Source organism: Pseudoalteromonas sp. McH1-42, assembly GCF_022347845.1.
GTDB classification, from domain to species: Bacteria; Pseudomonadota; Gammaproteobacteria; order Enterobacterales; family Alteromonadaceae; genus Pseudoalteromonas; species Pseudoalteromonas rubra_D.
This window is the reverse complement of the sequence record NZ_JAKRFU010000006.1, coordinates 57,672-173,014: the sequence shown is the minus strand read 5'-3', so window position 1 is coordinate 173,014 and position 115,343 is coordinate 57,672. Positions and strand designations below refer to the sequence as shown.

The 115,343-nt window shown below is 45.9% G+C and carries 75 protein-coding genes (1 of these 75 only partly in view); 47 read left to right on the top strand and 28 right to left on the bottom strand.

Going from position 1 to position 115,343, the window contains the following annotated elements; genetic code table 11:
- The 4 genes in view from MHN31_RS06740 to MHN31_RS06725 are tightly spaced (each overlapping or abutting the next) and all read left to right on the top strand, a layout consistent with a single transcriptional unit that may run on beyond the window.
- Positions 1 to 2,097 carry the 3' portion of a reprolysin-like metallopeptidase gene (locus tag MHN31_RS06740; RefSeq protein ID WP_239443842.1) on the top strand. 552 nt of this gene lie to the left of the window's left edge, so 2,097 of the gene's 2,649 nt are visible here — the last part of the coding sequence; its start codon lies off the left edge, out of view; its stop codon occupies positions 2,095 to 2,097.
- Positions 2,087 to 2,440 carry a hypothetical protein gene (locus MHN31_RS06735; RefSeq protein ID WP_125557822.1) on the top strand — a complete coding sequence of 118 codons (354 nt, stop codon included), beginning with the start codon at positions 2,087 to 2,089 and terminating at the stop codon, positions 2,438 to 2,440. The genes MHN31_RS06740 and MHN31_RS06735 overlap by 11 nt, the downstream gene beginning before the upstream one ends.
- A complete protein-coding gene (locus tag MHN31_RS06730; protein WP_239443841.1) occupies positions 2,441 to 3,139 on the top strand; it encodes a response regulator in 699 nt (232 codons plus the stop codon). It begins immediately after the preceding gene.
- Positions 3,129 to 4,448: an ATP-binding protein gene (locus tag MHN31_RS06725; protein WP_194866964.1), complete on the top strand. Its 1,320-nt coding sequence runs from the start codon at positions 3,129 to 3,131 to the stop codon at positions 4,446 to 4,448. Before MHN31_RS06730 ends, MHN31_RS06725 begins: the two co-directional genes overlap by 11 nt.
- Here the strand turns inward: MHN31_RS06725 and MHN31_RS06720 are convergent.
- The 6 genes from MHN31_RS06720 to MHN31_RS06695 form a co-directional block, all read right to left on the bottom strand.
- Positions 4,432 to 4,857, bottom strand: coding sequence for a hypothetical protein (locus MHN31_RS06720; RefSeq protein ID WP_125557816.1), 426 nt, complete (start codon positions 4,855 to 4,857; stop codon positions 4,432 to 4,434). The genes MHN31_RS06725 and MHN31_RS06720 overlap by 17 nt on opposite strands.
- Before the next feature lie 8 nt (positions 4,858 to 4,865).
- Positions 4,866 to 5,675: a DNA-binding domain-containing protein gene (locus tag MHN31_RS06715; RefSeq protein ID WP_239443840.1), complete on the bottom strand. Its 810-nt coding sequence runs from the start codon at positions 5,673 to 5,675 to the stop codon at positions 4,866 to 4,868.
- Entirely contained in the window at positions 5,668 to 6,504 is an 837-nt protein-coding gene (locus tag MHN31_RS06710) for a DUF692 domain-containing protein (RefSeq protein WP_125557812.1), read from the bottom strand. Before MHN31_RS06710 ends, MHN31_RS06715 begins: the two co-directional genes overlap by 8 nt.
- A 77-nt stretch (positions 6,505 to 6,581) precedes the next feature.
- A complete protein-coding gene (locus MHN31_RS06705) occupies positions 6,582 to 7,040 on the bottom strand; it encodes a hypothetical protein (protein WP_239443839.1) in 459 nt (152 codons plus the stop codon).
- A gap of 382 nt (positions 7,041 to 7,422) precedes the next feature.
- Positions 7,423 to 8,532 carry a DUF418 domain-containing protein gene (locus MHN31_RS06700; protein ID WP_239443838.1) on the bottom strand — a complete coding sequence of 370 codons (1,110 nt, stop codon included), beginning with the start codon at positions 8,530 to 8,532 and terminating at the stop codon, positions 7,423 to 7,425.
- Between the two features lie 172 nt (positions 8,533 to 8,704).
- Complete coding sequence (locus MHN31_RS06695; protein ID WP_125557794.1) at positions 8,705 to 9,136, bottom strand: helix-turn-helix domain-containing protein; 432 nt, start codon at positions 9,134 to 9,136, stop codon at positions 8,705 to 8,707.
- Between the two features lie 417 nt (positions 9,137 to 9,553).
- Between MHN31_RS06695 and MHN31_RS06690 the strand changes: the two genes are divergently transcribed.
- The 5 genes from MHN31_RS06690 (at position 9,554) to MHN31_RS06670 (ending at position 21,912) form a co-directional block, all read left to right on the top strand.
- Positions 9,554 to 11,506 (top strand): alpha-amylase family protein, encoded by a 1,953-nt coding sequence (locus MHN31_RS06690; RefSeq protein WP_239443859.1) that lies wholly within the window; start codon positions 9,554 to 9,556, stop codon positions 11,504 to 11,506.
- A 452-nt stretch (positions 11,507 to 11,958) separates the two neighbouring features.
- Positions 11,959 to 19,209: an RHS repeat-associated core domain-containing protein gene (locus MHN31_RS06685; RefSeq protein ID WP_239443837.1), complete on the top strand. Its 7,251-nt coding sequence runs from the start codon at positions 11,959 to 11,961 to the stop codon at positions 19,207 to 19,209.
- Entirely contained in the window at positions 19,203 to 19,703 is a 501-nt protein-coding gene (locus MHN31_RS06680; RefSeq protein ID WP_239443836.1) for a hypothetical protein, read from the top strand. The genes MHN31_RS06685 and MHN31_RS06680 overlap by 7 nt, the downstream gene beginning before the upstream one ends.
- A 953-nt stretch (positions 19,704 to 20,656) precedes the next feature.
- The gene (locus tag MHN31_RS06675) at positions 20,657 to 20,941 is read left to right on the top strand and encodes a hypothetical protein (protein ID WP_138539148.1); all 285 of its coding nucleotides are present in this window, start codon (positions 20,657 to 20,659) and stop codon (positions 20,939 to 20,941) included.
- Positions 20,942 to 21,567: 626 nt separating this feature from the next.
- Entirely contained in the window at positions 21,568 to 21,912 is a 345-nt protein-coding gene (locus MHN31_RS06670; protein WP_239443835.1) for a hypothetical protein, read from the top strand.
- Between the two features lie 458 nt (positions 21,913 to 22,370).
- On the opposite strand, the gene MHN31_RS06665 is transcribed toward MHN31_RS06670, so the two are convergent.
- Positions 22,371 to 22,610: a hypothetical protein gene (locus MHN31_RS06665; RefSeq protein ID WP_239443834.1), complete on the bottom strand. Its 240-nt coding sequence runs from the start codon at positions 22,608 to 22,610 to the stop codon at positions 22,371 to 22,373.
- Between the two features lie 590 nt (positions 22,611 to 23,200).
- Between MHN31_RS06665 and MHN31_RS06660 the strand changes: the two genes are divergently transcribed.
- Positions 23,201 to 30,451: an REJ domain-containing protein gene (locus MHN31_RS06660; protein ID WP_239443833.1), complete on the top strand. Its 7,251-nt coding sequence runs from the start codon at positions 23,201 to 23,203 to the stop codon at positions 30,449 to 30,451.
- 622 nt (positions 30,452 to 31,073) lie between these two features.
- Here the strand turns inward: MHN31_RS06660 and MHN31_RS06655 are convergent.
- Positions 31,074 to 31,571: a YdcF family protein gene (locus tag MHN31_RS06655; RefSeq protein ID WP_239443832.1), complete on the bottom strand. Its 498-nt coding sequence runs from the start codon at positions 31,569 to 31,571 to the stop codon at positions 31,074 to 31,076.
- A gap of 429 nt (positions 31,572 to 32,000) precedes the next feature.
- Between MHN31_RS06655 and MHN31_RS06650 the strand changes: the two genes are divergently transcribed.
- From MHN31_RS06650 to MHN31_RS06635, 4 genes are all read left to right on the top strand, one after another.
- A complete protein-coding gene (locus tag MHN31_RS06650; protein ID WP_049862959.1) occupies positions 32,001 to 32,972 on the top strand; it encodes a hypothetical protein in 972 nt (323 codons plus the stop codon).
- 49 nt (positions 32,973 to 33,021) lie between these two features.
- The gene (locus MHN31_RS06645) at positions 33,022 to 34,605 is read left to right on the top strand and encodes a hypothetical protein (RefSeq protein WP_239443831.1); all 1,584 of its coding nucleotides are present in this window, start codon (positions 33,022 to 33,024) and stop codon (positions 34,603 to 34,605) included.
- 182 nt (positions 34,606 to 34,787) lie between these two features.
- The gene (locus tag MHN31_RS06640) at positions 34,788 to 36,542 is read left to right on the top strand and encodes a hypothetical protein (RefSeq protein WP_239443830.1); all 1,755 of its coding nucleotides are present in this window, start codon (positions 34,788 to 34,790) and stop codon (positions 36,540 to 36,542) included.
- A gap of 281 nt (positions 36,543 to 36,823) precedes the next feature.
- On the top strand, positions 36,824 to 37,171 hold the full coding sequence (locus tag MHN31_RS06635; protein WP_194866981.1) for a hypothetical protein: 348 nt from the start codon (positions 36,824 to 36,826) through the stop codon (positions 37,169 to 37,171).
- Positions 37,172 to 37,261: 90 nt separating this feature from the next.
- On the opposite strand, the gene MHN31_RS06630 is transcribed toward MHN31_RS06635, so the two are convergent.
- Genes MHN31_RS06630 through MHN31_RS06620 form a run of 3 tightly spaced genes read right to left on the bottom strand, consistent with a single transcriptional unit; the run spans position 37,262 to position 41,565 of the window.
- Positions 37,262 to 38,374 (bottom strand): tryptophan 7-halogenase, encoded by a 1,113-nt coding sequence (locus MHN31_RS06630; protein ID WP_239443829.1) that lies wholly within the window; start codon positions 38,372 to 38,374, stop codon positions 37,262 to 37,264.
- A gap of 9 nt (positions 38,375 to 38,383) precedes the next feature.
- Positions 38,384 to 40,552 carry a LodA/GoxA family CTQ-dependent oxidase gene (locus tag MHN31_RS06625; RefSeq protein ID WP_239443828.1) on the bottom strand — a complete coding sequence of 723 codons (2,169 nt, stop codon included), beginning with the start codon at positions 40,550 to 40,552 and terminating at the stop codon, positions 38,384 to 38,386.
- Between the two features lie 11 nt (positions 40,553 to 40,563).
- Positions 40,564 to 41,565 carry a ferritin-like protein gene (locus tag MHN31_RS06620; protein ID WP_239443827.1) on the bottom strand — a complete coding sequence of 334 codons (1,002 nt, stop codon included), beginning with the start codon at positions 41,563 to 41,565 and terminating at the stop codon, positions 40,564 to 40,566.
- A gap of 666 nt (positions 41,566 to 42,231) precedes the next feature.
- On the opposite strand from MHN31_RS06620, the gene MHN31_RS06615 reads away from it, so the two are divergent.
- Together MHN31_RS06615 and MHN31_RS06610 are read left to right on the top strand one after the other, a co-directional pair.
- Complete coding sequence (locus MHN31_RS06615) at positions 42,232 to 43,149, top strand: triacylglycerol lipase (RefSeq protein ID WP_239443826.1); 918 nt, start codon at positions 42,232 to 42,234, stop codon at positions 43,147 to 43,149.
- A complete protein-coding gene (locus MHN31_RS06610; RefSeq protein WP_239443825.1) occupies positions 43,146 to 44,003 on the top strand; it encodes a lipase chaperone in 858 nt (285 codons plus the stop codon). The genes MHN31_RS06615 and MHN31_RS06610 overlap by 4 nt, the downstream gene beginning before the upstream one ends.
- 23 nt (positions 44,004 to 44,026) lie before the next feature.
- Here MHN31_RS06610 and MHN31_RS06605 read toward each other — a convergent pair whose 3' ends face one another.
- Complete coding sequence (locus MHN31_RS06605) at positions 44,027 to 44,413, bottom strand: DUF393 domain-containing protein (RefSeq protein ID WP_010380254.1); 387 nt, start codon at positions 44,411 to 44,413, stop codon at positions 44,027 to 44,029.
- A gap of 591 nt (positions 44,414 to 45,004) precedes the next feature.
- On the opposite strand from MHN31_RS06605, the gene MHN31_RS06600 reads away from it, so the two are divergent.
- Both MHN31_RS06600 and MHN31_RS06595 read left to right on the top strand, forming a co-directional pair.
- Complete coding sequence (locus MHN31_RS06600; RefSeq protein ID WP_239443824.1) at positions 45,005 to 46,633, top strand: methyl-accepting chemotaxis protein; 1,629 nt, start codon at positions 45,005 to 45,007, stop codon at positions 46,631 to 46,633.
- A gap of 316 nt (positions 46,634 to 46,949) precedes the next feature.
- The gene (locus tag MHN31_RS06595; RefSeq protein ID WP_239443823.1) at positions 46,950 to 48,134 is read left to right on the top strand and encodes a GTP-binding protein; all 1,185 of its coding nucleotides are present in this window, start codon (positions 46,950 to 46,952) and stop codon (positions 48,132 to 48,134) included.
- Positions 48,135 to 48,219: 85 nt separating this feature from the next.
- On the opposite strand, the gene katG is transcribed toward MHN31_RS06595, so the two are convergent.
- Positions 48,220 to 50,538 carry a catalase/peroxidase HPI gene (gene katG, locus MHN31_RS06590; protein ID WP_239443822.1) on the bottom strand — a complete coding sequence of 773 codons (2,319 nt, stop codon included), beginning with the start codon at positions 50,536 to 50,538 and terminating at the stop codon, positions 48,220 to 48,222.
- A gap of 477 nt (positions 50,539 to 51,015) precedes the next feature.
- On the opposite strand from katG, the gene MHN31_RS06585 reads away from it, so the two are divergent.
- The 5 genes from MHN31_RS06585 to MHN31_RS06565 all read left to right on the top strand — a co-directional run bounded on the left by MHN31_RS06585 (position 51,016) and on the right by MHN31_RS06565 (position 58,681).
- A complete protein-coding gene (locus MHN31_RS06585; RefSeq protein ID WP_239443821.1) occupies positions 51,016 to 51,468 on the top strand; it encodes a nuclear transport factor 2 family protein in 453 nt (150 codons plus the stop codon).
- A gap of 18 nt (positions 51,469 to 51,486) precedes the next feature.
- Positions 51,487 to 51,720, top strand: a complete 234-nt coding sequence (locus tag MHN31_RS06580; RefSeq protein ID WP_125557755.1) for a hypothetical protein — start codon at positions 51,487 to 51,489, stop codon at positions 51,718 to 51,720.
- Positions 51,721 to 52,928: 1,208 nt separating this feature from the next.
- Positions 52,929 to 53,387 (top strand): hypothetical protein, encoded by a 459-nt coding sequence (locus MHN31_RS06575; RefSeq protein ID WP_239443820.1) that lies wholly within the window; start codon positions 52,929 to 52,931, stop codon positions 53,385 to 53,387.
- Positions 53,388 to 53,447: 60 nt separating this feature from the next.
- Entirely contained in the window at positions 53,448 to 58,361 is a 4,914-nt protein-coding gene (locus MHN31_RS06570) for an RHS repeat-associated core domain-containing protein (protein WP_239443819.1), read from the top strand.
- Complete coding sequence (locus MHN31_RS06565) at positions 58,358 to 58,681, top strand: hypothetical protein (RefSeq protein WP_239443818.1); 324 nt, start codon at positions 58,358 to 58,360, stop codon at positions 58,679 to 58,681. Before MHN31_RS06570 ends, MHN31_RS06565 begins: the two co-directional genes overlap by 4 nt.
- Positions 58,682 to 58,905: 224 nt before the next feature.
- Here the strand turns inward: MHN31_RS06565 and MHN31_RS06560 are convergent, their stop codons facing one another.
- The gene (locus MHN31_RS06560) at positions 58,906 to 60,963 is read right to left on the bottom strand and encodes a S9 family peptidase (RefSeq protein WP_239443817.1); all 2,058 of its coding nucleotides are present in this window, start codon (positions 60,961 to 60,963) and stop codon (positions 58,906 to 58,908) included.
- A gap of 309 nt (positions 60,964 to 61,272) precedes the next feature.
- Between MHN31_RS06560 and yddG the strand changes: the two genes are divergently transcribed.
- The 4 genes from yddG (at position 61,273) to MHN31_RS06540 (ending at position 67,956) form a co-directional block, all read left to right on the top strand.
- A complete protein-coding gene (gene yddG, locus MHN31_RS06555) occupies positions 61,273 to 62,166 on the top strand; it encodes an aromatic amino acid DMT transporter YddG (protein ID WP_239443816.1) in 894 nt (297 codons plus the stop codon).
- Between the two features lie 67 nt (positions 62,167 to 62,233).
- Positions 62,234 to 63,103 (top strand): PhzF family phenazine biosynthesis protein, encoded by an 870-nt coding sequence (locus tag MHN31_RS06550; RefSeq protein ID WP_239443815.1) that lies wholly within the window; start codon positions 62,234 to 62,236, stop codon positions 63,101 to 63,103.
- 108 nt (positions 63,104 to 63,211) lie between these two features.
- The gene (locus tag MHN31_RS06545; RefSeq protein ID WP_239443814.1) at positions 63,212 to 65,113 is read left to right on the top strand and encodes a S9 family peptidase; all 1,902 of its coding nucleotides are present in this window, start codon (positions 63,212 to 63,214) and stop codon (positions 65,111 to 65,113) included.
- Positions 65,114 to 65,403: 290 nt separating this feature from the next.
- Positions 65,404 to 67,956 (top strand): serine protease, encoded by a 2,553-nt coding sequence (locus tag MHN31_RS06540; protein WP_239443813.1) that lies wholly within the window; start codon positions 65,404 to 65,406, stop codon positions 67,954 to 67,956.
- Between the two features lie 155 nt (positions 67,957 to 68,111).
- Here MHN31_RS06540 and aroQ read toward each other — a convergent pair whose 3' ends face one another.
- Together aroQ and MHN31_RS06530 are read right to left on the bottom strand one after the other, a co-directional pair.
- Entirely contained in the window at positions 68,112 to 69,308 is a 1,197-nt protein-coding gene (gene aroQ, locus MHN31_RS06535; RefSeq protein ID WP_239443812.1) for a gamma subclass chorismate mutase AroQ, read from the bottom strand.
- Positions 69,309 to 69,605: 297 nt separating this feature from the next.
- Positions 69,606 to 71,234: a Na/Pi symporter gene (locus MHN31_RS06530; RefSeq protein WP_239443811.1), complete on the bottom strand. Its 1,629-nt coding sequence runs from the start codon at positions 71,232 to 71,234 to the stop codon at positions 69,606 to 69,608.
- A 296-nt stretch (positions 71,235 to 71,530) separates the two neighbouring features.
- Between MHN31_RS06530 and MHN31_RS06525 the strand changes: the two genes are divergently transcribed.
- From MHN31_RS06525 to MHN31_RS06515, 3 genes are read left to right on the top strand one after another with little or no spacing between them, the layout of a single operon-like run.
- On the top strand, positions 71,531 to 71,908 hold the full coding sequence (locus MHN31_RS06525) for a crosslink repair DNA glycosylase YcaQ family protein (protein WP_125557739.1): 378 nt from the start codon (positions 71,531 to 71,533) through the stop codon (positions 71,906 to 71,908).
- A 4-nt stretch (positions 71,909 to 71,912) separates the two neighbouring features.
- Positions 71,913 to 73,295: a M23/M56 family metallopeptidase gene (locus MHN31_RS06520; RefSeq protein WP_239443810.1), complete on the top strand. Its 1,383-nt coding sequence runs from the start codon at positions 71,913 to 71,915 to the stop codon at positions 73,293 to 73,295.
- A 3-nt stretch (positions 73,296 to 73,298) separates the two neighbouring features.
- On the top strand, positions 73,299 to 74,633 hold the full coding sequence (locus MHN31_RS06515; RefSeq protein WP_239443809.1) for a M23 family metallopeptidase: 1,335 nt from the start codon (positions 73,299 to 73,301) through the stop codon (positions 74,631 to 74,633).
- Between the two features lie 66 nt (positions 74,634 to 74,699).
- Here MHN31_RS06515 and MHN31_RS06510 read toward each other — a convergent pair whose 3' ends face one another.
- Together MHN31_RS06510 and MHN31_RS06505 are read right to left on the bottom strand one after the other, a co-directional pair.
- Positions 74,700 to 75,869: a right-handed parallel beta-helix repeat-containing protein gene (locus tag MHN31_RS06510; RefSeq protein WP_164517468.1), complete on the bottom strand. Its 1,170-nt coding sequence runs from the start codon at positions 75,867 to 75,869 to the stop codon at positions 74,700 to 74,702.
- A gap of 448 nt (positions 75,870 to 76,317) precedes the next feature.
- A complete protein-coding gene (locus MHN31_RS06505) occupies positions 76,318 to 77,280 on the bottom strand; it encodes an endonuclease/exonuclease/phosphatase family protein (RefSeq protein ID WP_239443808.1) in 963 nt (320 codons plus the stop codon).
- 147 nt (positions 77,281 to 77,427) lie between these two features.
- On the opposite strand from MHN31_RS06505, the gene MHN31_RS06500 reads away from it, so the two are divergent.
- The 4 genes from MHN31_RS06500 (at position 77,428) to MHN31_RS06485 (ending at position 81,759) form a co-directional block, all read left to right on the top strand.
- Positions 77,428 to 77,895, top strand: a complete 468-nt coding sequence (locus MHN31_RS06500) for a CreA family protein (protein ID WP_125557730.1) — start codon at positions 77,428 to 77,430, stop codon at positions 77,893 to 77,895.
- 165 nt (positions 77,896 to 78,060) lie between these two features.
- Positions 78,061 to 80,082, top strand: coding sequence for a DUF3857 domain-containing protein (locus tag MHN31_RS06495; protein ID WP_239443807.1), 2,022 nt, complete (start codon positions 78,061 to 78,063; stop codon positions 80,080 to 80,082).
- Positions 80,079 to 81,158: a lipoprotein gene (locus MHN31_RS06490; protein WP_239443806.1), complete on the top strand. Its 1,080-nt coding sequence runs from the start codon at positions 80,079 to 80,081 to the stop codon at positions 81,156 to 81,158. Before MHN31_RS06495 ends, MHN31_RS06490 begins: the two co-directional genes overlap by 4 nt.
- A 16-nt stretch (positions 81,159 to 81,174) precedes the next feature.
- On the top strand, positions 81,175 to 81,759 hold the full coding sequence (locus MHN31_RS06485) for a GNAT family protein (RefSeq protein ID WP_125557724.1): 585 nt from the start codon (positions 81,175 to 81,177) through the stop codon (positions 81,757 to 81,759).
- Here MHN31_RS06485 and MHN31_RS06480 read toward each other — a convergent pair.
- Positions 81,756 to 83,459 carry a DUF4153 domain-containing protein gene (locus MHN31_RS06480; protein ID WP_239443805.1) on the bottom strand — a complete coding sequence of 568 codons (1,704 nt, stop codon included), beginning with the start codon at positions 83,457 to 83,459 and terminating at the stop codon, positions 81,756 to 81,758. The two genes, MHN31_RS06485 and MHN31_RS06480, sit on opposite strands and share 4 nt — an antisense overlap.
- Before the next feature lie 422 nt (positions 83,460 to 83,881).
- On the opposite strand from MHN31_RS06480, the gene MHN31_RS06475 reads away from it, so the two are divergent.
- The 3 genes from MHN31_RS06475 to MHN31_RS06465 all read left to right on the top strand — a co-directional run bounded on the left by MHN31_RS06475 (position 83,882) and on the right by MHN31_RS06465 (position 92,533).
- Positions 83,882 to 84,496, top strand: coding sequence for an OB-fold-containig protein (locus MHN31_RS06475; protein WP_239443804.1), 615 nt, complete (start codon positions 83,882 to 83,884; stop codon positions 84,494 to 84,496).
- A gap of 69 nt (positions 84,497 to 84,565) precedes the next feature.
- Positions 84,566 to 86,659 (top strand): SPFH domain-containing protein, encoded by a 2,094-nt coding sequence (locus MHN31_RS06470; protein WP_125557718.1) that lies wholly within the window; start codon positions 84,566 to 84,568, stop codon positions 86,657 to 86,659.
- Between the two features lie 90 nt (positions 86,660 to 86,749).
- On the top strand, positions 86,750 to 92,533 hold the full coding sequence (locus tag MHN31_RS06465) for a DNA repair ATPase (protein WP_239443803.1): 5,784 nt from the start codon (positions 86,750 to 86,752) through the stop codon (positions 92,531 to 92,533).
- 30 nt (positions 92,534 to 92,563) lie between these two features.
- Here the strand turns inward: MHN31_RS06465 and yiaA are convergent, their stop codons facing one another.
- From yiaA to MHN31_RS06450, 3 genes are read right to left on the bottom strand one after another with little or no spacing between them, the layout of a single operon-like run.
- Positions 92,564 to 93,010: an inner membrane protein YiaA gene (gene yiaA / locus MHN31_RS06460; protein WP_239443802.1), complete on the bottom strand. Its 447-nt coding sequence runs from the start codon at positions 93,008 to 93,010 to the stop codon at positions 92,564 to 92,566.
- An 11-nt stretch (positions 93,011 to 93,021) separates the two neighbouring features.
- Positions 93,022 to 93,831: a DUF2145 domain-containing protein gene (locus MHN31_RS06455; RefSeq protein ID WP_239443801.1), complete on the bottom strand. Its 810-nt coding sequence runs from the start codon at positions 93,829 to 93,831 to the stop codon at positions 93,022 to 93,024.
- A 2-nt stretch (positions 93,832 to 93,833) separates the two neighbouring features.
- Positions 93,834 to 94,184, bottom strand: coding sequence for a hypothetical protein (locus tag MHN31_RS06450; protein ID WP_239443800.1), 351 nt, complete (start codon positions 94,182 to 94,184; stop codon positions 93,834 to 93,836).
- 133 nt (positions 94,185 to 94,317) lie between these two features.
- Here MHN31_RS06450 and MHN31_RS06445 point away from each other — a divergent pair, with 133 nt between their 5' ends.
- The 8 genes from MHN31_RS06445 to MHN31_RS06410 all read left to right on the top strand — a co-directional run bounded on the left by MHN31_RS06445 (position 94,318) and on the right by MHN31_RS06410 (position 103,976).
- On the top strand, positions 94,318 to 95,061 hold the full coding sequence (locus MHN31_RS06445) for a helix-turn-helix transcriptional regulator (RefSeq protein WP_239443799.1): 744 nt from the start codon (positions 94,318 to 94,320) through the stop codon (positions 95,059 to 95,061).
- A 111-nt stretch (positions 95,062 to 95,172) separates the two neighbouring features.
- Positions 95,173 to 95,829, top strand: coding sequence for a LysE family translocator (locus MHN31_RS06440; protein ID WP_239443798.1), 657 nt, complete (start codon positions 95,173 to 95,175; stop codon positions 95,827 to 95,829).
- Positions 95,830 to 96,110: 281 nt separating this feature from the next.
- Complete coding sequence (locus MHN31_RS06435) at positions 96,111 to 97,154, top strand: GGDEF domain-containing protein (protein ID WP_125557704.1); 1,044 nt, start codon at positions 96,111 to 96,113, stop codon at positions 97,152 to 97,154.
- 308 nt (positions 97,155 to 97,462) lie between these two features.
- Complete coding sequence (locus tag MHN31_RS06430; protein ID WP_239443797.1) at positions 97,463 to 98,524, top strand: hypothetical protein; 1,062 nt, start codon at positions 97,463 to 97,465, stop codon at positions 98,522 to 98,524.
- 11 nt (positions 98,525 to 98,535) lie between these two features.
- Positions 98,536 to 99,585, top strand: a complete 1,050-nt coding sequence (locus MHN31_RS06425; RefSeq protein WP_239443796.1) for a YxcD family protein — start codon at positions 98,536 to 98,538, stop codon at positions 99,583 to 99,585.
- Positions 99,586 to 99,892: 307 nt separating this feature from the next.
- Positions 99,893 to 100,369 (top strand): GNAT family N-acetyltransferase, encoded by a 477-nt coding sequence (locus tag MHN31_RS06420; protein WP_239443795.1) that lies wholly within the window; start codon positions 99,893 to 99,895, stop codon positions 100,367 to 100,369.
- A gap of 245 nt (positions 100,370 to 100,614) precedes the next feature.
- A complete protein-coding gene (locus MHN31_RS06415) occupies positions 100,615 to 101,643 on the top strand; it encodes a cytochrome c peroxidase (protein WP_239443794.1) in 1,029 nt (342 codons plus the stop codon).
- Entirely contained in the window at positions 101,640 to 103,976 is a 2,337-nt protein-coding gene (locus MHN31_RS06410) for a response regulator (protein WP_239443793.1), read from the top strand. Before MHN31_RS06415 ends, MHN31_RS06410 begins: the two co-directional genes overlap by 4 nt.
- A gap of 518 nt (positions 103,977 to 104,494) precedes the next feature.
- On the opposite strand, the gene MHN31_RS06405 is transcribed toward MHN31_RS06410, so the two are convergent.
- From MHN31_RS06405 to MHN31_RS06390, 4 genes are all read right to left on the bottom strand, one after another.
- A complete protein-coding gene (locus MHN31_RS06405; RefSeq protein ID WP_239443792.1) occupies positions 104,495 to 107,425 on the bottom strand; it encodes a M14 family zinc carboxypeptidase in 2,931 nt (976 codons plus the stop codon).
- 244 nt (positions 107,426 to 107,669) lie between these two features.
- Positions 107,670 to 107,987, bottom strand: coding sequence for a DUF2237 domain-containing protein (locus tag MHN31_RS06400; RefSeq protein ID WP_239443791.1), 318 nt, complete (start codon positions 107,985 to 107,987; stop codon positions 107,670 to 107,672).
- A gap of 201 nt (positions 107,988 to 108,188) precedes the next feature.
- Positions 108,189 to 109,082 carry a DMT family transporter gene (locus MHN31_RS06395; protein WP_239443790.1) on the bottom strand — a complete coding sequence of 298 codons (894 nt, stop codon included), beginning with the start codon at positions 109,080 to 109,082 and terminating at the stop codon, positions 108,189 to 108,191.
- A gap of 224 nt (positions 109,083 to 109,306) precedes the next feature.
- On the bottom strand, positions 109,307 to 109,921 hold the full coding sequence (locus tag MHN31_RS06390; protein ID WP_125557686.1) for a flavin reductase family protein: 615 nt from the start codon (positions 109,919 to 109,921) through the stop codon (positions 109,307 to 109,309).
- Positions 109,922 to 110,025: 104 nt separating this feature from the next.
- Between MHN31_RS06390 and MHN31_RS06385 the strand changes: the two genes are divergently transcribed.
- Entirely contained in the window at positions 110,026 to 110,949 is a 924-nt protein-coding gene (locus tag MHN31_RS06385) for a histone deacetylase (protein WP_138539231.1), read from the top strand.
- Positions 110,950 to 111,029: 80 nt separating this feature from the next.
- Positions 111,030 to 111,476, top strand: a complete 447-nt coding sequence (locus MHN31_RS06380; RefSeq protein ID WP_239443789.1) for a hypothetical protein — start codon at positions 111,030 to 111,032, stop codon at positions 111,474 to 111,476.
- A 161-nt stretch (positions 111,477 to 111,637) separates the two neighbouring features.
- On the opposite strand, the gene MHN31_RS06375 is transcribed toward MHN31_RS06380, so the two are convergent.
- Complete coding sequence (locus MHN31_RS06375; RefSeq protein WP_239443788.1) at positions 111,638 to 112,621, bottom strand: LuxR family transcriptional regulator; 984 nt, start codon at positions 112,619 to 112,621, stop codon at positions 111,638 to 111,640.
- A gap of 302 nt (positions 112,622 to 112,923) precedes the next feature.
- The gene (locus MHN31_RS06370; protein WP_239443787.1) at positions 112,924 to 115,038 is read right to left on the bottom strand and encodes a neutral/alkaline non-lysosomal ceramidase N-terminal domain-containing protein; all 2,115 of its coding nucleotides are present in this window, start codon (positions 115,036 to 115,038) and stop codon (positions 112,924 to 112,926) included.
- Positions 115,039 to 115,343 lie beyond the last annotated feature (305 nt).

The following is a 115,343-nucleotide window of genomic DNA, read 5'->3' as shown; positions in this document are numbered from 1 at the left end:
ACCAGCCAGATCAGTGAACAAATAGTCTACCGTCTTGCCGTCGCAGCTACGGGAGAATATACCGCTTATCATGGCGGTACACGTCAGCTAGGTCTGGCTGCCGTTGTGACTATGGTAAATCGAGTGAACCAGGTCTATGCGCGGGATCTTGGGGTCACATTTCAGCTGGTTGCTAACAATGACCAGATCATTTTTGTGGATGCTGACACGGATCCATTTACAAATACGGATGAGGACATCAACGGAGATACCATTTCACAAGCGATTGAAAACGTCATGAGTGACACGGATTATGATATTGGACATTTGGTGGTAACCTCAGGGGGAGGCGTTGCCGGGCTGGGGGTGGTTTGCTCAACCCAGAAAGCGGCTGGTTTGACTGGCAGCCCTATACCTGAAACAGACGCGTTTTATATCGATTATGTAGCTCACGAAATTGGTCATCAGCTAGGTGCTGAACATACTTTTAATGGTTTGGTGGGCGCCTGTCAGGGTAATCGCTCCGGCTTATCAGCCTATGAGCCGGGCAGTGGTTCGACAATCATGGGGTACACAGGTATCTGCGGTGAGCAAGATTTACAGCAGAATTCAGATCCCTTCTTTCATTTGCATTCCATTGAGCAAATGGTTGCAGTGACGCGTCAGGGGGTTGGGAGTACTTGTGGCGCCCGTACTAACCTGACTAACCAAAGTCCAGTGGTTGATGCCGGTAGCGATTTTACAATACCGGCACGCACGCCATTCATTTTAACAGGCAGCGCAACCGATACTGATTCAGATACACTCAGCTACAGTTGGCAGCAGTTCGACCTAGGGTCGGCTACAAATAGTGCGAGCCAGGATGCCATTGACTCAGGGTCGGGGCCTTTGTTTCGGGTCTTTAATCCAACAATGGATCCGGTCAGAACCTTTCCTAAATTAATTGATATTTTGTCAAATAGTGTGGCTTATGGAGAGGTGTACCCCACAACAAGTCGCACCCTTAACTTTCGTCTGGCAGTGAGAGATGGTCAGGGGCATGTTGCCAGCGATACGATGCAGGTGACTGTGGTTGATTCGCAAAATGGATTCACCGTAACGCAGCCTGATAGCAGTAGCCAGTGGCTAACTGACACACACACTGTGACCTGGGATACTGCGAATACCCAGAATGCTCCGGTTTCTTGTTCCAGAGTGACCATTAGCCTTTCTACCGATGCTGGTGTGACTTTTGGCACATCATTGGCGAATGGGGTCGATAATGACGGGCAACAGGAAGTATTGATCACATCTGCAATTAGCACTAACTCCGCCCGAGTGCGGGTTGCTTGCACCGATAATATCTTTTTTGCGATTAACTCCGGCAACTTTACAATCAATTCTGATGGCCCACCAGATCCGATAGTGCCTGTGTTTGAATCTCAAAGCCCGATTTCTGTTGCGGAAGATGACCGTGTACAGATTAAAAAAGAAGATCTTAACTTTGAGCTCGGGCTGGCTGTTGATTTAATCACTCTGTTGCCCGGTGATAACTATACCTATACAGATCTGACAGTGATCCCGAATGAAAACTATAATGGCACGCTGAATGTCGCGGCATTCGCAACAAAGGACAATCAAAACAGTGAACGATTTAACGTAGAGGTAACGGTTACTGCGGTTAATGATGCACCCGTCGTGGAAAACGACAGTGCTAATGTGGAGTTTCAGGCAGAGCAAGTATTATTAACTGTATTGAGCAATGACACGGATGTTGATGGTGATGCGCTGAGTATCTCTGCTGTGGATTATCAGGGAACCGGTACGGTCACGATTGCGTCTAACGGTTTGCTCTATACGGCTGGCTCCGATTTTTCTGGCTCTGATACAATCGGTTATACCGTCAGTGATGGTAATGGAGGCACTGCATCTGGTAGTGTTGAGGTCATTGTTGAGGCTGCACCAGTTGAGCCTGAGCCAGATCCCGAACCAGATCCTCAGCCCGATCCGCAACCGGATCCACAGACTCCTAATCAATCTCTGGATGATGGTGGTTCAGGGGGAACGTTGTTTGTACTGCTTTGGTTATTGATGGTTGGCGCTTGCTGTAGGTTAGGAGTGAAAAAAAATGAAAGGTAAATTAACCGTTCTGAGTGCTTTACTCAGTGCGGGATTGGCAGCGGGATGTCAGGGGATGAATCAGCAAGAGACTGCTTCAGATAGTAAGCTTCAACAAGAACTTGCGGGGGCAATGGATAAGCAAGATTTCCGTTTATATTACACCACAGGCCGGCGACCTGTGGTGCCGGGCTTCGAGCAATTTGAATTTAAAGCGCTGGAGGCCCGATGTGGTGTAAAAGCGATGCCAGGCAGCGGAGATACCTTGCGTAGTGAAGCAGATAAAGCAGCACGAGCAGAAGCTTATCAGTACGCGAAAGCGTATAACCTTAAAATATATGATGCGTGTTTAAACAGGCTGTAAATGACGACACAACAAAAAATACTTTTAATAGATGATGATCGAGAACTCACGCAGCTGATGTCTCAATTTCTGCAAAAAAATGGATATGATGTCGCTTGTTATGAACAGGGAAATGGGGCTGTTGTGCGCGTTGAAGAGTTCGCACCGGATCTACTTGTACTCGATTTAATGTTACCGGGTCAAGATGGCCTGAGTATTTGCCGTCAGATCCGGGGGCGTTTTACCGGGCCCATTATTATGCTGACGGCATTGGTAGACGATATTGATGAAGTAACCGGGTTGGAAGTTGGTGCTGACGACTATTTGTGTAAGCCCGTTAAACCTCGAGTCTTATTGGCGCACGTTCGGGCACAATTAAGACGCCATAACATGCTTGTGACACAAACCAGTCAGACTGTGCGAACAATTAATGATGGCGAAATCTGTGTTGATTTAGCAAAACGCAAAGCAACATGCGGTGACAAAGAGGTTTTGCTGTCCAGTGCTGAATTCGAACTGTTATGGTTGCTGGCTAACTCTGCGGGCCGGATACTGTCGCGAGATGAACTGTATCGCACTATCTTTAAACTTGAATTTGATGGTATGGACCGCTCAATTGATTTGCGCATCTCCAGGCTGCGCAAGAAACTGGGGGATGACCCAAAAGAGCCTAAAATTATTAAAACAATAAGAAATAAAGGATATCTGATTGCAAGTTAATGTTTTACGGCTGAGCGTATTTATCGCCCTGGCCGTTGTGCTCAATAGTGTGGTAGCTCTGACAGTGCGCGATACCTTACTTGTTGAGATTGAAACCCGATATATCGAAACGCAAAATCAGTTTTTAGATGAAGTTGGGGCCAAAGTTCAAACTGAACTTGCGCAACCTGCACCACTCTCGTTATCTGAACAGCAGATGCGTCTTGAAGCACGGTACGATACTCAGGCGCTGGTGGTGAGGCGCAATGCTGACTTTTATTCACAGTCGCAGCTGAGCGAATTTGCTGAACTTGAGAAACAGCAAGCGCTGGTTGATTACTTAAATGCCACATTGTATTTTGTGCTGAACGATAATGAGGTGCTCGAAATCGGCCCTTTGGTTGATCAGGATGTTTATTATTACTTGGTTGATTGGTTTGACTGGCTTATATCGGCCTTTCTTAACCTGCTTTTACTCCTTGTTTTCTGGTATCTGAATATTAAAGAGCGCAATGTGTTGGCTGAACGACTTGCTCAAATGCCCGTAGCGCTGAGCCAGCCTCAGGATCTGAAGAGCAGTCTGCAACAGCTTTCGCAATTAGTTGACGCACAACTAAATGAAGGTGAGGCGAGAATAACGTTGCAGCGAGATCTGTTACATGGTGTGGCGCACGAGTTTCGCAGTCCTATGGCCAGGATGCAGTTTGCATTGGATATGCTGGAAGATGCAGAAGAGGAGGAGAGAGAGGCGCTCCATACCAGTCTGAATCAATCACTACAGGATCTGGAAGGCCTCGTCAGTGAGTTGTTGTATTACGCCAGAGTGAAAGACAACTCAGTCAAACCAAAACAGGTTGTGTTGCAAATGAGCTCTGTATTGCAGGAAACTCTGGACAAGGTTGCCCCTTTTTATCCTCAGGTTGACTTTGAACTGGATGCACAAGAGATACATTGGCAAGGCGATGAAGCTTTGGTAAAGCGACTGTTCACCAACTTATTGCGAAATGCAGGTCGTTTTGCCAGGCAGAGGGTTCGCGTTGAACTAAGGGAGCAGTCTGGCGAGTTGGTGGTTCGTGTTATAGACGATGGAATAGGTATACCGCCGGGAAAACAGGCGCGTATTTTTGAGCCATTTACCCGGCTTGATCCCAGCCGCTCTCGGGATTCCGGAGGTTGTGGACTGGGGTTGGCGATAGTCCAGTCAATTGTCAGCAAGCATGATGGTACTGTGCGTGTGAGTGAGGAAAGCACAGATCTGGGCGGAGCATGTTTTGAGATCAGGCTGCCAAAGCGTGTAACTACGAAAAGCGCGGTTAATCCAGTTCATTAAGCAATTGTTTGATGTCACCGCGGACAGTGTCAATATCTTTAACCACCAAATCAACAGCCTGGGTACTGGCATAAATATTTTGCCAGTTATCAGACCAGGTAGCTTTGAGTGTGGAGGCACTTTGTTGCAGTTCACCGTTGGTCAGGTAGCTGAAATCATTGATTAAGCCTACGCTTACCCAGCCTTTTCTCGGGCTGCCTTGTGTTTTGTCCTGATCATAATGAGCGATGTAGATAAGCTGTTCAAGTTGTGCCAGTTCTCTAAGCATTTCGAAACAAGCCGTTCGTATATTATTGTTTTGCTCGGAGACCTCAAGTCGCCAGGCGTTGTAAGTAAAGCCCACAAACGCAAATAACATACTGGCGATCAGGCTCATCTGATATAGACGGACTTTTTCACTAAGTTTCATAAGACGCCTTATTCCGAGGGAGCCTGGATAGGATCTGGAAGCTGATACTCGCTAAGCCAATTTGCGTTGAGTGCTTTTTGCAGCAGTTGCATAACGGCTTGTGTGCCGGTTTCAGTATCCTGATGCAAGTTGGCTGCGGCTTCGCAGACGAAGCTAAAAGGCAGGCCCTCTTTCAGGGTAGTCAGACATATATAATCACTGTGAGAGAGCGGATGAAATGCGGTGCGTAAATCGGGCTCGCGAATAATCAGCCAATAGTGTCTGGTTGCAAGTTCAGCCTGTGGTGGGGTGTCTGTTTGTTTCAGTGCCTGCCAACTCTCAACTGCGGAAAATTGACACGCGAGTAATCGCGCACTTGGATGCAGCGTAAAAACGACATTGGGCCACAAATTAGCTGGGATCTGTTGCAGTGCCTGCATTGTCAGGCGAGGTGCATCCGGTGCATCAAAAGCCTGCAACAAGAGGCGCTCAAACTGGGCTATTTCGCTCAGTATCCCATGGTCAGAAAAAGGAGAGTGATCCGCGAGAAACTCGGGAAGTCTGTCACCAAAGTGTCGCAAAGATGGATCAGTGGATGGATATTGAGCGAGAAATCCATTCACCATGTCATCAAATAAGTCGTCGCCTAAGTAAAGGCCCAGCATTTCATGGTCCTGTTCCAGTACTTTGGTCAGGCGAATACGATAGGCATTTTGATAGATTGAAGCTCTGTCCTGAATACTTAGGCCTGGCTGGGGAGCAATCTGATTGAGTAAATCTGATTTCGTGCCTGTGAGCATTGCAACAAATGCTTGCTGAAGTTGGGCTAACTCATCCATTGGACCTCCAACTGAGCGGGGCAAGTTCTCTGGCCTGGTGCAACTCTGCCATTAGAGTTTCGAAAGGGGGGAAATTATCGTCTCTTTCGATCATGGTATTGACCGCCGGCCTTGATTGCGTGTAACGCTGAAACAATTGCCATACGGCGTCGCATACAGGTTGATCATGTGTATCGACAATATGACTGCCGAAGTCGCTGTGTCCGGCCAAATGTATCTGCGCAACCGCTTGCTGAGGGATCGCGTTGAGATAATCCATGGCGTCGAAACCATGATTTCTGGCACTGACATAGACGTTATTGATATCAAGCAAAAACTGACAGCCAGACTGCTGATGCAATGCCGATAAAAAGTCCCACTCAGTCATTTGGGACTGATGATAGGTGAGGTAGCTGGAGACATTTTCGAGGATAACGGGGCGTTCTAAATAATCCTGAATAACGTGTAAACGCTCACATAAATGTGTCAGGGCTTCTTCTGTATACGGCAGTGGCAGTAAGTCATGGCTGTTAAATTCACCAAGAGATGAAAAACACAAGTGGTCAGAAATCCACACAGGGTTGACGCGTTGAATGGTGCGCTTAAGCTGCTCAAGATATTCGAAATTTATTGCTGACGTGCTGCCAATCGACATAGACACACCATGCATTGCAATCGGGTAGCGCTCTTTTATCTGATCGAGGTAATGCCATGGCTTGCCGCCATCAACGAAATAGTTTTCAGAGATGATCTCGAACCAATCGACGTCCGGCTGAGTTTGGATAATGTCTTCGAAATAGCAGGTTCTGAGTCCCAGGCCAAATCCCAGATAAGGCGGTATAGCTTTCAATGTGTCTTCCGTTTAAAGCAAGAGGTTAGGATCAGCAGGCATATCAGGTGTCTGCCTGCTGACACAAGGCTAGTTTGTTAGCTGTCGACTTTGCCACCTATGTCCTGGCATGCTTTGGCTGGCATTTTTACAAACCCAGTACCTTTGCAGGAGGCATGTCCACCACAGGCATTGTTAGCGGTTTTACAGTCATTGTGACCACCGCAAATGTTGACGTCATTGCACTTTACAAGGTCAGATTTGGCTACTGAACCGACCCACTCATCTTTTACTTTACCACCCACATCAGCACATGCTTTAGCTGGCATCGCAACAAAGCCGGTCCCTTTACAGCTGGCTTGTCCTGAACAGGCATTGCTTGCGGTTTTGCAGTCATTATGGCCACCACAAACGTTAACATCATAGCAATGAACCAGATCGGTACTCGTACCACTGGTATTTGCATTTGCTGTATTGGATGACGTGTTGTCTGTTGAGTTACAGCCTACCAGGCCTGCAACCATGACCGCCATCGCGGCCCCCGTTAGTGCTTTCATATTATCTTCCTCATTGAGTGTGTGCCAAACTGAGCGTGGCGGTTACCTGACCCAAAATAACAACTCTCTTTTATTCAACAGGTAGTTCAGCAGCATGTTCATGCCCGTACTTATCGGTAGTGTTTAACTACCTGAACATGCTGCTGTAACGACAAGACCTGAGTCAGATGAAATTCATTTCAGTGTAGTCGAAAATTTTTTGTCCGAACAAAGAAAATACACGTACCTGAACGTCGGTATTTGAACTTGTTCAGGGCAGGAAAGTAATACATTTAGTTATTGTAAATGCTATATTTATCAATTGGTTATTGTTTTTGTGAAAGAACTCCTAATCAAACTTCACGATGCTTATTATAATCGCTCCAAAAATTTACCTCGCATGTTATTTTCGAGCATAGAAAAAGTGACCAGAATAAGTCTCAGCCCGATTAATGAGGTATCTGAACAGCCATTCAATCGGCCCCTGAGTGAACTTTCGACTCCATAGCATGGCAAAACACGACGCTGACAGGCAAAAAATCAGGCTGCTAAATAGCGCCATTTCAATTGACTGATTATCAAGCATGTTGAGTGATTCTAAGATTCCCATACCAATAATTACGTGTGTTATATAAAAAGTAAGTGATAACTTTCCGGTTTGTTCCAGCACTTTAAGTATGGTTGTATGCACAAAGTACTGGGCCAGTTTGATACAGCTTATTAAGATAAGCACAGCACTGGCAGTGGCACATACCAGATATTGTGGCAGAGGTGGGATTGGTCCGGTGCTCAGCAAAAATGTGATATCTTGATCTTGCATTCCTGCCTCCACAGCAAGCGTGCGTAACAGGTAAAATGTCCCCTCGACCGCGATTAATATAACAAGCGCGCTAACAAAGAGTTTTCTCTGTGTAGCGATGTTATGCAAAGGTTGACGGCCCAGCCAAATACCAAATAATAGAAAGGCAATCCAGGGAAACACAGGATGAAAGCCATTGTAAAAAATGCGTCTGATCAGGCCATCCAGAGTCCATAAGTCAAGGTAAGTGAGTGTTTCCCACTGCCAGCCTTTGGAGTAATCAATGATAAGCAATAGCGCAGGGAAAGTGGAGACAACCACCGCACACAGTGTGAGTAGCGTGCGATGAGAGGCGAACAATAGCCATGAGGCCAGAATAAAATAGCAGCCGTAAAAGTGCAGAATATCTGCTGGCCAGACGGGCAAATAAAGTAGCCCGAGGCAAAGTAGCAGAATACCACGCATGATTACTTTATTTTGCAGTTGTTTTCGCTGAAGTAGGTTGTGGTTTTGCACTTTGCGAGCGCTCAATGTCAGCCCGACACCTGCCAGTATCACAAACAGCGCTGCGGCGCGACCTTCCAGTAAACTGCTCAATGACAGCAGCTGTGGGTTGCCAGTTGTAGCGCCCATAACAAGTTTAAAGTTAACGACCACCATACCAAAAATTGCCAATGCTCTGGCAAGGTCAATACCATGGATCCGCACGCTCATTTTTGTTCCTTTTAGGATATCTGGTGAGTTTAAGTTAAGTGGAGTGGGCGGAATATTCCGTAAATAAATGTATAAAGTTGTAACAGACACAGGTACGAATTATTGATACGTGTCCCAGAGGGGTTTGAAGCCGTGGCTGATTGTGTGATTAGCAATGCGGAAGATCGCATTATCACCAGATAGCGAACTTGTCACCCATATATTTGCAATAACTAATAAAGTATCCATTGATGAGCAAAAGCAAACCGCCAGCAAGGGCTGCCTCGTTTATGAGTCCCAGCAAGCAAAAAAACAAGCCAAAACCATGTAAAATACGCTCAAGCCTGATGAGCAATGATCTACCAGGCTGGCGTTGAAATGTTCCTAGGAAAAACCAAATCCGTAGCCACAGTGGCCGTGGTGATGCATGTTTATTGGTCATAAATGATTCCTGTTGTAATGTGCTGATGTCAGTGTCTAGTGCAGCGGCAAGGCATTTTAGAGACTCCAGGCTTGGAGTGTGACCCTGTTCTATCCGCTGAATTGTGCGGATATTTAATCCAGACATCATAGCCAGTTGAGCCTGAGTCAGGTGCTTGCTTAATCTGAGTTGTTTGAGGATCATAGTGTTACTCGCTGCAAAGTGATGTCGAAAAGTGTTATCCAGAAGCCTCAGCATAAGCAAGGGATTTGCACCGACTTTTTTGTGACAAAGTATAATTTTCATATAGTTAGCTATCACCAGATATGTCATCATGGACAGAAAACGGTGCCTTGTTAACTGGAATAAAGACAGATTTAGCGGGTGCTTTTAGGGCTACAATCGTGGGCTTCACAGGCTTGTAAGGGTTTTTTTAACCTGTTTTTGCAGTGTAAGTGCAGGTACGTTTTATTGCATACGTATTCAATAGACGTTTAATCGGATCTCTCTATATTGTTACCGTGATGTAAACATTACCGTTATGACAACAACAGAGAACATACAATGATTAAACAGTCACTCAAAGTGCTGAACACAGCACTCATCGCCGCGGGGTTGGGCATGTCTGCTCAGGCACTGGCCACCCCCACAACCTTTGTTCATTTATTCGAATGGTCCTGGCAGGATATTGCGACCGAATGTGAAACCTTTCTGGGCCCAAAAGGTTATGCCGCCGTACAGGTTTCGCCACCCAGTGAACACATCACCGGCGCTCCCTGGTGGACACGCTATCAGCCTGTCAGTTACCAGCTAGAAAGTCGTAGCGGTAACCGTGCTCAATTTATTGATATGGTGACGCGTTGTGAGGCCGCAGGTGTTGATATTTATGTTGATGCTGTGATTAACCATATGGCACACGGCAGCGGCACAGGCGTTGCGGGCAGTACATTTGGCGACAAGCATTACCCAATCTATAGTCCACAGGACTTTCACGAAACATGTGCAATAAATGATGCCGATTATGGCAATAACGCTTGGCGGGTACAAAACTGTGAGCTGGTAGGTCTGGCTGATCTCAACACCTCCGCGTCTTATGTCCAAAATACACTGGCAGGTTATTTGAATGACTTGGTTGGTATTGGGGTCGCTGGATTTAGACTGGATGCCAGTAAACACATGGCGTCATCGGATATTGCCGCCATCATGAGCAAGGTGAGTGGCGACCCTTTGGTGTTTCAGGAGGTCATTGATCAGGGAGGGCAGGCAGTACGCGCTGATGAGTATTTTGCAAATGGGTTGGTTACTGAGTTTAAGTACAGCACCAAGCTGGGTGACACCTTCAAGTCCGGTAAACTGGCCTGGCTGAGCAGTTTTGGTGAAGCCTGGGACATGATGCCTAGTTATCTTGCGGTGGTATTTGTTGATAATCATGACAACCAGCGAGGCCATGGTGGTGCCGGTAATGTGGTGACGTATGAAGATGGTGCACTGTATGATCTGGCCAATGTCTTTATGCTGGCCTACCCATATGGCTATCCAAAGGTGATGTCGAGTTATGACTTTGACCATGACGGTGATGCTGGACCGCCGGGTAGTGTTGTGCACCAGGGCAGCACCTTAAACTGCTTTGCCAATGAGTGGCAGTGTGAACATCGCCGCAGCATGATTGCAGGTGCCATGGACTTCAGAAACAATACCACAGGCCACTGGACAGTAAATAATTGGTGGGACAATGGTAATAACCAGATAGCTTTCTCCCGTGGTGATGAAGGGTTTGTGGCCATAAACCGTGAAGGTTTTAGCCTGAACCAGACGCTGCAAACCGGTCTTACTGCTGGCGTTTACTGTGATGTCCTCAGCGGTGGTAAGAATACTGCGGGCGATACGTGCCTTGGTAATCAAATCTCGGTTGATCAAAATGGGCTGGCGAGTATCAACATTGGCGCAATGAATGCTGTGGCAATTCATCATAACAGCAAGCTGGGGGACACGCCGACTGAGCCGGTAGGGGACTGGCAAAGAACGGTTGTATTTATCAAAGCCGAAACAGCCGCTGGCCAGGATCTGTTTGTTCGTGGTGGCTTGGATCATAGCTTTGCAGCCACCCTGGGCCGCAATTGTGCTCAGTATCCAATGCAGTGTGCTATGCCTGTCCGCCATAACAACCTGAAAAACCCGACCACACAAGGCTGGAAGCAGGGCGATAGCTACCTTGACTGGCATGGAGCTGAATCAGGCCAAAGTGCGGAAGCTCAGGGCAGCGCACTAGACTGGACAACTAATTTGTGGCCTGCCGAGTGGGGGACCAAAGCAACGGTAGAAAGCCATGGTTACGGTGAAACCCCGTTGAATCAGTGGGGTGCGCACTACTGGATGCTGGATGTGGACATGGATTGCAGTCAATCCCACAATGGTTGGTTTGAAATCAAAGCCTTTGTTAAAAATGGCGAGGGTTGGGAAGGTGATATTAATCAGGCTAACACGCCCTACAGCAGCAATAACCATTTTGCGCGCTGTGGCCAGATCTCGGTGTTTGAATTCAACCAATCCACTGCGAGTTACATCGCATTTTAATCTCTAAACCACTAAGTTACGTCTGGCGGCGGTCATACTCCCTGGTGACCGCCGCATTTTTACCGGTGCCATTGAGGTTTACGAGAATGAATAAGCGCCCTCGAGTTACTCCAAAAGCTATTGATATAAACAGGTACTGACGTAGGGCGATCGGCATCGTTCAGGCCACTAATTACCGTCCATATTTGATTGTAATTGCACTTGTCACGCAGATTGAGTTGCTGAGACAGTATCAGCTCATCGTTAACGTAAACGAATGTAAAACGAGATAGATATACAATTTTCAATTCAAACATAGGTTTGAATAATAAATTCTTCAGATCAGTTTTTTTGAAGTGAAAATGCAGCTTGCATAACCATGACTTCATAAGTAAATTGCCCGCTTTTTGTTCAACCAACCATCCATTGAGGCAACTCACTGGTGCTCTATTGTCCGGACCATGAAAGCGAGTATGAAATTTAAATACCTTCTAGTATTGATGCTTTTAACATTCAGTTGTTTTGTCAAAGCAACTGTTGATAAGAGCTATTTTACGTATAAAGATAAGAGCGGCGCAATTTACGTCGAAAGCCCAAAGCAATTTGTGTTGATTGCTGTCGATCAAGTGTCGATCCCTCTTTTGATTTACCCCAGTAATGGTCTGATAAAAATACAGTATATCAATGGTCAGTGGGTCCAATCGTTTCTCAATGGGCATGAATGGGAAGCTCTAAAACCGAGTCTTATCAAAGACAGTTCACTTTTATCACGTTTAAAAAGTGTCAATCTTGGTGCAAATGGTGAAGAAGGATTCATCCTCTATACTGATGCAACATCCTATTATCCGGCTACTTTACTATCTCTAAATAAGCAAAGCGGCTATGTGAATGGAGTAGAAATCCCCACAAATATTAATCTGGGGGCTTACACATTAAAGGATGTTAACGGCGATGGAATCATTGATGTCAGTTTTAATGACGAGGTTTTTCTTGGCAGTGCTGATGGTGGTTATGTTTACACCAATAAGCAAGTTGCGACACCAGCGACAAAGGTGGCATTGACTACTGGCCACTTCAGAGTCGATGAGTCAGGTCAGTCTACTTATACAATCCCCGTTTCTCTGCCAACTGGTCCGGGAGGCATAAAACCTTCTGTTGCAATTTCCTATAGCTCTGGCAGTGGTCCGGGAAATGCAGGCTATGGGTGGTATGTTTCCGCAGGGTCCAGCATTACCCGGTGCTCCAAAAACATTGCAACAGATGGTGAACAGTCAGCAGTTCGTTTGTCTAGAAATGATGGCTATTGTTTGGATGGGCAGAGGCTTTTACTGGTTAGTGGTACTTATGGTGCTGCAAATAGCACTTACCGAACAGAGCTCGCGAGCTTTTCTAAAATCACTGCTGTGGGCAAAGACAGCATAAACACCGGTCCAAGCAGTTTTATAGTTGAAACAAAAGACGGGGATGTTAAATATTATGGCTTAAGTTCAGATTCTAATGTAAAGCCTGCAACGCCCTCAGATAACCGAAAAACAACACATACCTGGGCTCTGTCTAAGGTCGAAGATGTTTATAACAACACAATCCAATTTCAGTATGACAAGAGTGAGCACTTAGGTACGCACAGGCTCACTTCGATCCTTTATGGTCAGGTAAGAGTTGCGTTCAATTACGCTATGCGAAATACAAGGCATTCTGGCTACCTGTTAGGAGGAAAAACCCATTCGACCAGGCGTATAACAAGTATTACAGTGACTAAGAGTGGCGAAGCTTATCGTCACTACGCCATCAATAGTGACGGTAGTAAGCATGACTATATTGATAGTATTCAGGAGTGTATCTCCAGTGGTGGATCATGTAAGCCAGCAACTCAGTTTGAATACAATAAATCGTTAGACGAGACAAAGTTTACGTTTAGTGGCTTTCAGGAGTCGGGCCTCAGAACGACGACGTTATTTGGCGACTTTAATGGTGACGGTAAGGCGGATAAAGTCTTTACAGATAAAACAGGTAAACAGCTAACGGTTGCGATTACAGAAGGGATTACTGACACGGTCACTAGAAACCTTAAATCAGCGTCTGCCTTCCAACTGGCAGACGTCAATGGTGACGGTTATACGGATATTATCTATGCTGAAAATAGTATCTGGTATGCAAGGGCTTTTCAGCCAGGTACCGTCAACCGTTCGAAATACATATGTGAAGATGAGTTTCTTAACAACGAAGATGACTCATTCTGCCGTGTGGTAGATTATGTCGAGGAAAGGTCTTTTAGTAACGCCCAGAACCTTGGTATTAGCTATGGCGCTCAGCCTGCCATGTTGGCAGACGTCAATGGAGATGGTTTAGTTGACTGGTTGCATGCAACGGGTAAATCACTTGGCTACCGAGCAAATATTGCTTCAAAGGACACATTAGGACGCAAGTACGATAGCAATATAAAGTATTTTTATACGTTTACTGATAGGGACTTTGGGCCGGCCAGAACCGGTTGTTCAATTAGTCGACAAATTGAGACCAAGTTCACAAAAACCGGAGATCTTAACGGCGACGGTATTTCTGACTTCGTTGTTAAGCTAAAAAGTGCGTACCGCCCCAGCAGCAGATATGCACGTTGCTCTAACACAGCAGATGTTTTTACATATAAGGTACTGATAAGTAGCCAGACTGCAAACTATGACGCGCACCCAATAGATTTAGAAAGTGATACAGATTTGCGTTTTGCTGCGCTTAACCAGGATGGTTATGCTGATCTTGTATATACAAAGAAAGGCATTTGGTACTCCAGAGTATCAACGGGCTCTACCACCTCGCCATTTCTCCCTGAAAGGCGCTTGCCGAACATTGATGAAAAACTGGGATCTGATGCATACAAAGGTAATGTGCACTTTGCAGATATTAACAATGATCAGCTTTCTGATATTGTAGCTTTGCAGCCTATTCGTACCATTGTCAGGTATGGCGAGTGTCGTAATGAGAATGGAGATCCACGTGAAAGGCCTGCTCCTGGAGAGCCTCAGCTGGAGACGCGACAACAGTGTCCGCCAGGAGAGTACTGGGTGCCAGCGAAATATGGGGATGGACTGCAAACCGTATATTGGCTTGGTAAAAGCATCGGTGCAGCATCTGCTGTCTATGAGTACCATAAAGTTGGTTCTGCGCTGCCCACAACTAACTATACCCTGAAGCTCGCCGATGTAAACGGCGATGGGCTGCCAGATATGTTGCGGAGTAACTCGACTCCAGTGGCAGATGCAACCTGGAATCAGATATTAAATGATACAAAATCGGCGCAAGGGGCTGAACACCGTCTTGTATCTATTACTAATGGCTTTGGTGTAAAGACCAGTATTGATTATAAAAATATCAAAGACCGCTCGGTATACACCTATATCCCGGCACTTAATACACTGGGCAAAGTCAATGCTTCCTTCTTCTCACCTAAACATGGAGTTTGGGTTGTCAATGAAGTTAATAGCGATTCGAACACGCTGGCTGGCTTTAATGAGCGTGTTGGCGTGCGCTATGAATATGCCGGTCTGGTTATTAATAAGAGAGGAAGGGGCACGCAAGGGTTTCATCAAATCTCAACGACTGATAAGCATAGCGGTGTAAAAACCTCTACCTACTATCACCAGAACTGGCCGTATACCGGAAGGCCTGCGAGGACGGTCACTTATACATCTGATGATCTGTTGATTGCCGAGGCTAAATCAACCTGGTCTACTTCTAGAAGCCACCTGGGCGAGACGTTTGTTTATTTGAGACAGGCATCTGAAAGGGGCTGGCAGATAGGCACTGATAATGAGCGCCGAGAGATAAAACGAGTTCTAACGGTGAATAGTTATGATGAGGGAATGTCCGAAAAGTGGGGGAATCTGACAAAAACAGTTGTGAAGACATTTGCGGCAGATAACACAGCTTTGATTTTTGCTGATCATACGACAACCAACATCAATACTTATCATACGGAGAATGATGGGCTGAGGTTTGGTCGACTTAAAAAAGCCACTGTTACGCAAGAAATGAAAAATGGGTACAGAAAGGCCACACGTCAGACTGAGTTTGAATACTATCCAAACTTGATGCTAAAAAGCGAGACTGTCGCAGGGGAATGTGCCTCTGAGTCGGTGACGCGTCCGGCAACTGGGTATTGTGACAGATATAACACTCATACTAAAAGTTATGAATATGATGCGTTTGGCAATGTTAATAAAACCACTGTTTCCGGATACCATGGAAGCCGAACCAGTACAAAACAGTACGATAGCACTGGTGAATTGGTTATTCAAAAAACCAATGTACAAGGTCACAAGACATCATACCTTTACAATGGAACGAGATCAGCCAAGGGGATCATTCATTCTAGTTCAGTCACAGATCCAAATGGGTTAACGAGTACCAGTTTCTTTGATGCATGGGGGGATCCGGTCAAAACGATCCATGCCGATGGCAATGAATCGAGACAATCGACCCAATTGTGTGGAAGCAATAAATTGTGTGCTGGTGTCAATGGGTATTACTTTACTCAGTCTGTTGAGCCAGGCAGCTCACCGGTTTACACGGTCTATGACAAGTTTGGCAGACAAACCAGAAGTATTAAGTATCTGTTAGATGGGACTCAGTCATATGAAGACATTACATATGACAAACATAACAATCCGCAGAGTAAAACTTTGCCGTATCGCCCTGGAGAGCGACCAGAAAGTTTCCAGTACCGCTATGACAAATACAATCGTCTGACCACGTCCACAAAGCCCGGTGGCAAATCAACTAGTATCAATTACTACGGTAATGACACGGTAACATCTGATAATTCGAGCGCCAATGATGGTGTGGCTGTCAGAGGTTACTACCGAAGAGAGCGTGTGGATATTTTGGGCCGCACTGTATTTAAAACTGAGCCTTATGTCTTCGGTGCCGATTACAAAAAGGTTAGTAAAGTTGTCTTCGAATATGATGCATTTGGTAATCAGGTGACTGCCCGAAATGAGATTTATGACGTCAACACCAGTACCTTTAAATCCTCAGAGATACATACAGAATACGACAACTATGGGCGTAAGCTTAAAGTCAAAGATCCGTCCAGAGGTGAATGGAAAACTTTTTACAGCACTTTTGGTGAAATAAAGTCCGTCATTACAAGCCGCAGTAGTGCAGGTGACGTTTATGAAAAGCTTGAACACCACTATGATAGGTGGGGGCGGATTCAAAGAACGGTGCAAGTTGAAAAGCAGACTTCAAAGCAGTTAATTCAGTGTTACGTATATGGTGAAAGCAGTAGTGCAAGAAACTTAGGGAAACTCATTGCTACGCATCAGTATCGAGTGGGTAAGCCGAAGCCAAGCAGGCCGAATGCACGTCCTCCAATTTGGAGCTGTGATCTGTTAGCCAGCAGAGCGACACCGTCACTTAGTAAATTCTACTACTTCGATGAGTTTGGCAGGCCAAGCAAACAGGTTACAAACAATGAAGGTGGTGAGTTTGTAATCGTAAATGGTTACAACAGTGTTGGTCAGCTAACTGATCGGGCATTGCCTAATGGGTTGTTTGTAAAAACACTTTATCGTCATGGGTATGCCTATAAGACAATTAATGCACAAACCAATACGTTACTGAGTGAAATCAAAGAAGTTGATGCGCAAGGTCGTGTTACAGAGCAGTTGTTGGCTGGTGGCGTTACAAGAGCACAGGCTTTTGAAAGTGACAGTGGCTTCATCGATTCTATTACTATCAGTAATGGCAGACAAACGCTATACAATGTGACCTACAAGCACGATGCTCGGGGAACAACGCGCTCGCGTGAAAGCACGTATTATGAACCAGGTTATGGCAGTGACTGGTTTAAATATGCGGAGACATTCGAGTATGAAGATAATGGGTTACAACGACTTGAGAGTCGTACGGTTACGCATTCAAGCAGTAATTATGCTACGCCTCTGAGGCTTGCGAACGAAAGCTATAGCTACGATGGTTTTGGTAACCTGAAATCGCATTCAAATGTGGGGACATACCACTACAACAATAAGAGTAATCCTTATCAGTTAAGCAGTATTAGCGGAAAAGCTGGTAAGCGCAGTTACTCAATGCAATATGATGAGCATGGAAACATCGTAAATGATGGTCAGCGTAAGTTCTTTTATACGCATTTTGATAAGCCGTATAAAATACTGAAAAACAGCTCTACTTATACTGAGTTTAAATACGATGAGAAGCAAACGCGATACTATCGTAAAGATGTACGAAGCATAAATGGCAACATTCAGACTAAAGAAACTTACTACATCGGTAAAATTTATGAGCTGACAAAACGCGCTGGCGGTAAGGACGGTTACGGAAAAGCACTCCCTGACCAGATTGAACACCGTTGGTATGTTGCCGGTGTAGTGATTAGCGAAATCGAAGGGCAAGGCCTGAAAACCGAAGTTGCACACACGGATATGCTTGGCTCAACGGTAATGGTGACCAATGGCTCTGGTAATGCGATTGCACAGTATTTGTATGACCCATGGGGTAAGCAGCAGCAGGTGTATGCGTCATCGGGATTATCTCTTAGCTTGATGCCGTTATCTCAGATGCGTGGATTTACCGGTCATGAGCAAATAGATGATCTTGAAATTGTGCATATGAATGGGCGGATCTATGACGCGAATATTGGTCGTTTTTTACAAGCAGACCCATTCGTTCAATTTCCGGGCGTAACACAAAGCCATAACCGATATAGTTACGTGCTCAATAACCCATTGACGTATAACGATCCAAGTGGCTACTTCCTGAAAAAATTGATGGAAGTTACTGGTATTTCGTCAATATTGAAGGCTATCGCTAAAGTGCCTATTCTCGATGCTGCCGTCAGTATCGGACTTACTTTCGTAGCCCCCTGGTCTGTAGGTATCTATCAGGCATTGAAAACCTACGCAGTTACAGGGAGCTTTGGTGCTGCATTACGAGGGTTTGTGATTTCAAATCTGACAATCGCTGCATCGTCAGTGATTGGCAGTCATCTACCCTTTGATGGATGGTATGCCGTTGCGAATGTGGCATCGCACGCAGCAGTTGGTGGCATTGCCTCTGTACTGCAAGGCGGGGAATTTGGCCATGGTTTTGTCAGCTCCATGGTAACGGCTTCCATGAAAGGATTTATGAACCCCCAAACGGGTACTACAGCTGATGCCGTGCGCAGAACCGTAATTGCAGGCCTTGTTGGAGGAACGGTGTCTGAAATGACCGGCGGGAAGTTTGCAAATGGTGCGGTGACCTCAGCAATGCAGTGGTGGTTTAATGCTGAAAATGGTGGGAAACCAAAAAATAGAAAAAATAACTCAGATGAAAGGAAGCATACTCTAAAATATAAAAAGACAAAAAAATCGTGGACTAGGAAAGTTAGTGGAAAGAAGGAGTATCATGAGATAAAAAATCTGTTAATGAGTTCCGGGAAAGGTGCAATAGGAAACGTTCTTAAGAAGTATGGGTTTGCGGCACAAGCAGAAGTTGTAGGGCATATACCTTCACCTACGGTTTATGATGAATTAGTTAGATTTGAAACTATTTACGAGTATGAAGAATATAGAGTCCCATATTTTGAAAGCTCTTCAGGGGGGAGTGTATTTGATACTGAATATGAGTTTATCTGGCATCAAGCAGAACCTACTGGGAATTTCAAGTATGAAATTGAAGGTAGGTATAAACTTCATGAAAACAAGTGGTGTTTTGTAGGATGCTAAATTTTAAGGTGATTTTATTATTGTTACTGATGGTTGGCTCTTTTACTGTAATTCAGACGTTAGATAGACCTCAGAATGATATCTTTGTTACAGAAGAAGAGTTGGGGATGTCTTTCGAAGATCAGGCTTTTTTTAATGAAAAGCAAGCTCAGCAGTATCTCAATGACATACATGATAAACGTGAGGCTCTATTGAATGCTAAGCTTATAGAAAGAAAAGAAAGGTTAAGTTACTTGAAGTACCATTCTTTGATTCTGGTTCTGGTCTCTTTGCTTACTGTTTTTATTGTAAGTTCAGAAAGTTCACGAGTGCTGTATGCTATATTTCTGCTTGTGTTTTCGTTGATTGAATGGTGGCGATTCTCTTTGAGCGGGTTGGTTCTCGCGCTGGGCTTAATATCTATTATACAGTTGGCTTTTTATGTATATAAAGATAAGGAATTACCACCCGATTGGGATAAAAATATTAAAAGAAAGAAGGACGATGAGAACTAAAAGTTAGAAGGCTTAAGTGCTAGTTGCGAAACACCCATTCAAAGTTGGCGCTCAGTGAGCGCCCTTTTTATGTGCAATGATACCAGGGCAGGTTCAACTTGGAAGTGTACCAGCTTAGGATGGATGTTTTGCTATTCAATTGTTATGCCGGTTTGGCTTTGAGCGTGTGGGAGTTTGCATTATCTTGTGTGGGTTGTAACTTATTCTACTGTTTTTGAATTCTGGTCCGAATTGTGGTTGTAAGAGGGTTTTTAGTGCTTGAAACTGTTTTTTTAATTAACGTGTTGTGCGTGGTGTATTTTACATCAAAGTACATTGGCTCACTCGATGACGTTCTGGCTTTGGGTTGTAAGGATGAACTAAAAAAGCTAGTTGTTTTTCCCAATTCAGTTGAAAGTAAGTTCATGTTGATGAAAGATATGAAATTTTACTTTTTATTAATGACGGGGAAATATAGAAGATCTATAGAGTCGAAAGATCTAATAAAAGTACTAGATAAAAGTAGGTGGTATCTCCTGATGCAATACCCATTTTTAGTTGTTGTCTTTCTTGTTCCAATATTTGCAAATTTTTATGCCTAAAAAGGACAAAAACTTCAGCGTGCAAAGTTAAGGCGATATCCATTAAAATTTGGCGATTAGTGAGCGCCTTATTTTTGTGTAGTAACATCAACACAGTGAGAAAGTTAACTGTTACCTGAAATTGGCGTAAAGAAGGTGTGCCTTCTATATTTAGAAAGCACCCAATGGATTTAGGGTGTTGAATTAAAAATAACATGGCAATTAGTTTGGTGGAGCTTTATTAAGTCGGTAATTTAAAGTTTTAACAGGCTTTAATTGCAAGGTTTGGCTTTATGTTTATTTTTAGGTTTAAATAAAGAGAGGGTAATTGTGAAGTGTTTTGTGTTTGTATTATGTATAATTGCATCTTGCTCTGCAAATGCGGTAGTACATGTGAAAGATGCTGTAATAGAGAGTGTTTATTGTGGGTATGTAGATACCTATGATATGTGTTCGGTGTTATTTACCTCAGATACGGTTATGCATGGTCTCGAAGGCAGTTGCCATACTTTACCTGCTAAACGCATGCAATTTAAAGGTGATACTCCGATGGGAAAGACATTGTTATCACTGGCGTTGACCGCATATACGACGAAAGTTAAGGTTGACGTGTATGCCAGAGAAAAATGCACTATATATCCTGGATTGTCAGATGTGAATTTTATCACGCTAAAATAAAGCTTGTCTTAGCTTGGTGTTCGGTAATTATAAAGGAGATGGTTTACATTGGCTGCCAACTAAAATTGGCATATGGAAGTGCGCCATTTATCTATTGGTAATACTCAATGTATTGAGGGTGATAGATTATGCCAGTGGTACAGGAAAGACCGATCAGCTTACGTATGCTAAATTCTACTAGGGTATTTCTCGATGTGAGCGTACACCTATTAACGGGGAAATCGGGTTAACCCGTGTGGGTTAAGTGGGTCACTGAAAACTACTTATCTGTTTGCCAAAGTGCAATGTAATTTGGTTGAAGTGTACCTATATAAAACTCGACGACGACCCGCTCGCTAAAGAACAGCTGGTTATACCGGTATGTTTTGAGAGGATAGCTACTGATATTTATGGAGGTTAAGTCACTATGAGCAAGCAAGCTATTGGGGTACTTATGGTTTGGAGTCATTCTTCTCTCTTTTCTTAATGGCTACCTTGGGAAATGAAGCAACTGGCTCTATTCCTCTATTTATTAAACTATTAAATTCTGTAGTCTTTTTCATCGGTATTATCTTGCTTTAAAGGTATATAAAAACCTATCTAATGAATTTTGAAAATGCCGATATTAGACAAGGCTTTAAATAATCATGAATATTAGTAAGTACTGGTCTCCTTTTTTCTGGGGGACGTTTTTTTATGCATTTTTCGGGCAGTTTATTGTTGTTATGGTGTTTCAGGGTTATGGACAAGAAGGTGTCGATAGTTACAAAGCAATAGAGACAGCTTGCCTTATGATTACTATGCTTGTGATGTGGAGTTATGCTTTTATTAGGGCGTTTAAAGCAAGCACTCTTACCAGGAGGGTCGTATTGTTCATTCTATCGGTAGTACTTCTTTTTGCATCAGGTTACCTGTTTTATATTTATGATATGGCTAACAGAAAATTCAGAAGAAAAGGTAATGAATCTGGGTTGAGTAATCAGGCAAAGTAATTTTGTTAAGCTATTTTTTTCCATCTATAAATTGGGTTAAATTTACCCTCTTGCCTGTTTTCTTGGTATTCTACTCAGAATTTAAAAGCGAGTAATGTTTTTTGAAGAGTAAATTTTAGGCGCGCAGGAAGCTATGATGCGATATGGTAAAAGTTTATGAAGTTTGGTTATAACTTGCTCTCTGGAGTGTTCTTATTTATAGCGTATTTCTCAATTTAATTAGGGAATCGCTTCCTGTTAAGTCTGTCGATTAGCCTGAGTTGATATGTTTTTCCTTGTATATCCGGGAAGTAAGGGTTAGGTTTTAATTTTTATGTTGTTTTGTTATATCTGTCCTGATTTTTGTTGTGTGGAATAGTTATTTTATTAAAAGCTGAGGTTTGATGTTCATATCTTAAATGTGTTAATGAGGGAGTAAAAACCTAGTTGTAGGCTATTTTATACACGGGCACCAATCATTACATGGATATATCTGTGATCCGCATGTAGCCGAGGTTACCGCTGATATCCCCACAGAGGCCAGTGAACCCCACCGAAATCTTAGCCATTTTCGCCGCCAGAGCGACGGACATACTGGAATTTTCACCCGCTTCACGTTCCCTAATATAGGCAAACTTTGTGCCCGGGCAACCCGGTGCGGACCAGTCTTTTTCTTTAGGTGAAAAATACAGGTAGGCGTCCCCTTTGTATAGTTGCACTCTTATATTCTCTATCGGCAGAGCAGTATAGTATTATGGACATCCACCCTAAATAAGTGACAGGAAAGCACACATTCTACCTTTAGGTAATACTCAATGGATGAGGACGATTGATTATGCCGACGGCAAGCAAGAGGTAGTTCAGTTTATCAGATATCAACTACTATCACTGAATATCCCGGTGTGTTCGCCGGGCATTTCTATGCGGTAAAATCGCGTAACGAGCAAGTCTCATGAATATTGTTGAGGTTATGTTGAAGAAAAATTGCTGACTCTTGCTAAGATATTTTGTATTGATGTCTTTGGATGATAAGAAAGTGCAAAGGTTCGCAGATAAAGCGATTGTTCTTCGTTAGCACAAGCTGATTAAGGGCAACTTGTCGTGCTTAAGTTAAATAGATCAAACAGCAATAATTAAATGATCGCGTCATCAGTAGTAAAAGAAAAACTTTACTTACTTTCCGGGGTTAGTTGACCACAACATAATGTAACTTTTATATTTACATGCGTTTACACTCCAGCTTGAATTTGGCCTTATTCTAGGTAAAATCCTGTAGATTTGTTTAACTTTCAACCAGTCTGGGAACGTAATGATGAAAAGGATATCTGCTATATTGCGACTATGTTTGCTGTCAATGGCATGTTTTGTGTTAGCGTCATGTGGCGGTGGCGGTGGCGGTGGCGGTGGTGAAAGCGGGAATAGCGGGAACAGCGCTAATACACAAACCCAAACGAAGACTGAAGAGCCACAAGCAGACAACCAGGCTCCTACAGTTAACATAATTGGCGAAACTCAGGTCTCAGAGCAGACTGTATTTACCCTTACTGCTGAGGCATCAGATGACAAGGCCGTGACTAGTTATCTATGGGAGTATGAAGCAAGCGGCGCTGAGCTAGAGTTGCAAAGCCCTGACCAGTCAATAGTTACTGTGTCGGTTGGTGATATTGAGCAAGACTTAGATGTGGTCTTTTTTGTGACCGTTGCTGACAGTGAAGGACTCATACAAACGGCGCAACATACACTCACAGTCAAAGCTACTCCGACAACGTCCTTAGAGATAGCTGGTCCAGAGTCTGTTGTCACGCCAGGCGAATTTACTCTCACTGCACTCCATTCTTCCGAAGTTAATAGTGAAGCACTCTCTTACCAGTGGCAACATGATTCAGTTGTACCGCTTGAGCTGAATGGACAAGATAACGAAACACTTAATGTTAAAGCACCGATGCTGACGCAATCTACCGATGTAACGTTTCAACTTACCGTAACAACCGAAGCAGGGGTCAATCAGCACGCCACATACACTGTTACCCTCTTGCCAAAAGTTAATCTTGCTCCACAAGTCTCTGTAACTGGTGTGAGTGAGGTTCAGGCTGGCGGTTCTTTTTCACTGAGCGCTAATGCGATCGACAGTGATGGCCAAATAACAAGTTACCAATGGCGTTATGAGTCTGACAGCACGTTATCGCTCTCAGGTAGCGATACAGCAAACCTTTTAGTTGTAACACCCTCCGTTAGTCAAGTCACCCAAGCTTTGCTGACAGTAACCGTAACGGATGATTCCGGGTTGACGTCTAGCGCTACGCATAGCGTCACAATCCAGCCAACAGTCAATATTAAGCCTGTAGTTACTATCACGGGCCCCGCGATTGTTGAAGAGTCCAGTCAGATAACCTTAACGGCGGATGCGTCTGATCCCGACGGCGAAATAGTGCGTTATGAATGGCAGATCCCCGAAGACGCACCTATTACTGTTACTGGTGCTGAGTCAGCGCAGTTGGTTATAAGTGCAGACACGGTTAGCCAGGACACCCAAGCTTTACTGAAAGTAACCGTTACGGATGATTCCGGGCTGACATCTAGCGCTACGCACAGCGTCACAATCCAGCCAACGGTCAATGTTGAGCCCGAAGTTACTATTACGGGCCCCGCGATTGTTGAAGAGTCCAGTCAGATAACCTTAACGGCAGATGCATCAGATCCTGATGGCGAAGTAGTGCGTTATGAGTGGCAGATCCCTGAGGACGCACCTATTACCGCCACTGGTGCTCAGTCAGCGCAGCTAGTTATAAGTGCACAGGCGATTTCTCAAGATACGCAGGTGTCTCTGGCTGTGGTTGTAACAGATGAACGAGGTGCAACGGCGCAGGATGACTTTACACTAACACTGCAAGCTTTACCTAACGCTAAACCCACTGTTTCTATTCAATCAGGCCAGACCGAATTTCAGGAAAAACAGGCTTTTGTATTAACAGCTGCTGCTGATGATAGTGATGGCTCGATTTCAGCCTATCAATGGTCTTATAACGGATTGGCTGAACTACAAATTAGCGGTGAACAGAGTGTTGAACTCAATGTCATCAGTGCAGATTTAACAGAAGATACTGAAGTCACCTTTACTGTCACAGTGACTGATAATCAAGGTGAGACTAGTGAAGATACTTTCACTGCAACCATTGTTGCCCTAAAGCATCGCCTCACTTTGCGAGGGAAAGTGACAGATGAGCCAATCCAGTATGCGAATGTCTCTTTACAGGCAGGTGAAAAACACTTTCAAGCTCAAGCGAGTGAAACGGGCGAGTATGAGTTGAGCGTAGAGCTTGATGAAGCGGATATCAACGCCATGATGACGCTTGAAGCCTCTGGTATTAATACACAAAGTCATGTGACTTTGGTATCCATGTTAGGTGAGTTAGACAATCTGGTGCAGGCTGCCGGCGCAGACTCTGTACTCGACGCTGAGGAGCAGTTCAGCGTGAATGTCACCAACCTCACAACGGTTGAATATGCGCTTATCCAGCAAAATGAAGACAGTGTGGCTAATCACTCTGAGCTGCAACGGGCTAAACGCAATGTAGACCCCGAAGAAAAGCTTGATCTGGCCAGCACCTTAAAAGCGGTGATTGACCATGGGTATGCGTTACCGGACGGTCTCGCCTCGACGCTTGAGTTAGCCAGTGATTTACCTAAGGCCCGAGCGCTGCTCAGAGCTATCAAGGCGACAGATCCGGTACTCTTTAGGCAGATCCGCGAAGACATAAAGCAAGATAGTGACTTGATGCAACAAGTGAAGTTTGTGCCAGACGGGACATACTACCTTTCGGAATCGAGCTACTTCAATGGCTTTGCAGCATCTTTGACATTCAATAGTGATAATACGGGTATATTGCAGTCCACAGAGTCCACGTCGTTTACCTGGCTGCAGAGTGGAGCTCAGTTACAGCTCAATCTGGACAGCCCAATATCTGTTTATGAGTCTGGCAACTACTTTAATCCGGATTATCAGGTCAATCAGTTATCTCTAAAGTTATATCAGCATGGTGAGCAGGCACAGTCCGCTGAAGTGACGATGCAGAAAGTTGCAACGGGTGATCAACCTAGCGAATTTACAGAGCCATTCCTGGGGCTTTTCATTGCGGCAAATAACCTGCCAGAACTTGAGAAAGCAAACCTGCTGGGGCACTGGTCCATCAATATTCCGCAAACAAGGTCGATAGCCCAAGCATACTCAATTGAATTTTTAGAAAATTCCAGAGCCAATATCACTTCGACCAGAAACCCGGAGACTGTCTATTGGACACTTAACGGGAATCAGTTGCGCTATCGTTTTGGCAGCTTTTCTTACAAGATCACTGTGGTTCGCAAATTTGAGTTGGGGCTGCAAGTGTTGGTTGAATTGAACCCCTGGTATGGTGAGAAGCAACTTTTCCCAGCTATCTTGGTCAGACATCAGAACACGAGTTTTGACGACATCAATTATGTTAAAACCTGGACACCTGAAAAGCTCAAGGGGGAAAGAGAAAGCTTCCAGGTTGATGAGCATAATAATTTTCAGTTCACCTGGGACCGTGACATACAGGCCACCATGTTAAATGGCAGCCTGGTTCGCCATAATTACACCTTTGCAGGCGAAGATGTTGAATATTGTGATATCACTTCAGGATATTGTCAGACTGACCATAATTTTGAGTATGAGCTGCTGGCAAAACAAGGTGATTTGATCGCTGTAAAATATTCTTCTATAGACCTGCGAGAAGCTACTCCCACGCATATTGGCAGTAAAGTATTTGTTTTTAGGCTGAGTGAGGAACCGCTTCTAACAAATGCGTTTACCGATGCATTTGTTAGTCAGAACAACAACTATTATATCTTCGGAGGCCGGCCAAATCTGTTTGCTGTCTCTGACAATAAAACTGTTCACTTAAAAGGCATGCGGTACTGCCACAGTGGTGAAGATAACGTGAGTCGTTGTGATGATGCTATTGATATAGATGGAGAAAAGTACTGGGTAACACTGAAAGACGAGCTGGTGCACCTGACCCATATTGAAACGAACGAGCAATCCTTTTTACAACTGCTACAGTCTGATGAAAATGGGGTAACGCTGTGCCATTTCAATGAGACGCAAACTTGCACTGACGCAAACACCAATGATTATGCTTTCTCCAGACCACAGCTGGATATACGGCTGAATCTGGAGGGTAACGGACAGGCCATTTCATCGATCAGCGAATACCGTTACAAACAGAGCTTCTCAGTGCTGCTAGTACCTGATGAGGGCGCCACTTTGTCCGAGGTTTCCGGGTGTGATGGCACCGTGAACTCAGATAATGAGCATGGCTTTTTGTATTCTGTGGTTGAGCCACTGGCTGATTGTACTATCCAGGCTGTGTTTTCAAAACAGGCCCCTTATGATGATGCAATGGTGTTGTTTAATGATGCCCTCGATATTCCGCATAGCTGGTACTTTGAGTTTGAATGGAACAATACCGGCCGGTTATATAGCCGCTATACCAAGATTGATTTTACGATAGAGCGAGTCTCCGAAGAACTCTATTCAGCACAGTTTGACTTGGGATATTATGATTATATAACCCTTCGTCTGGGTAATAACGAACAAGTACATGCGACCGGGTTTAAGCTGGATTATCGCGATTCAGATTTATATCTGATTTGGCAAGCCTGGAATGCCAATACTCAATCTAGTTATGATTTAACACCTATCTTGGTTAAAAATAGCAAAGAAATCGCTGCAACAGAGCTAACGCCTCAAAGTATGGTTGGTGATTGGGTGTTGACCTATGGTGCCGAATGGGAGGATAACCGGACACACACAGATCAGTATCTGAGCATATCTTTACAAGACGATAATCAGGGGGTTGTTACTTCAACTGATTATCAGGGCATGCCGTGGAACCACGACATTACTTGGTCGATTACGCAGGATGATAGGCTTCGTCTGGAAGATAACTACGGTAACGTAGCAAAAATTAAAATGTTTGAGCAGACCGAGCACGGTTACAAGTTTGCAATCGACAGTATCAATGATGACTCACATGATGCCAACTACGACTTTTTCTGGTTCCAGCGTGGCACAGGCGTACTACTAAAACGTCAAAGTGAACCCAAGCTTGAGGATTTGACTGGCAAATGGCGCTTCTCTGATGCGAATGGGGAGCGGGGCTTTGAGCTATATCCGGGTGGTCAGTATCGCGACGGGAAGTATGATGGTGCATTCGAAAGTAGCTGGTCTGATGGTGTTCTGACCGTAATGACGAAATACAATGAGCAGCTTGGTTACGATCCGGTCTGCGACCAACAGGAGCCAAGCTGTGAGTTAAGAGAGTTGCACAAATTCGAAGTGATCCGAAAACACGGGAATCACCTTTATGTGCTTGATCATCGTGGCAACTACGGACGCCCAACTAAATTGCTGAGAACCGTTACGCTGGATAGTGACCCGGTATTAACGCAATTCGAATCATATCTGTTTTGGGATACAGAGTGGGGCCGCAGGGATCATTTCAAGCTATATGAAGTGACTGAGTCGACAACCCGATACTGGCGTATATACAAATCAACCCATTATAGCAGTCCGGGGTTAAAGTTAGACATTGAAGGGCAAGAAGTTTCCAGTCTTACTTTGGTTGATGGTAAGTTGAGAGAAGAAGCGGATGGACTTGTCTATTGGGTCGAAATCGTCAGCAGCAATGCAGACGGCTTATTAGTATGTCGCTATATGCAAGGCAGCCAGTGTGACGAAAGTAACCAGCATTTCTTGAACTATGAGATACCGTCTTATCAGATAAATATAGGCGCCAGTGAAGGGGGAAGTATTAAGACCAATCTTCCAGGCAACTACCAGTTATACAACCAGCCACTGGAGTTAAAAATTACCTATGACCCTGGGATGGCTGTCGAGCGTTTTAAAGAGTGTGGTCTTGGGTATAGTCGTCGCCTTAGTAGCTCGTATAGTAGAGTATTGACGTTTGTAAATGAAAACGTGAAGCAAGCGTGCGCATTTGATATCCAGTTTTCTCCTCGTCAGGTAAATCAATCGGATCGCCTGGGGATCACCGATCCTCTTCTCGCTGCCTGTGTTAACAAATTCAATGAGTTTTATGACCCGCACATTGAGTATCTTGACGCACTAAAATGTGATGGGGCTGGGGCGCTCGCGCTGGATAGTTTGGCTGGCTTGACTTTGTTTGATCAGTTAGAAGAATTTACCCTGGTTGGGGTGCCCGCGATCAGTTCACAGGCGAAACAGCAATTGCAGCAGCTGACAGAGCTAAAGAAACTCATATTACGTGATGTAGAATTCAGCGACCTGGACTTGAGTATGCTGACTCAACTGGAAGCATTGACGTTAGAGGTGGACTCCCTGGCGCAGCTTTCCTTACCAAAACATGGCGAGCTCGAGTCACTAACACTTACTGGCGATGGACCCCAGAGGCTCGATATTACAGACCTTAGTCAATTGGAGACACTGTCAATCAGCGGCAGTGGTATACAGTCGCTGGATGTAGACGGCGCTCTGAAATTACGCAGAATTTACGCCATTAACAGCCAGCTTACTAGTATATCCGGTATGTCTGAGTCACACTTGCTAGAATCTCTGACCATCAATAATACGCCGATGCCTCAGCTTGATCTGGCACATTACGTGAATCTTAAATCTCTTTATATGGAAGATACTCAGTTAGCGGAGTTGGACATCAGTAATGCAACGCAGCTACAAAGAATTATCGCTTCTCGCTCCGAGCTTCAACGACTGACGACGTTCAAGCCCAGCCCTGTTAGAGAACTAAACTTAAGAGAGACGCAGCTGACTGCTATTGAGTTGGGCATGATGCCCGAACTAGAAAAGTTGGACGTGCACAGCGCCAGGTTGCAAAAACTAGACCTCACAGGCGCAGATGCGCTGAAGCGAGTTGTGGCGCAGGATAATCAAATTAGTGAAGTGGTCATGCCAGCTAGTTTACAAGTTGGTGAGTTATATCTCGATAATAACCTGCTTACTGAGTTTACTTTAACTGGCTTGCAGCAAAACGAGCACTTACATGTATTGCACCTTACGGGCAATCAACTGACGCAGTTCGATGGGACGCAGTTCGATAACTTGTATAGCTTGAATCTGTCTGACAACCCAGTATCACGATTGGCCTTAAAACATGAGCAAGGGATACGAACCTTAGTCCTTGATAATACGGCTTTAACTGAATTGGAGCTGTCGGGCTTTAATCGCTTAAATTATCTGTCCATCAACAATACGCAGATTGCAAATATCACTATCCCGGCAACAGTCGATAAACTATATGCAAGTGACACGAATATTACGGAATTAAATCTGCCTGATGGCTTATCCCATGCCGACATATATTTCAGAGGAAATCAGCTAAATTCGTTAAGCAGTGCAGATAATATTGGGTATATAAGGTTGTTCCTTCGGGACACTGAGATCAGTGAACAAGTGAATGAGTTGCTGCAAAACTCATTTCGCGACAAGATAACTGCATATAGATGCAGTGAAGGTGGTTATATCTGCACCGTAATTAATTGATACTTGTCTTAAAAGCAAAAACAGCACCTTATCTCAATTTAACCAGCTTAAATGTGATGAGGTGCGTTAGCGCACAAAAGAAGTATCACTGCTAAATATGAGTATCTCATCAGTACCATAGTGAGTGAGTTGATCAAGCAAAGTTATTTTATGAACGGCTTGTCGGGGGGCACTTTGAGCAGGTGGTTAAAGTGACTCGTCGCCTGCAACCTGTGCTTTCTAGACATGGTTTATATCTTGCGAGTATCTAGACTCGTCAGGTTAAGCATTTTTATGATTGGATCATCGTCAGCACATATAACGCAAGAAGACATCTGCCTGTCTACGATATTTTGGGTTTGTAGTAGGTATAACTTTGGACCAGTTACACTTTGCATTTCAGAACGGCAGTGTTTGCGAATTGCCGTTTTTCGTTGCCACGCTTGGCAGGTACAACAAACCCATCAAAGCCATTGATAGTTGTAGGAACTGACACCCAGAATTAACTATACTGGAATTTGCGTGGTGGCAATCCAACTGCTCGTCAATGTGGGAATCAAACAGCAAGCACTTAAGCATAGCAACCAGGCATAGCAGGTGAATTTATTGTTGCTTTATGCTCGCTTAATTCTGTGGATATGCATCAAAGGTTATTGAGCTTGGCGGCATAGGAGATGGCCTTGATTTCGTGTTGCATCAGTGCAATTAACTCTCTGGCATTCTTTTTAGTGATAGATGTGATGAGCCTGACGCGTTTTTTACAGAATAATTCGAACAGCATGCCGACCCGGGCTGCGTGAAAATCTGAAGTAATCACATACGCATTGATGTAGTCCAGGTCGTTAAGAAGTTCACTGGTTTTTTGCGCATCCTCGAATGTATTGGCTGACGATATCCCCTGAATAAAGTGCATCGGCTGGGTAAGCTGGCCTTCGATGTAGTGTCGCATATATTCGTAGTGTGGCGTTGTTGTGGCATTAAAGTGTGAACCAAAGCCACCAGTAAGCACACACCGGATCTGATGCTTGCTAAGCACTTCAATTGCTTTGTCTGCCCGCTCTTTCGCCAGGCTGGAAAGCACGCCGCTATCATCATTGGTGCAACCTAATACAATCAACACATCTTTGTTTGTAAACGCCATTTCTATCCTCTTTGAACCTGGGCTATGTCTTTGAGCAATTTAATCTGGTCAGGTAATAGTACTTAAATGCACAGTACAGATCATCCGTCTTTATTACATGAGATGTGTGACAGCCATTTGTAACAGTGTTGGTGTTTATTGTTTATATTTTCGCACTATTCCTGTTGGGGGACGTCTGTGCACTTTGAAAGAGGCACCTGGAATACATTCTGATATCTGACTTTTAGGACAAAAACTCTAGTAAATTCAATTGAAAGCATGAATAAAACTAAAGTGCTAATTTTTTACCCAAAACATAAACGAAAACCTCATTTACCACAAAAAGGTAATCTTGAAAGCAAAATGTAAAAATAAATGTGTATCTTTTTGGTGTTGCGCAACATATGTAGAAATGAAATTTTAAAATTCTAATAAAATAATGAGGAAATTATGAAGTTTAAATACGCTGCAATGTTGAGCGTTATCTCTGCGATTACATTGTCACCGGTTGCAAATGCTTACCTGTATAAAGATCCTGGCTATGTTGAGCGTAATGCGCGTTCGATACAAAAGAACAAAGTGATTGGCCAGTCTCATCAGTATCGTGATCAGCAGGGCTGGATGTACGTTGATCAGGTACAAAATGGTGCTACACAAGGTTTTTATCAGGCTGGAAACTGGCTAAAGCTGAATAACCGTAACTTTAAAATGTCCATCGGGGAGCTGGAGTTTTCGTTTAACCCCAGCAAACTGGATTGTACTCAGGGCATGAGCTTTAATTTTACTGTAGGTGAAGACACTGTCGCAGCCTTCAAGCCAAACTGTGACGATCTGTTAGATGCTTCGATCACCTATCCTGTTGAGTATTACTTTGATCTGATCCCTGAACCCATTAAGCCTAAAGTTGAGCTGCCGCTTGACCCTCTGGGCCTGCTCAAATTAGGCGTTAAATTTGGTGCGGGTATTGAAGCCGGTGCTGAATTTACCGTGGGTGGTGTGATTGGTGGGCATGGCAACGAAGAGCCATTTGAGGTAGACGGAGTAAGACGCCCAGATTATGTCTATGCTGCTGTAGAGCCGTTTGTCGGCGGTGTAGTATCCAGTTCGGCGTATGGATCGTTTGGCCATGGCATCTCTGAAGCCGGTGTTAAAGGTAAAGTTAACTTACTAAAAGTGAAGGGCAAGGGCTATGTAGAAGCCGGAATCCGTCGCATCGTTCAGGATGAACAAGTGATTGAACAAGGCTTCCTGGAGCTGAAGGTAAGCACTAAGCTGACTGGTGGAGATGGCAAGATCCAGGCTTACTGCAAAAAGCTTTGGGGGTTGTTGCAGTTTAATGTGGATGTCCTGAAATGGGACCCGCTGTATACGCGTGAAACCGTATTGTACGAATATGCAAGCCCTGTTTGGGAAGATCTATAACCCCTGGATGTTGGTGGCCTGAATAAGGCCACCATTTCGAGATAGCTTTATGAAAAAAATAACGATTACGCTGGCTTCTTTTAGTTTATTAGGTATTTTGGTTTTCGTGGCTAATTTGTCATTTAAACAGGCCTATCAGAGCCCAGACGCTAAAGCCGTGCGCACTGCTAACCCCAATCACGTCAAGAGCCAGGAGCATGTCTCTGGATATCGGGTCCATATACAGTCTGCTGTATTGAGTGATAAAGGCACTGCGTTTGCTCACTCTGATTTAACCTGGAACATGTACTTTCATCAGGCTTTAGGGAATGCTTCAAGGTCTGCCGCGCTGTTAACCGATATAGAATTTGTCTCTGATAACAAAACTCAGCACATGCCGCAGCAGTTACCGTTTTACTTTTCTTATGACGGCCAGCAATTTGTGCACTCAGACCTATTGGGTTTAGCTCAGTCTCATCCGTTATCCGTGTTACCAAAAATACTGGATCTGATGAGCTATTCACTAACAGAAATACTGACTTTTAATGATGCGTTGGGATCAACGACTTATCGCTTTGAGCAAGATGGTAATACCATTGGCAGGAAAATTGTGAGACAACAGAGACAAACCAATAATAAAGCGCAAGAAAGCTGGTTACTCACATTAAAAAACGCTGAACATACTATGACCAATCAGCCAGGCCCGCTCACGCTTGAGTATAGTCATACGCAAACTTTGCAGCAAAACACGCAACAATATCAAATTGTACAAACAGTAAAAATACAGCCTGTTGAATACCAGCCATTTGCTCTGGCCAATTGGAGCGCATCTCATAATGCGAGTGTCCCCTCGTTAAATAATAGCCAGTCTGCACCGATTGTGATCACAGCGGAAAACTTTATGGCACAGTTGGATCAGTTAACTGGTTCTTTGGATCCCATGCTGGCAAAAGAAATCGGCAAGTTCATGTTAGAGAACTACGATCATAGCACCATTAAGGCCTACCTGACGGAGCATGCTGGTCTGAACTCTGCATTGATCTATTCGTTGCAAAAAGCACAGACACCGGAGGCCGAACAAACCCTTGCTGACTTGCTGATTGAACGTGACCTTGACCACCCCTCCTTGCAAAAGGTCGCAATGGCACTGGGCAGAATCGAAAATGCGTCAAATATTGCATTTACCAGCCTGCAAGCTGTGGCAGACGATCATTCTGACCAAACATTGTCAGGCGTTGCATTGCTGAGTATTGGCACGATGAATAAGTTTTCGCCAGCTCAGTCACAGCAGGTGGAGCGATTATTAGAACGCAAATTGACCGAGCCACAACAGCTGCCAACAGCCATTTTGGCGATCGCCAATAGCAAAAATCCAGCTTTGGTGAACAGGCTGCCCGAATATCTGAACCATACAGACGGACAGGTCAGGCGCAATACAATCAAGTCGTTGGCGAACAATGAAGTCTATCAGGATCAGGTTGTCACCAGCCTGACCGATGCGCCAGATGTGAATACAGTGGATGCGTTTGTCAGGACATATCAGCGTGCTGACTACACGTTATCAGAGGAGAATATCGGCAAACTGACGGCGTTTTATCAGGCAACAACACACCCAATAATTAAAAAGCGTCTTGCGTCGATCATTCAGCAGTAGTCATAGGGTGGTCGTGTGTTTATGCCACTCTTTTGCATTAACAAATGCTAAAGAGTGGCCAGTTGACTAACGCCCGTTCCTACAGTCATTAAGACTGCACGTAATATTATGTAATACCAAGCTTATCCCGGACCTTCTAACCTTTCATCACTTATTAAACGGTCAATATGAGGAATAAACCGATGAAAGATGTATTTTTTGGACTAGCAGAACAATACGACACAGGCAGTATTCCCAACGTAGCGATTAATGCTTCTGGCCAGATACTGGAGGTACATAAGAACGAAGAAGGTTATAAGCTTTACTATCGATTTGGCAACTTAAACAAAGCAACTGTAAGCTGGGGATCCAGTCACCACTATGATGACGGTAACACGCCTGCTGTGGCAATGAACAACCGGGGGGTTGCGGTTGAAGTTCATAAAAACCAGGCTGGCTCTACACTGTACTATCATGTCGGGGATGTGTCTTCAAACGGCGTAAGCTGGCATAGCTCTCATAAGTACGACAGTGGTATTGAACCGCATGTTGCAGTCAACGACGATGGTATTGTGGTAGAAGTTCATAAGACTCAAAGCCCATTTAGCAACGGTCTTTACTATCACGTGGGGCAGGTAAACGGGAGCGAAGTTCATTGGTATTCCAGTCATGAATACGACTCTGGTTCCGTTCCTCAGGTTGCCTTGAATAATAATGGCTACGTTGTTGAAGTACATCAGTCTCAAAGCAAATCAAAAGTCTGGTATCACGTGGGTCGAGTGAATGGCAGCAAAATTGATTTTGGAAGTAGCCATGAGTTTGGATCGGGTACGGCGCCAAGTGTCGCGTTAACCGACGATGAAATGGTGATAGCAGTATGGAGTCAGGGCGGAAAGCTTTATCAACGCCAGGGCCAAATTAGTGGCACTCAAATTGACTGGCAAAGTGACGCTGTTGAATTTGATGATGGTCAGCGTCCTTCTGTTGGTATTGCTAATAACACAGCAGTGCAGGTACACCCTTCAGAAACAATTCTATACGGATTGTGGTATTCCACCTCCATGCTTACAAATCGGGCTTCATGGATGCAAGACAGGTTAAGTGAACTGGGTAACAGAACTATATCAGAATTGGCTCTGCCAGCTTCTCATGATTCGGGGATGTATAAAGGTGGACTCGCCGTCTTTGGCAAAACGCAAGACTTGTCAATTAAAGGTCAATTGGAAGCTGGAGTCAGGTACTTCGATTTGCGTCCCAAATGGACAGGCAGTAAGTTTGTTATTCATCACGGCCCAATTACCGGGCCTGACTTATCAGAGGTACTGTCCGACATTCGTGCCTACTGTGAGCAAGGTCATAAGGAACTTGCCATCCTTAAGTTTTCTCACTTTGATGGCATCAATAGCGCTAATTACCCGGCATTTCGTCAACAAGTCGAAGACGCAATAGGCTTATGGATGGTTAAAACGAAACCTGAAGGCAAGCGTTTAGCTGAGGGCGCGCTCAGTGAATACGTAAACGAGGGTACGGCAATGATGGTCGCCATTGGCAATGACTTAGCGATTGACCAACCACAGCAAGGTTTTTGGGTTTACAAAGACTGGGATTCGGAAGCCGTTGCTCAAGCTGATCTCACTGTCTTTGATGAGTATTCAAAAACCATTAGCTTTAGTTCGATGAAGAAAGATCAGTTTGAGAAATTCGAGAGATTTACCGGCAAATGCGAAAAAGATCCAAGCGTGCCGTGTGACCTCTTCTTACTCTCATGGACACTTACCCCGCCAACGGCAGTATGGCCGGTCTCCAAAGAAGCAAACCGGGCATTAGGTAGTGCAATGGTCGAGCTGCCTGAGAAAAATCAGTACGGCAAAATAGTCAATTTGCTGTATGTCGACTACGTCGAATACGCGCGGGCGACCGATGTGGCAATAGCGCAAAACAACACAAGCCAGCTCTAAGAGTTCGCCAGGTTCAGCGGGAAAGGAAATTAGACTTTTCCTTTCCCGTTTACGAGCAGCGTAACAATCAGGTGTTGCGCTTTAAACCGAAGGCGCCTGGTCTTTTCGTTCTTACCTACTGCATTCATCATTGCAGAACACGCTGATCATGCCTTTCTTAGCGTATGGAGTAATTGTACTGTATGTTTCTGCAAGTTCCTCACAAGGGGCGGCCTCGTTGTTGTGATTTAAGTGCTATTGTGAAGAGACAGCACAGGCCTAAACAGATTAAAGAATGAGCGATGAATACAGAACAAGCATACAATATTCTGGGAAACGTGCTTTTTGCCCACTTTGACCCTGAAGAGCAGTTCGATAAGCTGGAAATGATATTAGAAATTGGCGATGGTGCGACAGCTAAAACGATGTGGAAGCACTTTAACGGACAGAAAACATGCCCTGCCCTTAGTGTGGATGTCCCACTTCAGGCTACTATTGATTTACATAGTGCCGCCTTTTTCCTTCGTGATAACCTGCTCGAAACAAGCAATGAGCAGATCTGGGGATTGATTTTTACGCTCTATCCGGATAGCAGCTTTAATATAGAGTACACCTATGAAAAGTCTGACTGGCTAAAAGGCGGGGAGTGAGCGTACTGCCGGATTAGCTAAATTTTAAAACTAGAATGCCCGACTTGGCGGGCATGTTTGTTGATTTTTGAGTGGTAACTTGTATTACCGTCAGCTTGCCCGGCGCTGAAGCCAGAATGCGGCCTCATACCAGCGCTGCTCTTGTTGGTAGAAGTATTCTCTTTGGCTGAGGTAATTAATAAACTCATTGCCTATGTATTGTCGGTACTTAGCCAGTGTAGTTGGCTTATTATCCAGCCAGTCTGCGATGGCGTGTGCGGCTTTAAGCCCGGTTGCCAGCGCTTTATAAACCCCCTGAGAGCTGATGGGATCATAGCAGGATGCGGCGTCGCCAACGGCCAGCCAGCCATTGCCTGCCGGCGGATTAAGCAAACTGGAGGGGGTTTTCCAGTAGTGTAAATGCGCAGGCGGGGCGAGGCTGTGTACGCGTTCTGCCACATGTGTGCTCTGATGTAACAGGGCGAACCAATTTTTGGGATCTTTCAGCCCATGTTCTTTGGCGATATGGGCATCGGTTGTCAAACTGACCACCAGCTGGTTGTTTGGAATAGAGGCGCAATACCACCAGCCAAGGTCGATGGCCTCAAGCAAAGTCAGCTTGAGTGTATTTAAGTCGGTATCTTTGCAATCAAAATAAGCGGCAATGCTTAGCATCGTATCCTGCATTTTGGGTTGGGCACCAAATCTGCGGGCAACAATGGCAGACTGACCTGTGGCATCCACTACAAAGCGACATCGTACAGGCGGCTGGTCGTCAAAAGATAACTGCAATGGATAGGGCGTGTTGTGCTCAACAGAGACAGACGCAAAGCGCGTTTCACAGGCAAGGTGACCACCCCTTTGTTTAAACTGATCTGCCATAAACTGGTCAAAGCGACGTCTGTCGAGATGCCAGCCAGCGCCATAGGGATTGAACAGGTTGTCATTAAACCCCAGTTGTGCGCTGCCCCAGCTGGAGAAACTGCCCAGACAAGGTTCATGGTCTTGTTGTTCAAAGGCATCAGCAATGTTCAGACGCTGAAACAATTTACGGGTGTCAGGCGGAATACTCTCGCCAATTTTGGGTTTGCTGTAACTACCAGCCTCGGCAAGGAAAACCCTGCCGACGCCGATATTTTGTAGCGCGATCCCTGTCGCTGTCCCTGCCGGACCACCACCAACAATGGCCACGTCAAATTCCCTGTTGTCATCAATCGCGCTCATTATATTTCCTTATTTCTTTTTCGTTGCTGTGCCATTACCACCTATCATTGGCCAGGGAGTCGGATCGGCTAACTCTGGTGGATTTCCTACCAATCGGCTTTCGACCTCAAGGTACACGTTGTCAGCGTACTGCTTGCCATCATCAATCACCGTGCCCTGAACTATTACGCCAATGTCGTCCCACTTGGTCAGCATTTCCCGGTATTCCCAGAAGCGCCCGGCATTGGCTAAGTCATGTTTATCTTCTGGAGAGTTTTCCTGCGGATAAGTGCCGGATCCTCGTACCGAGTAACGCTGTGCCGGTAGTTCTTTGCTATTGATATCATAGTCTTGTGCTACATAAACTGTAACCGGGCGCTGCGCCGGCCACGACCAGTAGAGAGTTTCAGAATTGAGGTCATTCGGTGAAGTCTGGTGAATAGCACAGGAGTTATAATCCGCATGCCAGGGCAGGGCCATAAACTTAGTGGCATCACCTGGCTCTAAACCTAAATGCTCAACGTCTTCATGTTGTGGGATCCAGCCCAAGCCTAAAAATGGCTTGTCGGTTTGCACGCTCGCGTAGTTAAGTGGTTTATGCTTGATACGAAATGGCCCTGCACCGGTCAGCCAGTCCTGATACATGGCGGGCTCGCGAATGATCCAGGTCATATCAATGCCCGGGCTAAAACGTCCACCTAAGCAGTTTTGCAGAGTCGCCCGATCCAGGTATTCGCCCTCATTGAGCTTTTGCGTGCTGGTGTGCACATAGTTATGATTCGACCAGCTGTGCAGGAACTGGTACTGAGTGACGGTGGGGGTCAAAAAGGGCTTGCCACCCGCTGCGCTGGAATCACCCAATGCCAGCGGCATTAGTGGTGCACCTTCGTCAATCGACTGCGAGCGCCAGGTTGCCTCAGTGCCCGGGTTAGGCTGACGAATATAGGCTAAGCCAGCTAAAATGGTGCGGTCCGGATCATCCTCTGCAACGATCGCGTCTACCGATTTGTGGGCCTGGACGGCAATTTCAGGTAAGTAGGCGTTCCACAATTGCTGACCGGTCGCTTTAAAGATCGGTTTAATGTGGTCATCAAATGCCGGTTTATAATCCGGGTTAAATTTACCATCTCGATATAACTCAGGTTGTAAATTCAGCTTTCTGACAAAGGTATCGTAGGCTTCATCAAACAGAGAAACCACATTCAATGTTTGTGGTGCGTAACTGGGGTCGGTCACAACCGCCCAGCCGCCGAATACTTCCTCGATGCTACCGTCGTCAAACTCAACCACAGCCGTCACCGGGCCGTCTGACGTATCGTCAAACCACTGGTCGTTGTTGACTGGCCCTTCAATTGGCACTGGCTTGTCTTTGCTATCGAGCCTCCAGCCAACAGCCTTGCCATAACCACCGGCAACAATTAGACGTCCCTGTGCATCGGTGTGTAGCTCACCCAGGCTGGTGATCCCGTAAGGTGTGCGTGCTCTATGGATGTCGCTGCGGTCCACCACGTCCTTAATCTTAAACTGAGCACTGCTCACCTGTTCATTTTTCTCTGGAATATCCAGGTAGTCAAAATGCATATACGGGAAGGATTTAGGGTAATCCGCTACTTCAACTTTGTTACCGTCTTTCAGGTAAGCCGCTACTTCGTTGTTATCAAACTCAGCCTCAGGCGTCTCCCGGTCAACCACGCGCGGGCCTGCGTCTATGACCAGTCGGGATAATCGGCTTTCGTTATACGGGTCCAGGCCTTCAGACAGGTTACGTAACACCGGGAACTTACCATTTTCGTAGGCAACCACACCGTGGTCGTCGTCGTTTACAAACCAGGCCGATTTCTTATTGGCCAGATGTACACACCATTTGATGTTAGTCACGGTTTTGCCCTGAAAGCTGGCGCCCACAGTCAGCTCCTGGCTATGGCCTTGTTCAGGGTAGCTCGGTTGATCAACGTCTGTGTAAGCAAACACACGAAAGCGCGCTGCCTGGCGTTTAAAAGCACCTTGCTCATCGCGCAATTGAGAGCTGGTGATCACTTCACCTGTAGCAGGGTCGAGCGGCAATCCCCCCGTGGTTTTCTGTGGTTTGCCTGGCTGAGGTAGTGCAGCGATGCTCTCAGGCGCCAGGTAATATTCTTCACTGTTACCAACGCGTGCAATGCCAATAGCAGGATGAATTTTGAATAGTGTTTTAGACATGATGGCATTCCTTATTGATCATTTGGCATTGAAAACAAAGGCAACACGCCATTTTGCCAGCAGGCTGAGATTGCTGCGCCATTTTTGTACATCACTACCGCAAAGTCATCCGGGGTGTTCCCTGTCGTGAAGGTCGCATTCATGATTTCCAGAAATTCGCTAAAGTGTTGCAACTGAATTTGTTGCAGGCTCTTTTGTCGTTCACCGTAAGGCACAATCGCGTGGGTTTCTGGCAAAGGCTGTTTTAACAGGTAAGTGAATTTTTCGTAGTGATCCCAGGTAGGCTGAATATCATCCGCACGATTTTGATATTCGGGTGGAATATACTGTGCTGTTTTTTCATACCCTTCTCCCTGATCGGTGATCAAATCAATGAGGTTGTAAGCCTGAGTCAAACCATCAGAACCAGCTTCGGTGATTGTCAGCTGCGTATCAGGGTAAAAGTTTCCAAAGTGGTTTACCTGTTTTGCGTTGGCCTGAAGTAAATCAACACGTGCTTCACAGCCAGCTTTGATTGCAGCGTATAACTCGCCAATGGAGCCATATTCATCTGTGGCACCGGTGCCGCCTTTCTCTTTCCAGGTGGGGAATTCGATAATACACATGGTATTCAGTCTTTCCACGTCAAACGCGCCGATGGCCGTTGAGTGTGGGAAGTAGATATCTTTCGGGTTAGGGTCATCCAGGTCAAAATCCAGATGTGGGATGGTTGTGCCGTACTGAGGGGCGCGGATCTCAAGAGCAGTACCATAGGCGTTGGCAAGGTTTGCTGCGCTTTGCAGGTGTAACATCTCCTGGTTCACGACCGACTTGATCAAGCGACCAGCTTCAGTGGATTGATCTTTAATGGAATACATAGCAGCCATATAAAATGGAATGGTGTACATCTCAACGTCAACCGCCCACTGTAAGTGGTCATGCAATTGTTTATCGCTCCAGCCACCTACCACTTTTTTTGGCTTTTGTAATGGTTTTGCCATCAAAAAATTCGATGGGTTCTCGAGTTTAATCATTTTAGTTCCTTTATGGGTTAAGTCGCTCACTTACGGATGTTTATTGCGAAAGGAACTAACGTGCGACCCCACACGGACTACCTGGCTCCGAGAGCATTAAACCTGTATAGCAAGCAGACTTCGACGGTACATATAGAAGAGACAAGGTCAGAACTAAGCGAGCTGACGATAACAGACGGCGTTATCACACTGGGAAGTTCAGGCGCTGCGTTTGTCTCACCAAAAACTAGTTCAAGTAAACGACAAATCAACTAAACCTGACATTACATCGGCATTACAGGCCATGGTATTGCAATAGGCTGAGCAACTGAAGAAGAGGTTTTATATAACAATCATGGTGTTACTTGGACCATAAGCAAATCTCAAAGTGATTGGTGTGGATTTTCATACGTTTTAAATTTTAACGTAATTGCCCTAATTCTTGCATCTGTAACACAATGCGCGTTTGGCTATTTCAGTGAAAACGTCGCGTAACTTCAAAACTTATAAAAAAGTTATTAATTATCAATTGTTAATTTTCTAATTCAGCTGTTATCAGGAACTTGATGAGCGAGCGTAGCCTAAGTTTTGGGGACTTTTTAGTGTGTTTTTTAAACGATGAGGCTTGACCTCTTACCACTATGAACTACTCTTTTGTTGCTAAATTGTAACTTTTGGAGCAAGTAAATGAAAAAAATAACACTCTCACTCTTACTTTGCGTGATGTCACTCTTTGCGCAACTGGCGCACAGTAATGATGAGCTCGAATACCCAGTGGTGCTGGTTCATGGCCTGTTTGGTTTTGATAATTTGCTAGGGGTCGATTATTTCTATCGGGTGCCTTCGGTGATCCGCCAGGAAGGCGGGAATGTTTATGTGGCAGAAGTCTCATCGGCACACAACTCAGAGCTGCGTGGTGAGCAACTGTTGGAGCAGGTTGCGCTGATCAGAGCACTGACAGGCAAAGACAAAGTCAACCTGATTGGTCATAGCCAGGGCGCACAAACTATTCGTTATGTGGCATCGGTTAAGCCCCAATGGGTTGCGTCGGTAACCAGTATTGGTGGGGTTAACTGGGGTAGCCGCTTTGCTGATGTGGTGCGTGGTGGTGTGGATCAGGGATCTTTTTCGGAGCAGTTCTTAGCGTCTCTGGCCAATGGTCTGGCTGGATTGATTGATTTGTTATCAGGCAAGCCAACGGCGCCCAAAGATGCCCTTGAAGCGCTGAGTGCACTGACAACTGAAGGCACCATCGCTTTTAATCAAAAGTATCCTGAAGGCGTGCCAGCTCAGTATTGCGGTCAGGGTGAAACGCTGGCCAGTAACGGCGTGTACTATTTTTCCTGGAGCGGCAGCCGGGCATGGACCAATTTGCTGGACCCGGCTGATAATGCTTTGTTACTGTTCTCTGGTGTGTTTGACGAAGCCAATGACGGCCTGGTTTCCGCTTGCTCAAGTAATCTGGGCAATGTGATTGGCAATGACTTTAAGATGAACCACCTGGATCAGGTCAATCAGACAATTGGTATTCATCATCTGTTCGAAACGGACCCTCTGACTGTGTATCGTCAGCATATTCGCCGCCTGAAGGGGTTAAATCTATGAGGTACTGGCGTCTACTTTCACTCAGTTGTGTTGGACTAAGTGTCTGCTTTTGGACTCTGTTACCTGAACGGGACCCCGAAGTAACCACTGAGATAGTGACTGGCTCCGCACGCGTAGTGACGGAGACGCCACACCAGATTAAAGCGCAGTTTGAAGCTGTGATGCCAGTAGAGCCTGAGCATTGCAGCGTCATTACCCGGGCACATAAGCATCAGCTCGACGACTGGGTTTTGTTATTGCAAAACGAGCAACTGGAACAGCACTGGGCGCAACAGACACATCGCCTACCACCCTGTTTGAGGGATATCGCCCATGATTATATGGCCTATAAACAGGCACTGACTCAGGTAGATACTAATCTGACTATGCACGAGCGTTTTGAAGCACTGCAAACGCTTCAGGGACTGTACTTTTCCGCTGAAGTGATAGCCGCTTGGTTTGAAGGCGAGAACCGTTGGCATGCTCAGACCTTAGCACGCTGGCAGATTTTATCTGACAAAACCCTGAGCGAGCAGACCCGGACTGAGCTGATTGGCGCGCATATCAGTCAGTTACCACAAACAGAGCGACAAACGATAGAAGCCACCCAAACCCTGATCACGTTAAAACACAGTTGGCACAACATGGATTACAACCAACTCAGTGCCCGGTATGGAGATGCAGCAGCACAGCGTTTAATGCAAGCTCGCCACAATCAATCCAGTTGGACGCAGCGAGTAAGCGAGTATAAACAACGACGGTCTGAGCTTTTAGAGAAAGGCGCGTCTGATGACGCACTGGCATCGCTGACACAAACGTTGTTTACACAAAACGAGAGAAAAAGATTGTCCGTTATTTTGTCACAGGCGCACTAATTTTTGAGGAGACAACATATGCCTTATTTTCGACATACGCCGCTGTCGCACCGAGAGCGGCCGGTGAGCCAATAAGAAATACGGTAGCGGTTTTTTGCAAACACTAGATAGAGTTTGTCTGCGAGTGGCTTTATGATTGGCCATCTTAGTGGCGCGTATAACCATCCCATCCCCACTAGTCGCCAGGCCTGATGTGTGACATCAAGACCAAGTATTAGATTCCCGTCTGCATCGAGCGCATGTAAAATCGTATTTGCTTCATTGGCATCAATGGTTGGATACTGTGCAAAGTCCTCACTGTAGATATCTACTGTTGCGATCCGCTTTGCCGTGTCGCGTTTTGTCAGTGCCGTCATTTCCTTTACGCACAGCGGACAGGTGCCGTCATAAAATATGGTTAGTTCACGCATAATCTTTTCCCATTGCTTTTAACACGATACGCTTTACGCCCAAGGCCAGATCAGTATCGGCCAAAAGCAACCTGATTTGCATATTATCTCATTGAATAGAAAAGTCGTCAGTGCCGAAGGTCTAAAATATAGTTCAAGTTCGGGCTGTAATGGCAGTACAACATCATTCAGCACGGAGTCATTGGTTAATTCGGTTTTGTAATAATCCAATACGTATTTAATCAGTGTGTTCTATGCTTGTTAATGAGGGTTTATTTTTTGATCTCTATTTGTTTTTTATTCATAAAAACAACAATTTAATACTGAATTCTTAATAAATATTCCATTCCCCCGCATTTGCCAATCCATTATAATGGTTGATTAAATATTGAGTTGTGGCGTGTGGAATTTATACGCCTTTCGCAGCTGGTACTGCACGCGTTTTATAATTCATACTGCTGCATAGGTATGCTGATTTCAAACATAAATGCCTCTATGCTAACTCAATATACCGTATTTTATGATAACCGCCAGAGTGCTACCTGAGGGTCGAGCTCTGGCGGTTTTTTGTTCACTTTAGTCATTATCTAATTAGGGACCTATATAAAGAGCATGGCAATAAAAGACTTATCAATTACCAAACAAATTGGCCTGAGTTTTTCATCTGTATTTTTAGTTTTTTTCGCAGTGAGTTTACTGACCTATAACGGACTGAGTGGCGTCCGTGATGATCTGGGCTTTATTGTGCAAACAAGTATTCCCTCTGTTGAGATCGTGAAGGATATTAAAATAGACCTGACCACCATACGTAAAGACGAATTTGGTGCGACCATGAACCCGGATCATCCACAAATGGCCGAGTGGTTGTCTATTTTGAATGACTTACGTAGCGGCGTTGATCGTAAAATACATCTATACAGCCAGTTGGATGTTTCAGATAAAGAACAGCGCCAGTTTGAGGCTTTTGCCCGAGCATGGCGACAGTATGCAGCAGCGACCTCTGATTTCAATTCTCTGGTGCGTAATGCCAAAGTGGCTCAGGCGAATGACATTGTGCTCAACAGCTATCCCACTTTTTCCAGAGCAATGGATGAGCTTAGTGCACTGGAAAAAATAAACAGTGACAATGTAGGGAGTGCTGAAACTTCAGCGGTCAAGGCCGTTAACATAGTAATTAAGGCCATTATTATTAGCACTTTAGTGTCAGCGTTAATGATTGCATTGATCTGTATTGTGATCAGTGGCGCAGTCAGGCGGCCGCTGGAAAAAGCCATGAACCTGGCCGGAAATATCGCCAACGGCGATCTAAGTACCCGTATTGAAATCGATTCGGTGGGTCAAAATGAGCTTGGCTCCTTACTCGTCTCACTGGAGAAAATGCGTCAGCAGCTAAACGGCCTTGTTGTGAAAATAAATGACAGCGCTATCTTGCTCTCTTCTGCTGTTGAAGAGGTTAATATGATCTCGGCACAAAATGCCAAAGGCATGGAGAATCAACAAAATGAGCTGCAGTCCGTTGCTTCGGCAATGACCGAAATGCAGGCAGCAGTGACTGAGGTCGCACAGAGCACAGAAATGGGGGCAGAATCCGCTAATCAGGCACACATGAAATCCCGCGAGGGGAGTGTGGCACTGAAAAGCAGCATTTCACATATTTCTGCGGTGGCGGATACCGTCACCCATGCGGGTGAACTGGCCGTCAATCTTGAAAAGAACTCTAAAAATATCAATGTGGTTGTGGATGTGATCCGCGAGATTGCGGAGCAAACTAACTTACTGGCGTTGAACGCAGCCATTGAAGCGGCACGTGCCGGCACACAAGGGCGAGGCTTTGCTGTGGTGGCTGATGAAGTGCGTTCACTGGCACGCCGGACACAAGATTCAACCACACAAATTGTTGAAATTGTCAGTGATTTGCAACACAAGTCCAAAGAGACTGGCGAAGCCACCCGGACCTGTCAGACGGGGATTGACGTGTGTGTTGAGCAAACCGATACGGTCAGTAAAACCATCAGTCAGATTGAGCAGGAAATTGACAGCATTGCCGCCATGAGTACTCAAATTGCGGCAGCGTGTAACGAGCAGTCTGTGGTGTCTGAAGAGCTTAACCGAAATATTGAGAATATTAATGTCGCGGGTGTTGAAATGACCGAAGGCGCAAATCAAATTTCTCATGCCTGTCATGAAATCAGTGAACTGGCGCATGATCTCAAATCTTGTGTTGAGCAGTTTAAGTTATAATTATTATTCCTATCAGCCGGGTAATTCATTGCAGGAGTTTCCCGGCAATAAATCAGGCAAGGTAATGATCCGTAAAATAGCCAGTATTGATTGTAAAAGGTCTAAATACTTGCTCTTGAAGAGGGGTCAGCCAAATTGATAATACCTCCTTCACCTTTCTGGCTGAAATTCCAGCATAGTCGAAAAACACAATAGCAAACCAGCCTAAAACTGCGGCTTCAGTATCACAGGTGTAATACCGTGTCATTGATATTTAAGCAGACCCTTTATCATAATGAAGGTCAATTAAATATCACTTGAGTCAGGAAGTTATAGTATGGCAAGCAACGATGAATTTATGAAACAAGCTATTTTTATCGATACGATCGGTGCCAGAGGGCATGGTAAAACGACCTTAACCGCAGCTATCACGCAGGTTCTGGCAAAAGATCATATGGCGGTAGCACAAGACTTTGCCGCATTAAATAATGCGCCACAACACAAAGCGCGATCTGGCGTGACCTTTTACCGCTCAGAAGCGGTGTATGAATCCTCGGCCCGAGTGTGCATTCAATATGATTGTCCCAGCTATATGGACCACGCTAAAGGGATCAACAGTGGCGAAACCAGAGTCGATGCCGCGATTCTGGTGGTCAGTCAGGAGCCTGATTTTAGCAGAGCATGCGACGAATACCTGATGTTATTGCGAGATTTCGGCGTCAGTCACATCATAATATTTATGAATAAGTGCGATTTGGAGCAGTACGACGAGCTAACGGGGCTTGTTGAGTCACTCGTAAGAGAGCAGCTTAATGGCTACGGGTTTGATGGTGACAATGCACCCGTGATTTATGGCTCGGCATTGCAAGCGCTTGAAGGTGTGCCCGTTTGGGAAAATAAAATACGAGACTTAATCAGGACGATGGATGACTATTTTATAGACCCGGTATTATTTAAAGACCAGCCTTTTATGATGCCTGTTGAGGACATATTTACTTTACCGCGTCGTGATACGCAAGCTTATAGCAGAATTGAAACAGGTACTATACGAGTACACGACCCCATTGAGCTGGTTGGTATCAGAGATACGCGGGAGACAACCTGCTCAAGCATCGATATTGGGGCCCATCCACAAGAAAGGGTGAGCGCGGGGGATAGCGCGGCGATAGGCCTCAAAGGGATCCCACGCTCTGATATTGAAAGAGGGATGGTGCTTTGTAAAGCGGGTACGCTGAAATCATGTCAACGTTTTGAAGCACGGGTTTATTGCTTGACCAGCGAAGAGGGCGGACGTAGAACCCCTTTGCTCAATGATTTTAAAGCTGACTTTAGCCTAAACTACCTTGACGTGGCAGGCACGGCGGACTGGCCTCGGAACATTGAAATGATGATGCCAGGCGATGAGCTACATGTAACTGTCAGACTAAGTAAGTCTATGGCGATAAAATTGGGTACAAAGTTCGAAATTCGTCAACAAGGTCAGATTGTTGGCGTAGGGCACGTGACAGATACTTTTGACTGAGTGTGAGCAGGAAAAGGATGGCCAGTGCGGTGAGTTGCTAACGTGTCAGTGCCTGTAATGACAGGCACTGACAATTGGGGTGTGATTACAACTGATGGCGCAAATCAAAGCGGTCCAGCTGCATCACTTTGTGCCAGGCTTTGACAAAGTCCTCTGCAAACTTTTGCTGGGCGTTGTCGTAGGCATAGACTTCGGCCACGGCGCGCAGCTCTGAGTTTGAGCCAAAGATCAAATCCACACTGGTGGCCGTAAAGCGCTGTTCGCCTGTGCTTCGGTCAATGCTCTCGTACAGACCCGCCTGACTGGTTTTCTGCCATTGATGAGACATGCTCAACAGGTTGACGAAAAAGTCGTTGCTCAGGGTGCCTACTCTATCGGTAAATACACCATGTTGAGATCCTGAAGCATTGGCACCAAGTACGCGCAGCCCCCCCAGCAGCACCGTCATTTCTGGTACAGTCAGGTTTAACTGATCGGCTTTATCGACCAGCATCTCGGTCGGCGAACGGTAGCTTGCGTTGACTTCAAAATGGTTTCTGAAGGCATCCGCTTTTGGTTCAAGCAGTGTGAATGAGCCAACATCAGTTTGCGCCTGAGTCGCGTCGGTACGGCCAGGGGTAAAAGGCACAGAAACGGTGATACCCGCATTCTTGGCTGCCTGCTCAACGGCTGCTGCACCTGCCAGGACAATCACATCAGCCAAGGATACTTGCTTACTGCCATCCGCAGCACGGTTGAAGCGAGCCTGAACTGCTTGTAGTTGATTCAAAACTGAGGATAGCTCGTCCGGGTTGTTAACTGGCCAATCTTTTTGTGGGGCCAGCATAATGCGGGCGCCGTTGGCACCACCGCGCATATCCGAGGCACGGAAGCTGGCAGCAGACGCCCAGGCAGTGCGAATAAGCGCCGGTACGCTGATACCAGTTTGCAGAATATCCAGCTTGATTGCTTTGGCATCGGCTTCATTAATTAAAGCATGGTCGACTTTAGGGACTGGATCTTGCCAGATCAGTGCTTCGTCGGGTGCTGTATTACCCAGATATCGAGTGCGTGGCCCCATATCGCGGTGTGTCAGCTTGTACCAGGCTTTGGCAAAGGCCAGGCGATATTCTTCCGGGTTCGCTAAAAAGCGTTCGGCAATTTTACGATACTCAGGGTCGTACTTGAGTGCCAGATCTGCGGTCGTCATAACAGGCGAATTGAATTTTCCTTTAACATGCGCATCCGGAACTGATGTGTGTAGTGCTTCGTCTGTTGGGATCCATTGAATCGCGCCGCCCGGACTGCGGGTCTGCTGCCATTCAAAGTTCAACAGGTTTTGCAGATATAACGTAGTCCAGCGGGTTGGAGCCTGAGTCCAGGCGCCTTCCAGGCCACTGGTTACGGTATCTTCTGAGTGGCCTTTGCCACATTTGTTTTTCCAGCCCAGCCCTTGCTCTTCAATAGCGGCACCACCGGGTTCTTTGCCAACGCATTTGCTGGCTTTGTGGGCACCATGCATTTTACCGAAGGTGTGTCCACCTGCGATCAGCGCCACAGTTTCTTCGTCATTCATGGCCATGCGACCAAACGCGATGCGGATGTTTTTCGCCGAGCCAGCCGGATCTGGCTTACCTTTTGGTCCTTCCGGATTGACGTAGATTAAGCCCATATGAGTGGCACCCAGCGGGCGCTGGAGTTTACCGTCTTTTTCTTCGCGATCACTGGCCAGCATTTCAACCTCCGGACCCCAGTAGACTAAATCAGGCTCCCAGTCATCCGTTCGGCCACCGGCAAACCCATAAGTTTTGAAACCCATATTCTCAAGACCAACGGTACCGGCCAGAATCATCAGGTCGCCCCAGGAGATTTGCTCACCGTATTTTTGCTTGAGTGGCCAAAGCAGGCGTTTTGCTTTATCGAGGTTGCCATTGTCAGGCCAACTGTTGAGTGGATCAAAGCGCATTTGTCCGCCATCACCGCCGCCGCGACCATCCAGTGTACGGTAGGTACCAGAGCTGTGCCACGCCAGGCGAATAAACAAAGGCCCATAATTGCCCCAGTCTGCTGGCCACCAGTCTTGTGACGTTGTCAGTAATTCGTTCATGTCACGCTTGAGCGCAGCCATATCTAACTGGTTAAATGCCTGTGCATAATCAAAGTTTTCGCCGAGCGGGTTGGAGCGGCCGTCATGGTCACGCAGAGGCGACAGGTCAAGTTGGTCTGGCCACCAGAACTGGTTCGATTTGGCCACGCCTGTGGGTACATGACCACTACCGACGGCGCCTTTTGGTTTACTGATTTCGCTATTAGAGTGGCTGGCTTGCTGAGCATCATTGTTACTTGCGCAGGCGCTCAGACCCGTGATCGCAACACCCACCAGTGCGGCCAGCGCTGACTTTTTAAACATCATTGTTGTCGTCATAAAGGTTACCTTTTTTCTTCAACATACCTGTCGACCAGCCAGATCTACCCGGTCGTCAGTTTATCTACTTAATTCTCTGAGAGTATAATTTTTTGTTTGCAAAATTGTTAATGGAATTTTTCGATGCCTGTATTCGTAAAAATCAATCATGGCTGAGTTCGATGCAGCTAAGAGGGGGTGGGCGATTTTAGAGCAAGTTGTGAAAAACGAACGAGCGCAAAGTTCACACTCTTCATCGCAAGCCTGCTTGAGTGCATGTAATTTACTTGATAGGTTTTCTTTAAATCTGCATTGATATGGTTCTTATCTCAATGAGAGATATATGAGCCCATTGAGGCGGTGAGTGTATTAATGCTTAATAATATGCCTTTTAAGGTGTAAGCCAGCTTACATGATAATATAAATTTATACCCTGATAAGCCTTTGCTTTTAGCTGAATCAGTGAATCATAAACACAATTTAAAGGAAGTTATAATAATGAAAGTACTCTTTACAGCTATGGCTGCGGCAACACTACTGGTCTCTACATTCAGTCGAGCTGAAGCGGTTACTGGGACTGAGTATCAGGCTGTCGTCGACACCGCATACACTTACTTCAATGGCGCGGCAAAGGGCGATCAGACACTGCTGGCCAAAGCGTTTGATTTGGAGTTTGGCCATATCAAAATGATCCGGGTAGACAAAGAAACGCAGCAAGAAACGGTCAGGGTGATTTCACTCAAGGAGTTCGCTGGTTATTTTAAGGAGGCCACAAAGGATAAATGGGAAGCCAATATTTTATCTGTTGATATCGTAGATGATAAAATGGCGATGGTTAAACTGGATTTTCACACCCCAAAAACACACTACATCGATTATTTGGTAATGTATAAACGTCAAAATGCGTGGCGTATTGTGACTAAAACCTTTGTCGCTAAAAGCAAATTGTAGGTCAGGAAGCGTTTTTGAATGACGAATCAGCAAAGAAAACACATTATCCTCAGTGCGATTAAGTGTGCGGAATGTGCAGACATTCATGATGTGCTGCGCATTGCTGGAGCAGAAATCGAGTGCCTGGAAGCTGTCCCTTTTGGTTCAAGAAATGAAATCATGCGGATCTGTGAAGATATTGCCGACGGTGTGATAGATGGCAGTGAGTCGATCAAAAGGTTAATGATGTTTTTAAACTCTATACCTGATTAATGCGCTTTTATCGCTTCCAGGGCGGCCGCAGTGCTTCGATAAGACGAGCGTCATATGAGCTCATCGGAGGCTGCGCAGAGTTACACAACATTGGGGCTGACATGGATTATCTGGCCATATTATTGATACGATTTTATCAACGCTTTATTTCTCTCTATAAAGGGTTTAGGTGCGCGCATGCTGTTGTGCATCAGGGCACAAGCTGTTCACAGGTTGTATTAGACATTGTAAAAAAGGACGGTGTTTGGCTGGGATACCAGCAGATAAAGTCCCGGATGCATGCTTGTGAACAGGCGTATATCACCCTTCAACAATCAGATAACCAAGACAAACGGAAAAACAAAGAGAGTCGTTGCGATTGTGGCGACCCATGCGCAGGCTGTGATATCGCCAGTTGCGGAGGAATGGAAAAAGCTGCGATGTGTCAGACTTGTCTTGTAATTGCTGGCCTTTTTAGACGACTGTATGCGCGACTCAGTTCCAGTCAATCACTTCAAAAAAGAGTATATGTGGTTTAATCAGGCTATTACCTTTTGCCTCAGCACACTCCGGCATTCCTCTGTGTTATATACAAAAGTCTATCGCGTCAAATTTTATTACCTGAGGTTGGAGCAAAAGTCTTTAACTGGGGCTTGAAGGTACCTTCCAATGAATCCTGATGCAAAAAAGCGCTTACAGTTAGCTTGAGTGGCATAACGACCTATATTTTCATTAAGTTCTTCAATAATTCAATAGGATATAGAAAATCTTATCGAAATGTTGGTATGTTATATTGTATCATGTTGTGGTTGGTACCTGACAATGATTTAACAGAGCAGTGATCCTAAATGCAAGTATCGAAATCGCAACACACCATTATGTTTATTTATTGAACGCTGCTTAAAGGTTGGGTGCTGAATTAATATACATGGTTTTCTGTACCAACAATCGCTTCGGAGTCTGCTGGCTGTTTAACTGCAATTTAGGACACAGATTTGTGCTGCTTCTAAGTGCTTTTTATGGGATTAATAAGTTATTTGGCAGGTTTCTCGATTAAATTCGGAGTTAATAAAAACTATATGAGCTTACAGTTTGCATGAATTATAGTCCTTATGGTATTGAGATATATAAAGAGGGAGGGGGGATTAGGTAAGGGTAAAGGCTGATTTATAAAGGGGTAAAATTTATTTGTTTTACTTGTTTTGGTTTTGAATTTGATAAGCAGGCTTATGAGATTTTTATTTTTAATTTTTTTACTTTTTTCAAGTGGCCAGTTGTTTGCTAAGACTACGTGGATTCCAATTTACATGGACAAAATAACTACTTTCATTCCATATATACCAAGTTACAAATATCCAGAGCCAAGTTCAGTTGCTATAGAAACGATTGGTGATGTTAAATATATGAAATGGGAACATGTGATACATGCTAGTAAATACCTTGTTCAAGGTAAAGATGCAAACGGTAACTGGATTGATGTATTAATAACGGAAGATAACAGTGTAACTATTGATGCTCGCTTCGATAAGTATTACCAGTTGAGAGTAGTTGCTTGCAACTTTAATACATGTAGCGATACTGGTTTATTTTCACAAGGATACTCGCATCGGGAAAGCGTGATTTTTATTCATACCGACATGCTAGGAACACCTGTTTTAGAAACGGATGTTAACGGAAAGTTGTTTTAATATAATTATAAAGGAATTTTGTGGTTGATTTATTTTTAATTGGTCACTATGTAAATTAATATGAAGAATTTTTTTTCAAAATTAGAACGTCCCTTATATTTTTTCAGTTTTATATTCTCATCTTTGAGTTTTTCAGAGCCGCCAATACTTCCTGATTTGGATGAGGACAGCTATAAATATGAGAAACTAGATTACGATTATAAAATAGATGCACACACACCAGATTTGATGGGGGATAAGCTTGACTATTCTTCCGGTACTGTCAGGTTTGAAAATGTTGATATTGATATTCCAGGTAACTCATCTCTGAAGGTTGAACTACGCCGATATCTCAATACAGCCCAGAGTAGCACGTCTGAGCGCTCTGCATTCCACATTTGGGAAACAGTGTCTCCCCTTAGCAATTTTGCACCCGCTGGTAATAATTATCGAGAGCATTATCAAACTTGGCATTTTGACACGCCAAGAATCTCTATGCGGATTATTGAAAGCCAGATTTCGGGTCTTGGGGGCAAGTACTGTACTAACACAAAAGATTTAGGGGAGCTGTCGTCTCACTATCAGCTTTTTATTCCGGGTCGGAGTAGTGAACATCTCATCAGGAATATAGGAGCATTGCCTGGAGGTGAACATGCTGAATACGTTACTAAAAGTAAATGGCTGATCAATTGCAAAAGTCTTTCTGGTAAAGAGTACTTTGAGGCTGTTTCTCCTCAGGGAGTGACATATACATTTGATAAACAGGTGAGCAGTGCGCCAATCGACTATCTTATGCAAGCTTTTTACTACGACAGGCCTGTCGTCAGGCTCATGTTTTTGGTGTCAAAAGTGCAAGACCGGTTTGGCAACTGGGTGAAATATGATTACAAGAATGGTGAGTTATCCTCTATCTACAGTAATGATGGTCGACGAATAGATGTGAGAAGGACCGCAGATGGCGCCGTTGCAACTGCCAATGGTAGATCCTGGACTTATAAACAAGTAAACAATACCTACAAAGTAATCTTACCTGATGGTCGTTTCTGGAGTTACAACGCATTCCTGGACCAGTCTAAGCAAAAAGCGGTTAAGTTTGGCAGAAACACAGAGTTGGGCAACTTAGCTTATGAACAAGGGTGTGAATTTGATGGCTTTGAAGGTAATTATTCATCAGTGACGACCAGTACTATAGGCGTCTCACATCTAAATCAATACCCTTATCGCTACAATAAGCCAACAGATTGGTGGCGTTATTCGTATATGCGTGAATCCTATATTGAGGTTCGACATCCGGATGGGGCACTTGGTAAGTTTTGGCTGGGCACCACTCGTCAAGGGCAGGTTGATACCGAAGAGTTTCCTCCCCCGGCAGGAAGTACTGCTACAACACACAATAGAAACCCGAAGTGCACATTTGAGCCAAGCCTGATTAAGAAATCAATTGAATATAATGCAAATAAAGCGTATTCGTGGCACTACCAGTATTCAAACAAAGTTGGAACTTCAAATAAGCAAAATGCATCAGACCCAGCATATCAGGCTAGTTATCTTAGTAATGTTCATGTTCCAGACTTTTACTTTTTCTCCAGCCGAACCAATAAGGCTCTCAAAGTCATTCAGCCTGATGGAAGTTACCTAATCCATTATATTAATAGGGATTACGAAAGCGTTAAGCAAAACAAAAAGGTGGCGACTGCCTATTTTGATCTGAACGACAACTTATTGAAGGAAGAGTTAGAACAGTGGTGGGCAGGGACTCGTTGGGGAGATGTTCCACAAGCGGCTAACTGGTATTTCTCTCCAAAAACGCAGTTATACGCTCCGGTACTTAGCGAACATCGAACTATTCTTTATGATTCTGGAAAGCCGACTAATTATTATCGCAGGTATAGCAACCATGATAATTTTGATATGCCTCAGTCAATTGAGTTGTTTGGCGCAGTTGGTAATCCTATTGATTATAGCGCTATATACGAAGGTGATTTGTGGCATCGCAAACGCTTTTACAGACTTTCATATTACAACGATAAGGATAATTGGGTTTTATCTCAACCTTTAAAAACATACACTAATTCAGGCTACATATCTGCTTCAGATTTAGCAAACTTAACACCTATTCAGGAGTTTATATATCACAGTTCTGGCTCTTATGCAGGGAAAAGTTTAGTTTATGAAGAAAGACGATTTGGAACCTGGGTCAAACGGCACACAAGTTATCATGTTGATGGTAATGTAAAGCGCATAGAGTATAACCAGAAGCTTAGAAATGAGAATAGGCTTAGCTCAAATTATAGATTTAAAGAGCAACTAAATTATAAGCGAGGCCAGGCTCAAACCATTAAATATCCAGCAAGGTATGCAGACAATGGGACCGTTACTCAGTACAGGGTAATAGACAACAATGGCTGGGTTACAAGTATTACAGATGCTAAAGGGGCAACGACCAGATTCACGCACAATGCAATGGGCCGGATCACATCAAAAGATCTACCCAGCGATGTCAGTAATAATTGGTTAGATTCGTTTTTTTCGTGGAACTATGACAGTGGTTATTTAACCTTCACAGAAAGCCGGTGTCGGTTAAATACCTCAAAAACGGGGTGTTCCAGTGGGGAGCTCTTTAGAGAAACCATTAGTTACGATGGTATGTTGAGGCCTGTTACGACTACTCACTCCGATATATCGAAGTCAAAGGATTTACATAAGTACTCTCTGTTCACCTGGAACAATCAAAAGCAATTCGAGTCATACTGGTCTCACTCTACTAGGGAATCCAAAGGGGTTACTTATACCTACGATGGCTTGCAACGCCTAGAGACTAAAACAACTACTGGGCTAGGTCAGGTCAGACATGATTATTTGTCAGGCAATCGCATTCAAATCACTGATGGAAAGGGAAATCAAACGACCACAACCTATGAAGCCTATGATACACCTGACTACTCGACAGCTTTGAAGATTATTTCACCTGAAAATGTAAAAACAGATATTAAGATCGATAAATACGGCTTGGTTACAAGCATCACACAATCCGGGCCAGACAATCAAAATGGAACATTATCGCAAACCGAACATCGTTATTATGATGAAAGAAAACGGCTATGTCTGGTAACTAGAAAAGATATCGGTGCTAAAGCATATGCTAAAAATGCGCTTGGCGAAACCATGTGGTCTGCAGAAGGATTGAATGCAAATCTCACTAGTTGCCTGAACAGTAAGCCAACAACATCAACCGATTATACATTTGACAACCATGGACAGATATGGAAAGTCAATTATTCTGACCAGTCTCCAGACAGAGAATATTATCGAGACAATAATGGTAATATAACCTCGTTAACGGCTGGTAAAGTAAGCCATCTCTATATGTATAACAACCTGGATCTGTTGGTTCATGAGAATTTTAGTATTGAAAATGATCTTTCCTTATTTTTAGATTACGACTATACAAATTTAGGTCATCGCTCCGCAATTACCTATCCGGATGATGCAACTGTTGAATTTTCACCAAACGCTTTTGGCCAGGCGACCGGGGTAAAACGCAGGGCGGCAGGAAAATTTGACGCTTTTACATATGCAGAAAATGTTTTATATCATGCTTCTGGCTTAATCAGCAGTTTTAACTATGGTAATGGTATAACTCATCGTTTGACACTGAAACATAACTTGATGCCAGATATATTGGAGGATGCAAATGGTCAGAATACAATTATTAAGTATGGTTATAGCTATGATAACAACCTGAACTTAACTAAGTTAATAGATCATACGAACAGTGCATTCAGTTTGACAGATTTGAAGTATGATGGATTAGACAGATTGGTTAGCACTACGGGTGGTAGTGGTATTGGTAACAGTGCGATCAGATATGATGGATTGGGAAATATCAGGCACTATACAAGCAAAAATAGTGAGCTTGTTTACCACTATTCTAATGGTAGCAATATGTTAGACTCTGTCTCAGGTACCGGCAGTGATTCAAAAAGCTACCCTTATTTTAATTATGATAGTCGTGGTAATGTAACTAATAATAGCCACCGTTCTTTTATATATAACCGTGCCAATCAACTCGTTTCTTCAGGTAATAATACTTATCTTTATGATGGGTTTAGTCGAAGGGTAAGGTCTCAGGAAAATCAAGGTGGCAGCTATAGCTTTTATAACCAGGAAGGTCGTTTACTATATCGCCAGTCTGCTAGTGGAGGTGTGAAATACATTTATCTGGGCAATAAGTTGATTGCAAAAGATGGAAATAATGTATCACCAAACAAAGGTAAGAGACATTACCGTCCATTCGGCGCGAGTATCACGGACGAAGTGGATGATATTGGCTATACAGGGCATAAGTTTGATACTGAATTGGGATTAAGCTATATGCAGGCACGATACTATGATCCAGTCATAGGTCGATTCTACTCGAATGATCCGGTTGATGCACTGGGACATATTGTTCTTGGCAACCCTGTTCATGGCTTTAACCGCTATACATATGTGAATAACAACCCATACAAATACGTAGACCCTGATGGAGAATTTGGGATTGTAGGTGCATTAATTGGTGCAGCGATAGATGCTGGAACTCAGATAGCAATGAGTGTTAAATCAGGGCAAAGCATTTCAGAAGCTGCTGGAGGCTTGGATTATGGAAGTATAGCTATTTCAGCTGCACTAGGTGCTGTTGGCGGCCACGCTACCCAGTTGTTGAAAGGTGCTACGACAGGTTCCATGAAAGTTGGAAAAACTACAGTTGAAATGACATCCAAAGCAGAAAGAGCGGTGGCGGGTGTTGATGGAGCAGCGAAAGCTGGAACTGTTGGCGCTATTCAATCTGGAAGAAAAGATGAAGACCCAATTAAAGGTGCAGGCCTAAAAATTGTCGACAGTGTTACAAGCCCTATTCCTGTTGGTACAATAGTGGACAAAGGGCTTGATTATATGAATAGCGGTAACCAAGATATGCAACAGCAGCCTCTACTAGGGGAAGAAAATCGATGAGTGAGCAAAGTTATTTCACGGCCGTTTTGATAAATTTAAGGGTGTTACGCTATGCCTTTATTACAGCTTTTAAAAATTTAATGTGGCCTATGTTAGTCATTGGAACGCCAGCTATATTCTTTGGTTTTAAATCTGAGTGGTATAACCAAGTTGGTTTATTTCTTATTTTAACTTTTATTATTATAATTCCCTACTTTATAGTTTGTTTAATCATGAATAATTTTTCACTGACTTCACCAGAAGAACGTGAAAAGTTTTATAAGCTTTCAGATAAAGACAAAGGTAAGGTAATAGGAGATGAGTTATCAGGCTGGTGGTAAGTCTCTAGTTGAACGCTTTTGAATCCAAAGCCTCGCACTAGCGAGGCTTGTTTCTTACTAACCTTTAATAAACAAAAAGTCCGACTGAAATTAACGACGGCATAGTATAATCGACAATGAATAACAGACAGCTTCTAAAAAACAAGCTTTATGAGATTCATAATTTTTAAAAGGCAGTTTGTTCAGTAGCGGCCACCACCTGCATGGCAGGTGGCCGCTAAGATTTAGTCTTCTTTATTGTCGGTTCGGTATTTCTCAAACCAGGCCAGGATGTTTCCTACTTTACGTGCCAGGTTGGAAGGCTTGGCTGCGATACCGTGATAAGCCCCCTGAATACGTACAAAGGCGCTGTCTACGCCTTGTAGTCTCAGTGCACCATAATACTGCTCACTTTCTGCCATTGGCGTACGGACGTCGAGCTCACCGGTCAGTACCATAGTGGGTGTCTTAACATTACCAACCAAAGAAAGCGGCGAGCGGTTCCAGTATTGCTCGTAGTCATTCCACGGCAGATCGCTAAACCAGTAACGTGTCATGAAGGTATAAATGTCAGAAGCACCGATCATGCTGGTCCAGTTGATAACAGGCTTTGCTACGACCGAAGCTTTAAAGCGGTCCGTTTTGCCGATGATCCAGGCCGTTAACGTCCCGCCGCCTGAGCCGCCGGTGACAAACAGGTTTTCCTCATCAACATACCCTTTGGCAATGACGCCATCGACCATATCCATCAGGTCATTGTAATCTTCTGACGGGTAGTTTTTATCAATTTGGTTGGCAAAATCAGCGCCCATAGACGTTGAGCCTCTAGGGTTACCGTAGACAACGACGTAGCCAGCAGCGGCGAATAACTGGACTTCGGTTGAAAACTCAGGGCCGTATGCCGTGTGTGGACCACCATGAATTTCCAGGATAAGCGGGTATTTTTTCTTGGGGTCGAAGTTTGGTGGGGTGACTATCCAGGCTTGCAGGCGTCTTCCATCGACACTGCTTTTCACTTCCATCAGCTCAGGTTTATTAAGCGTTTTATGGTCAAATACATCGCTATTCAGGTCGGTCAGCTGAGTGACTTTCCCACGTTTGGAGATCACCGCTAAGTCGGCAGGGCGCACGCCAGTGGATTGAGTGAACACAACTTGCCCATTGTCAGCCACATCATAATGGCCTGACGTATAAGGACGACCCAGACTCATGCCCCCCAGTGCATCTGTTTGCGTTTTCATCTTGCCAGATAAAGAGACATACGCGACGTGTTTTTTACCTTCGTTGTCGTAACTGAAATACAAGCCTTTGCTGTTGTCGGCCCACTTTACATTGCCAACACTACGATCAAGATTAGGTGTCAGACGTTTAATGTCTGAGCCATCCGGGTTCATCACATACAGCTCAGTGATCTGGTTTGATTTACCATTGTCTTCAAAGCCAGTAAATGCCAACTTTTTGCCATTAGGGCTCATCTTTGGACTGCCCTCTGGGCCAGACATCGCAGTTAGTTCAGTGACTTTTGAAGTTAAGACATCAATCGCCATCAAATCGCTGTTGAAAACGTCAAACTGCGCATCATCGTGGGTATTGGCAGAGACAATGATTTGCTTGCTATCTTTTGTCCAGGCCAGAGCGCCCGCGAAGTCATGTGCACCTGAGGTGATCTGTCTTGGTGACCCGCCAATTGCTGGGACCACATAGACGTGCATATTACCAGGGCGTTTCATTCCGGCACCGTCACGCTGGAATAAAGTTTGGTCGATATACTGAGCATTATCGGCCCACTTAGCATCTTTGGGCTTAAAGTCGAGGCTAAACAGGGGCTTAGATTTGCCCGGCGTAAACATGGAGAAAGCCAGCTGCTTGCCATCTGGCGAGAAGCTCAACCCACTGGGTGTCATACTGACATCGGTCACCCGTGCAGTAAGGCCTGTGGCCAGATCGCGCATATAAACCTGTACTTTGCCTTCCTTGCTCGAAAGATAGGCCATTTTGGTGCCGTCGGGAGAAAAGACCGGGCTGAAATGGTTTTTAGAATCGGATAGCAATGGCAGGTGTGTCTTACCATCTAATGATACTGTCCAGAGGTTCCTTTTCAGGCTGTCCGTCATGATATCCATGCTGCGGCGTTCATAAACAACTTGCTTACCGTCAGGCATGACCACCGGGTTGGCGGCATACTCGATATTGAACAGATCTTTATAAGTGAGGGTGTTGTTAGTGTGCTCAGACTCAGCAGAAAGTGCGGAACCGGACAATGCCAGCGCAATACAAGATGTTAAAATAGAAAGCTTTTTCATTGTTTTGGTACTCTACTCGTTGTTGTCGTTGACCGTCCATACGCCTGTATAAGAAATATAAACCGTCGCTCGATACATCCCCTATTTATGATATGTTATAACACTTTTTGGAATAGATACGCGGTAAGTGGCAGAATTATCCGACAATTAACTGATACGTCGGATAATTTATGGATAAAAATTTGCTATCTCGCATAGTCACGAGGTATCGTGCCGACAGTTTGATTTTCTAATTTACTCAGAGCTTTCTTTTCGCAGTGCCTCTGCCATGCCGAATATCGTGGGTTCATCAACACATAGTTTAAAATCATGAACAAGTCATACCAATATACCCTGGCTGGGGTGGCCGCTATTTTGCTGTGGAGCGCCGTGATGGGATTAGTCCGTGCTGTAACTGAAATGCTGGGACCTATAGGTGGCGCAGCCTCGATTTATACAGTGGCATCTGTATTTCTGGTAGCAGTGATGGGCGTGCCAAAATTCAGGCTGTATTCGCCACGTTATATCCTGATCGGTGGCAGTTTGTTTGTCGCTTACGAGATCTGTCTGGCGCTGGCACTGGCAATGGCGAACTCGCGGCAGCAGGCTGTAGAGATGCTGGTAATCAATTACTTATGGCCGGCACTGACCGTCCTGATGGCAGTGCTCAGCAGTGGCAAACCATGTAGTAAGTGGGTTTACCCAGGTATTTTTCTGGCCTTTTTTGGTGTCGCCTGGAGTATCACAGGAGAGCAGGGACTGACCTTACAACAAATAGCCACGAATGTGGCCACCAACCCTGTAACCTATGCAATGGCTTTGGTTGGTGCATTTTTATGGGCACTTTACTGCATTTTAACCAAACGTATCGGGAACGGACAAAATGCCATTACCTTATTCTTTATAATGACCGCCGTAAGCTTATGGCTTAAATTCGGACTGAGTAATGAAAGCACTATGGTGTTTGATGCTGAATCTACCGGGTTACTATTGTTGACTGGCGTTGCATTAGGAAGTGGATATGCACTTTGGAATTACGCCATTATTGGTGGCAATATGGTATTGCTGGCTACTTTGTCTTATTTCACACCTGTACTTTCAACGGCACTTTCGTCCCTGATCTTGGGGTTAGTGTTATCACAGAGCTTTATACAGGGCGTATTTATGGTCACTGCGGGATCTTTATTGTGCTGGTGGGTCACTCGTACTCAGTTCAATCAATGAAATGACATGCGTAGCCTAAAATGGGCTGACTGGTATCAGCTGAGTCCAATGGCAGACAGGAACAAATATGAATCATCTCACAGTTTATTTGGTTAATGCTTTTACAGAGCAAGGCAAGGGCGGAAACCCTGCAGGTGTTGTACTAAAGGCTGACGGTCTGACAGACTCTCAAAAGTTGGCCATTGCGCGGTCAGTGGGGTTTTCTGAAACCGCGTTTGTCTCATCAGACAGCGAGGCCGATTTTGCGTTGTCTTTTTTTACGCCAACGGATGAAGTCGACTTTTGTGGACATGCCACTTTAGCAGCGTTTTCTGTGATGTTTGAACAAGGGCTTATCAGCGACGGGGATTACACGCAAAATACCAAAGCGGGTCAGCTTGGCGTAACAGTCGAGGCAAATGGACGCATAGTGATGGCACAAAACCTCCCTCAATATATTAAGCGCTTTAACTACGAAACGATTGCCGACCTCATTGGTCTGAACGTGTCTATATTAAGCGCAACTCAATTGCCAGTCGAAATAATATCAACAGGATTACCGGATATCATTGTACCCGTAGCAACAGGGCATCTGGATAAGATTAAAGTGGACCAGCAGGCCCTGAGCGACTTTTCCCGCCAACACGATGTCATCGGTTTGCATGCGTTTGAGCTGAGTGATGCCGGTGAAGTGTTCACGGCGCGTTGTCGTAACTTTGCGCCATTGTTTGGTATCCCGGAAGAATCAGCCACAGGAAGCGCCAGTGGGGCACTGGCGTGCTATTTAAATCAATATGTGTATCCTGCCCGGTCCAACCATTTTGTGTTTGAACAAGGACGTGCGATGGGATGTGCCTCGCGTATCACCGCTGAACTTGAATCGGATGAGCTGGGGGTCAAGCGCGTGCTTGTCGGCGGGATGGCTCAGATCACAGGACAGAGGGGGCTGTCTATTTAAGTTGATAGGTCATAACTGTATAGAGCAAAGCCACTCATCGCTATCTCTTTTAACTTTCTGTTAATTTAGGTAGGCTAGCTGGGATTCAATTTTCGGAGGTATTTCGCGATGTTGCGAATTCTAGTAAGTGCTGGCCTGGGACTGGCAATGACGACCGGTGTGGCCGCCAAAGAGGTGATGACGCCGGAAAAACTTTGGCAGGTAAAACGTGTCAGTGCATTGGGGCTAAATAAAGATAAAACCCACGTCATTTACAAAGTGACTATGCCCAGTGTTGAGATGAACAACTTTGACAGCAAAGTCTATCAGGTGCCGCTCAAAGGTGGAACGCCTCAGCTTCTTGACGCCTACCAGGGACTGCTGGCAAACAGCAAAATCTCGCCTGATGGCAGCAAAAAACTGTTCCACGAAAAGGTTGAAGTGGAAGCCGTGCTGGCTTCTGACAGACACAAGGCGCTGACTCAAGCAAATGCCTATGTGTATGATGACCTGAACTACCGTCACTGGGACACCTGGAAAGATGGCAACTATAAGCATGTGTTTTATCAGGATCTGAAAACAGAAGAAAAAGTCGACATTATGCTGGGGCAACCCTTTGATAGCCCGACTTCTCCATTTGGCGGCGGCAGTGATTATATCTGGGGACCTAAAGGCGAGAATATCTACTATGTGAGTAAAAAGCTCACCGGCGCAGAATATGTCGCCAGTACCAATACCGATATCTATCGTTATAACCTGGCCAGTAAGCAGACTACTAACCTGACACAAAGCAACCCTGGTTATGACAAGTATCCTGCATTTTCGTCAAAAGGGCATCTTGCCTGGTTGCAAATGACCACACCAGGTTACGAAGCTGATAAAAACGACATCATCATCAGAGTTAAGGGTCAAAATATTAATTTGACCGCACACTGGGATGGCACCGTAAACAGCTTTAAGTGGAGCGAAGACGGTAAACACATTTACTTTGTGGCGCCAACCGACGGCACAATCCAGTTGTTCCAGGTATCTGTAACTACCAATCCAAAAGCCAGACCGGCTATTAAGCAGCTCACCCGGGGTCAGTTCGATGTGAATGGCATTGTGGCGGCACTGGATAAACAGCTGGTGGTAACGCGTAATAGTATGAACAAAGCGAAAGAAATTTACCGCTTTGATTTAAAAAGCCAAAAGCTGAGCGCACTGACTAAGGTCAATGATGCATTTTATGCCAATATGGACCTGCCAACCGTTAAAAAGCAGATGGTAAAAACCAAAGATGGCCAGGATATGCTGACCTGGGTTATCTATCCGCCAAACTTCGATGAATCGAAGAAGTACCCGACTTTATTGTATCTGCAAGGTGGCCCTCAGTCTGCACTCTCACAGTTTTACTCTTTCCGTTGGAACTTCCAGGTAATGGCGTCGCAAGGTTATATTGTGGTTGCACCTAATCGTCGTGGTATGCCAGGACATGGGGTTAAGTGGAATGAAGACATCACTCAGGACTGGGGTGGTAAAGTGATGCAAGATTACCTTGATGCCATTGATGAGGTGTCTAAAGCGTCTTATGTCGATAAAACTCGTATCGCAGCGGTCGGTGCTAGTTTTGGTGGTTATTCCGCTTTTTACCTGGCAGGCAATCACGATGGTCGATTCAAGTCCTTTATCGCACATTGCGGTATCTTCGACCTGCGGAGCATGTACGGTAGCACAGAAGAAATCTTCTTCGTTGACCACGAGTTTGGCGGTGCGTACTGGGAGAAAAACGCTGCAACCGATAAAACTTACGGGGCCTTTAATCCAATCAGCTATGTGGATAAATGGGATGCACCTATGTTTGTTATCCACGGTGGTAAAGATTACCGGGTACCGCTGGAGCAGGGGATCCAGGCATTCCAGGCAGCGAAATTGCGTGGTCTGAAAAGCCGCTTCCTGTACTTCCCTGAAGAAAACCACTGGGTACTCACACCACAAAATGGCATTGTCTGGCAACGTGAATTCTTTAAGTGGCTGGATGACACACTTTAATTAAACGATCACGGGCCCGACTATGAGGCCCATGAGCTGTTTATTAAGATTTACTGGCCGAATGACTTCGGTCAGTAATTTTATAGATATTAGATAGTTACGCCTCAGAAATTGCCTTTCTTTTTGTTACTAACGCTCTAGAACCCAGGGCACTTCTTTTTTTGTTAGTACTTTTTTTGTTCAAGTGACAATATCTTGCGTATTTTGTTTTATATTCAGGAACAATCTGTGGTAATTTGTTGATTGTTTAGCACTAAGTAAACAAGTAGTTTAAAATCAGGATAATCTACATGGAATCGACAATAAAAAAAGTACTCTTATTCACTTTAGCATCCACTTCCCTGACTGGGGTAGCGCTTGCGAAGGAGAAGCTGCAACCGCAACCACGTGCCGCTATGGGCGATGTTAGAATTGTGGGTGGGGGGGAAACAATACCATTTGCCTATCCATTTATGGGTAGCCTACAACTTTTTGATGGTGATAACTATGGCCACTATTGTGGCTCTTCTCTGATTGCGCCGAATAAAGTGTTGACTGCAGCTCATTGTGTTGAAGGCTGGAGTGCCAGTGACTTTGCGGTGAGGTTTGGTGGTCATGACCTGACAGATGAAAGTCAGGGACAGCTCTATAAAGTAACTGATATCGTCATGCATGAACGCTATCGTGATCAATATAACTATAACAATGACATTGCGGTTCTTACTCTGGAATCACCTGTTGAAGGAATAACACCGATTGAACTGGCAGACCCTGAACTGAAACGCAGTTATGTTGTGGGTGAGAACTTTAAAGTGATGGGGTGGGGGGCGCTATATGCAGGTGGCCCTTCGCCAGATAAACTCCATGAAGTGGACGTGCCTTATATCTCAAACGAGGTTTGTAATGATGCCCAGCATTACAATGGTAGCATTTCAGATAGTATGATTTGTGCCGGATTCGATGAGGGGGGTAAAGACTCTTGTCAGGGGGACAGTGGCGGCCCTCTGATCGTCAATCGTGATAGCCGTTGGATCCAGGTTGGTGTCGTTAGCTGGGGAGAGGGGTGTGCTTATGAATTCAAACCCGGTGTATATGCTGATGTTGCTGCTTTAAATGAGTGGGTGATTCGAAATCAGCAGTACGTAGGGTTCCAAGCTGCTGATACAGTACTCGCAGACAAGCCAGATACTACAGTGTCAATTGCCTTAAAAAACAAGTCAGACCTTACAGTTGATATCGCAGCTATTCTGCTATCTGACGCGTCTGCCGGTGTGAGTATCGCATCTGAAAACTGTACTACTGCTGCGATTGAGCCAGGTCAGCAATGCGATGTATTGGTTTCTACATCGGACAGCATTAAAGAGGGGCAGTTTACCTTGAGCGCTGAGCTGGTAAACCAGGACGTATCGTCGCGCAGCCATACCTATAGCTACGAGAAGATCCCAGCCAGCCAGGTCGATATCAACGCACACATGTCTTCAGAGTCTTTCGTGCAATGGTACACAGGTGGTGACGCACCGTGGTTCATCAGTGAAGAGACTGCTGCGGACAATACGCAAACACCACTTCTGGTGAGTGGTGACATAACAGACGGGTCGGAAACCCCAGGGTTGAATGAGTCGTCACAGAAAACTATTTTGATGGCTGAAATCAATCATGATCTGGCTATGGGCATTGATTTCGAGTACCTGCTTTCATCGGAACTTGGCTATGACTTTTTCACTTTTTATATCAACGGTGAACAAGTGCTAAGACAGAGTGGTGAATCCAATTCGTATGAGTCAGCTTCATTTGAGTTGGGTAAAGGCTTAAATACTGTGATGTTTGAGTACTTCAAAGATGGCTCCGTCAGTGATGGTAATGATAATGTTGTGCTCAAAGCACTGAACATAAAAATGCGTGAAAATCTAAGCCCTGCTATCAAGCTTGCAGAGGCAGAACTCAGTGTAAGAAGTGGTATGGAGATTACCCTTGATGCAACTGGGACTAGCGATCCGGAAGGAAACAGTTATACGCTGGCCTGGACTGATATCAATGCACCTGAAACTGTATTGAGCACTGAAGAAGCGTTTAGTTTTGTAGCGCCGTTAGTCAATGAGACCGTAACTCAGGTATTTGAAGTCACTGCAACTGATGAGTACGGTGCAGTATCTAAACAACATGTTACTGTGACCATCGATGAAAACAAGCAACCAGTGATCAATGTCGCTGAGGCGAGCATTGAGGTTCGAGGTGGCTCTGAGTTTACACTAGATGCAAGTGCGACGATCGATCCTGAAGGCGATGCGTTGTCTTACACTTGGGTAAATCTTTCAAGCGATGACTCGGCATCCATTGCTGAGACAGCCATCATGAATTTGAAGGCGGGTGAAGAGCAGATTGGTCAAACTCTGGTGTATGAGTTCACAGCAGAAGATGAGTATGGTGCCAAATCGTCACAGTTGTTTACGGTAGCGATTGTTGAAAACAAAGCACCCCAGGTTACGTTGACAGCCAACTCAACTTTGGTTGCCGCGGGTCAAAATATTGAACTAAACGCATCGGCTTCTGTTGACCCGGAAGGTGATACGCTGACATACAGCTGGGAACAGGTATCCGGGACCAGTGTGAATGTTTCTGGTAGTGATGCACAATTAAGTGTAACAGCACCTGATATCACTCAGAGTGAGGTGCTTGAATTTGCCGTTACAGTAACTGACTCCTTTGGCTTATCGTCAACTGAGACCATTAAAGTTGCTGTAGAAAAGTCTGCCAGTAGCAATAATGTAACAGCAGAACAGCCTAAAAAGGACAGCGGTTCTTTTGGTTCCTTTGCCTTGTTGCTGATGTCTTTGGCGTTGTTTACTCGTCGTATTAAGAAGTAACCAACCCTGAGATTTTTTAGAGGCATTACAATTGTCTAAACATGCAAAAATACCGTCACTATCAATGTAGTGGCGGTATTTTTTTGATCATATCAGCCCGTTCTGCTTTATCGGCGCCAAGGGCGGGTGGATAAAGGTAAATCAGTGCGATCCGATTAGTCGGTTGCCTGGCAGTTCTTAACCCTGCGCACGCTTTGTAATGCTCGGTAAAGTCTTTGTTTGTCCTTGCCTGTTAAGTTATCGGTGACTAGCACAGCATTAAAAACAGGCTCCAGTTCCGGGGTTAAGTTGCCATGTTTTGCCAGGTGACTGGTCAGTGTTTCGAGTATGGCTGAGCCGAGATGATTCAGGCTATGTCTTAATTTGGTGAGATCTGCCGTTTTGTTGGGCACGCCTTCAGCCAGCCATTGTGCGCGATATCGATATTGAATCGCCTTGGCCGCATCCATCTGTGCCTGAAAAAATGCCTTCACACTATTTGTATCCAGGCATTGCTGTCTGGCTTGTTCCAGCGCTTGTGAGAGCACTACAACTTCACGGGATAAGTCTTCAATGGGTTTGTGCTTGTTGGCTTTAAATAGCGCCACAGACTGCATTTGAGCAAGGCGCTTATCAATTAACGAAAACACAGATTTACCGGAGTCCGCTCGTGCTTTTATTTGTGTTTGAGCATGAACCACGACCTGTTTTAGTGCTGCGCGTGCTTCGTCCACGTTGACTTTGTGAGGCCGTTTTTCCAACTTCATTAAGCCAAATAAGGTTTGGTTATCTGCGTTATCCTGAATGCCCACTTCACGCAATGTCAGCTTAGGATACACTGCTTTAAGTGCGCAACTGCCGATTGCAACTGTGTTTTGGTCAAACTGGCCATCAGCGAGTAGGCGAGCCGCTTCGTTGGTGCCTTTTGGCACAGGTTTGGTTTTTATCTGATGCACACTGAGCCACCGGTTGATCTGTTTCAGAGCTGCCGGGTGAGAGGCTGCATGCGTGATTTTACTGGTGTTGTTTAATCCGAATACACACATTTCGATGGGCATATGCACAGACGCTTTGAGTTCAATGACCCGATAGCTGCGCATTGCATTCACAATGGCCGGGACCAGTTGCCCTTCGATGGTGGAGTTGGCCAGTGCGCTGAAAGCCCACGCATTATTTTCAGCAGCTGTTGCGTAAGTATTATCAGGCGTGCCCGAGTAAAGGCGTTGAAAGGTCTCTGCGTTACGGTCTTCCAGCAAGTCGAGAGCTGCGTGATTAAAACTTCCAGGCCCAGCTTGTACGTATACTGGGGCTGCCTCGGCTATGACTGCCGACAGTAAAACAGATGAAGCAAGTAAGTGAGATAAAAGGCGCAATTGTAAAGGTTTCCAAAGATATATCAGACAACAGGCATGCTAGCAAAATTGCAACTGCCTGTCTCAATAAGAGAGGGTTTTAGACTGTGCTTAGCATTTTATAAATCAGCAGGTGTGAGACATGGTGGTCGGCGTTAATCTGTACTGAGACCCGTCGGGTGTGCTTTAATTTAAAGGTGACTTTTAACATCCTGACTTTTGCAGATCAGTTATCTGCCTGAATGGTACAAGGGCCGGGATTACGCCGGCGCTTTTGTCTTATTCTTACTCGCACTCAAGCTTTGTGCCTCCACAGTACTATGGAGAGGCGTTTGGATTAAGCTGCTCGTCAATGAGGTATAACAACAGCATAGCTTTATGCCATTGCTGGGTTAGCTGCCACATATCGGACAAACCATTAATATTGCGGACCATATTGTCAATTGGCAAAGTAGCGTTGGTGCCGGCAAGGATCAAATCGTCTTTGACGTCGTCGTGTAGCTGTTGCAGTGCTCTGAGAGCGGCCTTAAACGATTCTGTGTCCATTGATGGTGTTTCTAAGCTGGTCCTCATAAAGTGGCCTAGCTGAGACTGGTATTCTTCGAGCTGGGCATGCAGTTCAGGATGTTCGGCTAATGCTTTTTGTGGTTGTAGCTGAGCGAGCTTTTCAACACAATGGCAGCAGGTAAACAGGTAGTGTTCAATGCGCATTAATTTTGCCAGCAAACCCGTGGTTTCTTCAGACAGAGCTGATTGCTCAACAGTAACAATGAAATTAGTAATGTGCTGGCATAACATCTGGATGGTATGTATTTCCTGCTCTATGGCCAGGCTATCGAGAGGTTGCTGGGATTTTTCGTATTGTGCCAGCAGTTTATCGGCAACTAACTTAGTTTCGAGCAGCACTGCATTGGTTGCCAGTGCCGGGGTCTGGGCAATGTTTCTATCCAAAAAGCGTGGCCGGGAGGCAGTTTCCTCGGCGCTACAAAAGCGTTTCATCAAAAAACCAGCCAAGCGATTGTTGAGTGGAAAAATGAGTATCACGCCTAACATGTTAAACAGGGTATGAAATAGTGCCAGAGACAGTGCAGGGTTGGCTGTCAGGTTAAAAAAGCTGGTGAGCTGGGTTATCAGGTAAAATAGTACGGGCAATATTGCAAAGGCGACAAGTGCCGTGAGTGCATTAAAAACGACTTGAGCCGCAGCCACGCGCTTGGCATTAGAAGTGGCGCCAATAGCTGCCAGTACAGAGGTTGAGGTAGTACCGATGTTCGCACCTATGACCATGGCTCCAGCCGCATAGAGACCTATCATGCCGCTGGCTGCTGCCGTGATAGTGAGCGCAATGGAGGCGCTGGACGACTGTGTAAGTGTGGTCATGACAATACCGACCAGTAGAAATGTCAGCATACCGGTCAGACCCTGAGCAGTGAACTGGCTTAGGTCAAACCTTGTGACGACATGTTCAAATGCGCCTTTAAGTATATCTATGCCAATGAAAAACAAGCCAAAGCCGACCAGTGCGAGCCCTGCGGATGCGAGCCGGGTTTGTGGTCGAAGCAGTTTCATCAACGCGCCTAAACCAATTAGAGGTAACGCAATGGCTTGAATATTGAACTTAAAGCCCACTGCGGCAACCAGCCAACCAGTGACGGAGGTGCCAACATTGGCACCATAAACTATGCCCAGTGCCTGATGCATGGTTATGAGGCCGGCATTAACGAAACCCAGCGACGCCACGGTGACTGCACTGGAAGATTGGACCAGCGCGGTCATACAAAAACCTGAAGCGATGCCCCGCTGCGGGGTTTTAGTCCAGGTCGCCAGTACTTTACGTAGCGAACTTCCCGCAGCGAGTTTCAGGCCGTCGGTCATCATACCGATGGCAACCAGGAAAATCCCCAGGCCGCCAAGCAAACTACCTAATAACTGAAATGTCTCTGCCATTGCTTGCCCCATTTTATTGGGCAAACATCACAGAAATAAGCAGCTTGCCCGTATCACTTAACTGTCATAAAAGTATCAAGTTTCGCAAAACGGCGGTTGTTTGAGGTCAACTTTTGCCACAGTCACAGGTTTACAAAGATATAAATAGTATTGCCTGCAAGTCAGAGGTTAGCAAGAAAAGGCTAATTTTCAGTTGTTTGGAAACCATGCTATAGCAGTTTCTGTAAAGTGTGACTTGTGTCGCACTTTTTTAACTGTTAAAGTGCGACAAGTGTCACATCAAAAGAATAATAGAGATGAAACCCAACACCACCGAACTAGAAATCCTCAAGCTACTGTGGCAACAGGAGCCACGTACTGCAAAAGAGATTCACGACGCCATCGCTGATCGTTTCAACTGGTCATATTCTTCAACACGTAAAACACTTGAGCGCATGGGCGATAAGGGCTTGTTGAGCATTGGTGAGCAAGGCAATAAAAAGTCGTACACCGCAAAGGTTGAGAAAGTACCCACTTTGGCCGCTTACGCTCAGGAATTTGCTAAAAATGTACTGGAACTGGATGGCCCATTACCAGTTGCTATGTTTGCTGACAGTCGTTTGATTGAATCACAGGAGCTGGAAGAGCTCGAGCACTTGCTGGAATCATTATCTGAGCAGGATAAGCGGGGCTAATAAAATGAGTTTGGCAACGTTACTTTCTCTTCTTCTCTCGGTACTGGTGTGGTGCCTCGTATGTGGTGCCTTGGTGCAGGTGGGTCGCTTTCTGAGTCGTCACCACCCGTTCGCCCCCGGCCTATGGTGGGCATTGTTAGTGCTCAGTTTTGTGCCTTTTGCACCGCTCCCTGAGATGACGCTGGATGAAGTGATCCCGGCGGTGTTGTATGATTTTAGTGAGCAGGCGGGAAAGCTGCAGTTAAGCACTGAGATAATGCTGACGACTGAGAACCAATGGAACGGTTTGTGGATATTTATCGCGCTGATATTCGTGATGGTACTGCAAAGCATTCGTAAGGGGATGTGTTTACTCAACAAACTTGCCAGCCTGCGCGCTTTAATGAGCAGTGCCGAGCCGCTCCAGGCAGACCTTAGTGCGTCTTTTTCATCGCTTACTCAGATCAAAGGCCGTCAAGTGCCCGTATACGTGCTACCTCTGAATTGTACGGCGTTTGCTATGGGGGTTAAAAAGCCGACTATCGTGATGCCGCAATACTTTGCGACTTTACCTGAATATAAACAGAGGACTCTGCTGCTGCATGAAGTAACGCATCTGGCTCACAGAGATCATATTGCCCTTATGGTATGGCAAGTACTCAAATGCCTGTTCTGGTTTAATCCAGCTATTGCGAGGATGGAAGCTGCGTTCATTAATGCCATGGAGGCACGCTGTGATGCGCAAACCATAGGACGTTACGGCATTGAACGGCAACAGTACGCAGCCACTTTACTGGATGCCCTGAAGCACAGCACACTAAACAAGACACCCAATGCAGTCGCCGGGTTTGCATCGCAGGCATTATCCCTGGCTGATTATAAAAGTCGCCTGGTGCAAATCATGAAGCCAGTGAAAACGCGGCATCGTTTTGTCACACTTAATATACTGGCGATCGCCATGTTTAGCGCTTTCGTCTCTTTCCAGGTGAGACCCTTATTAAGTCCTCAGACACCTAACTGGCAACTACCAATGAATGATTACAAGATCAGTTCTCACTTTGGTCACGTATGGGCCTTTCGTAATCACAAACCTCACGGTGGGCTTGACATGGTTGCAGCAAAAGGTACGCCTCTTGGCGCGATGGCAACGGGAAAAGTGCTGGTGGCCGATGAGATAACCCTGGCAAAAAATTATGGTAAAACGGTACTGATCCAGCACAGCAATGGTTACCAGAGTTTATATGCCCATCTGGATAGTATTGCTGTGTCACAAGGTGACTGGGTATCTGCTGGAGAGGTCATCGGCACTTTAGGTGACAGTGGCCGGGTGACCGGGGCTCATCTACATCTGGAGATCCTGGTTGACGGAAAACGCCTTGATCCGCTGAGTATTTTTCCAAAGGACTAAATTATGAAATACCATTTGATGATCGCCATACCTCTGGGCATGGTGTTAAGCACCCTTGTGTCTGATTTACCTGAACAGGCCTCTGAGCAATGTGATAATGTGGTTACGTCAGTTGTCGCTGAACAGAAGCCTAATTTGAACCAGAACAATGGCAAACCGGTGTTGGCTCAGCAACCTGCCGCCGCTCAGTCACCCGCTGCACCTGAGCATTCACCAAACACTGAGCACAAGATCCTGACGCTGTCAGCGGGCCAGTCTTTCACTGCTTTGCTGAAACCTTATGGTGTGAGCGAACGGCAGGTGTTTAATTTACAGAAGTTAATGGCACCTGAGGTGAACCTGAGTCAGCTACCGGTTGGGCAAAAGATAAAAATTGATATCACAAAAGGCAAACTGAGCTCTATTACCCTAGCAACCGGATTCGCGCAGCGCCTGAATGTGTCGATGACGGGCCAGTGGCACAAGCGTCTCTATCAACTGGACACTCGTCAGGCCCAGTCTGTCCATGATGTCGCAATCACACAAAGCTTATATGAGTCACTGGTTGAGGATTCTGTGCCATTGGATGTGATCAATCAGACCATCACGGTGTTTTCACACTTTGTGGATTTTCAGCGCGAAATACATCAGGGCGATGCATTAACTATGATGTACGACAAAGCTATTTTATCGGTGAAGGATGGCCTGCAACAGCAGCTTGAAAAAGCGGGCCAGCTAAAGTTCGCCAGATTGCAAAATCAGGGAGAGGATCTGGCTGTATACCACCATCACACTGAGGGCGGGCAAAGCGGCTTTTACTTTGCAGATGGTCGCCCGGCACAAAGCTTTTTACTTAAAACTCCGTTAAATGGCGCGCGATTATCGTCAACTTTTGGTAGTCGTAAACATCCTATTTTGGGATACACCCGTTTGCATGCCGGGCTTGATTTTGGCGCACCTGTTGGTACACCTATCTTTGCCGCCGGTAACGGGACTATTAAAAAAGCAGGGTGGGGAGGTGGCTTCGGCAATCGGGTTGTGATCCGCCATGCGAATGGCTATGACACGCTGTATGCACACCTTAATGGGTTTGCAAAGGGAGTGAAACCAGGCACCCGTGTCAGACAGGGGGAGGTAATTGGCTATTTGGGTAACACAGGATTGTCTCAGGCGCGTCATTTACACTATGAAGTGCACAGGCATGGCAAACCCATTAATCCATTATCCCTAAGGCAGGTAAAACAGCAACGTCTTGACGGCAGTCAGCTGGCTGATCTCCAGCAGAGTATCGCGCGTGTACATCAAAATCCACTGCTTAATCAGTACGTTTCGGCCATGCCGGTAGCTGATAAGTTGTAACTTTGGATGGGAGATATGAACAGTAGAGCCTGTTTATGCTCTACTGTTTAAAAATCAGCGAGCTGGCTACTCAACCACGTAATGACGGTTGTTTAGCTCTAGTCTGAGTACATTATTGTTCAGATAAGAGTAGGTCATCGGGCGATTAGCTGCATCAACCTGACCCTGGTTCTCGATGGTATTTTCTTTGATCAAGTTAGGGGTAGCCGTATTCGTTGCATAAAGCTTAATCCCGTAACTAAGTGGGTGCACAATGAGGTTTTCACTATATTCATGGGCATCGCCACCAGATACCGTGTTGTCTTGCTGCGCTGGATTACGGGCAAAAATACCGTTTTCCCCTGCGTATAGAATATGGTTATTATGAATCTTCAAACCGTCGCCATCTAGCATCATGCCATTGCCGCCACTACGATAGATTAGGTTGTCTGATACTGTCACATGATCACCGCCAACCTGAATACCTGTGTTCTGATATTTAGGATCGAAGGGACTTACGCCAGTGCGGTAGATTTTGTTGTTGCGGATCGTTGCATCCCCAGCCACTGAGTTAAGCTGGATGCCATCGGCACCAATGTTCTCCAGGGTGTTGTTGTAAATATCCACGTCAGTTAGCTTATGCGGATATACCGTTGTTGCGACACCATCACACTCCAGCTTGCGGCTCTTCCCTGTGTAGCCGATGTACATGCCTTCGCCTGTTTCTGTGTCGTGAATGTAGTTGTGGTGAACGCTGAGTCCACGCATTGTGAAGTTTTCCTGCCAGGTGGCCGGATCGCAGGTTGGATCTGTTTTAATCAGCAAGCCTGCAAACCGCGCGCGGTAGATCTCTAGATTATCAATCTCAATGTACTCGCTTAGCCCACCAATGCCTACTGTGCCGCCAAGACGCATACCATAGCCAGCTTCATCACGGCTGCCGGTAATGCGCAATTGAGAGGATTTCTCCACGGCAATACTGTACTCGTAAGGTGTAGTTGTAACCGTGCCATTTTCGTTGCGGATCACGACCGGGTTACCTGCTTCACCGTGCACATTGCGAATACGCAGCGGACCACGTTCCCCGGCTGCCAGGCAGATGGTGTCACCAGCAACCACTGCCAGCGCGTCGCCATCGATCAAATGATGGCTTGAAGGGATCACAATGTCGCATTGAGAGGCCAGGGCCTGAGGAATAGCACATAACGCCATCGCGCCAGAGATTAGAGTTAACGTGAGGGTTTTCGTGTCTTTCATTGCTTCTTCCTTATTGAAGTCGTCGTTACACTTATACCAATTTGCTTAATTAAGTGTTCTAATTTGAGGCGAGAAAATATCGTCGATAACAAGGCAAAAATTTTGCTATTTAGTTGTTCTAAATGAGAAATTTTTAACGCCGTTAGCGTCATATTTGCTCCTTCAAATTGAACAGGTATTAAGTGAAATTGGTATTTTATTGTTCAACAAAGATACCACAGCAGAATGCGTTAATATCCTGCCTGTTTGGGGGGGAGCGCTGCTGCTTACATGGCTAAAGATGGGGTCATACAGCACCTGAGTCACAGGCAGGTGCTGACACATTTGTTGCCATCGACAGCATTCCATACCTCAATGCAGGCAAGGTTATCAAGCTGACGGGTATCATTCGTCAAAACGCATTGTGCTATTAAATGAAATACTTGTCTATTATTTAGGTAATATTTTGTTACTCGTTTTGAATGATGTTGTTAAGTATGGCCAGCTCGTTATTGGTATTGATCTGCACCCAGAGCGGGAAGTGATCGCTCAGCTCATAGGTCCATTTACTCTCAGGGATGCCGGTATCATCGAATAACGCTGCCATCAGACCATTGGCGGCAAAGTCAATTACACCGCCCTGGTCGGCGTAACTAAACGCATGTCTGGCACGATGCAGAATTTGGTCATAGCGTTTATTACCGGCACTTGCTGCAGTGTCATTGATGTCTGCCAGCGCCACTGGCATCTGTAATCCGCTTGACTGGGTGAGCGCCTGGTAATAGCGATCACCAATTCGGGGAATGTTGAAATCTCCCACTACAATGAGATCTTCATCAAATACCGTGTCAGCGTTGTCTATCCAGCGGCTTTTTATCCAGTCGCCAAAACTGGCCAGCTCCTGTTCGCGACCCGGGCGGGTGCCCCAACGGGCATGCATGGCCAGCATCATGAAATCAAAACTGCCAGCTTTGAATGAGGCCATATAGGGGGCACGCCACCAGGATTGCTCGCTGACGTACTGGTCACCTACTTTTTGCCTGTCGGGCTGCGCTTCTGCGGCGAGGCCGGTAAACTGGACCATGCGCTTGTCATATACAAAGGCGGTGCGTTCCCAGTTGCCGCCAAAGTCACTCTGCCAGTCACTGATCACAAATTGCCAGTTCGGGCCCAGCATATGCATCACGCGTTTGAAGTCGGTTAAATCATCTCTGAGCTCGGTAATGGCAATGAGATCAAACTGGTAAAGAATACGCGTGATCAGAGCAATGGCCAGCTCACTGCGGCTGCGTTTGCCAAAGTCGCGGATATTCCAGGTGGCAATATTCAGGGTTTCATCCAGCATTGAGGGGGGAATATGGCTATCTTCAATGCGCTCTACAAGTAATTTTAGTTTTTTGGCTGTGGCTTTTGAAAGGTGTGTCAGTTCCATGGGTTACCTTGAACGGTGATGAATAGATTCATAAAGCTAGACCAATTTGTAATAAATACCAGTGGCTTACTGTGTCAGCCATATTTTTAATAGCAGGTTTGTGCAACAATGGTAAACTGAATAAAATCACATATCTCAGGAAAGAGAATGAAAAAAAGACTACTACTGCTTCCAGCAATGATGTTACTTGGTGCCTGCTCAGACAGTGAAGTGGGCGATGTATCTCTTGGTCTGTTTACATTGAAGGACATCAAGTTGCATTCAATGACGGATCCGATTGTCACAGGCGTAACGTGTCATGTTGCCAGCATTGAGGCCGATCTTAGTTTGTCAGATCCCAGCGACAGCTCTATTGCCTGTCGTCAGACCGGAGAAATCACGCCTCAAATGATAGCCCAGATAGACAAAAGCAAGTCTGGTGAAGTGGTGTTCAAACAGTCAAAAAGTGTGTTTTTCAAAGCCATGAAGGTCAGGCGTATTTATGATTCCGAACATCAGACCTTGATGTACCTCTCTTATACCACTAAAGAAACCTCGGGTAGCTTTAAACATAGTTTGTCGACGGTGCCTTTATGGGGCACGCAGGCTTATTCTGAGAAAGCCATTAACCCCTAGAGTCACTACGCCATGACTGGGCAGGTGGTCGCGTTGGTGATTAACAAAGTGTTACCTGAGTACCTTGCTTGCCTATGTCGGTCTGTATAAACTGACGCGTTTTCGTGCCAAAAGAAGCCTGATAGCTCTGCAAGCTGTTCAGGGAAGAGCAAAAAGTTGAGTATTATGAAGCAGCTATACATCATATTCGCCATCGTTCTGATGGTTTGGTTTAATCCTGTCCAGGCACTCGGTGAGCGTCCTGATGTGACTATTTCGTCTGCCCCTGGTTGGGTTACTAAGCAGCCATTAACGGCATTACCTGAAAGCCTGCGCAAGCCGCTTCATTATCGACTGGTCGACAGTCAGGTGAGTGACGACGCAGAGCAGACGTCCTTTTCTCATAACCGCTATGTGTTTACCGATGCTGCCGGCGTTCAGGAAGGCAGTACTGTCAGAGTGCGGTTCAATCCAGCGTATGAAAAACTGGTATTTCACAATGTCACTGTCTTTCGCGATGGCACAGCGGTTTATCAGTTAACCCCGCAGGATATTAAAGTGATCAACGCGGAAGATGACCAGCAAAATAATATGTATCTGGGTTTGTTTGATGCCTTGATCTTGCTTCAGGATATCCGCGTCGGCGACGAACTTGACTACAGCTACAGTTTGTCCGGCAAAAACCCGGTATTGGGTGATCGTTTCAGCTACTTTGATAACCTTGGCTGGGGCGTTGCGGTCGATCTGTTGACCTTTAAGCTCACCTTACCAGATGATAAACAAGTAGCGTACAAAGTATTCGGTAACCCTAATGCCGAGGTGCAACACCAGAAAAGCGATGGTACGCAAACCTTTACGGTTCGTGTCGAAAACAGCGTAGCTCATACCGTTGAAAACGAACTACCTGGCTGGTTCAGCCCTTTTCCTTATATTCAATTCACCGAGTTTAATTCCTGGCTGGAAGTGCAGGACTGGGCGGCGCAATTGTTTCAGGTAAACACTGAACATAGCCCAGAACTTAAGGCCTATATCGCTGAACTTAAAGCATTGCCAAAGCATCAGGCAATTGAGCAAGCGATCACCTTTGTACAGGATGAAATCCGTTATCTGGGCCTTGAGCTGGGTGTCAATTCGCATCAACCTAACATGCCTCACCAGGTATTTGAGAAACGTTTTGGTGACTGTAAAGATAAAACGCTGCTACTGAATACCTTGCTGCGTGAGCTAGATATAGACGCCCAACCTGCCTTGGTGTCGACGGATAAACGTGCCCATATTAGTGAGTATTTGCCAACGCACAGCGCCTTTAACCATGTCATTACTCACTTTACATTGGATGGCGAGACATTCTGGGTTGATCCGACGATTAACTATCAGGGCAGCAGCTTGTCTAGTTTGTATCAACCTGATTATGGCAGCGCTTTGCTGGTGGATAGCCAGTCAGGCGCTCTGACCACAGTAACCGTAAAATCGGCACGCCATGGTATTGATATTAATGAGATGATTATCGCCCCTGATTATGTGTCGCCCGTACAATGGCGGATTGAGTCACAGTATTATGGCTGGCAGGCTGAACGATTGCGATATCAACTGGCCTCTTCAGAAAAAAAGGTGTTTCAGGATCATTCGCTAAACTATTATGCGCAATTTTATCCCGGCGTACAGGTTAAAGCACCGATTAGCTTTGCGGATAATCGCCAGGACAACGTGATCACTGTGGTGGAATCTTACTGGGTGCCTGATTTCTGGCAACCACTTGAAGATGGGGCTGCTGAATTCTACCTTGCCGCAGGTAATGTCAGCCAATACGTTAAATTACCTCAAACCGTGCGCCGTAAGCAGCCACTGGCCAAAGTATATCCACTGTCTTTGTCTCAGCGTGTCACCTTGCTCATGCCGTCAGATATTGACTTCAGTGCGCTGGCCTATCAAAAATCCTTTGCCGATCCTTATGTGCGAATCGATAGTGCCATGGAGTATGACCGCCGCCGAGTGACTTTTCACGCTCAGTATGAGGCCCTTCAGGAGTCCGTGCCGGTTGAGGCGGTGCCTGCGCATCTAAGTAAGCTTAAACAGGCCAACAAGTATAGTGGTTTTGGCGGCACAGTCAGCGAAGTGACGACTAACCCTCACTACACCTTATTTAAGGATTTTGTTAAGCAACTTGAGAACAAAACTAAGATGAAATTTGTCGGAGAATCACTATGAAGCGCATATTAAGTCTGCTGGTTTTAATCTTGGTTGTGTCTGGGTGTGCGTCCACCAAAAAAACCGCTTTTATTGAATCGTCAGCATCGGTTTATGAAGCGAACAAAAAGGTGGAGTATGTGCTGAATAACCCCAACGAAAATGCATTTTTAGAACTCATCGACCGAGATGCAAGTGAAACTTATGTAAAAAATGAACTGGGAATAGACGATCCCAAGTTTGCGTTGAAAAGTGCGTTCGTCTCAGCCGGGGCGATGATGGGCTTGTCTTCATTTGACCACATTTTCTATACCCACAGTCGTGAGCAAGGTGACTACTGGCTTAGCCAGTATATCTTCTCGCATGACAACGGTACCTTTGCGCTGGTGGATATTACCCTCACAAAACAAGGCTATAAATTGGTTGATGTGAACAACCGAAGCTATCGCTCCAGCGTAGTGCGCTTTTTCGCGCAATATGATCAGCAGATTGAAGCGGCCGGACACGAAGAAGTGGTAACAGCGATCACGGATCTTATGGAGAAAAAAGAATCGCAGTTGGCGCTGGAAAAGTACCAACAATTGCCCTCAGAGCTAAAATCATTGCCCATTGTTCATGAAACCTTATTTCGCTCTATAGAAACCTGTGATGGTAAGCAGCATCAGGAATTATGCAAAACCTTGCTTCAGGAGGGGAATCAGGCTTATCAGGGCTTATTTGAAGCAAATCTGTATCGCACTATGGGGCAATATGAGCAGGCACTAACTAAATTTGAACAGCTGCCTGAGGATATACGTTTTAGCCCGCCAATTTTGATGGAAAAAGCTATGGTGCTGGCTCAACTTGGACAGAAACGCGAAGCGTTTGGTATCGCTTTAGATGCCTTGTATCGTAATGCTTCAGGCGCGTATGGTTATCTGATCATGTTACAGGTTGCGTTCATCACTGGTGAACACGATGCTGCAGTTGAGCTACTGACTTTTATGAAAGACATCTTTGAGATTCAGTTTTCTGAACAAGAGCTGGCAGATATCAGTAACAGTGAGAGTTTCCTGAATTCAACGCAGTATGCGCAGTTTAAACACTCTTATCTATAACACCAGGATGTAAACTATGTGGATAAAAAATACCGTGCTGGAAGGGCAGTATATTCGGTTAGAACCGCTGTCTATTGAGCATGTTGAGGAGTTGCAGGAAGCTGTGCAGGATGGCGAAAGCTGGAAACTCTGGTATGCCAGCGTGCCCGCTCCGGAGCAAATGCAAGGGTATGTCGAAAAGGCACTGAGTAAGGTGGGTGAAGATCAGATAACCTTTGTTGTCAGGTCGATTGCCAGTGGCCATATTGTGGGAACCACACGCTACTACGACATTAAACCTGAGCACAAACGCGCTTCGATTGGGTATACCTGGTATAGCGCTGCAGTGCGTCGTACGCCGGTTAATACCGAGGCAAAATTACTGTTAATGGAAAATTTGTTTGAGCAGTGTGGGGCACTCTCTTTGGAGTTCAAAACGCACTTTTTCAATCATGCTTCAAGGCAGGCCATTGAGCGTCTTGGCGCTAAACTGGATGGGGTGCTCAGAAGCCATCAGATTCTGGCTGATGGCTCTATCCGTGACACGGCAGTGTATTCCATTTTGGCCAGCGAATGGCCTGCAGTGCGCAACCACCTTAAAGCAAAACTCACAGCCCGTTAAAACGGGCTGTGCAGCTCTAACCTGTGTTCACCAATCTTAATGTCTTTGAACCTGGGTTCAACAATCTCAAAGTTGTCAGTTTTAAGCGCTTCCAGCAGGTCTTTTGATTGTGCTCCATAAACTTTTTGGTCCATGTAGCCAGATTGCCAGCCCAGCACGCCATCAATAACACCCAGATAAAACACCCTTAATTCCACCCGATGCTGAGTATTAGCAATAAACAGATATTCTGCCTCTGGTGTATTGTCCAGCTGAATGGGTCGTAACATAAGTTCAGTCGCGTCATTGAACAAATGTGTGTTGTGTCTGGCGAATTCTTCCAGTGCAGTCACTAGCTCCTGGGGCAATGCCTGTTTCTGTGCATCTGGCATGTTAATCAGGTCTAATAAGGTTTGTGTCGTCAGGGGCTTAGTTTCCAGGGTCAACGCGGTGTGGATCCGACGCTTTAGTTGCTCGTCATCGATGTTATGTTGCAGTGATTCGAGTGCTGTTAGTCCTTTTCGGCCCAGCTCGTTTACCAGGTAACGAGGGTCAAAATCAGCTGGCTGAGTGATCCCTGCGGTGAGGCGGTCTATCTGAGAATTGACACTCATGCCACGAAAGTCAAGCAAGGGAGTTTGGGTGGCAATCAGCAGTCCAAGCAAACTTAAAGTGACCGGTCGGTTTACTGTGCTCAATCTGGTATACCAGGTGGCTTTGTGCGTGATCAACTGCCACACATAGCCCACGCAAACTGTCATGCTGACTGAGGCAATGAGCACGGCCCACAAGCGGGCCAGGCTGAGGCCGTATTGCTCTATTCTGAGGTATAGTCCCCAGCCGCTGAGTGCAAGATAGCAGGGGAGCAGGAGCAGCCCGAGTGCAATGAAATGGCGATACCAGGGACGCTGAGTCAATGCTTCACCCGACAGGTTAAGGCACAAGACGATGGCACCAACTAACACAAAGATAAGGCTGCTGCCGCCATTTTGCCAAAGTGTATCCAGCTCGCTGAACAAAACCGCCACGAAAAACAGCATGGCCACGGCGATCAGTACGGGTAACAACAGGGTGGCAAAGTTACGGCATATGGCAAACAACTGATTCGCCAGATTACTTCGGCTGCGTGCCTGGATAACGCCAATAGCCTGGCTTAATGTGATGGCCGGGTAATAAAACCAGGGCTCAGAAAACAGATCGGTGAAAAAACTGATTTCGATGACTTCGAACAAACTGGCCCATAGCATCAACAGCATAAGCACAGATAAAGTAAATAGCTGTGCGGCTGCAAACACCAACAGAAAACGCCCCATGGCCTGGCTCAGCAGAACATAGCTGGGCAACCAGCGCTTCCGGCTGTTCTGGGTAAGCCATGGAATAAGCAATACTGAAGCCAGGAAGATTATCAGCGGATACGGCCACGCTTGTGATGGTATGGGTGCGCGCCCGGGAAGTAACTGGTTGCCCACATAAAAGCCACACAGCGTGAATAGCAGCGCATATATTCCCAGTTGAATATAAAAAGGTCTGTTGAGTTGGGTGAAGCTCGAAAAAATAAGTGTAGAAGGCAGAAAGATCACCAACGAATAGGCGGCAAACAGCCAGTGTGGTGATTGGCCCGGCCAAAATGCGAAGTCAACAGATTGATGCAGGATGATCAGGAAAAAGCTCTGCAGCAGAGCGACCAGCAGCAGTTTACGGCTTGTCAGTAATGGCTCCATATATGTCTCACTATATCAATTCCTTGTTCCTGTCATTTAAACTTAACAGTGCTGAAAAGCAAGTAAATAATGATGAGAGTGGTGCTAAAATCTAGTAAAGTGCAACAAAGAATTTGACATAATATGTCGTAATGTGGCAGATTGATTGTGTGGTAAAGAGAGCTTCAGAGCTTTTTTATAGCGTGGTTTATCACCGCGTCATGTTAACTTAAAGGGGGTGAAGAAATCTTCCCATCGCACATTATAACCAACTCGTAATAACTCGGGCTGGGGTAAATCCAATCACACTTGTCAGGTTTGCTGTGGGTTGTATTTACGTTTATTTACCATGCAGGCGCTCAACTTGGTGTTTTGTTCATGAATACCACGCTATGCTTCTTTTGTTATTAAAAATGCAATAATCAACCGTGTAAGGAGGAAATATGGACTTTTTAAACACGGCTTTCACTTTTCCTACGGTGATCTACTCTACATTATTACTGATTGTATTGCTGTTCTGGCTGATCTCATTGGCTGGATTTGCTGACCCCGATATGCTTGATGGTGATGCGGATATCGAAGCTGAAGGAGGCGCGGAAGGTGGTTCCTTATGGCAAATGGGCTTTGGCGGCGTGCCTTTGACTGTTTCCATCAGCTTAATCGTTGTAATGAGCTGGGTAGTCAGTTACTACGCACAGAAATTATTTGCCTACTTGCTCGGCGATGGCGTCATGTTTTACCTGATTGGCAGCGCATTTATGCTGGGTAGTCTGGTTGTGGCATTGCCTCTGGCAGCAGCGTTAGTCAGGCCATTACGTGGCGTATTCGACAGCCAGCAGACCAGCAGTAAAGATGCGCTGGTCGGACTGGAATGTGTGATTGCCACCGGAAAAGTCACCACTACATTTGGCCAGGCACGCGTTTCCCATGAGGGCACCGAGCAATTGATCGAAGTCAGATGTGATGAAGAAAATACGTTTACTCAGGGTGATAAAGCACTGCTGATTGAACACAACGCAACAACTCATAGTTACACAATCGTCACCAACCCCTGGTGATGGCTCAACTTTAAAAACGGCGCCGGATAAGCGCTCGGGAATAACTTATAAAACTTATCAGGAAGAGATATGGAATTTTTAAATAACCTTGGACCTGTTTTGACTATCGTCGGTACAGCGGTTGTCGTCATTTTTGCCGTCATTTTATTGATTGGCAAATTCTATCGAAAAGTGGAGCAAGGCCACGCGCTGATCATCAATAAAATGAAAAATGAACCCGATGTCACCACCACAGGCGGCATTGTTTACCCGGTGATCCATAAGATGGAAGTCATGGACATTTCTACCAAGCGCATGGTGCTGGAACGCCGCGACAGCAGTGGCTTGATCTGTAAAGATAACATCCGTGCCGACATTGCCATTACCTTTTATATCCGCGTTAATGAAAATAAAGAAGACATACTGCGGGTAGCGAAGCAAGTCGGGTGTGCGCGTGCGTCTGAGCCAGAAACGCTGCAAGAGCTGTTTGAAGCCAAGTTCTCTGAAGCACTGAAAACCGTGGGTAAACAGATGCACTTCGAGGAGTTGTTCACGCACCGCAATGAGTTCCGCGACAAGATCAAAGAAGTGATTGGTCAGGACCTGTCGGGCTACACCTTAGAAGATGTCGCCATCGACTATCTGGAACAAACATCAATCCATAAGCTGGATGCGAGCAATATTCTCGATGCGGAAGGTATTCGCCGTATCACTGAAAAAACCGCAGCACAAAACGTTGAAACCAACCAATTAAAGTGTGACGAACAGGCTCAAATCGAGATCCAGAATCAGGCGGCGCTGGAAAAAACGCTGGAAATTGAGCGTCAGAAAGAAGACGCCATGGCGAAGCAAAAGCGTGAGATTGAAACCGTTCAGGCACGCGAAGAAGCCGAAGCTGAGCGCGTTAAGCAAGAAGAGCGTCTGAAGTCTGAAGAAGCGCGCCTCAAAGCCGATGAAGCAATTCAGATTGCAGAGCAAAACAGACAGCGTGAAGTGGATATCGCTGAGCAAAACCGTCTGCGCGTGCTGGCTATTGAAGAAGAAAAAGTGGCTCGTTCACGTGAAATAGAAGTGATTGAGCGTGAAAAAGAAACCGAAATCCTGCGTATTAATAAAGAAAAAGCGCTGGAAGTAGAACGTAAAGAGATAGCCGATGTGCAACGCGACCGTGTGGCTGTTGAGAAAACTGTGGCGGAAGAGCAGGAGCGCATCAAAGATGTGCAAACGCTGGCTGCTGCTGAACGTGACAAACAGGCCATAGTGATCCGCGCTCAGGCTGAAGCTGAAGAGGCCTTAGTCAAAGACATTGAAGCGGCTAAAGCACAAGAGCAGGCCGCTGACTTTAAAGCCCGTGAAATGGAAAAAATGGCTGAAGCTGAGCTGCGCATTGCCAATCAACAGGCTGAATCGAAGAAGATCCTGGCAGAAGCAACGCAGGTTGAGGCAGCTGCATCAGGTTTGGCAGAAGCTGATGTGATAAAGGCCAAAGCACAAGCCAATGCATTGCAGGGTGAAACAGACGCTAAAGTACTACAGCAGAAGATGGAGGCAGAAGCGCATGGTAAGCGCGATATTGGCCTGGCAGATGCCGAAGTACAGACTGCCATGGCAGATGCCATGGAGAAACAGGGTGAAGCAGAAGCGATTAACCTTGAGCGCAGAATGTCAGCCGAAGCCAAAGGTCTGGAAGAGAAACTGCAGGCGCTTAACGCCATGGATAAAGACGCCCGCGACTATGAAGGCTTCACACTGCAACTGAACCAGCAAAAAGAACTGACACTGGCACAGCTGGAAGCAAACAAAGACATTGCTGCTCATCAGGCACAAGTGCTGGCTAAAGCACTGAGCGATGCAGACATCAACTTCATGGGGGGTGACGGTCAGTTCTTTAACCAGTTTATGAACGCCATCACACTGGGCAAATCCATCGATGGCCTGGTCAACGAAAGTCAGACTATGCAGACTGTGTTTAAAGATCACCTCAACGGTGAGCGTAACCTGATGGACGACCTGAAGGGCGTACTGGCGGGTGCAAATGCTTCATCAGAGACACTTAAGAACATCAATATGAGCAAGTTTTTCCAGCAGCTGAGCAACACGTCGGATGCTGAAAAACAACAATTGCTTAGCCTGTTGGGCAATTCACTGAACGGTAATTCAGCTAAAAACACAACAGAGGAATAAATCCCTGAAAAGGGGCATAGCCCCAATGTTTTTTGAGGTGCGTGGCGGCAATTCGGTTTCACGCACCCGATATGATTACAGGAAAGTGATATGACTGAACCAACAAGTCAGGATACTGAGTCACACAGTGCACTGGAGCAGGGCTCTTATCAGCTAATAAAGCGCCGCTTGAGTAATTTCGGCAGCGAGCTGCGCACTCAGGTTGATATACTCAATGACCAACGCGTTGACGCCTTTGGCAGCACTGAGCTGAAGGTACAGGGTCGAGCCCGGGTTCGAACTGAGCACAATTGCATTCCCAGAGACATAGTGCTGATTGGTGATAAGCTGATCTTTGCGTACAACGTCTTTATGGGCCTGAAGCAAAGTACGCATGTCAGTGATGTATTCAGCGTACAAAAGCTGGTGTTGCAGGACGACCACTATGAAGTGGAGCCGTATCCGTCAGAGACCAAGTTTCTGACCGATGCCCGCTTTTTAAGGGACTTTGACGAGCTTTATACTTATTACAAAGAAACCCGCTTGCAGCATCTGTTTGTGCAAGGCGGCAAGCTGTTTGCGCTCTTTCAGATTGGCGACCGACTGAGTGATGTCAGGGTATTTCGCTGGCAAATTGCCGCGGATAATACGCTGGACTATATAGATAACCGCGGTGAACGAGATATTCAGGAGCACAGCGGCTTTGATTTTGAATGGACCAGGACAGATCGTGCCCAGCATGAGGAAGGCCGGCACCCGCACATTAATGTGCTCGACAAAGTGTTTGTCGAAACTGTCGGTGGTGACCTGACCATTAAGATTGAAAACAACACTGAAACTGGCGAAGGCATTTATAGCGAGCCGGTAGAAGACAGCAATCAGTCATTGGCAGACTGTGAGTTGTATTACGCACAGGTCGGTGAGCTGATCCTGCTGAAGGTCCAGCCTTATCGCGAAAAGCAGTGGCGTTACTTTGTTTATAATTGTCGTACTCAGCAGGTGCTCAGACAGGATGCCATCGGTCAGGCTTGTGTGCAGTTGCCTGAAGACCACGGCATTATTTTCCCGGGCGGCTATTATCTGCAATCCGGTCAGACGCGTTATTTTGAAGAAAAAATAGATGATTTGGAATTTCATCGTCAGCTAAAATCGCCAAACGGTGAAGACGTGCTGTATGTGTTTTACGAGCCTTCCGAAGGCCGTTATGCGCTGTTTGCTTATAATATCATCGAAAAGAATCTGCAAAACCCCATTTATTGTCATGGTTATGGCATTTATGAAGATGGCTTAACGCTGACCTTTAAAGCTGAGCAGGAAGAAGCCGAGCGGGTTCATCCTATTCAGATATGGCAAAGCCCCTTTTGTTCGGCACAGTTTGCCGCTAATGCACCTACACCGACCAGTGTATTCGGTCGCATAGGCAATCCGGACCTGGTCAGAGCCATCTCTGATCTATACAGCGTCTGTAAGGCTATTAGCGAGCAAAATCCCAGTGTTTTTCATTACGAAGATCTGATCTCTCATACCCGTGGGATACTTGATCGCTATCACTGGCTCGCGGAAGCTGATTTCAGCACCATTAATACGCAACTGCACGATATCTTTGAAACCTCCGAGCAGGTGCTGGATGAGTTTGAAAAGGTCAGCCAAATTCAGCAAAGTGCCCGACAGGCGGAAGCTGATATTGAGCAGGAAAGCCATCAGGTATTGCGTGACGTGCGCCCCGACAGTTTTAAACAGGCCAGTGAGTTTGTCGCCAGCCTGGATGCGCTGAAACTGCTCAAAGGGAAAGTGATCAGCCTGGAGGAAGTGAAATACATCAACCTTGATGTACTCAGCGCTATCCAAAGCAACATTGATGAACAGACCCAAGTACTCAGTCATGCAACGGCGGCTTTTCTGCAACAGGATAAAGCGCTTGCTCCCTATCATGAGCAGTTGCGGGATATTAATGAGAAAAGTGAGCAAAGCGACAGTGTCACGGAACTTAAAGGCTACCTCGGTTCACTTGAAACACTGGGCGATGAGCTGGACCTGCTAAACCACACTATGCTGGACCTGGAAATTGAAGACAGCCGAGTCAGGACACAAATTCTTGAGGATGTGAGTGCGGTATATGCATTGGTTAACCGTGCCAAGGCAGCCGTTGAGATACGTCGCAAAAGCCTCGGTAGTGTTGAGGCTAAGGCTGAGTTTGCCGCGCGCTTTAAACTGTTCAGTCAGAGTATCACCAGTGCGCTGAGCGCTGCTAAAACCCCTGAGCAATGTGATGAGCAGTTATCGCGATTGTTGATCCAGCTTGAGGAGCTGGAGTCTCAGTTCAGTGAATACGATGAGTTTCTGGCTGAGATTCTGGCCAAACGAGATGACGTTTACGAAAGTTTTGAAGCGCATAAACAGCAGCTGATTGACGAGCGTCAGCGCCGGGCACTGAATCTGGCCACCGCTGCAGAGCGGATTTTACAGGGCGTGAGCCGACGTACTCAGAATTTTACTGAGCTGGATCAGATCAACGGTTATTTTGCTTCTGACCCTATGATCAGCAAGCTACGTAGCCTGACCCAGGAGCTGAAGGAACTTGGCGATGAAGTCAAAGCCGATGACATTGCAGCGAAACTCAAGGCCAGCAAAGATCAGGGGATCCGCTCGCTCAGAGACAAGCAAGATATCTATAGCGACGGCGGTAAAACGGTCAAAATTGGTAAACATGGCTTTAGCGTGAACAAGCAGGTACTGGATCTGACGCTCTTGCCTCGCGATGATGAGCTAATGCTACACCTGACCGGGACAGAGTACTTTGATGTGATCCCTGACCCGCAAGCCCGCTCACAGTTAGCAGAGGCGGCTGACTACTGGACACAAACCTTACCCTCCGAACGACCAGAGATTTATCGCGGCGAGTTTTTAGCCGCCCAGATCCTGCGTGCGGCGCAACGGGGTGAGTCTGACTTGTCGATGGAGCAGCTACTGCGTGCTCTGCAGGAGGAGTCATTGCTGAGTGTAGTCCAGACGTTTGCTGAACCCAGGTATCAGGAAGGTTATGAAAAAGGGATCCATGACTTTGACGCGGCTCAGATCCTGACCTTGCTACTGAAACAAAAAAATGAGCTTGGGTTACTGATTTATCCGGCCAGTTGTCGGGTCATGGCCCAGCTGTTTGTCTCGACACTGGATGTGGCGCAGTTACAGCCGTTACAACAACAAGCAACGCAGGCGCAATTGATGGCCACTACGCTCAATGATCCGCGCTTTAACCAGCTGTTAATTGGTGAGCTGAGCGAGCTGATAAGCAGTTTTGGGGTGCAACTGGGCGATTATACAGCGAGTCTAGCGCAGTATTCTGCCCCGCTGAGCGCTGAATACCTCATTCAGGTGCTGGCCTGCAGCAAAGGTCTGCCACAGTTTGAACTGCAATCAGGAGCACGTAAGTTGGCTGAGCAGTTTCAGAGCATGGCCAAGGCCAAAGGTTTCTGGCAAACGCTGCAAGCCACCTTTGCTGAACTAAGCACTTTGTCTGATAAGTGCCGCCTGGCATCGGGCTGGCTGAGCGCGTATGGCGAACAACATGGCGCTAGTCGTGAAGATCAGATTGAAGCGGCGAATTACTTGTTGCTTGCGGATCACAAAGGACTCAGCTATCAGGTGAATGATGTCCAGGCGCAGACACAAGTATCCGGTCTGATGGGGCAGCATTCGCGTATTGAAGAGCAGACTTTGGCATTAGATTATGCTGAGTTTTTGGCCCGCACCAGTGCGTATATTGAGCAGGCTTTGCCCGCTTATCAGGGTTATCAGCAGTTAAAGGCCGATGTTTTGCAAGCGCAAAAAGCACGCCTGCAACTGGAGGAGTTTAAACCCAGACCGCTGAGTTCATTTGTGCGCAACCAGCTCATTGATAAAGTGTATTTTCCGATCATCGGGGATAACCTGGCCAAGCAAATCGGTGCTTCAGGTAGTGCCAAGCGCACTGATTTAATGGGCATGTTATTACTGATCTCGCCGCCGGGATACGGTAAAACTACTTTGATTGAGTACGTGGCAAACCGCCTTGGACTGACTTTTGTTAAGGTCAACTGCCCGTCTATTGGTCACGATCAGGTTTCTTTGGATCCGTCTCAGGCGATTAATGCGACGGCCGCTAAAGAGATAGATAAGATCAACCAGAGCTTTGAAATGGGCAACAACGTAATGCTCTATCTGGATGACATTCAGCATACCAATCCGGAGTTTTTGCAGAAGTTTATTTCGCTGTGTGACGGCTCACGCCGGATTGACGGTGTCTGGAATGGTAAGAGTAAAACCTATGACCTGCGCGGTAAAAAGTTTGCGGTGGTCATGGCCGGTAACCCGTATACCGAATCGGGTGAAAGTTTTAAAATCCCGGACATGCTGGCGAACCGGGCAGACATATACAACCTGGGGGATACACTGGCCGGGTGTGAGCAAGAGTTTGCCATGAGTTTTGTTGAAAATGCGCTGACATCGAATGCGGTGCTTGCACCACTGGCAAACCGTAATATGGCCGACTTGTACAAGCTGGTGCGTATTGCTCAGGGAGAAGACATTTCGCTTAACGAGCTCGAATATGGCTATTCTCAGGCACAGGTCAATGAGATCAGTTCAGTACTTCAGAAGCTGTTGGTTATTCGTGAAACCGTACTCAAAGTGAATGCTCAGTATATTGCCTCGGCTGCGCAGGATGATAACTATCGCACCGAGCCGCCATTTAAGTTGCAGGGCAGTTACCGCAACATGAACAAGATGGCAGAAAAGGTCGTTGCCGCTATGAATCAGGAAGAGCTCGAAAACCTGATCCAGGATCACTACAGGGGTGAAGCGCAAACACTGAGTAAAGGCAGTGAAGAAAACCTGCTTAAACTGGGTGAGTTGCGAGACACGCTCACTGCTGAGGAAAGTGAACGTTGGGCTCAGATTAAGGCGGACTATGCACGACTTAATCGGGCTAATGATGCGGGGAGTCCGGCTTTGCTGGCGGTTGAGCAACTGGCTGAGGTCAGTGGTGCGTTATCACAGATAGCCTCACGTATGGATAAACAGCAACTGAGTCACAACTACAGCGAGCAGTTTGAAGGGTTGCGTGCTGTACTTGGGGAGCAGGGCGTGACAGCGCAACTGCAACAATTGACTCGACAAGCCGAGCAGCCTGCCATCCTCAAAGTGCTAGAGCAACTTGCTGAACAAAACCTGGCGCATAACCAGCAATTCCCGCACTGGCTGGACACCATAACGACGGCAATAAACTCGGCTGCGCAGAGTAGTGACACGGCGACACGTGAGGGTCAGGCAGAACTCAAAGAGGTTCTTGAAGTGCTGGTGGCTTATCAGCAGTCAGGACAAAGCGAGTTGGTGCAGGCACTGAGCGAATCAGTCAGTCAGGCGATGGCCAGCAGTGACCAGCTTGCTTCCAGTAATCTGGCAACGCTTAAGTCAGCATTGGACTCTGTGCTCAGACAGCAGCAAACCAATCAGACAGCTCAGGTTCAGGCAGTATCTAAAGCACTGGCGCAGTCCGTTGCAGGGTTAGAGCATCATCAGAGCTCGCTGGATAAGGTGTTGGCGTCACTGCTCAGCCAACAGGAGTCTCAACAGGCGAAGCAAAATGATACTCAGCAAGCATTGATTAGCGAATTGACGACACAACTGGCACGTATTCAGTCGGCGAGTGTGCAGGTAGATAACTACAGTGATGATGCCAGTGCCCAGGCATTAGCTGCAATTACTGAGTTACTTGGCCAAATGCATCAGGCGTCACAACAGGGAAGTGACACCCAGTTGCGTGAGCAACTGACTACGATTATCGACAAGCTTGAAAATTTGCAGTTGGCACCGTCGGAAGGTAACGAACCAAGAGGAGAGAATCCTTATATGTTATAAGGCCGCGTTGTGCGGCCTCTTAACTTCAGATCACTCCTCGCCTTCATGCACTTGTGTATTGGGTGAGGAGACCGTTTCAGTCACGCTCTGGCTATCGCGGACGTTCTTTTGAACGGCAATTGCAGCATATAGACTCATCAAAAACGCGATACCATAAAACCCTTTTTCACTGAGCAGCAACTCGGCGCGCCACAAAGCAAATACCAGCAGTACTGCGGCCAATAAAGTGGAAGCTAAACTTAATAAATAGTAAATGTTTGAAGTCGGAATTTGTTCCTGACGGTCTCGGATGCACTTTTGCAAAGAGACCGCAGAAAACAGGCCATAGAGCAGGGCTATCAGATAATATCCTTTTTCATTCAGGGCCATTTGCGCATTGAACAGGCCAATCAGGTAGCAGGCGATACCAATCAGCAGAGCGGCAACAGATGCCAGTCTGAATGCTTTACTCGGTGCATAAGGGGCTGTTGTAGTCATACTGTGTTCTCCTAAAGTGGATATTTCAAATCAACCGGGCCATCTGGCGTCAGTACAGTGCTGTGCGCCAGCAACTGGTTGTTATTAAGGTATCGGACGATAGAGGTAAAGGTGGTGGTTTTGACCTTACCTTGATGGTCACTGCTGTCGACACCATCATTAAAGAGTGAGCCAAGCGCGAGTTTAAAGCGGCTCACATTGAGTGTTTGCGGCTTAAAATAGGCCCGCGTATTCACTTTGAGCTGTGCCATGTCCGTGGTGTTATATAATGCAGCATTGATCACATTCAGCGTATGCTCGGTGCAATTTTGCTTCTGGTTATTAAATGGGTTGGCTACCACCGAGTAGCGCGGATTATGGACCTTGGCAGGTACTCCCTGCGCAAACGCATCCAGCAACTTTTGCTGCAATGCCCGCGTGGGTATTGCAATGGCTGCTTTGAGGTCATGCACTGACCAGAAAAAGTCCGTAGGATAATCGATTATCAGCTGGCTGGTGCCGGGGTCGTCGTTCAACTGATATAAATTGTGAATGGCATAACCCTGCTTTTTCTCACCATCTGTGGTCGTGAGTTCGGAGTAGACCGCCAGTGCAACATGGGTAAATTCGATGCCCTTGGGGAGGTCATCCTGCGGGCGACCAACTCGGCCGATAACAAATACGTGTGCGCCCTGATTTGCAGCATAACGCTCAACTTGTTTGGCAAATTGCGCAATCTGATTTGCTTCAAAGCGGGCCTCGCCACTATTTTGGCTGCCTGCAAAAGTGTGTGTGCTGGCACTTAGTGCAGCGGCCATGCACAGTCCTTGTATCCACTTCATAATTATAGCTCCTCGCTAAGGGCTTGTGCTGGTGCAGGTCCTGCAATCAATACATCGTCACAAATAGGCAAAGGTTTTGGGCTGGCGGCGTCAGATAGGTCTGCTGCGGCCTTGGCACTGGCCATACCTACTGAAATTGTACCGAACCCGATTACTGCAACGGGGATAGCAACGGCAATCATAGACACTTTTGCGCCTTCAACGGCGCTTTCACCAACGCTAAGTGCACTGTACTTACTGGCCTGACTGCCATGATGGCTGGCCTGTGATGCGTGGCTGTCATTTGCCATAACCTGTGTACAAAATAATCCTAATACCGCAGAACATAAAACTGAACGAAGTAAATGAGTCATATCTTTCCCTCTTGGTAAGCAAGCCATGTGGCTCGCGTTGACTTGCTTTCCAATTTACCGAAGGGATTATATTTGTATACTCAAAATTAATATGTATAGTAATTAGAGACTGTGAGTATAGGAATGTAATACCTTGAGCCAAATCCCAATGATAACCTCAACGCTCAAACAGCTGTTGAAACAACATAAACTGACCTATAAGGAGGTCGCCAACGCACTGGATATGAGCGAAGCCAATGTTAAACGGGTCTTTGCCAGTGAGCAGTTCAGCTTACAGCGGCTAGAGCAGATCTGTGACCTGATGCAGTTGTCTTTGGCAGACCTTTTTGCGTTGGGAGAACAAAAGCAGTCTCTGATCAGTCAGCTTACCCAGGTTCAGGAGCAGGAGTTGATGGAGAATCCTAAACTGTTTTTAGTGGCTGTGTGCGTACGTGATGGCTGGCAATTTGAAGACATTATCTCTCATTATCAAGTTGATGAACTGGAGTGCATCCGTTTACTGGCACGATTAGATAGCCTGAACATGATCCAGTTGCTTCCCAATAATCGCTATAAATCTCTGGTAGCACAAGACTTTCGTTGGATCCCCGGAGGTCCGCTAGAGCGTTTTATCGAACAGCAGGTGCTGACCAAGTTTTTACAGGGTAATTTCAACAGGCAAGACAGCTTTCGGTTTTATTTACGTGGTAGCTACAGTGATGCGACTATTAGTCTGGTGCGGCGTAGACTGGAGCAGTTGACTAAAGAGGTTGCTCAGCTGAATCAGCAAGATGCTCGTCTGCCTTTGGATAAGAGACAGAGTGTGGGGCTGTTTTTAGCAATGCGTCCATGGCAGTTGGGTTTGTTTAATGACCTCAGGCGCGAAGACGCGCAATAGTGTCGTAGCGTAATGCTCAAAAAACTTCCAACTGTGATTTATTTTATGTCTCTAAATGGGTACACTGAGGCGATGATTTGTGCGTTGAAATGACGTTAGTCGGAAGCTCTGATGATCGATATTACTCTGCTACCTCTGTTTTTTACTACTATTTTCTTTTTGGTTATCAGCCCCGGTCCGGACCTGTTGCTGTTATCCAGCTATTCAGCTACAAAGGGGTTCCGTGCCGGAGCTTTTATCGCACTGGGCATTTTATTGGCGGGTCTGGTACAGACGGCGTTGGTGGCCTTTGGACTTGGTCAGGTGATGCAGACCATGCCATTGGTTGCACTGATTGTAAAACTCATTGGTGCGGCCTATCTGGCCTACCTGGGCGTAAAGATGCTCCTACACTGGTACAAACACCGCCGCATTACCCCTTCTGGGACTAAAACTGCGCCTGCAGATAGTGGCTTAAACGGTGTCGAATTGATCAAGCGAGGATGTTTCAACAACTTGCTCAACCCCAAAGCGATGTTGTTTTCTAGCTTGTTCTTACCTCAATTCACAACAGCCGAGCATGGTTTGACCACGCAGTTAATTGTACTTGGACTGATGCTGAGTCTGTTTGCGTTTGTCATTAATCTCATGTTCGCTGCTGCCTTCAGTAATCTGGCGAAAACTATCGCAACAAGAACCAAAGGGATAAAGCGCTGGGCCGTGCATCTCGATGGCGTACTGGGTACCCTGTTTATTGCGTTATCAGCGCGTCTTGCTCTGAGCAAGTGAAGTTTCATTATATGGTAATAAGCAATAATTAACATTGCATTGAGCACTGATGGTTTTAACTTTTTTATTTATTTCAAAGGTTTGAATAATTTATTTTTGAATTTAGCAAGCGGGAATATTTTATGTTTTGGTCTTGGCTAAGTGAATTTAATTGTAAATGATACGATATGATTGATTAATTTTTTCTAATTATTTAGTATTGCACGCGTTTGGCTCCAAAGGTAGAACAATAAATAAACAATAAAGCATTGCCACTGAACAATGCGACTTGATGGACCTGTATGGAATTTGATACAACACTGACACGCTCCGCGCACTATTTGAAGCAGGCGCTTCCTATTATGATCCGCTATCGGATCCCGCTGACACCACTGAATTATTCAATTTGCTACTGCTATGTTGTGGGTTCACAACCAGAGCTTAATGTGGAGTTGGATCAGATTATTGCCCGTTATCAGGGTTGTCCGCCTCACTTGGCCAGAGAGTTATTTGATAAGTACCTGTCTCAGCATGATTTGGCCTTGTTCCATGAAATTTCTCATTCATTTCAGGGCGCGATAGATCAGGTTCAGAGTGGTATCTGTGAGACTCTGGAATCTTCCCAGGACTTCTCTGCGTTTCTGTCTGAGTGTCATTATGGCCTACACAATCTTAAAAAACGCGGTGCAGAACAAGATCCGAGTGCCTATGATGAAGTGCTGGAATATGTCTCCAGGTTGACCCGTGAAGCAGTTGCAATGCAACAGAATGCATTGGGGTTTCAGAATAAACTGGAAGTGGCTTATGATGAAATTAAGCTACTCAAAGAGGCGCTGTTTGCTTCTCAGCGAGAAGCCAACACAGATAAGCTGACAGGGTTGCTGAACCGTGGCAAATTCGATGAAGATATTGTTAGTTTCTGCACGCACTCGATGAGTAAGCAAAAAGTGTTGATATTCGTTGATATTGACCACTTCAAACGTTTTAACGACGATTTTGGCCACCAAAAAGGCGATGATATTCTCCGAAAGGTGGCAGAAAAGTTGTCTCACCATGCACAAGGTCGTGGCGACGCATACCGCTACGGTGGTGAAGAGTTTTGCCTGACTTTGTCAATCAGTAGTGTCAGCGAAGCGGTTAGTTTTGCCAACATGGTTCGTCATGACATTCGAAAGCTTTCTGTGAAAGATAAAAAAACAGGAGAACCTATTCGACAGATCACGGCGAGTTTTGGTATTGCACTTCACAAAGAAGGTGCGCCTTGGCAGAGCCTGATTGAACTGGCAGACAGGGCGCTCTATCTGGCCAAATCACACGGGCGAGATCGGGTCGAAGTCGCCGGCTAATAGTCGGCGATCGCTTAAATTGTCACTCTTTTCGTTACACACCACGTCTTGAAATTTCTTCCAATACATTATTCTCCAAATTACATACGTTAATAAAAGTTTAATTTATATTCGTTTTGTGGTTGATTTTTGATCATATACTCATTAGCTTATTATTCGCTTTAACTAAAAGGTCAGACGTCAGATGAGTGATGCTTGTATGCAGTTGCGCTCAATGTAATTTCCGCGGTATGGCGTAATACCGGATAACCGAAATCTGAAGACTGGTCACTGAGCACAATGATTTTAATAGGATTTAAGAGGAAATTATGCAGCACAAAATCAAATACTTTCTGCGTTTGTCTTGGCTTTTCTTGCTAGGTTCAGTCGCTTTTAATTCATTTGCAAATGGTTATAAAGTCGTACTTATTCACGGTCTTCAGACTAGCCAGATCACTTCAGGCTATCCAATCGATGTTACCGGTGACGGGGAATCTTACTGGTCAGAGTTTTGGGGCCAACATGCAGATGTGCGTATTGACTGGCCAGCACTGGAGCGTATCGAAGGCAAGATAGCCAGCGATTATGTTTGGCCAAAGCTGAAGCAAATGTCGCAACAGGGAACTTGCCAGCCCGGTTGTATTCTAGTAACTCACTCTACGGGCGATCTGGTTGCGCGCTACCTGTTGGATAATCAGGCAAACTGGCTTGAGAACGCAGGCTTAGCACCGCTTAATATTGTTGCGACCTTTGATATCGCAGGTGCCGGTGGTGGCAGCGAATTGGCCGATTTGGCGGTGAGTGTTGCTCAGGGCACATCAGGTTTGAACCCACTCCTTGAAGCGGCTATCAGAGCTTGGCTAGGGGGCTCAGTTGAAGGTCGTCTGGGTGTACTGAATGACCTGAAGGTCAACAATGCTAGACAAATCGCCGCTCTGCCTGAAGCCAGAACGCCAAGGCTGCGTTTTGTCGCTGATGGAACCTTGTTCCTGGGAGTGACTAAACTCTTCCTGAAAGGGACTGATGATAGTGTCGTCGCGACCCACTCTGCATGTGGTGCCAGTCGTGCGGATGACTTTGGTAGTTGTAGTGCAAGCGTTGCAACTAGCGGAAAGCTGGCGTCGCAAAGTGATGCTGTTAGCGGGTTTATGCCATATCATTACCCTATGCTAATGAGTGATAACTATGACCACTTCTCAGTGATTAATGACCGGGCTGAAGGCAAAGTGACTGCTGCACAAGCGAGCCGTCAGTTGGCTGATGGTCGCACCATCAACTTCAATACCTACGAAGAAGAGACGGGTGCCTGGTTCTGGAAAAGTACTTATCGCTATGTCGAAAACTCAGGAAATAACAGCCTGTCTCGTCTAATGCTTAATGCTATGCAATAAGAGAGGTCAGGATGAAGCCCCGAATGTTCATTATTCTGACGTTTGTGGCAATCGGGCTTGGTTATTGGTGGCTCAGCGGTGACGCTGAGCCCATTCACCATGGCGCAGTTGCTCAAACAATAGACACTGAGGTGCCTAACCATCAGCCAGAACAAGCCACAAAAAGTGCACTTAAAGCAAAGTCAGTGCAACAGTCAGAGCGTCATATTCCGATAGAAATGACTGATGCTGCAAGCAAAGTTGCTCAGCTCTATGAGCAGCAATTACGCCATGCCCCATATTCTCAGCCATTAACGCTGGCAGACAGTGACAGGCTGACACCCAATCATTTTTACCCGGTGACCATTCCGACCCAGGATATTGAAGAGGTACTAACACTCAAAGTCAGTCAATATCGTTTTGTATATCCAGAGCCCATAGAGTTAATGCTGACTGGCAGTGATATATATGGCGCCACAGTGATGGTGAGCGAGGTGGACAGCAATAAGGTGCTGCTAACCCAAAGTCTGCTTGAACAAGAAGGCAGCTATATTGCCAGTATAGCGGGTAAAAAGGACTTTCCCAGAGCATTGCAACTGACCGTGCGGGCACATGTCAGAGGTGATGAGATCCCCGTAGTTGCACAGGTGCAATACATGAAACCCAGTGCTGAGCTACTCAATCTTGAACAGGCTCGGGTGCATGGAAGTGATCTGCTGATCGATGCCAGACTGAATGTGCAGGAAGCCGGGATTTATCGAGTCAGAGCAAATCTTTTTTTAGGGGATCAACCTTTGTCTCATGTGGTTGCCAGAAAGCGCCTGAGTGAAGGTGTGCAGACACTGCCCATGAAGATCCATCAAAGTGTGTTGCCGAACCATGCATCAGGTCTGAAGCTCAAGACTTTTGTGGTAGAGCGGATGTCTGGCTCGCCGCAGGAAAAAGCACGTTTTGGCCGAAGTAAAGTCAGTGAGTTTGCACTGGATGAGGTCGATCTCTCGGATCTTCAAAGACAAGCTTACACGCCTAGTGCACAAGAGCAGCAGAAACTGGCTTTTTTAAAGCAGCTGGGCAAGCAATAGCCGTTACGCTCAATTTGATTAGGGCAAGCGGGGAGACCTATACACCATCTTGCACTTTGCTTGAATTGGCTCCCCGGTATCGAAACCGACATACGCTTCGGCTAAAGGCGCGTGTTATTTTGCTCAATAGATGACGTTTGTTCGTTTTACACTGTGCAGACCAAAGCACCTCACCCCGCTTTTCTTGATTCTCGCGTTGTTGTTCGTTACGGTGTTTGTTCCTATTAGAGATCAAACACTCATCTGGGTTCTTTACAATACACATACTGAACAGTTTTGATTATGTTATAAAAAAATAAGGGCGGATATGATCACCATTAAGAAGCTGAGACCTGCTGACTTTGAAGCGGTTAAATCCATTCAGCTGGCCTCCGAGCAGGTTCGTTTTGCCGGCACGGCGCAAGAATTTCTCGAAGAGATCTGTGAGACCACACACCTCCATGTTATTTATCATCAGGACACTTTGGTTGGCTACTTTAAGCTGGACCTGGCGTATGCCGAAAAGTTTGCTTATTGTCCGCCCGGCGCGCTTGGTATTCGTGCGTTTGTGATTGGTCAGCAGTATCAGGGGAAAGGGTTAGGCAGCGCGGCAATGGTGGCTGTGTTAGGTTACCTAGCGGAACATTATGCACAATTCCGGTGGTTATATCTGGGTGTTAATTGTCAAAATCCGGGGGCATATGCTTGCTATAAGAAAGCCGGGCTAACCGAGTGCGAAGACAAATATTTGGGTGGTCCTGCTGGCCCTCAGTACATAATGTACAGTGAAATTAAGCAAAACTAACCGATCAGGAGAAAGTCGGGAGAGGGAAAACGCTAATTCTAATCTTAGCTTTTTAATCACAGCGTCAGTGTTAATGGCTCATGATGAACGAGCTAATCCGACTGAGAATATTCAAGACAGTGACCAGGCAATTGGTCCCGGTTGCATTCGTCTAATCCTGGTAGCCATGGGGGGTTTTTTGATTTATGTGTCTATACTTACCCTCATAATTGAGAGCAAACAAGCTCACCAGGGATGTTATTTGTATGGGTATCAAGTATGTGGTGGCGGTATTTAGCGCGCTGGCAATGGTATTTTTAACGCTTGCGTTGCAGTTTTATTTTTTTAAAGATAATCGCCGTCACCAGCCAGTTATTAATAACAGCGCAGACTTAGTCACTTATTCCAGCCAATGGGTAGATGCCGCCATTCAACCCTTGCCACGCCTGGAATACTATGATGTTGGCTGGGTTCAGCTTGGCAAAGCCTTGTTTAAAAGCCCATTGCTTTCGGCGGACAACACAACATCCTGTGCTTCTTGTCATGACCTCTATAATGGCGGCGATGACGGTTTTCCCGTCTCTGTTGGTATAAATCAGCAGCTGGGGAGTCGCAATGCCCCGAGTGTAATTAATGCGGTCTTTAACTTCAGGCAATTCTGGGATGGGCGTAGTCCCGACCTGACCAGTCAGTTGCCGTTACCCATCCATAACCCGTTAGAGATGGCCAGCAATTGGTCACAAGTGATAGGCAAACTCAATCAACAGCCGCACTTTGTTAACAGCTTCGAAGCTTTGTCCGAAGACGGGATCACCCCTGAGAATATCACCAAGGCCATAGTCGCCTTCCAGAAGTCACTGGTATCCGAAAATACGCCCATTGACGCTTACCTGTTAGGTAATGAAAAGGCGTTAACGGTGCAACAGCAGCGCGGATATCGAAAGTTTGTTGAACTAGGCTGTGTGACCTGCCATCAGGGGCGTAATATCGGAGGCAATATCTATCAGAAAATGGGTCGCCTGGATCGTATGCCCAAAGCATTACTCAATGACGCTGGGCGGTATAAGTTAACCCGTAACGAGCAAGATAAGTTTGTCTTTAAAGTCCCAAGTTTACGGAATGTAGCAAATACAGGACCGTATTTTCACAATGGTTCTGTGGGGCAATTGTCGGATGCGATCCGGATAATGGCGAGCGGACAGCTAGGGTTAGAACTCAGTGATGAGGATGTCTCTGATCTGGAAGCGCTGCTACATGCCTTTTCAGGCGAACTGCCGAGGTCATTAAAAGAATGAAATACCTTATTGAAGGAGCAATACTTGGATTGATTTGGTGGATTGGCGCGCAAGCCATCACGCAATATTATCAGCTCCAAGATACTCAGGTTACTATGGCACTGAAAGCGCGTCTCAACAGGGCGACAACCGAGCTGTCGCTCGAAACCTTGTCCGCAATGGATAGCAATATTTATCATTTCGACAGGCATGCACAAAAGCAGCTGGAGTTTGAAAGTGTATATAATGAACTGCTTGCCCGAGATTTGTTGAGCGACGAAATGAGTCTGGCTGTAGCGCACTTTCATGACGCCGTTGACACATACATGCAGTTGGCTTCTATGCTCAAAACTTCTTACCGTTACATTGCAAAGCAGGAGCTGGAAAAAGATGCTTACTCAGCGCAAGCTCAGTTAGCAGTCAGTAAAAGTGCGGCATTGGTGTCTAATTTGCAGGTGACCAATTCACATACTGTTTTTGAAATGGTACGTCAGCAGTTAATGCGCTCCATGACATCACTCGAACAGTTTGAACAGGAAAGCCGCAGCTTCAGGGTAATGCGATTACACATAGATTTTATACTCGAGAATGCATTGCCTGCTTCAAACCTACTGGTACCGATACAAAACAGTACGCTATCAACGGCCATTTTGAGAGAGACGCAGCAACTTAGCGAACAGATCGACGTCGATTACTGGCAGATGACAAGGTCTATCCTCTTCCTGCTTCTATTGGTCTTTCTTCTTATTATTGTCGTGTTGTTGCGACTAATGAGCGATCTGAAGCGAGCCAATGCGCAAGCAAACCTGGCTGCCGAAACTAAGTCTTTGTTTTTATCTAATATGTCACATGAGATAAGAACGCCCATGAATGGTATCATGGGTCTGACTGATATCCTGCTTGCTACAGAGCTCACCTCAGTACAAAGAAATTACCTTGAGAAAGTGCGCTTTTCGGCAAATGCATTGACGACCATCATTAACGATATTCTCGACTTTTCAAAAATTGAATCTAAGAAGCTTAATATCGAGCAAACACCTTTTCAGTTTGAGGAATTGCTCGATAACTTGAGATCTTTGATCACGCCCATCGCCAATACCAAAGGGGTCAAGCTGATTTTCGATATTGACCCTTTGCTCAGTGACTGGTACATCGGCGATCCCGTCCGAATAAATCAGATTATGCTTAACTTCACGTCGAATGCTGCGAAGTTCACGGAATCTGGTTCGATTACGCTCGCTGTGCATCGGGAGGCTAAAACTGCATCGAGTGACTGGGTAGAGATTTCAGTGACCGATACCGGGATAGGGATAGAGCAGGATAAAGTTGAACAGCTGTTTGAGCGTTTTACACAAGCTGAAGCGTCCACGACTCGTCGCTATGGGGGCACCGGACTGGGGCTGACAATTTGTAAATTACTGACAGAGCTAATGGAGGGTCATATCGCGGTAGTCAGTGAAGTCGGCCAGGGATCTACGTTTAGCGTTCGTTTGCCTCTGAACACAGTCAGTAAGGCATCTTTATCCGAGCAGGAAATCTCGACAGCCAGTATCACTGGCACAATATTAATTGTGGAGGATGACCCAATTTACATGGAGGTCAGTGATAACATTGCCTCGTCAGTGGGACTGACGGTGTCGCGTGCGCAAAACGGACGACAAGCCGAGGCAATGTTATCCGCGAATACTTTTGACATGTTACTGCTTGATTGGGTATTGCCTGACTGTGAGGCCAATGGGTTGTTAGAGAGACTAGAAACCTTAGCGGTGTTACCTGCAAAAGTTGTCATTTACACGGCGCATACAGAGCAAAGTATTGCGCCAAAAGTGAACTACCCGATACTTTATAAACCATTACTAAAAAAAGACCTGATCAGTCTTTTTGTTAAAGATACGCCTGGTCAAATTGCTGCAAAGCACAACCCTGAGCAATCAGACCAGGTAGAAGAACCTGTCAGCGCAGCTGGCGCGTTTCGGGTACTACTCGTTGAAGACAATGAGATTAATCGCATAGTGGCGACCAAGCTATTAGATCGTTTTGAACTAGATATTGTGATTGCAGAAAACGGTCAACAGGCGGTTGATGTAATCAAGTCGTGTGATGGTGCATTTGACCTTGTCTTAATGGATATTCAGATGCCGGTGATGGATGGTATGGAAGCCACCCGTATCCTCCGTGAAACTTATGATAAAGAGCGACTGACGATCATCGCGTTAACTGCTAACGTCATGCAAAGCGAGGTAGATAAATACCTGAGCATAGGCATGAATGCGCATCTCGGAAAGCCGTTTAAAATTGATGAGCTGGATAAAATACTGAATGAATATTTGTTTTTTAGCAAAGCCTTACCTTAGTACTTTTGTATAGGCCAGAACCGCTATAAGTGAAATGGACGACCGGTGGCAACGTGAATTAAAAAGAGGTAGCTATCATGAAAAGCGTATTGTTTATTTTGCTTGTTGTATTTTCCTGCTAGGTGTTGTCAGCAGGCCGGCTTGTTTCAAATGCCAATGTGACGTCATTAAAAGTGTATGAAACAAATGATGACTCAGTGAATGTCTGGATGGTTATAAATGAGAGTGGCCGAATTGGCCCCAACCCCGATAATCCGGTGGTAACTTGTGAGCTGTGGACCAAGAGTTCGTCCGTTCATGGAGCGGCATTAGCTGCATTAATGAGCAAAAAAAGGTCAATATCTGGTACGTTGACCGAGGTGATAAATCACACTGGTGTAAGGTCAAATTGTTAGAAGTACTCGATAACTGAAGTAGAGCCAATTTCCCTATTACAGATGCTTTCGTTGAATCGCACTAAAGCCCTGCAAGCTAAGTGTTGCAGGGCTGTTGGCTTCAATATGCGTCAAGTAAGGTCATTAAAGACTTTTGATTGGCTGATGAGTACCCAAGCCAGATCCATATACAATCGCATTCAATAATAACCGGTTGGTGGCGAGTGTAGAGCCTCTAAATGCAGGCTGGCCTGAGAACAATATAACCTGTCCTCTACCCAGTCGCTCTCGTGTCAAGTAAGCTGAATTCGCGATTCGTTTGCTTGCTTCTGGCCATAACAGGCCACTCATACGCAGCGTCAGAGTTTGTTTGTCAGGTAACGTTGCCCAGTTTATTGTGCGGTTAAGTGGTTTACCTGCTGCACTTTTCATTCGTTTTTTCCATTCTTTGTCGTCCATTTCCTGGTATGCACCGAACCTTACTGGCGCCTGCACACCTTCTTTGGCCATCAAAACCGGGTTTTGGGCAGTCAAAACCGGAATCACTTTCGGGGCACCAAAAGTTAACCAATGTTTTTGGTCGGTACGAGCGGCAACCAGAGCACCTGCTGGCATAAATTGCGCAAGCCAGTCATCTTGCTTTTTCAGTTGCTTCTCGCTTGGTGTTTTTGACTCGCTGTTCCAGGGGTAGTTGACTGACTCAGAAGCATTGTATTGCCAGGCCAGGCTCACCTCAGGGTAACCTTGTTTTTGCGCCAACCACTCTTTTTGTAAGGCAACGTCATATCTGGCTATGTCTTTGAAGGTATCCTGAATTTGCCTTACCCGACTGAATTGAGCATCTTTATCTACAAACGGGGCTACTGAGCCATCTATGGCAATGAGTGTGCCACCGTTTTGTGTCCATGTTTTTAATGCTGATAGCTCACTTTGACCCAACCGGTTGTACCAGGTTGTTGGCACGATGAACGTGTTGTAGCGTCTCAGGTCTGTGATATTAAAGCGATTTGAGTCTATATGAGAATGACGGATCCCAAGATTATTGTCGATACTATGCCAAATTGCACCAAAATCTAATGAGCTGATGCCAGGGCCGCCAAGAATGGCGATTTTTGGTTGATTCAGTACCTTAAAGTGCTCACCACCAAAATCAGGCAAGTCGCCTTTACCCATACCGCCTGCTACCGCATGCGCAGTGACAGCCATTTCCTGTGCTGTTTTCTCGATTACCGCATCTAAGTCACCGGCAAAGAACTCATTGTCGTAGCGTGAGACAACAATGGTGCCCCGGCTCATATTTACCCCATCCAGGGCCGTTTCTTTGTCAAGGATACGTGTTGTAATCCCTCGTTCCATTAAGCGAGCTGCAAAGCCTACCGAAGCATCATTAGTGCCATTGACCACATAGCCAATGGAATTCGCTTTTTTAATCATTGCCGGACGTTTTTCAGGGGCAGAGTAAGGGCGAATGTTATCATTGATATCGCTTGGAATGGCCAGGGCTTCAACACCGTGCATCATGGTGATGTTCCATGCAGTGGCGTCATACATTAAGCTGGAACCATCACGCAGTACGCGTTGACGCTCCTCAATTAGCACACTGTCGTCTATCTTGGTATCAAATTCCAGCATAGTGGAGACAAGCCGCCCCTGAGCCTGGCGATTGCGAATGATCAATGTGCCTGTGGGGAGCATTTGTGAGACGGAATTACCAAGCTGATTAGTGGCATTTTTAACAGCAATAGGCTGCGTGGTATGATGCATCTCAAAGCCTTGCAACTGCATTAAATCAACAAACTTGGCCATACGCTGGTGGTTCTCAGACGGTAAAATGGCAAATGTTCTATCAGCATATGGGCTGTTTTTTGAAATGAGCTTACGTTTGTCGCTCACAAAGTCGCGATAGATGTCTTTAGAGTGCTTAATGAGTGTTTTTACGTTAACCAGGCTACTGACAAGCTGTTTATTAACTCCTTCAGCATAACTTACAATACGGCCATTTGGTTGCATGACACCATCTTCTTTGATGCGCGCTTGTTCGTACAGAATGTGAATAGTGCCTCGGAATGCGGCATAACTTGAATAACCCGGGTAAAGGTTTTCTAACCATTCACCTGTGTAGTATGGCCAGTTTTGATCATCAAAAGCTTGAGCCTGATCTTGCGCAAAAATCCCACCCCATTTCCTGCCTGATACAGACAAGTTTTTGTTTACAGGCTCTCGCGCCAAACCAAATAAATAAGAGTCCATTGGGCCCATTTCGTGCGCATCAATCATTAATTGCGGATTCCATTCATTGATTGATTTAACAATACCGCGCGTTTCAGGGTGAACGCCCAAGATAAAGTCACGGTTTAAGTCAAACAAGTAATGGTTACTACGGCCAGCTCTCCATGCGTCGGTATGCAATGTCGATTGGGTGTCCACGTTGGGGGCAACCCCCCGACGTTGCTGAAGCTCCTGCGTAAAGCGCGCACGACCGTCAGGGTTCATAAGAGGGTCGACAATGATGACGCTTTTTTCAAGCATATCTTGAATGTCTTTTTCTTGTGATGCTATTAATTGGTAGATCGCCGCAAGTCCTGCATCACTGCCTGACCCCTCATTGCCATGAATAGTATAGGCAAGCCAGGCGACGGCTGGCAGTCTGTTTATAATGCGCTTTTCTTCACTCTTTGAGAGGTTTTTTGGGTTTGCTAACTTACCGATATCCGACTTGATCCGAGCGGTGTTTTTTAGGTTTTCTGGAGATGAAATAACCACATAGTGTAAGGGCCTGCCTGCGTGAGAGCGTGCATATTCTACAACTTGCATTTTATCACTGACCTGTTGCCACTGTTTTAGTGCGTCGGTAATTTGTGCTGGTGTTGCCGCTTTTTGACCAACAGGAAAGCCCAGAATACTCTCTGGGGTGGGAATACTGGCGTCTAGTTGGCCATTAATGAGCGCTTTTTGGTAAGCAAGGCCTTGTAATTCAGTGGGGGTCAGTTTTATTTGCGCGGTTGCTTGACTACTGATGGTCAGCGTACCTGCAAGTGCAATGGACAATACTTGAGAGTGAAATCGCATTGGCATGAGGGTTCCTTATTGTTTTTGTTGATATGTTATGTTGTAACATTTTGTGGTTGAGAATAATTGTTTAGTGAGCTTGGTTTTATTGCGTGTTAACGCTTTTTCTAAGTTAAAAGTAAGGGAATTATAAAGTCAGGGGCTGGCAGCTGTAGCTCTCTAGTACAGAGTATAATACTCTGACTAGAGAGGGTTTCTTTAGCCAGTTGTTTTATTGTTGATGTGCTTTGAGAACCTCTAAAGAGATGAGTTACAACGCATTTTCGTGCGTTGCTTCAAGGTTGACAGGTGGTGCCACCCCGGCTTCATAGGCTTCTTTCCATCTCAGCGCGCATAAACACCAACCATCTCCGGGTTTTAAGCCTGGAAAATGATATTCCGGATGTGGCGTGGTTAAATCGTTGCCTCTGGATTGGGTAAAAGTCAAAAAAGCCTCTGTGACTGTTGCACAAATTACGTGAGTACCAATATCCATATGGTTGGTATTGCAAAATCCATCCCTTAAAAAACCGGTCAATGGGTCTGTGCAGCAAGACTGCAACTCTCCACCCAATACATTTTTAGCCATGTGTAACTTCCATTCTTTATACAGTTAGGGCTTTGTACGTATGTGCTCGATGCGGGGTTTACTGTATTCCCATAATTTAGACAAAGCTCAGAAAGCGCCAGAGAATCGCCCGGCGATAAACTTGTCCGGGCTTTGTATAATCAAAATATTCAGTCATAGATAGGGATGTTCAGGTCATATTATTCAGCGGTCGTGAGCGAGTCAGGCCCCCTGTAATAACAAAAATACGCCAAACAGTGCAATGACACCGCCGCATAACATCGCTCTGGTGATGGTTTCTTTTCGGATCAAGCCCAGAGTCATCACCATGAGTGGCGCTGTGGCAAAAATGGTTTGTGCAATTGCCGGGTCTGTGTGGTTGACAGATAGGAGTTGTAACCACAAACCAATGAAAGTGCCAAAAAAGACAGCAACAAATAACCAGCGTTTACCCGACAATTGCCTCAATGTCAGTGCCTGGTTTAGGCTTTGTGACTTTAAACAGGCGACCAGACAAGCAACAAACAAGGTGCCAGATGAAAGACGGATTAATGCAGCCCATAAGCTACTGATGGTTTCACTATTTAACGCGCCTTTAGAGAGCACCATGCCGGCGGCCTGGCAGGTTGCGGCAGTGAGCGCAAACGCGATGCCAAGCAGATAGTGTTTTTTATCTGAGATAGGTTGAGCTTTGGTAGGTCTAATCGCAACAATGACACCACAGGTTGTTATCAGAATACCAAGCCAGGCAAGCGGACTAAGATAGACACCCAGGATCAGGATATTTAGGATGCCAGCAATAGCTGGTGCAAGGCTTTCTACGACCAAAGTGCGTGCAGGGCCAATATTTCTGAGCGCAGCGAAATAGACGCTGTCTCCAATGGCAATACCTAAAACGCCACTGGCAATCAGCCAAGCCCAGCTGGATGGTAATACAGGATATGCAGTATCTTGCACAATAAGCATGCATAATACCATTAGGGCAGCAGCGATCACGCCTTTGCTGACATTGAGTTCAAATGGACTAAGATGGTGACTAAAGCGCTTATATATCAGTGTTGAAAACGCCCAAACAAATGCGGCGCTGATGGCAGCTATTTCACCTATTCCAATCATTTTCTTGTTCTTCTTGTGAGTTTTTGGCGGCCAGTATACCGAAACCGTGTGAAAGGGGAATCATGGTGTGTGAACTCGGTTTGAACTTATTGCTCTGAGCAATGGCAAATACCATTCTGAAATACAGAGGGTTATTGTGAGTGAGCACTTCACCAAAAGAGCTTGAGATGTGAGGGCTCAAGCGTACATCGAAAGAAAATGAGCCCTGGTTTCATTACCGAGCTTTAAGCCGGTCTGACTTTCGCAAATGGGGCTGTGATCCCTGAGTACTCCCCACCACCCAGACGTGCCAGTGGGGCGGCTTTATCGGCCAATACTTTAATGCGTTGTTTGTGGTCCAGCTCAGTCACTTTGTCGCTCAGGTACAAACTGATGATTTTCACAAACACCAGATTTTGCGGAGTATCACCGATTTCCTGAATTTCATACAACTCACAGCCATAGGCGATATCACAATGTGCGATACGTGGCATCTCAAAGCCTGTGAATTCAGCGAGCTTTATATCGTTGGCTGTCACCTCTGATTCGCCATGCGGCAGCGTTGCTGCCGTTTGAGTTACCAGCTCAGCGTCATGCTCTGAGGCAATGTGTATCACACATCTACGTGTTGATTTGACGTTTTTTACTGTGTCTTTAATTTCCCCTGTCGGTTTTTTACCAGCTGAGAACATCAGTAAAGGGGGCGCACTGGATACCGCTGTAAAGTAAGAGAAGGGGGCCAGATTGTAGTTTTGGTCGTCGGACTCTGTTAGAACCCAGGCGATGGGCCTTGGGATCACGGTTTGAGTCATAAGGTGATATATCTGGGTTGGTGAAAAATCGGCAAAGTTCAGTTCCATAAGGCAAAATACGCAAAGTTTAGGTGATGATATGTTGCCATACTAACCACAAGGTGGAAAGATGCGCTACACTCTCGCCATCCTCGTTATATGTTGTTTTGGATATGTATATAAACCGCCAATCACTCAATACCAGCCTGCCGCTGGTGTATCACCCCAACTATTCATTCAGTTTCGATCCTAATCACCGCTTTGTGATGAGTAAGTTCGCTAATCTCTATCAGCAGGTGAGGGCAATGGGGTTGATTGGCGACAATGTATATCAGCCTGAGCTGGGGTCACCGGAGCCACTGGAAGCGGTGCACTGTGATACTTACTTATGGGATCTGTGGCGTAATCAACTTGATGCTAAATCGATGCGTCGTATCGGCCTGCCTTGGTCAGAGCAGCTCATGGCACGGACCTTTACCGCTCCGCTTGGCACACTCAAAACTGCAGAGCTGGCGCTGCAAAACGGTGTAGCCTGTCACCTGGCTGGTGGCACACACCATGCTCACTACGATTTTGGCTCAGGTTATTGTATGGTCAATGATTTAGTCTTTACTTCTACAACCCTGATAGAGCAAGGTAAAGTAAACAATGTGCTGATCTTTGATCTGGATGTCCATCAGGGCGATGGCACCGCAGCCATGCTTAAACATAACCCTTATGTGTTTACCTGCTCTATTCACTGCGAAAAAAACTTTCCGTTTCGAAAACACAACAGTGATCTGGATATTGGTCTGGCGAACAATTTGAAAGACGCGGACTACTTGCATATCGTAGAAGACACCCTGACAGGCTTGCTCGAAGACGTTAATCCAGATTTGGTATTGTATGACGCTGGGGTGGATATCTGGGAGCACGACGGTCTGGGTAAGCTGGATATCAGTTGGCGGGGTTTGGAGCAGCGCGATGCTCTGGTGCTCAAGACCTGCCAGCAAGCTGGTATTCCGGTGGCCACGGTGATTGGTGGCGGCTACGACAAAGATCACCTGCGCCTGGCCCAGCGCCACGCTATTGTGGTGGAGCAAGCGGCGTTGCTTTAAACTCATGCATATGAACTTAAGGCTCAATTGCAAAAAGAATTGGTTTGCACTCGTTAGCAGATAGTAATAAAAGGAATAATATGAAATATATTTTGGTAATTATCTTACTTGTGATTTCAATGCAAGGTGCTGCACAAACTGAAAACAGGCAGTCATCGCTAGTATGTATGCAGTTGATCCAAATAACAGACTCTGCATTTTCACACAAAAGCCAGGGGAAAACCAAACAACAAATGCTGGCTCCCTTACCATCAAAAGAAGTGTTAGCAGGTTATCCAAAGAGTATGTCTGCACAGCGGCTATTGGGTGAGCAAATGTTCGAGGTGATTGCGGACATTTATTCTCATGAAGCGCTGCCTAAAGTGGCATATTCAGCTTACCGCGCAGAGAGTTGTCATCGCAGCGCTACCGGTCAGCCTGTCATTAGAGATTTTGCAAAGGTAACCGCTCAGCTATTACAGTGTGGCAGTTTAGAAAGAGATGCGCAGTACAAATGTGGGTTTGAGCTTGCAAAGCCAGTGCTTTAATTAAAACACCCCTTTGTCATCCCGGTCGCTTGCGACCCGGGAGCTGCTTAACACCACTCGGCTCCCTAACCGGGAAGATTTAATAAAGTGCGATAAGTGTACGGTGCCCTTATATCTATCGACTAGCGTCAACACCCGCTCAGCCTCGGACTCTATCTCACTCACCCTGAGCGCTGGCTATCTACCAGTTGTGCCAGTTCACTGCGGCTGTTTATCCCTATCTTGTCGTAAATACGGTACAGGTGATTGGACACGGTTGAAGGAGCCACATTTAGCTGCTTGGCAACTTCTTTAAAAGTCAGGCCCTTACATACCCATTCAACAATTTGGCTTTCGCGCTGGCTCAGGGTGTCGAGCGGACCGGGCAGTCTGAGCGTGACCATAAACAGCTCACCAAGCGCGCGAAACGAAACTGCCAGATTATTAATCTCCATGGTGGTTTGGTCTGTACCTATCGCAAAGGGCAGAGTCACCCCGGTGCGATTGGGAAAATACTCATTCAATAACGCGACAAAGCGCGGTTGCACCTGGTGGAAACACCCGTTACTGTCGCAAATAGCAGATGTAGCTTGATCCTGGGTTTGTTGCAGCGCACTGCCAACTCGCAAGTGCAGGAAAAAGGCGTGAGAGACGGCGTTGACCAGGTGAAATACCAGTCGCTCCTGCAACTGGCGCTCTTGCTCGGTAAAAACATGTTGGCGGTCGAAGCGATATAAACTGATCAGTGAATACAGGCCATTGTCCTGGTCAAAATGACCCGCAGCCAAAATGCGTTCAATGCCATAGGGCTTAAACAGTTTTTGATATAACTCTGACTGGTAAAAGGCATCATCTGCGATGACATCCTGCATATTGACCGGTTTGCCGAGGTTATTAATTACCGCCTCTTTTATCGGATTAATGGCTAATGTTTGTTGCAAATGGTGGGCATATTGCTCGTCTAAACCAAGATGACAAACATAATGAAAGTGAATATCCGCGCTGTTGCCGCTGCCCCAGAACGTGGCGTCAAAGTCGATGACCCGGGATAGTTGCTCTAAAGCCCATACGCGGTATTCATTGGGTGGTATGCGTGCGGCTTCACGGTAAAGTGTGCTGATGAAAGCTTCTGTGCTTTTTTCTGTGTTGGTTTTTTGTGTTGTCATAGTGGTTTTTAGTCATTTGGATTAAGCATTGAGGTGTGACTGTTTTGCGTCAGGTTTTTCCAAATAGAGTAAATATTCAAGTTTTTTAATTGATGATAGAGGGAATAAGAAATTTTGTATATCCGATGTTGTCATGAATTAACGATGTAAAACTGGGTGAGTTCAGGTTGGGTATACTCGCGTATGGAGCGAGGATGCTAGGAAAGTCAGATCAGGTGGGTGTTTTGATGAAGGTTATTGAATTTGACAAAAGCGCCGGTTTGCAAAGGGCCATGTAAAACATGGCCGGGCAATAAACAAAATTAGTTCACTGTAAATGAGCGGCTCTGGCCTGAGTAACTGCGTATCTTGCCGCCCCAACCGCTTTTCCAGTGACCTGTGTGCTTGATACGGTAGGTACCTCTGGGCATATCCGGATTGATAGTCCATTCCAGCTGAGCAAATGAGCAGGCCATACAGTCAGCAGCGGTATCGCGGATCCAGGTGAACTTAGTGCTCAGGTCATTATCAGTTAAGACAGTTGACCAGCCACCGTTTTCATATCGCTGCACCTCCATAAAACTCGACATCGTTTTAAAGTTATTCTGAGGATGGCCAGAGCGAAACTTCACCTTAACCGTATTACCACGCACGTAACTGCTGTTGGCATCGCTCCAGGTTTGCCCAAAGGACTCCCACAACCGCTTATCATCATAAACTACACCAATGGCATAAACTTTTTGTTTATTTGACCAGTCCAGCGGGCTTGGGCCGGTGTTGAGGTTATCGTCATGTACCAGAGCATTGGCAAGGCCGCTAAAGATTTGCCGATAGGCCGCCAGGCTATACTGACCAAACAGGGTATGTGCACCTTCGTAATACTGGATCTGATATTCCTCTTTGGTTGTGATATACCCGCCATAAGCATTCGCCAGCCCGGCAAAAACTACAGTGGTGATGCCACGAGGGGCAAGTGCTGCCTGTAAATCACTGCGCAGGCGGCGTGCTGCCATGGTGGTCATTTCGCCCGGAATCCCCACGAGTGCCATATTACCAATCTGAAAGAGCTGGAAGGGTAGGGTATCTGTATACAGGTGTGCGCCGGAGCCCAGTTGTGTGGGCAAAAAGGTGGGTTTAGGATACTGACATGCCTCATGGGCTTTGCTGCCCAGCACGTTTTTATCAAATCCGAGCAGGCCAGCAAAATCATTAATGAACTTAAACGCACCGCCCACAGCACCTATTACTGTACCACGATCCCAGCTCGCTCCTTCATTGTCTTGTGTCATGCCTTCAAATACACCCGACTGGCCAGACGGGCCGTCATAGGTTGCTCCGGCTGTCATTGAAAATCCAATGGCACCCTCACATAGTCGTTGATTGCCATTTCCAGTGTACTGACCCAAAACGTTTAACCCTGGCAGTTTTACGTACTGAAAACGTACATCCAATGCGCCACTGAGTGCGTCTGTTGCATTGTTATAAAGGCTCAGCGCTTTGTTGTATTGCTTGTTTGCTGATAGCGCGACGTTTGCCTCATTGTTACCTTTGCCTGCACAGCCATCTTCCGGTCCACATACATTGGGCGAAACATCCCCTTCTTCGCTGTTTGCGAAGGCAGCGACAAACTGACCCGACAGTGGCCAGTTCGCCCCTTTGTGCTTTTCAAACAGCTGGGCAGCAACCCCTTTGTTGTCTCCGGTAATAAGTCGCTGATTCTGATTGCTCGATACATTATGTACACCAAACCAGTTGATCATACCAATTTCCTGGCCATTGCTTTTCACCAGTTTTAGCAAGGTCATGGTTTCATTTATCTGAGTGTCATAGTCATCGGCATCCGGGTTTTGGTTATATGCAGTCAAATTGCGGTTAACGGCCGCGCCAGATAATTCTCCCTGATTAATGTGAATACTGCCCAAGCCTCTGTTTAGATAGGCGTTACGGATGGACAGATATATGCCGTTGACTATGGTGTTATAATTATCTTCGTCATAACCCAGCGCACTCATATTAAGCATGATGTTGTGATCATAACCACCCGGGCCAACATGAACATGAGTTGCGCTGAGCATCACATTGTTTTGGTTAAAAAAAGGTGCTATCAGCGGGTCACCGGCAATTTTTTTGAGCACGCCCTGGTGCACACCCTGGGTAATGCTTTGCAGATCTGCACTGACGAAGGTGACAAGTTGGTTTGAGTTTGGTTTACCAATCACAAATGCACGGGACCAAAGGCGTGTGTGTATCCCTTTGGTGGTCTGCCCAACATCGCCATATCCTACCATGCCCCGATCGGCGGCCGGGCCGGTAATATCATAGATCCCCGAGCCAATGATCCAGTCACTATTTGCTTTTATGCCCAGGCTAACAAGTAGTAGCGCTAAGCCACTGAATTTGATCAGCCAGGCTTTATATCTTGCGTGTAAAGTAGTCATACTAATCCCCCAGCCATACCAAGCAGCATGGCTGTTTTCGTTCATTGTTTAGGATAAGTACCCATATAAAATGGGTGCATTTGATACTCGCGAGATCGAGGGACTATTAAATCTTGGTTAGCAATGTAACGAAATAGTAATATTAGCCTAACAAGTAGATTTGCTGCCTGAACGCGCAGCGACAAGTTTTCGCAGGACTGGGCACGATTTGGTTGCGCATAAGGTTTTATCTGTCAGCGATGGAAAACCGGCGGATTTGAATGTGCTGTTGTTACATTAGGTGTATTAGTGTGTATCAAAGACCG

Excerpts from the sequence above, each read along its gene's own strand:
- MHN31_RS06545 (WP_239443814.1), top strand. The coding sequence starts at position 63,212 with ATGTTGCGAATTCTAGTAAGTGCTGGCCTGGGACTGGCAATGACGACC.
- MHN31_RS06405 (WP_239443792.1), bottom strand. The coding sequence starts at position 107,425 with ATGCCAATGCGATTTCACTCTCAAGTATTGTCCATTGCACTTGCAGGT.
- MHN31_RS06700 (WP_239443838.1), bottom strand. The coding sequence starts at position 8,532 with ATGAGCGTGCGGATCCATGGTATTGACCTTGCCAGAGCATTGGCAATT.
- MHN31_RS06565 (WP_239443818.1), top strand. The coding sequence starts at position 58,358 with ATGAGTGAGCAAAGTTATTTCACGGCCGTTTTGATAAATTTAAGGGTG.
- MHN31_RS06515 (WP_239443809.1), top strand. The coding sequence starts at position 73,299 with ATGAAATACCATTTGATGATCGCCATACCTCTGGGCATGGTGTTAAGC.
- MHN31_RS06520 (WP_239443810.1), top strand. The coding sequence starts at position 71,913 with ATGAGTTTGGCAACGTTACTTTCTCTTCTTCTCTCGGTACTGGTGTGG.
- MHN31_RS06680 (WP_239443836.1), top strand. The coding sequence starts at position 19,203 with ATGCTAAATTTTAAGGTGATTTTATTATTGTTACTGATGGTTGGCTCT.
- MHN31_RS06500 (WP_125557730.1), top strand. The coding sequence starts at position 77,428 with ATGAAAAAAAGACTACTACTGCTTCCAGCAATGATGTTACTTGGTGCC.
- MHN31_RS06690 (WP_239443859.1), top strand. The coding sequence starts at position 9,554 with ATGTCTGCTCAGGCACTGGCCACCCCCACAACCTTTGTTCATTTATTC.
- MHN31_RS06695 (WP_125557794.1), bottom strand. The coding sequence starts at position 9,136 with ATGATCCTCAAACAACTCAGATTAAGCAAGCACCTGACTCAGGCTCAA.
- MHN31_RS06530 (WP_239443811.1), bottom strand. The coding sequence starts at position 71,234 with ATGGCAGAGACATTTCAGTTATTAGGTAGTTTGCTTGGCGGCCTGGGG.
- MHN31_RS06525 (WP_125557739.1), top strand. The coding sequence starts at position 71,531 with ATGAAACCCAACACCACCGAACTAGAAATCCTCAAGCTACTGTGGCAA.
- MHN31_RS06435 (WP_125557704.1), top strand. The coding sequence starts at position 96,111 with ATGGAATTTGATACAACACTGACACGCTCCGCGCACTATTTGAAGCAG.
- MHN31_RS06655 (WP_239443832.1), bottom strand. The coding sequence starts at position 31,571 with ATGGCGTTTACAAACAAAGATGTGTTGATTGTATTAGGTTGCACCAAT.
- MHN31_RS06735 (WP_125557822.1), top strand. The coding sequence starts at position 2,087 with ATGAAAGGTAAATTAACCGTTCTGAGTGCTTTACTCAGTGCGGGATTG.
- MHN31_RS06540 (WP_239443813.1), top strand. The coding sequence starts at position 65,404 with ATGGAATCGACAATAAAAAAAGTACTCTTATTCACTTTAGCATCCACT.
- MHN31_RS06605 (WP_010380254.1), bottom strand. The coding sequence starts at position 44,413 with ATGCGTGAACTAACCATATTTTATGACGGCACCTGTCCGCTGTGCGTA.
- MHN31_RS06465 (WP_239443803.1), top strand. The coding sequence starts at position 86,750 with ATGACTGAACCAACAAGTCAGGATACTGAGTCACACAGTGCACTGGAG.
- MHN31_RS06490 (WP_239443806.1), top strand. The coding sequence starts at position 80,079 with ATGAAGCGCATATTAAGTCTGCTGGTTTTAATCTTGGTTGTGTCTGGG.
- MHN31_RS06415 (WP_239443794.1), top strand. The coding sequence starts at position 100,615 with ATGGGTATCAAGTATGTGGTGGCGGTATTTAGCGCGCTGGCAATGGTA.
- MHN31_RS06455 (WP_239443801.1), bottom strand. The coding sequence starts at position 93,831 with ATGAAGTGGATACAAGGACTGTGCATGGCCGCTGCACTAAGTGCCAGC.
- MHN31_RS06595 (WP_239443823.1), top strand. The coding sequence starts at position 46,950 with ATGGCAAGCAACGATGAATTTATGAAACAAGCTATTTTTATCGATACG.
- MHN31_RS06645 (WP_239443831.1), top strand. The coding sequence starts at position 33,022 with ATGAAAAAAATAACGATTACGCTGGCTTCTTTTAGTTTATTAGGTATT.
- MHN31_RS06430 (WP_239443797.1), top strand. The coding sequence starts at position 97,463 with ATGCAGCACAAAATCAAATACTTTCTGCGTTTGTCTTGGCTTTTCTTG.
- MHN31_RS06440 (WP_239443798.1), top strand. The coding sequence starts at position 95,173 with ATGATCGATATTACTCTGCTACCTCTGTTTTTTACTACTATTTTCTTT.
- MHN31_RS06480 (WP_239443805.1), bottom strand. The coding sequence starts at position 83,459 with ATGGAGCCATTACTGACAAGCCGTAAACTGCTGCTGGTCGCTCTGCTG.
- MHN31_RS06410 (WP_239443793.1), top strand. The coding sequence starts at position 101,640 with ATGAAATACCTTATTGAAGGAGCAATACTTGGATTGATTTGGTGGATT.
- MHN31_RS06575 (WP_239443820.1), top strand. The coding sequence starts at position 52,929 with ATGAGATTTTTATTTTTAATTTTTTTACTTTTTTCAAGTGGCCAGTTG.
- MHN31_RS06720 (WP_125557816.1), bottom strand. The coding sequence starts at position 4,857 with ATGAAACTTAGTGAAAAAGTCCGTCTATATCAGATGAGCCTGATCGCC.
- MHN31_RS06570 (WP_239443819.1), top strand. The coding sequence starts at position 53,448 with ATGAAGAATTTTTTTTCAAAATTAGAACGTCCCTTATATTTTTTCAGT.
- MHN31_RS06510 (WP_164517468.1), bottom strand. The coding sequence starts at position 75,869 with ATGAAAGACACGAAAACCCTCACGTTAACTCTAATCTCTGGCGCGATG.
- MHN31_RS06425 (WP_239443796.1), top strand. The coding sequence starts at position 98,536 with ATGAAGCCCCGAATGTTCATTATTCTGACGTTTGTGGCAATCGGGCTT.
- katG (WP_239443822.1), bottom strand. The coding sequence starts at position 50,538 with ATGACGACAACAATGATGTTTAAAAAGTCAGCGCTGGCCGCACTGGTG.
- MHN31_RS06495 (WP_239443807.1), top strand. The coding sequence starts at position 78,061 with ATGAAGCAGCTATACATCATATTCGCCATCGTTCTGATGGTTTGGTTT.
- MHN31_RS06400 (WP_239443791.1), bottom strand. The coding sequence starts at position 107,987 with ATGGCTAAAAATGTATTGGGTGGAGAGTTGCAGTCTTGCTGCACAGAC.
- MHN31_RS06505 (WP_239443808.1), bottom strand. The coding sequence starts at position 77,280 with ATGGAACTGACACACCTTTCAAAAGCCACAGCCAAAAAACTAAAATTA.
- MHN31_RS06380 (WP_239443789.1), top strand. The coding sequence starts at position 111,030 with ATGAAATATATTTTGGTAATTATCTTACTTGTGATTTCAATGCAAGGT.
- MHN31_RS06600 (WP_239443824.1), top strand. The coding sequence starts at position 45,005 with ATGGCAATAAAAGACTTATCAATTACCAAACAAATTGGCCTGAGTTTT.
- MHN31_RS06615 (WP_239443826.1), top strand. The coding sequence starts at position 42,232 with ATGAAAAAAATAACACTCTCACTCTTACTTTGCGTGATGTCACTCTTT.
- MHN31_RS06650 (WP_049862959.1), top strand. The coding sequence starts at position 32,001 with ATGAAGTTTAAATACGCTGCAATGTTGAGCGTTATCTCTGCGATTACA.
- MHN31_RS06660 (WP_239443833.1), top strand. The coding sequence starts at position 23,201 with ATGATGAAAAGGATATCTGCTATATTGCGACTATGTTTGCTGTCAATG.
- MHN31_RS06620 (WP_239443827.1), bottom strand. The coding sequence starts at position 41,565 with ATGATTAAACTCGAGAACCCATCGAATTTTTTGATGGCAAAACCATTA.
- yddG (WP_239443816.1), top strand. The coding sequence starts at position 61,273 with ATGAACAAGTCATACCAATATACCCTGGCTGGGGTGGCCGCTATTTTG.
- MHN31_RS06390 (WP_125557686.1), bottom strand. The coding sequence starts at position 109,921 with ATGGAACTGAACTTTGCCGATTTTTCACCAACCCAGATATATCACCTT.
- MHN31_RS06485 (WP_125557724.1), top strand. The coding sequence starts at position 81,175 with ATGTGGATAAAAAATACCGTGCTGGAAGGGCAGTATATTCGGTTAGAA.
- MHN31_RS06470 (WP_125557718.1), top strand. The coding sequence starts at position 84,566 with ATGGAATTTTTAAATAACCTTGGACCTGTTTTGACTATCGTCGGTACA.
- MHN31_RS06560 (WP_239443817.1), bottom strand. The coding sequence starts at position 60,963 with ATGAAAAAGCTTTCTATTTTAACATCTTGTATTGCGCTGGCATTGTCC.
- MHN31_RS06610 (WP_239443825.1), top strand. The coding sequence starts at position 43,146 with ATGAGGTACTGGCGTCTACTTTCACTCAGTTGTGTTGGACTAAGTGTC.
- MHN31_RS06635 (WP_194866981.1), top strand. The coding sequence starts at position 36,824 with ATGAATACAGAACAAGCATACAATATTCTGGGAAACGTGCTTTTTGCC.
- yiaA (WP_239443802.1), bottom strand. The coding sequence starts at position 93,010 with ATGACTACAACAGCCCCTTATGCACCGAGTAAAGCATTCAGACTGGCA.
- MHN31_RS06685 (WP_239443837.1), top strand. The coding sequence starts at position 11,959 with ATGAAATTTAAATACCTTCTAGTATTGATGCTTTTAACATTCAGTTGT.
- MHN31_RS06550 (WP_239443815.1), top strand. The coding sequence starts at position 62,234 with ATGAATCATCTCACAGTTTATTTGGTTAATGCTTTTACAGAGCAAGGC.
- MHN31_RS06585 (WP_239443821.1), top strand. The coding sequence starts at position 51,016 with ATGAAAGTACTCTTTACAGCTATGGCTGCGGCAACACTACTGGTCTCT.
- MHN31_RS06580 (WP_125557755.1), top strand. The coding sequence starts at position 51,487 with ATGACGAATCAGCAAAGAAAACACATTATCCTCAGTGCGATTAAGTGT.
- MHN31_RS06475 (WP_239443804.1), top strand. The coding sequence starts at position 83,882 with ATGGACTTTTTAAACACGGCTTTCACTTTTCCTACGGTGATCTACTCT.
- MHN31_RS06395 (WP_239443790.1), bottom strand. The coding sequence starts at position 109,082 with ATGATTGGAATAGGTGAAATAGCTGCCATCAGCGCCGCATTTGTTTGG.
- MHN31_RS06730 (WP_239443841.1), top strand. The coding sequence starts at position 2,441 with ATGACGACACAACAAAAAATACTTTTAATAGATGATGATCGAGAACTC.
- MHN31_RS06385 (WP_138539231.1), top strand. The coding sequence starts at position 110,026 with ATGTATATAAACCGCCAATCACTCAATACCAGCCTGCCGCTGGTGTAT.
- MHN31_RS06625 (WP_239443828.1), bottom strand. The coding sequence starts at position 40,552 with ATGTCTAAAACACTATTCAAAATTCATCCTGCTATTGGCATTGCACGC.
- MHN31_RS06640 (WP_239443830.1), top strand. The coding sequence starts at position 34,788 with ATGAAAGATGTATTTTTTGGACTAGCAGAACAATACGACACAGGCAGT.
- MHN31_RS06630 (WP_239443829.1), bottom strand. The coding sequence starts at position 38,374 with ATGAGCGCGATTGATGACAACAGGGAATTTGACGTGGCCATTGTTGGT.
- MHN31_RS06450 (WP_239443800.1), bottom strand. The coding sequence starts at position 94,184 with ATGACTCATTTACTTCGTTCAGTTTTATGTTCTGCGGTATTAGGATTA.
- MHN31_RS06420 (WP_239443795.1), top strand. The coding sequence starts at position 99,893 with ATGATCACCATTAAGAAGCTGAGACCTGCTGACTTTGAAGCGGTTAAA.
- MHN31_RS06375 (WP_239443788.1), bottom strand. The coding sequence starts at position 112,621 with ATGACAACACAAAAAACCAACACAGAAAAAAGCACAGAAGCTTTCATC.
- MHN31_RS06715 (WP_239443840.1), bottom strand. The coding sequence starts at position 5,675 with ATGGATGAGTTAGCCCAACTTCAGCAAGCATTTGTTGCAATGCTCACA.
- MHN31_RS06670 (WP_239443835.1), top strand. The coding sequence starts at position 21,568 with ATGAATATTAGTAAGTACTGGTCTCCTTTTTTCTGGGGGACGTTTTTT.
- MHN31_RS06370 (WP_239443787.1), bottom strand. The coding sequence starts at position 115,038 with ATGACTACTTTACACGCAAGATATAAAGCCTGGCTGATCAAATTCAGT.
- MHN31_RS06705 (WP_239443839.1), bottom strand. The coding sequence starts at position 7,040 with ATGAAAGCACTAACGGGGGCCGCGATGGCGGTCATGGTTGCAGGCCTG.